Source organism: Pseudomonas sp. TE36184 (genome assembly GCF_054060055.1).
The window spans coordinates 2,116,842-2,232,184 of sequence record NZ_JBSSCU010000001.1 but is presented as its reverse complement, the minus strand read 5'-3'; the positions used below and the strand labels follow the sequence as shown (position 1 = coordinate 2,232,184).

Sequence of the window (115,343 nt, the reverse complement as noted above, 5' to 3'; positions counted from 1 at the left end):
TTCCAGAAGGTCGATGAGATCCCGTTCGACTTCAACCGGCGCCGGATGTCGGTGGTGGTGGCCGAGCAAGGCCAGCCGCACCTGTTGATCTGCAAAGGCGCGGTGGAAGAGATTCTGTCGGTGTGCAACCGGGTGCGCCACGGTGACTCCAACGAAGCGCTGACCGATGAGTTGCTGGCGCGCATCCGCCAAGTGACCGCGGCATTCAACGAAGAAGGCTTGCGGGTGGTCGCGGTCGCCGCGCAGCCGATGTCAGCGGGGCGCGATACCTACAACCTGGCGGATGAAAAAAACCTGACGTTGATCGGTTATGTGGCCTTCCTCGATCCGCCCAAGGAAAGCACCGCGCCTGCCCTCAAAGCCCTCAAAGCCCACGGCGTGGCCGTCAAAGTGCTGACGGGCGATAACGAACTGGTCACCGCCAAGATCTGCCGCGAAGTGGGCCTGGAGCAGCAAGGCCTGCTGATGGGCAACGACATCGAGGACATGACCGACGCCGAACTGGCCAAGGCCGTGGAAACCACCAACGTATTCGCCAGGCTGACGCCGTCGCACAAAGAACGCATCGTGCGCCTGCTCAAGGCCAACGGCCATGTGGTGGGCTTCATGGGCGATGGGATCAACGACGCACCGGCGCTGCGCACGGCCGATATCGGTATTTCGGTGGACAGCGCGGTGGACATCGCCAAGGAAGCGGCTGACATCATCCTGCTGGAAAAGAGCCTGATGATCCTGGAGGAGGGCGTGCTCGAAGGCCGGCGCACCTTCGCCAACATGCTCAAGTACATCAAAATGACCGCCAGCTCCAACTTCGGCAACGTGTTTTCGGTGTTGGTCGCCAGTGCGTTCATTCCGTTCCTGCCGATGCTGCCCATGCATTTGCTGGTGCAGAACCTGCTGTACGACATTTCGCAGATCGCGATTCCATTCGATAACGTCGATGAAGACATGCTCGCCAAGCCGCAACGCTGGCAACCGGGGGATGTGGGCCGTTTCATGCTGTTTTTCGGGCCGATCAGTTCGATCTTTGACATCACCACGTTCGCACTCATGTGGTATGTGTTCGATGCCAACACCCCGGACCACCAGACCCTGTTCCAGTCGGGTTGGTTCGTGGTGGGGTTGCTGACCCAGACGCTGATCGTACATATGATCCGCACCCCGAAAATCCCGTTCCTGCAAAGCCGTGCGGCAATGCCGCTGATGGTGATGACGGGGGTGATCATGGCCGTGGGGATTTTCCTGCCGATGGGGCCGCTGGCGCACTACTTCAAACTGCAGGCGTTGCCGTCGCTGTACTTTGTGTTCCTGCCCGTGATTCTGTTGGGGTACATGGCGTTGACCCAAGCGGTGAAGGGCTACTACATCCGTAAGTTTGGCTGGCAATAACAGTTGTATCGAACGCCCCTGGGCCCGGCGGGAGCCGGGCCTGCCCGCGATGGCAGTGGGGCTGCCGCCGCATTCATGGAGTTTTTATGCAGGCAATCAACAACATCAACCTCGATTCCCTGATCGATACCGTGGTCAGCCTGACCGCCGCGTTTATCCTCGGCGGCTTGATCGGCTTCGAGCGCCAGTACCGCCAGCGCACGGCGGGCTTGCGCACCAACGTGCTGGTCGCAGTGGGCGCGGCGATTTTCGTCGACATGGCCAACCGCCTGGGCGGTGCAGACGGTGCTGTGCGGGTGGTCGCCTATGTGGTGTCGGGCATCGGCTTTCTGGGGGCCGGCGTGATCATGCGCGAAGAAGGCAACGTGCGCGGGCTCAACACCGCCGCCACCCTCTGGGCCTCGGCCGCGGTGGGCGCCTGTGCCGGTGCCGACCTGATCCTCGAAGCGCTGCTGGGCACGCTGTTCGTACTGGCGGCCAATACGCTGCTGCGGCCGATCGTCAATAACATCAACCGCCAGCCGCTGGATGTGGTGTCGGCGGAGGTGACCAACATCCTCTATGTGATTGCACGGCGTAGCCAGCAACAGGCGGTCATGGTGTTGCTGGAAGCCGAGCTGGCACGTTGCAACTACCCCGCCAGCGATGTCGATGTGCGCCCGTTTGGCAGCGAAGAAGTGGAGATCGAGGCGACCCTGGCGGCCACTTCCGTAGACGGTGATGAACTGGACGCCCTGGTGACGCGCATTTCCATGTCGAGCCTGGTGGTGCAGGCTTTCTGGAGCCCAAGTACCACCGACTGATCCACCCTGGTCAAGCCTAGGCATACCCAGGATTGGCTATGCTTTTGTAAGGAAAAGTCCTACACGCAGTCAGGATTATCCCTTCGTAAGAAACATCACCCCATTGCTAAGGTTGATCGCTGCGGCTGGCCGGCAGCAATGATATGGCTTCATATGTTCGTGGTGATTTTCAAGGGAAGGGACCAGGCACCCGTCTGTTGGCGCTCTGAGGGACTGTACCGTTCGTCGGGACTGTCAATTCTCACAGGTGGCTGGGTCCCGTGTGATGTGTCAGCGTACTTTGTCCTCTCAGGGGTGTTTTATGAGCAAAGCGTTAGTAGTGGATGACCACCCGTTTATTCGTGCCACTGTCAAATTTCTGTTGAAGCAGGAAGGTTTTACTGAAATTGATGAAGCGGGTAATGGCGCGGATGCCGTGCAGAAGGCCAGAGAAGGGCGCCCGGACCTGGTGATTCTCGACCTGGCGATGCCCAAGTTGGGTGGCCTGGAGGTCATCAGTCGGATCAAGGCCTTGGGCCTGCCGTGCAAGATCCTGGTGCTCACGTCCTACTTGGCGGTGTTTTTTTCGACCCGGTGCATGCGGGCCGGTGCCATGGGGTTTGTCGCCAAGACCGGCGAGTTGGACGAGCTGCAAAAAGCAATCAAGGCTGTGATGTGCAACTACAGCTGCTTTCCCAGCCTGCCCACCAGTTCGGTGCGCCGCGATGATTTGCAGACCTCCGAGCACGAGTTGGTGGAAGCTCTTTCGGACCGCGAGTTGACGGTGCTGCAGAAGCTGGCCCTGGGCCTGGGCAACAAGGAAATCGCCGAGGACATGCTGCTGAGCCACAAGACCATCAGCACGTACAAAACCCGCCTGAAGGAGAAGTTGCGCATGTCCTCCGTCGTGCATTTATCCAAGTTCGCCCAGCGCAATCACTTGATCTGAAATGACTGCCACTGCGTTCAGGCGGCTCGCCGCTATCTTGTTGCTGGGTCTGTTGCCCATGCTCGCAGTGGCCGTCGATCAGCCACACGCGCTGCGCCTGTTGGGGCACTCTCAGCTCGAAAACCCCCGCCTGATACTGGATGAAACCGACTGGCGCTGGCTACGTGAGCGGCGCACGTTGGTGATGGGGGTGTCGGCGCCGGATTACGCGCCATTCGACCTGAGCAACAACAACGACGAGCTTGAGGGCATTACCGCCGATTATGCGGCGCTGGTGGCGCAGGCGTTGAATATCATCATCGAGGTGCGACGCTACGACACCCGCGATGAAGTGATTGAAGCGCTCAAGCAGGGCGCGGTGGATTTCGTTGGCTCGGCCAACGGCTATGAAGCCGCAGACCCTGAGTTGGAGCTGTCACGCTCTTACGCCAACGATCAACCCACCCTGGTCACCCGCATCGGAGACACCCAGGCCCTGAGCGCGGACTTGGCCGGCAAACGCGTGGCCATGCTGTATCACTACATGCAGCCCGATGCCGTGCAGCGGTTCTACCCCCACGCGCAGTTGCAACTGTTTGCCTCGACCTTCGAAGCCATCGGTGCGGTGGCGTTCGGCCGGGCCGATGCGTACCTGGGCGATGCCATCAGCACCCGGTACCTGATCAACAAGAACCACCTCAATAACGTGCGCGTGGCGGATTTTTCCGGCCTGGAGGTCAACCCTTTCGGGTTTGCGTTCACCAAGGACAATATTCGCCTGCGCAATATCATCAACGCCGCGTTGGCCATCGTGCCGGTCAACCAGCAGATGGATATTCTGCGCCGCTGGAGTGCTGGCGGCAGCGGTTTCATGGAAGCCGAACGGCTGCGCCTGAGTGACAGCGAGCAGCGCTGGCTGGAGAAACACCCGCGGGTGAAAGTGGCGGTGCTCGACAAGTTCGTGCCATTGTCGTTTTTCAATGAGCAAGGGCAATTCGAAGGGCTGAGCGCGGAAGTGCTGGCGCGGATCAGCTTGCGCACGGGCCTGAAGTTCGATGTGGTGAAGGGCAGTTCGTTGCCTAGACAAATCGATGAGGTCAATGCTGGCCAGGCAGACATGCTGGCGGTGATTACCCCCAGCGTCGAGCGGACCGAGAAGTTGCGCTTCACCCGGCCTTACCTGTCCAACCCGTATGTGCTGGTGGTGCGCGCCGAAGACGAGTGGCTGGTTACCCTGGAAGACTTGCCCGGAAAGCGCCTGGCGTTCATTCGCAGCAACAGCCTGGGTGAGCAAATCGCGCGGGATTACCCCGGTATTGAGTTTATCGACAGCGCAAACCCCGAAGCCGCCATGGAGTTGGTGGCCAATGGCGGGGCCGATGCGACTGTTATTTCGCTCATCAGTGCGCGCTACATGATCGCGCGTCATTACCGCGACCGCTTGCGTATGACCAGCACCGTCGGCACGGAGCCGGCGCGGATCACGTTTGGCGTCAACCGCAGCCAACTGGAGTTGTATTCGATCCTCGACAAGGCATTGTTGAGCATCACACCTGAGGAGCTGGATGAGCTGACCAATCACTGGCGCAGCGAGATCATCATTGAAGACAGCTACTGGCTGCGCCATCGCAACGCAATCATCCAGGGTTTCAGTCTCGCCGCGGTGCTGTTGTTGATCACCCTGTGCTGGGCCTTTTACCTGCGCAGCCTGATTCGCAAGCGCGCCCAGGCCGAGCGGGCGTTGAGCGATCAGATGCGCTTTATGAGCGTGTTGATCGACGGCACGCCTCACCCGATTTACGTGCGCGATCGCCAGGGGCGGTTGATGGCCTGCAACAATGCCTACCTCGACGTGTTCGGTTTCAAGCTCGAAGACGTGATCGGCAAGACCGTGGTGGAAACCGACACCGGTAACCCGCCGCAAGCCCAGTCGTACCATGACGACTACCTGAAGTTGATGGCGCGGGGCGAGCCGCAGATTCATGACCGGATCCTCAGGGTGCCGGGCGGCGAAGTCCTCACGATTTACCATTGGATGCTGCCGTACCGCGACGGCGACGAGAAGGTCGTGGGTATGATTGCCGGCTGGGTGGATGTGAGTGAGCGCCACCGCTTGCTGGGCCAGTTGCAGGAAGCCAAGGACGATGCCGACGCCGCCAACCGCGCCAAGACGACGTTCCTGGCCACCATGAGCCACGAGATCCGGACGCCGATGAACGCGGTGATCGGCATGATCGAGCTGGCGCTCAAAAGCGCCGAGCAAGGTCGGGCGGATCGCGATGCGCTGGAAGTGGCGTCGGTGGCCTCGCGCGGCATGCTGGAATTGATCGGCGACATCCTGGACATCGCCCGGATCGAATCCGGCCACCTGTCCCTGGCCCAGGAGCCCGCCAACCTGCGTGAGCTGCTGGCCTCGGTGGTGCGGGTTTTCGAAGGCCTCGCGCGGGCCAAAGGGCTGGCGCTGCGCGTGACGCTCGATCCGGCGCTCGATCGCCCGGTGCTGATCGACCCGCTGCGCTTCAAGCAGGTGGTTTCGAACCTGCTCAGCAATGCCATCAAGTTCACCAGCAAAGGCCAGGTGCAACTGGGCGCCCAGGGCGATGTCGCCGAGGATCAACTGCGGCTCAGGTTGTGGGTGCAAGACACCGGTATGGGCATCAGTGCTCAGGACCAGCAGCGGCTGTTCAACCCGTTCAGCCAGGGCAGCAACGCTGAACAATCGGCGCGCAGCGGTTCCGGCCTGGGGCTGGTGATCAGTCGCAGTCTGTGCGAAATGATGGGCGGTCAGTTGCACCTGAGCAGCGTGCTGGGGCAGGGCACCCGGGTGGACGTGAGTGTGGCGCTGAGCCTGGCGGCCGCGCTGCCGGTGCCGGCTTCGGCGCCTGCTCCGCACAGCCCACCGACACGCGCGTTGAGTATCCTGGTGGTGGATGACTACCCGGCCAACCGTTTGCTGCTGGCCCGGCAGTTGAGCTTCCTGGGGCATCGCATTACCACGGCCGAGGACGGTGTGCAGGGGCTCGCGCTGTGGCAGGCCGGGCACTTCGATGGCGTGATCACCGATTGCAATATGCCTCTGAAGGACGGTTACACATTGGCGCGGGATATTCGTACTCAAGAGCACGAGCGAGGCCTGGTGCCGTGCCTGCTGTTGGGGTTTACCGCCAATGCCCAACCCGAAGAAGCCGAGCGCTGCCGCCAGGCGGGCATGGACGGGTGCCTGTTCAAGCCCACCGGGCTCGAAGACTTGCGATCGGCCCTGGCGCCGCGCATGGCGAGCCTATGCGAGCCGCAAGCCGAACCGGCGTTCGATCTGGGAGCGCTGATCATGCTGACGGGGGACGATCATGCCGCGCTCAACGAATTGTTGATGCCGCTGCTCGACAGTCTGGAAGCCGATCAACGGCTATTGCCGTCATTGCGACGCCAGGCCGACTTTGCCCAGTTGCATGACCTGGCACACCGCGCCAAAGGCGGCGCGCGGATGGTCAAGGCGCACGCGCTGATCGCTTGTTGCGAAACCTTGGAGGCCGTGTGCGAACGGCAGGACCTCCAGGCGTTGGGGGCAGCGGTTGAGGACGTCGAGCAGGCGATCGATGATTTGCATCACAGCTTGAGCGTTTATTGCAATCAACCTTGACGCGGTTGGGTGGTTATTCGGTGGATTTGGGACAACTCCTACATGAAGGGGGAACATGCCTGATTTTGTCTGCGGGATATGTCTGGAAAATGGGCTGCTCTCACTCAACGAGCACAGCCTGCCAGGGGTTTGCCATGCCGAACAAAGCACTGACCATCCTGATTGCCGATGAACAGCACCTGCAACGGTTGTATATCGAAAAAATGCTCAACCGATTGGGGTATCACCGGATTGTGCCGGTGCAAACCTTTGAAGAGGTCCAGATCCTCACGGCGATCCCGGCCAAACCCTTTGATGTGCTGATCGTCAATGCAGGCTTGGCGGCCCACGCCGGTGGGCCGCAGGCCCAGGTACGCCACGTGCTGGTCTACGATCACCTGGACCTGGGCGTACCCGTCGGCTCGACACCGCAGGTACTGGTCCGCTTGCCCGGCGTACCGGATAACATCAACCTCGAGCACTTCATGGACATCATCGACCCACCCGAGGCCGCCGCGGGCCTGCGGGTATTGCCCTGGCTGCGGGAATTATCGCGCACGCCGGTGGCCGGGGTTTAGTTCCGCGTCGGCGCGATGCCATTGGGGTTATCAGGCGCTGGCCCCGTCACGGCCCGCAACCTGCAACATGTCGGCAGCGCTCAAGGTCAGTTACAGGGCCTTGAGGTTGCTCTCCAGGTTGGCGGCCGTCCGGCTTGCCCGCGCTTTGCAGGCAAGCCGGTGTCCATTGCTCAGCCGATGGCGTGTTCGCGCAAGCGTTGAGCTGCGCTGCGCAACAGCTGCTCGGTGCTGTCCCAACCCAGGCAACCGTCGGTCACCGACACGCCGTATTTCATCGCCGGGCCCAATGGTTGGCAGCCTTCGAACACGTGGCTTTCGAGCATCATGCCGATCAGCGAAGTGTCGCCCTGCAGGCGTTGCTCCAGCACTTCATTGAACACTGCCGGCTGACGCAGCGGGTCTTTGCCACTGTTGGCATGGCTGCAATCGACCATGATCCGCGCGGTCACCTTGGACTTGGCCAGGTCCTGTTTCACCTGGGCCACGCTCTGCGCATCGTAGTTCGGCCCACGGTGACCGCCGCGCAACACCAGGTGGGTGTCGGGGTTGCCCGGGGTCTGGATGATCGCCGGGTGGCCCTGGCTGTCGACGCCGAAGTGCCGGTGCGGGTGGGACGCCGAGCGCATCGCATCGCAGGCAATGGCGACGCCGCCGTCGGTGCCGTTCTTGAAGCCGACGGGCATGCCCAGGCCGCTGGCCATTTCGCGGTGGATCTGCGACTCGGTGGTGCGTGCGCCGATGGCGACCCAGCTGAGCAGGTCGTCGAAGTAGCCGGCGGCCATCGGTTGCAGCAACTCGGTGGCGACCGGCAGGCCCAGGCGCAGCATCTCACGCATCAGTTCGCGGGACAGGCTGAGGCCGGCGGCCATGTCATCGCTGCCATCCAGGTGCGGGTCGTAGGCCAGGCCTTTCCAGCCAATGGTGGTGCGCGGTTTTTCGACGTAGGCGCGGATTACCAGCAGCATCTGGTCGCTGACGTCCAACGCCAGTTTCTTCAGGTTGCGTGCGTATTCCATGGCCGATTCCGGGTCGTGGATCGAACACGGACCGACGATCACCAGCAAACGTGAATCTTCGCCATTGAGAATGGCGCGCACGGCTTGGCGATGGGCGTGGATTTGCTCATTGAGGAATGGGCTGAGAGGTAACTGGTGCTTGAGTTCAAGGGAACTGGGCAAGCGCAGGGTCAGCGCTTCATTGGTGCTGGTCAGGGTAGAGACGGGCAGAACGGCGACGGAGGAGTTCATCTTCAAGGCTTCCTGGGCAAGCGGCGGGCGATTCCCGCACGCTCTGCCCTACTGGGGTGTTCGACAATTGGCCGTAGTGGCTACGTGTGTTGGCTTGCCACCGATAGGTGACCGATCGGAGGCGGCAGGCTGTCCCGAGCGGAGCTTGCTAAATCGCCATGCAGTGCTGGTGTCGTAGCGGTAATAGGTGGCGTAGTTCATGTCGTGATTCCTTTAAATGGTCTTGATCAAACAAAGTGTTCAGGGCTGAAAAAACAAAACCCCCGATCGGGGAGCCGACCGGGGGTTAGATTTCTCTGGTAGGCGACCCCTTGAGCAGTGGGCGCCGATTTCAGGTATCAGGCGCGCCAGTGGCTAAACCAATACCCAAAATAAAAGCTGACCAGTGCGCTCAAACCGTTCACACGGGTAGCCGATACCGAGCGCGAGGCGCTGGCAGCAGGGCAAACCTGGGTGTGGGTGAGTTGCAACATGGTGGCTCTCCAAATGATGGTGGCAGCTTACTAGAGGCGCACGGGTGGATTCAATCGGTAATTTCTATTGTGTGGAGGTACTTACGACTATGGGGTGAGTGCCGATATGCTGGTGGCCACTCAATAATGATTGCCGGGACGCGACCATGACTGCCTTGACCCTTGCCGCCGCTCAATCCGTTTCCATCGCCGGCGACGTACCGGCCAATATCCTGCGGCACCTGGCGTTCATGCGCGCCGCGGCTGAGCAGGGTGTGCAAGTGCTGGTGTTTCCGGAGCTGTCGTTGAGCGGGTATGAGCCGTCCTTGGCGGCTGAGCTGGCAATCGCCCCCGAGGACGCGCTGTTGACGCCGCTGCGCGAGATGGCGCGGGAGCTGCGCTTGACGGCGGTGGTGGGCATGCCGATCCGCTTGGCGCCAGGGGCGGGCGTGTCGATCGCCGCGTTGGTGCTGGGAGCAGACGGTTCGCTTGCGGTTTACACCAAGCAGCATCTGCATCCCGGCGAAGAGGTGGCGTTTGTCGCGGGGCAGGGCGGTGACGTGCTTGAGTGGCGGGATGATCGGATCGCGCTGGCGGTCTGCGCCGACTTTTCCCACGCCAGCCATGCACGTCAGGCTGCGCAAGCGGGCGCCACTGTATACGCCGCCGGCGTGCTGATCAGTGAAGGCGGCTACGCAACGGACAGTGCGTTGCTCCAGGGCTACGCCGCCGAGCATGGCCTGGTGGTATTGATGGCCAATCACGGTGGCCCCTCGGGCGGCTGGGCGTGCGCGGGGCGCAGTGCTATCTGGGGCGCCGATGGGCAGGTGCTTGCCGCCGCGCCAGGGGTGGGCGACGCGCTGGTCATTGCCCGTCGCGATGGCGGGCGCTGGACCGGTCAAGCGGTAGCACTGTGGGCTGAAGGGGCGCGATGACATGACGTTTCACTTGCGCGCGGCGACTGACCAGGACCGCTCATTTGCCCGGACGCTGACCTACGAAGCCATGCGCGGCTACTACGCGCAATACCGTTTGCTGTGGTCCAACGATGGTTTCGACGTGGCCTGGGCGGGGCGCGAGAATTGGCTGATCTGCAGCGACGATACCGTGGTGGGCTTTATCAGCCTGAGTCGCGACAGCCAGGCGCTGTACATTCGCGAGTTGCATATTCTCGAACCGTTCCGTGGCCGTGGAGCAGGCAGCTGGGTACTGGAGCAAATGGCACTCAAAGCGTGCGGTCAAGGTCGCGGTCTTTTACGGTTGACCGTGTTTAAAACCAATCCGGCAAAAAGGCTTTATCAGCGCAAGGGCTTGCAAGTTGCGGGTGAGGAAGCGTGCTTCTGGTGCATGGAACGCGATTGTCGGCCCATGTCCGCAGACTAATAAGTGACTCATTTGCGCAAAACAGGCACAACGGCTTAATAAGCGCATACTGAACCTAGGGCAATATTTCTTGTTCCTGCCTCAGAGGCTCATTCTCGGCAAGGATGATGCCTTCTTTCATGCCCAGAAGGACCGCTACCTTATGGGCCTCTCCCCGCCGTCCTTTCTTGCGCCCAGCGAGCACCTGATACGTGGTTGCCGGGTCGACACCGTGTTCCCGGGCGAACGCTTGAACCGACTTACCTTGGTGTTCAAGCCAAGCCTTGGCTTGTGCAGCAGTACGAATTCCGGGCATAGTTCAAAACCGTTCAAGTTTGTGTAACCAAGGGATCAGCGTATCACCTCTTGGGGTGTGCCAATTTAGGATCATACATCCAAATGAGTGGAATCGGTTTGCGTCTAAGGCAGGAAAGAGAGCGGCTTGGGTTGTCGCAAAAAGTGTTTGGTGAAATTGGAGGCGTTGAAGCGAACGCACAAGGCAAATACGAAAACGGCGGGCGGGCGCCGAAGGCCGATTATTTATCGCGTGTGGCCGAAAGAGGCGTGGATCTTCTGTACGTATTAACAGGCGCTCCCACGCCGGCGCAAATGGATAACTTGAGTCAGATCGAAGAAAAGGTGCTGGGCAACTATCGGGCGATGTTCAAAGAGGACCAGGACGCGATCCACCGATTGACCTCAACCTTGGCTGAACATTCGTCAATGTTGATAATGAATGGTAAATCCAAGCTGTAGCCCGGGATTCCTGACCTTTCCCCCAGGAAATAGCGTTGCGCGTCGTTCGACGGGCGCGCTTCCCGGCGTCAAGCGCTATATATATGACACTTGCAACTAGGTCTGCGCCTTGGTTTTTTGCTAAGGTGTTCAGCAACCTATAAGACCATATCGCGAGGTGTCTGCTTGATTAGGGTGCTAGTAGTCGATGACCATGATCTCGTTCGTACAGGCATTACACGAATGCTGGCTGACATCGATGGCCTGCAAGTAGTCGGCCAGGCTGAATCGGGTGAAGAGTCCCTGATCAAGGCCCGGGAGTTGAAACCCGATGTGGTGTTGATGGACGTCAAGATGCCTGGGATCGGCGGCCTTGGCGCCACTACCAAATTGTTGCGCAGCCACCCGGACATCAAAGTCGTGGTGGTCACCGTGTGCGAAGAAGACCCGTTTCCTACACGTCTGCTGCAGGCGGGGGCGGCGGGATACCTGACCAAGGGCGCAGGCCTGGCGGAGATGGTACAAGCCATTCGCCTGGTATTTGCCGGCCAGCGCTACATCAGCCCGCAGATCGCGCAGCAGTTGGCGATCAAGTCCTTCCAGCCCACCAGCGATTCGCCGTTTGACGTGCTGTCGGAGCGTGAAATCCAGATCGCCTTGATGATTGTCGGCTGCCAGAAGGTGCAGGCCATCTCCGACAAGCTGTGCCTGTCCCCCAAGACCGTCAACACCTACCGCTATCGCATTTTCGAGAAGCTCGCCATCAGCAGTGATGTTGAATTGACCCTGCTCGCGGTGCGCCACGGCATGGTGGACGCCAGCGCCTGACATGACCACACCGTTTGATCCGAGTGCCTTTCTCTCGACCTGCAGCGGCCGCCCCGGCGTGTACCGCATGTTCGACAGCGAGGCGCGCCTGCTGTATGTGGGCAAAGCCAAGAACCTGAAAAACCGCCTGGCGAGCTACTTCCGCAAGACCGGCCTCGCGCCGAAAACCGCGGCCCTGGTGGCGCGTATCGCCCAGGTCGAAACCACCATCACCGCCAACGAAACCGAGGCGCTGCTGCTTGAGCAGACGCTGATCAAGGAATGGCGGCCGCCTTACAACATCCTGCTGCGTGACGATAAATCCTACCCCTACGTGTTTTTATCTGACGGCGACTTCCCACGCCTGAGTATTCATCGGGGCGCGAAGAAGCAGAAGGGTAAATACTTCGGACCTTACCCCAGCGCCGGTGCGATCCGCGAAAGCCTGAGCCTGCTGCAAAAGACCTTTTTCGTGCGGCAGTGCGAAGACAGCTTCTACAAGAACCGCACCCGGCCGTGCCTGCAATATCAGATCAAGCGTTGCAAGGCACCCTGTGTCGGCCTGGTTGAACCGGCGGAGTACGCCGAGGATGTGCGCCATTCGGTGATGTTCCTCGAAGGGCGCAGCAACGCCCTCACCGACGAACTCTCCGGCGCCATGGAACAAGCCGCGAGCACCCTGGATTTCGAGCGAGCCGCCGAGTTGCGCGACCAGATCTCCCTGCTGCGGCGTGTGCAGGACCAGCAAAGCATGGAGGGCGGAACCGGCGACGTCGATGTGATCGCTGCGTTCGTCAACCCGGGTGGCGCCTGTGTCCACCTGATCAGTGTGCGTGGCGGTCGGGTGTTGGGCAGCAAGAACTTCTTCCCGCAGACCGGGATCGACGAGGAGGTCGCTGAAGTCATGGCCGCGTTCCTGGGCCAGTATTACGTCAGCAGCCCCGAGCGCGACTTGCCGTCGGAACTGATCGTCAACGTGGTGCATGAAGACTTCCCGACGTTGATCGAGGCCATCCACGCGTTGCGTGGCCGTGAACTGGACATCAGCCACCGCGTGCGCGGCACGCGGGCGCGCTGGCAGCAACTGGCCGTGACCAACGCCGAGCAGGCCCTGAGCGCGCGCCTGGCGAATCGACAGCACGTGGCCGCGCGCTTCGAGGCCCTGGCCGAAGTCCTCAACCTTGACGAACCGCCCCAGCGCCTGGAGTGTTACGACATCAGCCACTCCAGCGGCGAAGCCACGGTGGCGTCCTGCGTGGTGTTCGGGCCGGAGGGGCCGATCAAGTCCGATTACCGGCGCTACAACATCGAAGGCGTCACCGCCGGCGACGACTACGCCGCCATGCACCAGGCCTTGACGCGCCGCTTCAGCAAATTGAAGGAGGGGGAGGGCAAGCTCCCCGATATCCTGCTGGTGGACGGCGGCAAGGGCCAGTTGTCCATGGCTCGCGACGTGCTCAACGAACTGGCGGTGCCCGACCTGATCCTGCTCGGCGTGGCCAAGGGCGCCACGCGCAAGGCCGGCTTCGAGACGTTGTACTTGAATGATGCCGCCCATGAGTTCACGTTGAAGGGCGACTCGCCTGCGCTGCACCTGATCCAACAGATCCGCGACGAAGCCCACCGTTTCGCCATTACCGGCCATCGCGCCCGTCGCGGCAAAACCCGGCGAACCTCAACCCTGGAAGGCGTGGCCGGAGTAGGCCCGACACGCCGACGCGACCTGCTTAAACATTTTGGTGGCTTGCAAGAGCTCTCCCGTGCCAGCATTGACGAAATAGCTAAAGCACCCGGTATCAGTAAAAAGCTCGCTGAGTTGATTTATGCAAATCTGCACAGCGAGTAGAATGCCTTCTCACCTCGTAGCCAGTTGTGCCGATGAATATCCCTAATCTGATCACCGTTCTACGCGTCCTGCTTATTCCGATTTTCATTTTGTTGTTCTATTTGCCTTACGAATGGAGCTACATGGCCTCCAGTTCGGTGTTCGCCGTTGCGGCCGCCACCGATTGGCTCGACGGCTACCTGGCCCGACGCCTGGAACAGAGCACGCCGTTCGGCGCGTTCCTCGACCCGGTGGCCGACAAACTGATGGTGGCCGTGGCCCTGGTGCTGCTGGTGCAGGAACACGGCAACCTGTGGCTGACCTTGCCGGCTGCGGTGATCATCGGCCGCGAGATCGTCGTTTCGGCCCTGCGCGAATGGATGGCCGAAATCGGCGCCCGCGCCCACGTCGCCGTGTCGAACATGGGCAAATGGAAAACCGCCGCGCAAATGCTCGCGTTGGTGATCCTGCTGGCCAACCCGTCGGACTTTTCCTTCTGGGTCTTGCTGGGCTACGCCTTGCTGCTCATCGCTGCCGGCCTGACGCTGTGGTCCATGCTCCAGTATTTACGCGCTGCCTGGCCTCATCTGCGCACCACTGTTGAAAAAAAATAAAACTTTTTTGAATCAAGGGGTTGACGGGTGCTGAGGATTCTATAGAATGCGCCTCACCAAGACGCGGGAATAGCTCAGTTGGTAGAGCACGACCTTGCCAAGGTCGGGGTCGCGAGTTCGAGTCTCGTTTCCCGCTCCAAACATAGCGCTACAGAGTTCCACTGAATTCTGTCAGCGATCGAAACAAGGACCTTCGGGTCCTTTTTTCGTTCCGGCGGGAACCACTGACATCCAGCACCGTCCAGTGCTTTTAAGTCCCGATTTAACTCCCGAATGAGGGACTTGGATTTGGATATGCACTGAATCGGTTTTTTGCTGGAGCAGCTTGGATAGCGAGACGAGCATCCGCTCCTGACTCTGTTCAGGAGCTCGCTATGGCACTCTCGGATACGACCGTTCGGCAAGCCCGAATCACCGGCAATGACTACACGCTAGGCGACACGGATGGGCTTGCGCTCAACGTGACGGCCCGCGGTGGGAAAATCTGGCAGTTTCAATACTGCTGGGCGGGCGTGCAGAAGCGCATGTCTCTCGGTAGTTATCCGCAAATCAGCCTCAAAGAAGCCCGTGCGCGACGTGATGAGGCGCGCGCCTTGGTCGCCCAAGGCATCAATCCCTATGAGCACCGTAAACAGCAGCGTCGTGCTGTTCGTTTTACGGCAGAGCAGGCCTTCGAGGCCGTGTTCAATCAATGGGTGGAGTTCCGCAGGCTAAGCCTGAAGGAAGGGCGCCAGAGCACGCTCTCGCAAATCTTGAGAATCTTCAACAAAGACGTGCTGCCCACACTGGGCGGGCGGTCTATCTACGATATCAATCGTCACGATCTGCTGGATTTGCTGAGCAGGATCGAACAGCGCAAGGCCTTAACGACAGCTGAAAAGTGTCGGGCCTGGTTAAATCAATTGTTCCCCTATGCGTTGGTAAAAATCGAGCATAGGCTGGAGATGTCTACGATGCTGGGGGCAGTCCAATGAGCTTGCAAAGTGTCTAGAGAGTCCGTGGCGATTCACATCGGTCAAACTTTGAAGTGACTGACAAGTTGCTGTAACTGTACCCCCAGGCGCGCGAGTTCGATACTGGAGGCCGCTGTCTCCTCACTAGCTGAGGCGGTCTGCTCAGACACGTCGCGTACACTCAAAATGCTGCGGCTTATTTCCTCCGCCACCGAACTTTGTTGTACTGCGGCGGCAGCAATCTGTTGGTTCATGGCTTGAATCCCAGAAACCGTCTGAGTGATGCTAGCTAAAGATGCGCCTGCTTTACCTGCCAACGCCACAGTGCTATCGGTTAGTTCGCGGCTGCTCTGCATAATACTGGACACCTGACGTGTTCCACCTTGCAAGCCTGCCACCAAGCTTTCTATTTCCTCAGTGGACTGCTGAGTACGCTGAGCCAGTCCTCGTACTTCGTCAGCGACCACTGCAAAACCGCGCCCTGCCTCACCTGCGCGAGCAGCCTCAATGGCCGCGTTAAGGGCCAATAAATTAGTTTGCTCAGCCACCGCCTTGATCACGTCCATGATCTTGACGATGCGCCCACTTTCTTGTTCAAGCTTATTCATAGCTTCCGCTGAACGCCCGACTTCGCTGGACAAACGCTCAATCTGGGCGATGGCTTCCGCGACTACTTTGTCACCAGCGCGCGCCTGAGCATCGGCCTCTGATGCGGCAACGGAAGCTTGTTCCGCATTCCGCGCAACTTCATGCACAGTGGCCGACATTTCGTGCATCGCGGTAGCCACTTGGTCGGTCTCGGTTTTCTGGCTATTGACCCCAGCGCTGGTCTGCTCAGTGACAGCTGAAAGCTCTTCCGCTGCACTGGCGATCTGGGTGACTCCATCGCGGATACCACCGATCAGATCGCGCAAGGTACTACCCATGCGCTGAATACCTTGTTGCAGCACACCCAGTTCGTCTCTACGGGTCACGACCATGTTTTGCGTGAGATCGCCCGCTGCAATGCAATCGACCACAGCCAGAGTCTCCTGCAATGGGCGGGTAATCTGGCGGGTGATTATCAGAGCTGCAAGAAGCCCCAATAACATTGCCAAAGCAGTGCAACTCAACTGCAGCGTGCGGGCCTGAGCACTATCTGTTTCAAGGGCGGCCAGCTGTCTGGCATACATTTCATCAGTCAGGCGGGTGATGGCCTCTCCGAAATTGACAGTGTCCTGCACGGAGTGGTCGATAGCCCCATTACTGGCTGTAAAGTCCTGCACTGAGCGGCGGTAAGCCATCAGAGCGGTTTCCAGTTGCCTGATAGGATCGGCATAGGCGGCACCAAAGGTGTTGTTGAGGGTTTCAATGCCCTTGAGCGCACTATCAAGCTGGCGGGCGGCGGCTTGTTCCGTAGTGCTGTTGGGATTGCCGGTGTAGCCACGAACTTCATAACGCACCAGCGCGACATCCTCTTTGGCCTTGAGGATGACTTTGTATAACTCATAACGGCGCTGATCAGAGACTGGCATTGCTTCTACGTCATTGATGAGCTTGGCAATCAGCGCGGCGCCTTTGACCGCATTGGTGGCCATTTCCTTACGGGTGGCCGCACTATTGCGATAGGCCTCGCGCATCGTATTAATTGCCATTTGATACTGAGTGGTGGCTTGGTTGATCAGCGCAAGACTTTGCAAGTTTTCAGGTAGCTGCAGTTCTTTTGCGAGGCTTTTTTGCTTGGCGACAAACAGTTCCAGCGCATCCTGGATCAATGCACCTTGTTGCTCGTCACCCTTGTCCACCTGATACTGAAAACGGGCCCTCCGTAGATGATCAAGACGGTTGCCGAGTTCGGTGATGCCGGCCATTCGATTACTACGGTCAATCATTTTTCCCAAGCTGAACCAGCTGGTCGCGGCAAGGATGGCGGTTAGAAGGAGTACAACAGCAAAGCCCAAGGCCAGCTTGAGCATGACGCTGATATTCGCGAGCCAAGAGTTCATAGCGTTCCTTTGGTAATCAGCCGTGACCGATGAAAACTGGCGCGGTCATCTGAGAAGGGGGGGTAGGTATAATCAATATTGATATGGATGATTGGATGAATATAGCACATTGATGGCTTGGTGCCATCACAAGCTTTTAATGATTTCGACGATACGTGTCAGAATGGCGACAGCTAGAAAAATGAATCGCCCAGGATTCTCTAGACACCTTGCAAAAAGTTATACAAGGTGCTCGATTTCGTAAAAGGGTGGTGGCCGGCCTATGCAAGTCGGCATGCAATCCTACCGATCAATCACTACGCTCCACCCTGAAGCCTCTCTAGGTGGTTTTGACATCTGCCGCACTCAGGAGAAAGTCCGGTTAGCGCATTGCTTTCAAGACAGGACGGTTGCAGAGGTCGCATACGCCGTCATGAACAGTGAGAGGCAACTATTGTGGGTGGGTTTTTCCAACATTGAGGTCTGAATGACGAACCTTGCAAGCCGTGAAGAGCTAATCACATGGCGAACCTTAAGGTCTTCTCATGCACAGTTATGCGCGCTTAGATATCCAGACAAATTTTGCCGAAATGCTTGTTGGTTTCCTGATACTTGAACGCTTCGACAATCTCGTTCAAAGGGAAATGACGATCAATAATCGGACGCATACCATTAGCATTGATGGCTCGGATCATGTCTTGCTGCTGGCTGCGGCTGCCCACCAATACACCCTGCAGACGTACTTGCTTGATCAGTGCGGGTACAAAATTCATTGCACCGCTTACGCCACTCAGTATCCCGATGATGGAGATGTGACCAGCAACCCGAGTTGCAACCATCGATTGCTCGAGAGTCGCGGGGCCGCCGACTTCTATGATGTGATCAACACCACGGCCACCCGTTAGAGCGCGTGCAGTTTCACCCCAGTTAAGGTCTTTGCGGTAATTGATCACATGATCAGCGCCTAGTCCTTTCAGACGTTCAAGTTTTTCGTCGCTTGAAGAGGTAGCAATGACGGTAGCGCCGGCCAATTTAGCGAACTGCAGAGCGAAAATTGAAACGCCGCCAGTGCCTTGGACGAGCACGGTGTCGCCCGGCTTGAGTGAGTCATCGGCCATCAGGGCGCGCCATGCAGTAAGGCCGGCAGTGGTGAGCGTGGACGCTTCAGCATGGCTGTATCCGATAGGCGCGAGAGTGAACGATGTGGCTTTGGCCGTCACTTGCTCACGAGCGTAGCCGTCAATGCCATCACCTGGCACGCTAACAAAACCCTCAACCAGTGGCGCACCATTGATCCACTCAGGGAAGAATGTACTAACGACCGAGTCACCCACCTTGAATTCAGTGACATCTTCGCCGACAGCAATGACTTCACCTGCGCCGTCGGCCATGGGGATGCGTTTTTCACTAGGCCCCCACATACCGCTGACCACCGCGAAGTCGTGGTAGTTGAGCGAGTTGGCGTGAAGGCGCACTGTGATTTCGCCGCGCGCTGCGGCCCGTACTTCGCTACTGCCAACCACAACCTTTTCATAACCGCCACCGGGTTGGACGAAGATAGTTTTACTGCTCATAGGGGATTCCTTGTGTTTTCTAATTACGCGAAATTACGACCGTTCGGCAAGCCTGAATCACCGGCAATGACTACACGATAGGCGACACGGATGGGCTTGCGCTCAACGTGACGGCCCGCGGCGGGAAAATCTGGCGTTTCAATACTGCTGGGCGGGCGTGCAGAAGCGTATGTCTCTCGGTAGTTATCCGCAAATCAGCCTCAAAGAAGCCCGTGCGCGACGTGATGAGGCGCGCGCCTTGGTCGCCCACGGCATCAATCCCTATGAGCACCGTAAACAGCAGCGTCGTGCTGTTCGTTTTGCGGCAGAGCAGGCCTTCGAGGCCGTGTTCAATCAATGGGTGGAGTTCCGCAGGCTGAGCCTGAAGGAGGGGCGCCAGAGCACGCTCTCGCAAATCTTGAGAATCTTCAATAAAAACGTCCTGCCCATACTGGGTGGATGGTCTATCTACGACATCAATCGTCGCGATCTGCTGGATTTGCTGAGCAGGATCGAACAGCGCAAGGCCTTATCGACAGCTGAAAAGTGTCGGACCTGGTTTAATCAATTGTTCCGCTATGCGTTGGTAAAAATCGAGGGGCTAGAACACAATCCGGCTTCAGGCCTGGATGTGGTTACACTTCGCAAACCTCCTGTTACTCACAATCCATTTCTCCGTATGGAGGAGTTCCCGGCCTTGATGGCTGCTCTTCGAAACTACGGTGGCGCCAACCAAACTCGGCTTGGCCTTCGGTTGTTGCTGCTGACCGGTGTCCGCACGGGCGAGTTGCGGCTGGCGACACCCGACCAGTTCGATTTGGAGAAGCGTTTGTGGATCATACCGGCGGAAGTGGTGAAACAACTCCAGCTAGCGATGTGCAAGCCAGGTAAGCAGATCCAAAACGTACCGTGTCGATGCGAATGTGCTGGAGACGTCGGGTACTCGGATCGGCATGCCGATCGCTGTTGGACTGGTCAGCGACGCGGGTTGAGATCCGGTCGAGACGGGCAATTTGGCCTCGGTCATGCCTTTTCAGCAGGGTGGGCCGTGTTGGCGAGCGCACCTTACTGCTCCCCAATTGCGTCGTCGTCTGAGTCTGTCTGACGCATAACCCATCACCATTTTGCCGAGTGTCCCGACGTGTGGTGATAGGCGATCAGGTGACCGGGACTGCCACATGACCTAGCGAAAAAGCTCGCAGGTTCCCCTGCGCGCTTCATTTCCTGATTAGTAAGCCTAGGTAAGTGTCCTTCGACGGCCGACACAGGGTTCTGGATATCCTCGGTAGGCGTTCTAACTTACTCCGTCTACGACAAACCCTCGATAGACTGCACCCTTGAGCCTGTGTCCAACGATGGACTGATACGCGTCGCCGTGATACCAGGCCTTGGCTTCGTCGAATGTCGGGAAGGAGAAAAGTACAACGCCTTCTGGTAATTCCCCTTCAAACGCCTCAATCCGTTGATAGGCTGAAAGCATCGTGGACTGCAGGCCGGCAAGAGCAATGGTGGCTTTTTGTGCATAGATATCAAGCTCATGCTGATCGAGCGTTTTCTCTCGGATGAAGATTACATAAGCAGTCATGATCTGTCCCGTTAGCTATCGTTGACTGGGTCATCACATCAGTGGCTGATAACGACCTTGCCAAAGACGTCACGTGTCATGAGTTTTTCATACGCCCGCTTGGCGTCCCCAAACTCAAAACGACTGTCGATTACAGGGCTGATTCCATGTGCGGCGATGCCTGCGATCAAATCTTCCAGATCTTGTCGATTGCCCAGGGCGATAGGCTGGTATCGCGCCTGGCTCATGAACATGGACATGAAGTCGACGCTGCCTTCCAAGCCCGCGAGTACCCCAACCATCGAAACCTGGCCACCCACCGCAATGGCTTTGACCGACTCCTGGAAAGTGCCTGAGCCACCCACCTCAACGATGCGATTGACGCCATTGCCGTTGGTAAGCGCCCGGACCTGCTGCGACCATGCGGGATGGGTTTTGTAGTTGATGATGTCGGCTACGCCCAACAGCTTGAGCTGTTCGGACTTCTCATCGCTGGATGTCGTGGCAATGACGCGCGCGCCCAGCGCTTTTGCAAACTGGATGGCGAACAACGAGACGCCTCCCGTTCCCTGTGTCAGTACCGTGTCGCCTGCGCTTACTCCTTTGACCGCAGACCACGCAGTGACCGCAGCACAAGGTAGGGTAGCGGCCTCTTCAAAGCTCAGACTGCCAGGAATGTGGGCCAGAGCGTTTTCTGATGTGACGCGGTAATCTGCCAGCCAGCCGTCGACATCATATGAATACTGGGAATACTTTCCGGTGAACGGCCCGTCAATCCATTCAGGGAAGAATGAGTTCACGACTCGATCCCCAGTGACGAAGCGAGTCACTCCCTCGCCAACGGCGATCACCTCACCTGCACCATCGGAAAGAGGGATGGTGCCCGATGGTACGGGCGCTGTGTAGTGTCCTTGCAGAATGAGGATGTCTCGGAAATTCAACGAGGAGGCGCGTACGCGGACGACGACTTCGCCTGAGGCCGGAGTCGGAATCGCTATGGCACCGTTGACAAGGCCATCGAGCCCGCCAAATTTTTCGAGGTGATAGGCGCGGTTTTGTTTGGTTTCAGCATTCATGAAGCAGTCCTTTCTAGGGGGTTGATACATTATTTTCCCCTTGAATGCCGTGGTTGATAATCCACTGCCACCTACTCATACTGTTTAGATGAACTACACAATCGGACGCGGTGAGTTAGATGGGGTTCTCGTGTTCTTGGCGGTCGCCGAGGCGCGCGGCTTCCGGGCGGCTGCGCGCCGCCTTGGCATTACGCCATCAGCTGTTAGTCAGGCGATACGCACATTCGAACAGCGAGTGGGAGTGCCACTGCTGGCACGAACTACCAGAAGCGTCGGACTGACTGAGGCTGGAGCAAGACTGCTGCTTCAAGTGCGGCCTGCTGCTCAGCAGGTACTTCTGGGAATTGAGTCCGCGCGTAACTTCGGTGAGTCTGTAACCGGGCTGCTTCGAATCAGTGTTCCCAGGCCAAGTGTTCCTATGCTGACAGAACGCTTCGTGCCTGGGTTCCTTAGCGCGAACCCGGGAATACAGCTTGAATTTGTCGGTGATGATCACCTGGTGGACATCATTGATGAAGGTTGCGATGCCGGAGTACGACCGCGTTCATATGTACACGCTGATATGGTTGCGGTACCTCTGACCGCTGAGGAACCCAGCATTGTGGTCGGCTCACCGTCCCTGATCGCGCGCTATGCGCGGCCTCTGCTACCTGATGATATCTTGGGCCTGCCGTGCATCACCTATCGGCAGGCGGGTATTGTGCTGGACAGCTGGACATTCAGCGTCTCGGGCGAAAGACACGTAGTGCGCGTCCGTGGTCCGTTGATACTGGATGATGTGGCCGCTTGTATTCACGCCGCGGAGCGAGGGGTCGGATTGTTCATGCTTCCGCGATCTCTCGTTGCGCGCCATATCCACGCTGGAACACTTGAAGTCTTACTCGAAAGCTTCTCGGTGACCTTTCCCGGATTGGCGCTTTATTATCCCAGTCGGCGAAATGTGCTGCCCAAACTTCGTGCATTCATCGACTATGTTTTAGTCAGCAGACCTTGATAAGGGCATTGCAGTTTGAATCGCTCCGGGTTTTCTAGACACTCCCCAAGCTCGCCGTGCAGCGCTTTTCAAACTCTACCGGGACAGTTAATTGTTGAAATCATGACGCATTTTTCATGCTCGCAGCGGGAGCGATTTGGCTCGGCATAACGCCGAGCCTATAGAAAAGGCCTAAGCGATTTTCACATTCATCGTGATTCTGGCAGTGAAAACTTTCACGCCACCCTCGTCGAAGATATCAACCGGAACGAACTTGTCGCCGCCGGTTTTCCAGTCAATACCGCTGCCATCAGCTACAGCTCGAATGCTCGATTTTGCTTTCGCGAGATATTCAACGGTCATGCCTTTCGGAATCCATTTGGCGCCTGAAGGAATCGAAGCGTCAGTCATCATTCCGCCCGCGAGCTCGGCTGCGTTGCACAGGGCTATCGCGTGCACAGATGCCAGATGGTTGGTGATTTCCTTGCGAAACGGCACGTTAACGACTGCATGGCCTGGGCTGAGCTCTGAAATCTCAGGGGCGATCGTGCTGAAGTAAGGTGCCATTTGGCAGGCCATATTGCTGAACGCGGCGGGGCCTACGCTATTGAACATACTTAGAGCTTGACTCATGAGATACCCTCGCGGTTGGTTGCAGAATAATATTCTGTAACGGAATAATGTTCTGTGTTTATGGAGACTGTCAAGCCAAGCTTTCTTTACGGTGCGTTCACCCTATAGACTCCGCTTCATTTGGCGTTTCCCCTCATGCATTCAACTGATCTGATCGAGCGTATCTATCCGGGAAGGCGTAGCGAGCTCAAGCGCACAATCCTGCGCCGAGCACTTGCCTGCTTTAACGAGGTAGGCATCGAAGCCACAAACATCGAAACCATTCGGGCTCAATGCGAAACGAGCGTAGGCGCTATCTATCATCACTTCGGCAGTAAAGAGGGACTGGTGGCCGCTCTTTTTTTCGCTGCGCTAGAAGATCAGGCAGCGCTCCGAGATAGCTATTTGCAAAAAGCACAGACGGCTCAAGCGGGTGTAGCGGCTCTGATCTATAGCTACGCTGAATGGGTCGATGAGCAACCGGACTGGGCTCGCTTTGTTTTCCAAAGTCGCTACGCCGTCTCAAGTGGGCCTTTCAACGGTGAATTGCTTGAACGCAATAAACAACGCAACAGGCAGTTGCTGGACTGGATGAGTGTCGAGGGCCGCAAGGAACAGTTCAGTCATCTTCCTGTAGAACTCTTACCGTCACTCATCATCGGCGCGACGGAAAGCTATTCGCGTGCCTGGCTTTCCGGGAGGGTCGAAAAAAGCCCGAAGCAGTATCAGGACTTTCTCGCGAAGGCTGCTTGGAATTCGATTACGCAAATTGACTAGATAGCTAACTGACTTTTGAGTAAGCGTTGGAGGTTCTGAATCAGCTGGCTTTCAAGGTGCAGGAGGCACGTCGCACATCACTTCGGCTGCAGTGAATCGCTCAGGTTTAAACCGCCCCATCACCTTTGCGGGTGCTGTTAGCTTTTCGGCCACGTGGATTTGGATTTACGGGGACGCTTTTCCCGTACTCGCTCCACCAGGTGGCGAGTGCCGCCATCGTCGGCCCGAGCGCACTCGCCTTGGCTGTCATCTCATATTCGACGCGCGGTGGTACTTCCGCGAAGACTGTTCGCGAGATCCGGCCATCGTTTTCAAGCTCTCGGAGTTGCGCCGTCAGCATGTGTTGTGTGATACCGCTAATCGCAAACGCACAAGCGGAGTTGGGCTATTCAGCCTCCCACCTTGTGCCTTTGATGATCGTGGTCAAAGTACTGGGTCCTGCCACGATTCTCTGGCGCTTTAACGTGGCGCTCAGTGATCTGGCTTATGTCGGCATGTTTTATCATCTGCTGCTCTCCGCCCTAGCACACCTGGGTGTTCGCAAACCCAAAGGTTTTCTCCCGGCAGTCGTAGCACTCATCCTCTTGGCCGCCTCCTTCATGACACAAAACGCTGTTCGCGATAAAAGATGCCTTGGCGTGTCTTGTGTTTTTTATGCGATGTTCACCGATGCAACCGGCTCCCGCGTGGCAGAGCGTGCAGCCAGGAAGGCAAGCACAGCCGCCACGCCCAGCAATGCTGCGCTCAACTCGAAGGTTGCGCGATAGCCGCTCAAGTCAAACACCAGCCCGCCAACGGTTGCACCCGAGGCAATGGCCAGTTGAATGATCGCCACCATTAAGCCGCCTCCCGCTTCAGCAGCCTCTGGCAATGTTCTGGCCAGCCATGTCCACCATCCCACTGGAGCCGCCGTTGCAACCAGTCCCCAGAGACCCAGCAAGACAGTGGTGGTGGTCGCCGAACTGCCGAATGAAACGAGCGCCAGTGCGATCACCGCCATCAATATCGGAATGACGATGAGGGTGCGATGCAGGCCATTTTTCAAGAAGGCTTCAATCAGGAAGGTTCCCGCGAGCCCAGCCAGACCCAAGACGAGCAACATCAGCGATAGCGTGGAAACACTGACGTGCGTGACCGTTTCAAGGAACGGGCGCAGGTAGGTAAACAGCATAAACTGCCCCATGAAAAAGACACTGACCGCCACCATGCCTAACGCGACCGGTAGGCTTTTCATCAACTTGAAGACATTCCCAGTGCCCGAACCACTTTGTGACTTCATCGCCGGAAGGCTAAATAGAAGCCAGGCAGAGGCGATCACCGCGACCGGAATAACGCACAAAAATGCACCGCGCCAGCCGATCAACGCGCCAAGGAAACTGCCCAGCGGCGCTGCAATCACTGTTGCCAGAGCGTTGCCGCCGTTGACGATTGCCATGGCGCGAGTGATCTGGTCTTCAGGCACCAGGCGCATGGCGGTTGCGGCCGACAGCGACCAGAAGCCACCTATCGCTACCCCGATCAACGCGCGACCGATCATGAACACCCAGTAATTCGGCGCGAAAGCGACCACTGTTCCCGAAATGATCATCAGCACAGTCAGTGACAGCAGCAGAGGTTTGCGGTCGACCCGCGCCGCCACCGAAGCGATCAGAAGGCTGGTGAACAGCGCAAACAGCCCAGAGACAGAAATGCCCTGGCCCGCTTGCCCCTCGGTGATATGCAAGTCGGCGGCAATCGGCGTCAGCAGGCTGACGGGCATGAATTCCGATGCCACCAGCACGAAGGCTGCAAGCGACATGGCTAATACCGCGCCCCACGATTGTTCAGCTTTCCGGGGGGCGTGGAGGGAGTGGTTGCTCATTGATTGAATCCTGTCATGCGCGAAGCGTTGCGGCCCCGTAAATGAGGCCGCGCGAGAGAACCGGTGCCCGGCCAGGGGCACCGGCCATTTACTTCAGGTTGCTTTTGAAGAACGAAGTCAACTTAGCGAATGGAATGAGGTTGACCCGGTCGTAAAGATCCACATGTCCGGCATCTGGAATGATCAGCAGTTCTTTGGGTTCGGCAGCGCGTTTGTAGGCGTCTTCACTGAACTCGAGCGAGTGTGCCTTGGCACCAGCAATGAACAGCAGTGGGCGAGGGGAGATCGAATCTATGTCGTTAAACGGATAGAAGTTCATGAACTTCACGTTGCTGGTCAGTGTAGGCATGGTGGTGGTCTGCGCCGATGCGCCGGCAGGCGTAACCTCGCCACGCGGGGTGCGGTAGAAATCGTAGAACTCGTCACCCACGGCGTTACCGGTCAGCTTCAGCGGCGTGCCGCTGGTATAACGGATTTGACCACCCTGAAACTCTATATCACGCTGCTGCGCCGCTTCGCGAATGATCTGCTGACGTTGTTCCGACGTTACGCCATGCTTGAGGCCGTTACGATTGGCTGCGCCCATGTCGTACATGCTGACGGTGGCGATCGCCTTGAGGCGCGGATCAATCTTGGCCGCGCTGATGGCGAAGCTGCCACTGCCACAGATGCCAATGACGCCAATAAGCTCGCGATCAACAATGGGTTGAGTGCCGAGAAAGTCCACGGCGGCACTGAAGTCTTCGGCATAGATATCAGGCGAGACCGCTTGGCGAGGTGTGCCCGCACTTTCGCCCCAGAAGGACAAGTCCAGCGACAGCGTGACAAATCCCTGCTCGGCCATTTTGGTGGCGTAGAGGTTTGCGCTTTGCTCCTTTACCGCGCCCATGGGGTGGCCAACGATGATGGCGGCGTTTTTCGTTTTCGGGTCGAGGTCTTTCGGGGTGAACAAGTTGCCCGCGACTTTCATTCCGTATTGATTGTTGAAGGTGACCTTTTCCACCGTCACTTTGTCGCTTTTGTAGAAGTTGTCTGCACCGTTTGACATATCGGCTCCCATCGAAGAAAAAGAGGTAACAAGTAGCCCGAGGGCGAGAAAAATACCTTTCACTGGATCATCCTTTCGGTTGAGTCGTTACCGGCTGGAGTCTTTCGACTAGCCAACCAATGTGGCGTTGTCGATCACAAAGCGATACTTGACGTCACCCTTGAGCATCCGTTCGTAGGCGTTGTTGATCTGATCGGCTCGAACCAGTTCGATGTCGGCGACGATGTTGTGCTCGGCACAGAAATCCAGCATCTCCTGTGTTTCAGGGATGCCGCCGATCATCGAGCCGGCAATGGTTCGGCGCTTCATGATCAGGTTGAACACGTTGGGTGATGGATGCGGGGAGGCGGGGGCACCGACCAGCGTCAGCGCTCCGTCGCGCTTGAGCAACACCAGAAACGCATCCAGATCGTGGGGCGCTGCGACGGTATTGAGGATGAAGTCGAAGCTCTTGGTATGCGCGGCCATCTCCTCAGCGTTGCGCGATACCACCACTTCGTCCGCGCCCAATTCCTTTGCCGCTTCGCGCTTGGATTCCGATGTGGTGAATGCCACGACATGGGCGCCCATCGCATGGGCCAGTTTGATGCCCATGTGGCCTAGCCCACCAATACCGACCACGCCGACTTTCTTACCCGGCCCGACGTTCCAGTGGCGCAGCGGCGAATACGTGGTGATGCCCGCGCACAGCAGCGGTGCGACGGCGGCCAGTTGTTGCTCGGGATGGCGGATGCGCAGGACGTAACGCTCATGCACCACAACGTTTTGTGAGTAGCCGCCGAGCGTCCAGCCAGGAGCGTCTGGGGTAGGAAAGTTGTAGGTTCCGATCATGCCGTCGCAATAGTTTTCCAGGCCGGATTCACAGTCGTCACAGTGTTTACAGCTGTCGACGATGCAACCGACACCGACCAGATCGCCGACTTTGAATTCCGCTACATGGGCGCCGACCGCCGATACGCGGCCGACAATTTCGTGTCCCGGTACGCAGGGGAACTGCGTGCCTGCCCATTCGGCACGCACCTGATGCAAGTCCGAATGGCAGATACCGCAGAAGGCGATGTCGATCTGAACGTCATGGGTGGCGGGGGAACGGCGACTGATCTGCAAAGGCTCAAGGGGTTTGTCGCCCGCATGAGCACCATAGGCTTGTACAAGCATGGGAGAGTCCTCGATGGTGTGTCGGATGAACATTTTCCCGCTCTGCCCTGACTGCAAACAGTGCATTGCGCTGGATTACTTGCCTGATTCTATGAGTCTGCGTTCTTTTGCAGGACGGTTGCGCGCGGGCGAGTTAGAGTTCAGCGAAGAGGTACGAGACGAACATGATGCCCCCACACGAAACCCCCACATCGCCCCAAGAGGCGCTCGTCCAGGTCATTGGCTCGCGGGTCTTGAAACCCGGTGACTACGCAACATCGATTGCGGGTCTCGGCTTCTTTAGGCGCGAACACCCGTCGCCGCCTGTTGTTTGCATGGTCGAACCGAGCATCATTCTTGTCGCCCAAGGCGAGAAACAGCTGTGGGTAGGCGGTGAGGGTTATCCGTATGACACCTCGCGTTTTCTGGTCACCTCACTGGATTTGCCGGCCAACTCGGAGGTGCTCAAGGCGAGCCCGGAGCAACCGTGCCTGGGCCTGACGTTCAAGCTCGATTTGCGCATGCTGGCAGAGCTGATAGCGCAGAGTGATCTGCCGCCCACCCGTGAACGCTCGGCCGCGAAAGGGGTAGGCATCGGTTCAGTGACCGCAGCCATGCTGGCGCCGTTCGAGCGCTTGTTGGCGCTGCTCGATGAGCCGGAAGCTATTCCTGTTCTCGCCCCCTTGATCCAGCGTGAAATTCACTACCGTCTCTTGAAAAGTGATCAGGCTGGCCGGCTTCGACAGATAACTTCTGTCGATGGCCAAGGTTATCGGATCGCGAAAGCCATCGATTGGTTGAAGTTGAATTACACTTCGGCGCTTAGAGTCGATGAGCTAGCGGCCCGTGTACAGATGAGCACGCCAACCTTCCACCACCACTTCCGCCAACTCACCGCAATGAGCCCCTTGCAGTATCAAAAATGGCTGAGGCTGAACGAGGCAAGGCGATTGATGCTCAATGAACACCAAGACGTATCCAGTGCGGCTTTCAAGGTTGGATATGAAAGCCCCTCCCAGTTCAGCCGCGAATACAGTCGATTCTTTGGTGTTGCGCCTAAACGAGATATCGCAGTGTTACGAAAGGGCAGGCTAGCGACATTGTGAGGTCTTCTTGGCGAATCAGATCCGAGCAAGGGTCCGATTCACCAGCCGCTGCTCGGGTGGCGATAGGGTACGTCCCGCCAGTTGCACGATGGCGCACTCGATACACATGTCCGATGGCAAAAGTTCGGGATGTAACAGGCGCGCAAGTTTACTAGGCCGCCATTACGGGCGTCATGCTCCAGCCAAGAGTTTCAGGTGAACAGGAGGTTGTCGCCACACAACGTCAGGTCGCGTAGCAACGACGGGTTGTCAAAGGTCAGTTCCCACCAGTATTGCCTGATTCTGTTTCATGATGAACATCGCGCGCAGGCGCGGGGCGAGAGACTTGTCGAGCATCACGAAGGACCAGGCATAGCCCGGCACCTGCGTCGGTGAACGGGGGGAGTCTGCTGGAGTAGTGGATGTTCCGGCCGGCGGTAGAGGGCGGCGGGCCGGGCCAGCAGAACCAATTGGGTGTATACCCGTTACTGGCTGCCTCCTTGCAGCCAGTAACAAAGGGTTGTTACTACGTATTGTTCAAGAGGGTTCCCGAGCAAAGTCGCAGTAAGTTAGGTGGGATATCTCGATCCTATCCGCAACGAGTTTTTCATCGAGCTCAAACCCGCTGCCTCAAAGCCCTGGGTAGCGATTACTTGAGCGTGACGTCGAGCATCGGCGGGATGTAACCGTAGTCGTACTCGGCAACCACGAACGTCTGCTGCCCTTTGATCTTGATCCCCACCGTCGGTGCTTCGGTGCCGCCGATACGAATCTGCGTGCCGGTTTCGTCGGTCGGTACGCTGTCGATAAATGAGGTCACCAGGCCGTTGGGCATCACGCAGTGCGAGTAGGTCTGGAACGGCTGGGAAGACGGATTTCCCAGTACCAGGCCGGAACCGTTCAAGGGTACGTAAGGACCGAACAGCGAATCTGCGACAAAGCCGTACACACCGTCTGGCCCGGTCACCCCATCGGCATAGGTAAAGGTGTGGCTGATGGTGAACAGGTAGTACTTGCCGTCCTGGAACACGAAGTGCGGGCGTTCGGTCTGATCGTTGACGCCTACCGCGGTCAGCAGCGGCGGCAGCATTTCCCAGTCGTCGCCGTCTTCGTCACGGGCCACTGCGATGCCGACACAGGCGGTCTGGAAGCGCGAGTTGCCGACGTCTTCATAACCCGGCGGCACATCACCGACTTCTGCTTCACCGACCTTGTGCGAGCCGCGCTCGCCGGCCACGTTGCCCTCGAACAGCATGTACAGCTTGCCATCCTTCGGGTCGCGGAACGGCCATGGATCACGGAAACCCCAGAAGGCGTTTTGCGCTTCGGTCTGGTACATCTTGCCGTCGGCCTCGAACAGCGGCTTGACCTTCTCGAAGCCGACCAGGCTGACGCCATGCTCGGTGGTCACCACACGGCCACGCACCTTGACGATGGTCGCGCCCGGCGTGACCGCGGTGTAGTACAGGTCCACTTCGCCTTGCTCGTTCAACAGAATCGGCGTGCCGGCCCATTCGCGAACGGTCGGCGAAACCCCTTCAGCCATCACTCGGCCGCCGAGTTCCCAGTTCTTGCCGGTGCGGGAGAACCAGTAGTACATCTTTGCCCGGCCATGGCGATCGTTCCAGTCGCGGGTGATGTCGTAGTTACCGTTCTGGTCGAGGTATTGCGGGTCGTTCGGGTGACGATCCGCAGTCAGGGTGAAGATCACTGACCAGCCATCGACAGAGGTGATGTTGCCGTCGATATCACGCAGCGGCATGGTGTCCCAGATAAACACCTCGTCGCTCAGTACCGGGAAGTTCGCACTGACCAGTGGCTGGGTGGTAGTGGGGTCGTCCGCGCGGACTTTCAGCGCATCGGCTCGGGTCCACAGGCTGGGTTGATGGGGTGTTTTGCCAAATTTCTCAGTGTTGCTTTTCATAGGGAAAAACCTCGTCCATGAATGGATTCAAATAAATACTGATCAAAAAATACTGTATTTATATACAGTCATTTAACTGTAAAAGACTCCGCCCTTCGGGTCAAGGGAAAAAATGCATTTATGCATAATTGAGTTTTTTGTTGAGGCTGATACGTTTCAGCTTGTGATGTTTCTAGAGGTTTGTTCTCGGACCGATCAGCGACGTTACCTGCATGATGCTGGGTAGACGCAGGTGGTCAAATCGATCAACGCTGTCGAACCTTGCAAAGAGTTTTGGTGCGATGGCATGGACGTAGCCCTGCGTCTTCAACGCCTGCATCACTATCAGTAGGAGTCAGGCAATGAACGGTGCAATCGATGCGTGGGCACGTCACCGAGAGGCTCAACCGGCATTAATACTTGCAAGTTAGGGGCTGCGGATTGTGGGTTAAGTCAGTCGAATTAATTTCGCAGCTGTTTCGAAAGCCGACAGCAACGATGCTACCGAGCCAATCAAGCTGATCAGGTTGCCTGGGATCGGGTACATCACCCCAAGGGGTTAGTACCGATACAAAGTCGACTCACCGGAGGTACGGACGAAAACTTGGATGAACTGATGGCGATCTCATCCCAGGCCTAGGTCCGTGAAAGCTACCAAAGCGGAGCTGGTCGGCCAGTCCGTGGCGCCGACGTTTCCCGCTCCAAACATAGCGCTACAGAGTTCCACTGAATTCTGTCAGCGATCGAAACAAGGACCTCCGGGTCCTTTTTTCGTTCCGGCGGGAACCACTGACATCCAGCACCGTCCAGTGCTTTTAAGTCCTGAATTGTTGGCGCCGAGCGTTCTCCACCGCTCAAGCCCGGTGACTCGGCGAAGCCCTGAACGCTTCCACCGTCAGCGGGCGGCGCCGTGTCGTACCACTTCTATGCAAAAGGCCTGTTCGTAGGGCGGTACGTTGCATTCGACAATATCAGTGGCGGCGACTTGCAGGTGTATACCGACAATGTCGGCCCGGATCGGCTGCTGACGGACATGCCGGTCGACCAGTACCGCCGTATGGACTCGACGAGCCCCCAGTTGTGCCAGATATGCGCAAGTGCGCAGGAGGGAATGGCCTTCGAAGAGCACATCATCGACCACCAGAAACGTGGTATTGGCCAGATCCAACCTGCCCAGGGCCGGGTTTTCGGTCAATTGCGTGTAGGTATGCAGCACTTGCAGGTCGTCGGCGTAGCGCTTGACCTGCAGCGGGTAAACAGGGAGTTCCGGCCGGCCGGTCTGACGCGCAATGTACTCGCGCAACCTTTGAGCCAGGGGCTGACCCCTGCGTTCGATGCCTATCAGTGCCGTATGCGTCGGTGGCGCCAGAGGTGTGGGCACAAGCTGCCGCGAGTGAATGTATTGCGTGCCCGGGCACTTGATATAAATCAACTCCAAGGCCGCATCGACGGAGGATTCTGAGTTCATAAAGAAGGTGCTCGGTTCGGCGGTGAACACGACAGTTGTCCGCCATTGCGGGCAATGACAAACGTGCAAGCCCATGGAGTCCGATCATGAGCCAGTATCAACGGTTATTGCTGATCATCAACCCGGCGCTGCGCCGGTCTCAAGCCATGAACCATGCTGCCGCTCTGGCCAAGGTCAGCGGTGCCAGCCTGCACATTGCTGCCTTGATCCCGACCTGGAACCTGTTGTCGCTGCTCGAAGAGGGTGACCGGGAAAAAGCTCGCGAAAATTATCTGCAAGATCATCGCGATTGGCTCAAATACCAGGCAGCTCATCTGCGTGATAGTAATAAAGGTATCGAAGTGACGGCTGAAGCGAAGTGGGCCGACGACCTGCAGCAGGAGATTCTCGATTACGTCGCAGAAATGCAGCCAGACCTGCTGATCAAGCAGGTGCAGCGCGAACCGGCACTCAAGCGTGCATTCATCACCCCGCTGGATTGGCGTTTACTGCGTCACTGTCCGATACCGGTCTATCTGCTCAGCGAAGACGACCTGCCCTTGCCGCGCAAGATCGTGGCGGCGGTCGATGCTTCCAATACCCTTGCCCAGGACAACGAGCTCAATGAACGGATCATCCAGCAGGCTTCCAGTCTCGCCATCCAGTGTCAGGCCGAGTTGCACTTGCTGTATGCCTGCGACATTTCCATGGTGTACCTGGGCGATATGGGCGGCGGGGGCCTGACAATTTCGGACCTTGGCAGGCAGTTGCGCAAAGGTCATGAAAAGTCATTCCTCGAACTGGCCGACCGTTATGGCGTGCCTGCCGACCGGCGGCATTTCATTGAAGGACAGCCTGTCGCGGTGCTCCATGCGTTCACCGATGAGCAGCATATGGATGTGATTGTGATGGGCAAGGTCCAGTCCCACGGACTGGACAAGCTGCTGGGCAGCACCACCGAACATCTCCTGTATCAGGTGTCCTGCAGCATTCTGGCTATCTAGCGCGGCGAGGGCCGCCTATTCCGAAATCACAGGCGTGATCGTCGGAGGAGGTCCTCGTGATCCTTAGTCCCTCATTGCAAACCCTCTTGCCAAACCGCGTCGAGGCCGGTCGACGACTGGTGGAACCCTTGCTCAAATACGCCAACGGGTCTGACGTCATCATTCTCGCGTTGCCCCGGGGCGTTGAACGGAACGCCGATTTGCGTTTGCCGACCAACACCCGCGCCTTGCTCGTTTTCGTACACGGCAGCGGTAGTGGCCGTTTGAGCCCGCGTAATCAATACATGGCCGATGTACTGACCCATCAGGGCTTGGGTTCGCTGTTGTTTGACCTGCTCACGGAAACGGAGCAGCGCCTGGATAACTTGAGGCGTATCAGGATTCTGACGCACGCTCGTTTTATCAATCTCTTCAGGCGTGTATGCCGATGAAGAAATTTTATTCCCGGCGATCATTTCCTCGCGATTTTCCAAGCAAGCGCCGCTTTTGTTTTTCCAGGAAGAACATCACCTCGAGCTTCAGATTATCGGGGTCGAGGAAATAAACCGCATAGTAGCCCTCGCCATAATCCGGATAGTCAGCGGGTGCGTCGACAATCGTAACCGCCTGATCCAGCAGGAACGCGTAGAGCGCATCGACGTCCTCGCGCGCGGCAACCTCGAACGCATAGTGGTGATAGCCCACATCGCCGGTCCGGTGCTTGTGTTTGCGCCCCTGGGCATCGGCTTCGGTGATCCAGAACAGGGTTTCGCCATTGGTCCAACCAATAACCCGGTCGAACTCCCACTCTATGGTGAATCCCAAGAAACCGAGTACCTGATCGTAGAACGCCCTGGAGCGGTCCAGATCACTGACACGAATAGCCAAGTGGTCTATCCCGATGACGTTCATCCTGTCAGGTCTCCTCGATTTCGGTTTCTTGGGACAAAGAGCGCTGTTGAACTCAGAACGGGGCGTCGATATCGACCACGACAATGAGCTTGTGGTTGACGAACTCCTTGAGCCCGAGACCGATCAGCTCGCGGCCGTACCCCGAGCGGCGCACGCCACCGAAAGGCAGGTCGGCTTCGACCTTGGTCGGATGGTTGACGAACACCATGCCGGTGGAGATTTTCTTCGCGACTTCTGCGCCATGCGCCGTGTCCGAGGTGAATACCGAACCGCCGAGGCCGAACGGCGAGTCGTTGGCGATACGCACTGCATCGTCTTCATCCTTGGCGCGGAACACCATGGACACCGGGCCAAAGAACTCCCAGTAGCGAGCGGGGTTGTCTTCGGCGACATCGGTCAGGATCGTCGGCTGCACGAATGCCCCATCGACAGGCACGGGCGGTCCGACTTCTTCGGCCTTGGCGCCAAGCTTCACGGCTTCGAGGATCTTTTGCTTGACCTCATTGGCCGCGCTTTGCGAGGAGAGCGGTGCCAGGGTCGTCTTCGCATCGAAGGGATCGCCGGCCACCAACTCCGCGACGCCCTTGCGATAGAGCGCGAGGAAGTCGTCATAGACCGCATCGACCACGATCATGCGCTTGGAGGACACGCAGACCTGCCCGGCATTCCAATGCCGGCCGAACACCGCCCATTTGCTCGTTTTCGCCAGGTCCGCGTCGGCCAGCACGACGAAGGCGTCGGCGCCGCCGAGTTCCAGGGTGGATTTTTTCAGCGCTTTGCCCGCTTGCGACGCAACCACTGCACCGGCGCCTTCCGAGCCGGTCAAGGCAACGCCCTGCACGCGGGCATCGTTGATGATCAGCTCGATCTGCGAACGCGTGGCGTACAGATTACGGAAGGCGCCGTCAGGCAGGCCGGCCTCCTTCATCAGCTTTTGAAAGCCAGCGGCGCTTTGCGGCACATTCGCTGCGTGTTTGAGAAGCACGGTATTACCGGCAGAAAGCTGCGGCGCCAGAATGCGGGCGATCTGGTAATAAGGGAAGTTCCACGGCTCGATCGCCAGCAGCACGCCGAGCGGTTCGCAGACGAGAACCGCCTCGCCCTCGGCAGGGTCGAGGACCGGGAGTTTCTCCGGCTTGAGCAAGGTTTCGGCATTGCGCACATAGTATTCGAAGATTTTTGCCGACAGCTCGACCTCGGCTTTCGCCTCGGCAAACAGCTTACCCATCTCCAGCGTCAGTACCCTGGCAAAGGCGTCGCTGTCCTTGCGCAGGATATCGGCCGCATTCTGCAGGATGCGCGCACGTTCGGCGAAAGATGTGTCCTTCCACGCCAGGAAAGCCTCATGGGCCTTGCCGATGGCCGCGGTGACTTCTGCATCGGTCGCATCGGGAAAGGTTTGCAGTGTCTCGCCCGTATAGGGATTGATTGTTGCGTATGCCATGTAAAAGCTACTCCAGAACCGTTTCGACTAAATGGCCAACCCGCCGCTGAGTGCATATGCCGGGCCTGCCGAAGGTACACGAGGAACAGGTTTCAAACATGGAGCCAAAGGTCGCAGGCCCACCCAGACCCGAGAGATCGGGGAGCTCACTTGACGTTCAGGGCGGCGGCGACGGTCACTGAAAGCGGCCACGATGATCTGCCGATCAGCGTCTCCTGTTGATCTTTGTCATAGAAAGGCAAAGAAGAGGCGTCCTTGCGCGGGTTGCCTGACTAATAGGCATCCCCCTTTTGCGCGACTTGTGCCATAAGACCGGTAGCGTTGGCGACCCGATGGCGCAGCAATAGCATCCATTGACTCCCCGACCCTGGGGCCGGGTGGCGGGCATTGCGCCAGACTTCGGAGCGCTGGAAGGGTGGTGCTGTACTGCTTTGGCATTTGTTGGGCCCGCTGTAACGCAAGCTCACTCACGGATACAAGGAGATAAGCATGAAAGCTGCTGTTGTTGCCCAAGGGCAACGCGTGAATGTGATCGAAAAAACATTACGGCCTCTGAAACATGGTGAGGCTCTCCTTAAAATGCAGTGCTGCGGGGTCTGCCATACCGACCTGCACGTCAAGAACGGCGATTTCGGTGATAAAACCGGGGTGATCCTAGGCCATGAAGGCATCGGTATCGTGCAGCAGGTAGGACCAGGCGTCACCTCTCTGAAGCCCGGTGACCGGGCCAGCGTAGCCTGGTTCTTCCAGGGCTGTGGGCACTGTGAATACTGCAACAGCGGCAACGAGACACTCTGCCGCAACGTAAAAAACTCCGGTTACACCGTGGATGGCGCAATGGCCGAAGAGTGCATTGTCGTCGCCGACTACTCGGTGAAAGTGCCTGATGGGCTTGATTCTGCGGCGGCGAGCAGCGTGACCTGTGCTGGCGTAACGACCTATAAAGCCGTGAAGGTTTCCAATATCCGCCCTGGGCAATGGATTGCGATCTACGGGCTGGGCGGCCTGGGGAATCTGGCGTTGCAGTACGCAAAAAATGTATTCAACGCCCGAGTGATCGCCGTGGACATCAACGATGATCAACTGCAGTTCGCCAGGGAAATGGGCGCTGACCTGGTCATCAACTCCCGCAACGAGGATGCCGCAAAAGTTATCCAGGAGAAGGTCGGCGGAGCTCACGCGGCTGTCGTGACGGCCGTCGCCAAGGTCGCGTTCAACTCTGCGGTGGATGCCCTGCGTGCCGGTGGACGCCTGGTCGCAGTTGGGCTTCCGCCTGAAGCCATGAGCCTCGATATTCCTCGGTTGGTGCTTGACGGGATCGAGGTGGTCGGCTCACTGGTCGGTACTCGACAAGACCTCGTAGAAGCCTTCGAGTTTGCCGCGCAAGGCAAGGTGGTGCCGAAGGTGACATTGCGTCCGATCGAAGATATCAATGAGATCTTCGATGAAATGCAGCAAGGGAAAATCAAAGGCCGCATGGTGATTGATTTGAGTCATTGACGGGCCATTGGCAGTCGCTCGGGCGGCTGCCAATACCGTTGGCTCCTCGCGACGAGAAGCGCAGCCGATCGCTTTTGCCGATAGTTTCTGGATGGTTTTCTCACCTGCATCGCTAGATATTGAGGCGAGGTTGATGATAGGTTTTGCGTCCAAAACCATCCTGCGCGGGAGATAACCGATGTTTGGCGTGACCGACTATGGCGCTTTCATAATCGCCTTTATCATCGTCCTGGCCATTCCTGGCCCCGGCAATTTTGCCCTCATCACGGCGACCGGCAAAGGCGGGATAAAAGCGGGTTTGGCCGCGACGTGCGGAGTGATACTCGGTGACCAGGTGCTCTTATGGCTGGCGGTTGCTGGCGTCGCAACCCTGCTGGCCGCGTATCCGGCAGCGTTCCATCTCATTCAATGGTTGGGTGCGTCGTACTTGGCGTGGCTGGGCCTGCGAATGTTGTTTAGTCAGGCTGGGGCCGCGCCGCGCAAGAGCCGGATGGATAACGGCCATTTCCTGCGTCAGACCATGATGATCACGTTGCTCAACCCCAAGGCGATCATCTTCTACATGGCCTTTTTCCCGTTGTTTGTCGATCCGGTGAAGCATCAGGGCATAGTGACATTCGCGTTCATGGCCGCGACCGTAGCGGTGGTGACGTTCCTCTATGGTTTGATAGCCGTCCTATTGACCCACAAGCTCGCTCAGCGCATGCGGGCCAACCCGCGCATCGCCAATCTGCTGGAGCGCTTGGCCGGCGTTTGCCTGCTGGGGTTCGGCGTCAAGCTGGTCGCCATGCGCTGAATACGAGCCGTTGGTTTACCCTGGCAGTGATGCCGACGTTGCCCGCTGGGTGCTACGGTGATGGCTTTCTAGCAACCCATTCGAGATGTCCCTATGAAACCCAATCCGACAATCGATAACGTATTACGCGTCGCGTTGGTTACAGGGTCCACTTCCGGTATCGGCGCAGCCATTGCACGTGCACTAAGCCGGGCAGGCTATGCAGTGGTGCTCCATTCGCGAAACTCTGCGGATACGGGACGCGCTATGGTTGCCGAAATGAAGCAGGCTATTTACGTGCAAGCTGATCTTGCTTTTGAAGCTGACAGGGTCAGGCTTGTTAATGAGGCGATCGCCGCGTGGGGGCAGCTCGACGTATTGGTCAATAACGCTGGTATTAGCAGAGTCATTCCGCACGGCGACCTTGCCTCGGCCAACTCGACGGTGTGGCACGAACTTAACGAGGTTAATGTCGTGGCGCCGTTCCACCTAGTCGCATTGGCCGAGTCGGCATTGCGCGATGCCGCCCGTTACCGTCGAGCAGGTTGCGTCGTAAACATCAGTTCGCATGCCGGTATCCGTCCTAAGGGCGCATCTATTCCCTATGCGGTAAGCAAAGCTGCGCTTAATCACATGACCCGCTTGCTTGCGGTATCGCTGGGGCCAGAAATTCGCGTAAACGCTGTGGCGCCTGGCTTGGTCGACACGCCGCTGACCGCAGAGTGGACAGAGGCCCAAGAGTTGTGGCGAACTCGCGCCCCTATGCGCAGGGCCGCTAGCCCAGATGACATCGCAAACGCTGTTGTAATGCTGGTCGAGTCGGACTACTTGACCGGCGAGATACTCCTCTCAGACGGCGGGTTGAATCTGACCTAGGTTTAGCGTGCTCCGGTATCTGGAGATGGTTGCAGGCGTTCCGCTTGCGCCTCGTTGACGGTGCCGATGTGTGTTATTCCGAGGTATCAGGCCTCGGAAAGCTGAAACCGATAACCGACCCCATACAACGATTCGATGGGCGTTTCCCCTGGGCACGCCTGTTCCAGCTTGCGTCGCAGGTTGCGGATATGGCTGTCCACCGTGCGGTCGGTGACCACGCGGTGGTCGGAGTAGATCTTGTCGAGCAGTTGGTCACGGGAAAATACCCGCCCGGCGGAACGTGCAAAGGTGCTGAGCAGTCGCAGTTCCAGGGGGGTGAGGTCCAGGGCGATGCCGTCTATCGAGGCGCGATACTGCGCTTCGTCGATCAGCAGGCGCGGCGCCGAGCTGGTCAGCAGTTGGGGCCCGCGGCGCAGGATGGCCTTGACCCGGGCCACCACCTCCCGGGGGCTGAAAGGCTTGCAGATGTAGTCGTCGGCCCCCAGGTCCAGGCCCAGCAGGCGGTCCACCTCTTCGACGCGGGCGGTGATCATGATGATCGGCACGGCGCTGAAACCGCGCAGGTCCTGGCAGATTTGCATGCCGTCACGCCCAGGCAGCATCAGGTCGAGCAGAATCAGGCGCGGTGTTTGCGCACGCACGGTCGGCACCACCTGCAAGCCGTTGTCCAGGCACACGGTCGAGTAGCCTGCCGCGACCAGATAATCCTGCATCAAGGCGGCCAGCTTCGGTTCATCTTCGACAATCAGGATCGGGCTTTTGTCGGTCATGGTTCAGATATCCCGTGGCAAGCGCAGGGTCAGCCAAAGGCCGCCGAGGGGCGAGTGAGCGGCGCTGAGGCTGCCGCCGTGGGCGAGGGCGATGTTGTGACAAATCGCCAAGCCCAGACCGGCACCGCCACTGGCACGGTTGCGCGATGATTCGCCGCGATAGAAGCGCTCGAACAGGCGCGGCAGTTGCTCGGCCGAGACCCCTGGGCCGGAGTCGATGAAGTCGATGCACACATTCGCGCGATCGACGACGGCGCGGATGCGGATGAGCCCGTTCGGGTCGGTGTAGCGCACGGCATTTTCCAGCAGGTTGGAAAACAATTGCTGCAGGCGGCTGGCGTCGGCCAACAATTCCAGGGGCTGCGACGGCAGCTCCAGTTCGACGCGCAGATGCCGGTCGTTCAAGCGTTCCTGAAACATCGACACGCTGGCTTGCAGCAGTTGATCGAGTCTGCACGCGCTCTTGCGGTAGGTCAGTGCGCCCACATCCGCCAGGGACAGTTCATACAGGTCATCCACCAGTTTGCTGAGCATGCTGACCTCACCTTGCAAGGACTTCATCGACCCTTGGTTCAGGGTGCGAACGCCATCCTCGATGGCCTCCAGCTCACCGCGCAACACCGACAGCGGGGTGCGCAACTCATGGGAGACATCGGCCATGAACTCGCGCCGCATCTGTTCATTGCGCTCCAGGGTGTAGGCGAGTTGGTTGAAGTCCCGCGCCAATTGGCCCACTTCGTCATTGGAGGCCACGGCCACCCGGCTGCCGTAGTCGCCGCTTGCCAGGCGGTGGGTCGCCGCCGCCACCTTTTTCACTGGCTCCAACAGCGTGCGGGCGATCCACCAGGCAATCAGCATCGCCAGCAACAGCGAAAAGGCGCCCATCACCAGGCTGGTGCGTAACTGGTATTGCTGGAACCGTTCGCCGCCGGCTTCGGTCACGCTCTGGAACGGGGTCACGGCCAGCCAGCCGACGGTTTTATCGGCCACCACAATCGCGCGCAACAACGCATCGTTGCCGATATCCGGGTAGCCGTTCACGCGTTTTTTGTGTTCATCCAGCAAGGCGATGCGAAACAGCGCGCCTGTCAGGTCCGATGCCATGGGCGTGCGCAAATCGTTCTTCGCCGGATCTTCGCCGACCTCGGGCCGCATGATGTCGAACCAGCGATCCGACCGGTTGCGCAGGAACTCCCAATTGCCTTCGCGCGCATAGGCGCTGGCCAGGCGCGGCAGCACGGGGGCCATGCGCTCCAGCGCCTGCTCATTGAGATAGCCGAGAAAGCCCCGCCCGAAACTCCAGCTCGTCGCCACCCCCATGCTCAGGATGACCAGCAGCACGCCGGCCAGTACCGCAATAAACAGTTTGGTGGAGATACTCAACTTCATGGAGGTGGGCCGTTAAGAATGGATTGGGCCATTTAGGCCCTGGCGAAGAAAAGATTCAACCCGGCCGGGCAATCTTCAATTTTCCTGCACATTTGCCTTGCACGATGGCGCTGACTCAAGCCATCCCGTCTTGTAGAGGCCGCTATGTCGACGAAAATCTTCGCCAAATACCTGGTAACCGCCGCGGTTTGCCTGTCCTTGTTCATTCTGGTCCTGCTGGGCGGTTGCTCCGGCGGCGAGCCGGCACCTCAAGCGATCACTCCCAAAGTCTCGGTGATCAGCATAAAACCCCAGAGCCAAGTGCTGACCACTGAGTTGGCGGGGCGTACCCAAGCCTTCATGGTGGCGCAGATTCGCCCGCAAGTCGGCGGTATCGTCCAGCGGCGGCTGTTTGTCGAGGGGGCGGATGTCAAGGCCGGACAAGCGCTCTACCAATTGGATGCGGCGTCCTATACCGCCGCCCTGGCGCAGTCCGAGGCGAGCCTGGCCAAGTACCGCGCCACCCTTAAATCGGCGCAGGCCACCGCCAGGCGCGACGCCGAACTGGTGAAGATCAATGCCATCAGTCAGCAAACTAACGAAGACGCTCAGGCCACCTTGCTGACGGCCGCCGCCGACGTGCAAGTCGCCGAGGCTGAAGTCCAAACCGCCCGCATCAACCTGGCTTACACGCGCATCACCTCGCCGGTCAGCGGGCGCATTGAAACATCCACGGTGACCCCGGGCGCGCTGGTGGTGGCCAATCAGGACAGCGCATTGACCACCGTGCAGCAACTCGATCCGATCTACGTGGACGTTACCCAATCGACCACCGAACTGCTGCGCCTCAAGCGTGACCTGGCCAGCGGCGTGTTGCAGTCCAATGGCAACGGCGAGGCGCGCATCAGCCTGAAGCTGGACGACGGCACCACCTACAACCAGCAAGGGCGGCTCAAGGTCAGCGGGGTGAGTGTCAACGAGGGCACGGGCACCGTCACCCTGCGTGCCGAATTCGCCAACCCGGACCACCTGCTGCTGCCGGGCATGTATGTCCGCGCGGTGCTGGAACAGGCGCGCGATGACCAGGCCATTCTGATCCCGCAAAAAGCGGTGAACCGCAGCGCCAGCGGGGTGACCACTGCGTTGCTGGTGGTCGACGGCAAGGTTGAACAGCGTGAGCTGACCATCGATCGCGCGGTGGGCAATCAGTGGTGGATCACCGCGGGCCTGAAGGCGGGTGATCAGTTGGTCGTCGAAGGCGGACAAAAAGTCCGTGCCGGCGCCGCCGTCCAGGTGCAGGACGCCAATGCTCAGGCGGCCACGCCGTCCACCCCTGTGAAGGAGGGTTAAGCGTGGCGCAGTTTTTTATTGATCGACCGATTTTCGCCTGGGTCATCGCCATCGTGATCATGCTCGGCGGCAGCCTGTCCATCAGCCAGTTGCCGTTGGAGCAATACCCCGACATCGCGCCGCCCACGGTGAAGATTTCCGCGACCTACACTGGGGCCTCGGCCAAGACCGTGGAAGACTCGGTGACCCAGGTCATCGAACAGCAGATGAAAGGCCTGGATAACCTGACCTACATGTCGGCCAACAGCAGTTCGGCGGGCAGCGCCAGCATCAGCTTGACCTTTACCGCCGGCACCGACCCGGATGTGGCCCAGATGCAGGTGCAGAACAAGCTGCAACAAGCCGAGTCGAGACTGCCGCAATCGGTACAAAGCGAAGGCCTGACCGTGACCAAGGGTGGCTCGGACTTCCTGATGATTGTCGCCCTGGCATCGGATGACCCCAGCGTTACCGGGACTCAGATCGGCGACTACATTTCCACCACCTTGCTCGACTCCATCAGCCGCATAGACGGCGTCGGCGATGTGCAGACTCTGGGATCAGGCTATGCCATGCGTATCTGGCTGGACCCGGCCCTGTTGGAAAAATACGCGCTGATGCCTTCGGACGTCAGCAGTGCCCTGGAGGCGCAGAACACCGAAGTCTCCGCCGGGCAGCTGGGTGCTTTGCCGGCGATCAAGGGGCAGCAGTTGAACGCCACGATCAGCGCCCGCAGCAAACTGCAGACCGTCGAAGAGTTTCGCAACGTGGTGGTCAAGTCCAGCAGCGACGGTGCCGTGGTGTTGCTGGGCGATATCGCGACCTTGGAGCTGGGCAGCGAAAGCTACGACATCAGCAGCGCCCTCAACGGCAAGCCCGCCGCGGCCATGGGCGTGCAACTGGCGGCAGGTGCGAATGCGCTGAGCGTCGGCAAGGCGGTCAAGGCCAAGCTCAAAGAGATGGAGCCGTTCTACCCGACTGAAATGCAGCTTAAAAACGTGATTGCCTACGACACCACGCCGTTTGTCAGCCTGTCCATCGAGGAAGTGGTCAAGGCCTTGGGCGAGGCCATCGTGCTGGTGGTGTTGATCATGTTCCTGTTCCTGCAAAACCTGCGGGCGACGCTGATCCCGGCGATTACCGTACCGGTGGTGCTGCTGGGCACGTTCGGCGTGTTGGCGATGTTTGGCTATTCGATCAACACCTTGACGATGTTTGCCATGGTCCTGGCGATCGGCTTGCTGGTGGACGACGCCATCGTGGTGGTGGAAAACGTTGAGCGGCTGATGGGCGAGGGGCTATCGCCCGTGGCGGCCACGCGTCAATCGATGCGTGAAATCAGCAGCGCACTGGTCGGCATCACGCTGGTGCTGAGCGCGGTGTTTATCCCCATGGCGTTTTTCGGCGGTTCCACCGGGATTATCTATCGGCAGTTCTCGGTGACCATTGTTTCGGCGATGGTCCTGTCGGTGCTGGTGGCGATGACCCTGACCCCGGCGCTCTGCGCTTCGTTGCTCAAAACGCGTGATGGCCGCGGGCATGGTGCTCAGCACGGGTTCTTCGGCTGGTTCAACCGCACCTTTGAACGTGCCAGCGCCGGTTACGAGCGCTGGGTGGGTGTGGTGCTGCGGCGTTGGGGGCGCAGCCTGTTGCTCTATGGCGCGGTGCTGGTGGTCATGGCGGTGGGGTACATGAGCCTGCCCACGTCGTTTCTGCCGGACGAAGATCAAGGGATCCTCATGGCACAGATCCAGTTGCCAGTCGGGGCGACGGACAGCCGCACGCAAGCTGTGATCAAGCAGTTCGAGGACTACATCCTGAAACAGCCCGAAGTCGAAGCGATGATCAGCATCAGCGGGCTGGGCATGGGGGGTAACAGCCAGAACACCGCGCGCGCGTTTATCCGTCTCAAGGACTGGGACGAACGCGGTGGGCCCGGTCAGGGTGCGGCGGCCATTGCCCAACGGGCGACCATGGCACTCTCCAGCATCGGCGATGCCGACGCTTTCGTCATGCAACCACCGACGGTGCGCGGCCTGGGCCAGAGCTCGGGGTTCGACCTGCAACTCAAGGACCTCGCCGGCCTGGGCCATGATGCGCTGGTGGCGGCCCGCGAACAGTTCCTTGAGCTGGCCAGAAAAGACCCGCGCTTGCTGGGCGTTCGCAGCAACGGTCTGGACGATGCGCCGCAGCTCAAGGTCAGCATCGACGACCGCAAGGCCGGAGCGCTGAGCCTGAGTACCAGCGACATCAACACCACCTTGTCGACGGCGTTGGGCGGTACGTATGTGAATGACTTTCTCAACCAGGGCCGGGTGAAAAAAGTCTACGTGCAGGGCCAGGCATCCGCGCGCATGCAGGCCGCGGACCTTGATCATTGGTTCGTGCGCAACAGCAGCAATGAAATGGTGCCGTTCTCATCGTTTGCCAGCAGCACCTGGAGTTACGGCTCGCCCTTGCTGGAACGCTATAACGGGAACGCCTCCCTGGAAATCGTCGGTGACCCCGCGCCAGGCGTGAGCTCCGGCGACGCGATGGACGCGGTGGAAGCCATCGTCCGGCAATTGCCCCAGGGCATCGGCTACGAATGGACCGGGCAGTCCTATCAGTTGCGGCTATCCGGCTCCCAGGCTCCGCTGCTCTATGCACTCTCCGTATTGTTTGTGTTCCTGTGCCTGGCCGCGCTCTACGAGAGTTGGTCGGTGCCGTTTTCGGTGATTCTGGTGGTCCCCCTGGGGGTGATCGGTGCAGTGCTGGCGACCCGTGTCGCCGGGTTGAGCAACGACGTGTATTTCCAGGTGGGGCTGTTGACCACCGTGGGCCTGGCCGCGAAAAACGCGATCCTGATCGTGGAGTTCGCCAAGCACCTGCAAGAGCAGGGCAACAGCCTGATCGATGCGACGCTGATCGCGGTGCGCCAACGCTTGCGGCCGATTCTGATGACGTCCCTGGCCTTCATGTTCGGCGTGTTGCCGCTGGCCTTGAGTAGCGGCGCAGGCTCCGCCGGGCGTCAGGCCATCGGTACGGGCGTGCTGGGCGGTATGTTCAGCGCCACGGTGCTGGGGATCTTCTTTGTACCGCTGTTTTTTGTGCTGATCCGCCGCCGTTTCGGCAGCGAGCGCAGTACTCGTCAATCTGCCCCGACAGGTGATGCATGATCAAGTCACATTGGCCTTTGCTGGCCGCCATGGTCCTGGGTGGCTGCGTCAACCTGGCGCCCCAGTATGAGCGGCCGGAAGCGCCTGTTTCCGCGCAATGGCTGCCGACCGCCAGCCTGCCGAAAGGGCAGGCGGGGGCCGATGTCAAATGGCAGCAGTTCTTTACCGACAGCCGCCTGGCACAGTTGCAGGCGTTGGCGCTGGCCAATAACCGCGACTTGCGCCTGGCCAGCCTGAATGTCGAAAAGGCCCAGGCGCAGTACCGCATCAAGCGCGCGGACCTGTTTCCCACCATCGATGCCAGCGTCAGCGGCACCCACAGCCGCACGCCAGGGTCGTTGTCCAGCACCGGCACGGCGGCCACCACTCACGATTACAGTGCGCAATTGGGCTTGAGCAGTTATGAACTGGACGTGTTTGGCCGGCTACGCAACCTGCGGGATGAGGCGCTGGAAGACTACCTGGCGCTGACGGAAACCCGACGCAGTACGCAAATCAGCCTGGTGGCCGAAGTGGCCACCGCCTGGCTGACCCTGGCCGCCGACAACGAACGGCTGCTGCTGGCCCAGCAAACCCTGACCAGCCAGTTGGCCACCTACGACCTGACCCAAAACAGCTATGCCCTGGGCGGCTCCTCCGCGCTGTCCGTGGCGCAAGCCCAGACCACGGTCGAGTCGGCGCGCGGTGACGTGGCGTCCTACGAGAGCCAGATTCTGCAGGACCGCAATGCCTTGCGCCTGTTGGTCGGCAGCGACCTTCCCGAGGCACTCTTGCCGGGCACGCACCTGGCGTCGGCGGCGGTGCTGGTGGACATACCGGCGGGCCTGCCGTCGAGCCTCTTGCAACAACGCCCGGATGTACTGTCGGCGGAACACACGCTCAAGTCGGCGAACATCGACATCGGCGCGGCCCGTGCGGCGTTTTACCCCAGCATCAGCCTGACCGCCAACGCCGGCTCGTCCAGCTCGGCATTGGCCAGCCTGTTCAAATCCGGCAGCGGTGCCTGGACCTTTGCCCCGAGCATCAGCGTGCCGATTTTCGACGCCGGGAGTAACCGCGCGACCCTGGATTCGGCCAAGGTCGAGCGCGACATCCAGATACAGACTTATCAGCAGACCCTGCAGACCGCGTTCCGCGAAGTGGCCGACGCGCTGGCCGTGCGCAGCACCCTGGATCGCCGGATCGCCGCGCAACAGGCGCTGACCGACGCCAGCCGCAAGAGCTTCGAACTCTCGGACGCCTTGTACCGGGGCGGGTCGCAAAGCTACCTGGAAGCCCTGGATGCACAACGCTCGCTCTACAGCGCCCAGCAGGACCTGATCACCCTGCGTCTGACCGAGCAGAGTAACCGCATCACGTTGTACAAAGTGTTGGGAGGCGGTTGGAATTAATGGCCCTGTCTCTTGCACACACAATCGCCGCGATGGAACGGCTGGCGCGCGTCAAATCGGCTGACTTCATTCAATGGGAAATCAACATGCGTGCATCTCGTTCCACTTTAAGCCGTTGCGCTCAGGTACTGACCTGCGCCTGTTTCATAACGCTTTCAGCCCTTTGCCAGGCGGATTCCGACAAGGCCCCGTGGGAGCGTATCAACCGACCCATTTTCTCATTCAATGACACGCTGGATACCTACGCACTGAAACCCCTTGCCCAGGGTTATCAATTTGTCACCCCGCGCATTGCGCAAGACGGCGTGCATAATTTTTTCAACAATCTGGGGGAGGTCAAGAACCTGGCGAACAACTTACTTCAAGCCAAGTTCTATAGCGCCGGGGTTGATACGAGCCGCTTCTTACTCAACAGCACCATTGGCCTGGCAGGATTGGTCGATGTCGCGACGCCCATGGGGCTGCAGCGCAATGACGAAGATTTCGGCCAAACCCTCGGTTACTGGGGGGTAGGTAGTGGTCCTTATCTTGTGCTGCCACTCTTGGGGCCCAGCACACTTCGCGATGCGCCGGCCATCTTTCCCGATATCTACGCCAACCCGGTTCGTTACATCGGCGACGTTCCGACGCGTAATAGCCTGTACGGGCTGGGCATGATCGACGGACGCGCTCAATATATAAAATCTGAAAAGCTCATCACCGGGGATAAATACAACTTCATTCGAAGCGTTTATCTGCAACACCGGGAGTTCAAGATCAACGATGGCAACGTAAAGGACGACTTTTGATCCGCGCGGTTCGACCTCGGGATCAAGTTACCCGTTGACACTATCCGGATGCGCCGCCCATCGAAGCCCAGGCACTGATGGCCGGCGCGGCCGTGGAATAGCAGGCTGGAGTGCTCGCGGCCCTCAAACAATATCGTCGATCAGGATATGAGGCTGCCCGCGACTGCACTGTTCAATGCGCGCCTGGACCTTGTACACAGTGCGCAGCATCTGTTCTGTAATGACCTCACGGCTCGCGCCACTGCCTTGTGCGGTACCGTCGGCAATGACCAGCACCTGATCGGCAAAACGTAACGCCTGGTTCAGGTCATGGATGGCGATGAACACAATGACCCGACGCCGGCGGGCCAATGCCTGCATGAAGTCCAACACCTGGACCTGGCGGTGCATGTCGAGGGCGCTGGTGGGTTCGTCCATCAACAGGATCTCCGGCTCGCGCACCAAGGTCTGCGCGATGGACACGAGCTGTTGCTGCCCGCCGCTGAGTTCGCCGAGGTTGCGAAAGGACAGGCCGGTGATCCCCAGCGCCTGCAATATCTCGTCGACCAGCGTCAGCTCATCATCGTGGACGACCCAGCCGGGCGACAGTTGTTTACGTGCCAGAAGCACCGATTCGTACACCGTCAATCGAGCGCTGCCGTTCAAGCCCTGCGGCATGTAGCTGATGCCCCGCACGCCCTTTTTCGAGCCCTGCAGAATCACCCGGCCGGGGCCGTCGATCAAGCCTGCCATGCGCTTGAACAGGGTGGACTTGCCGGCGGCATTGGGGCCGACCACCGCGACCACTTGGCCACCCATAAATGCGCCGGTGGTGACACCGCTGATGATCGTGCGCTGACCGTAGCGGGCACCAAGGTTCTCCAGCTGGATCGTCACCATGAGTTTTTCTTCCCGCTGAGAATCAGAGATATGAAGAACGGCACGCCGATCAACGATGTGACCACGCCGATCGGAAAGATCGCGCCCGGAATCAGGGTCTTACTGACCACCGAACTGACGGACAGAATCAGTGCGCCGGTCAGCAGCGACGCCGGCAGGAAGAACCGCTGGTCTTCACCAATCAACATCCGCGCAATGTGCGGGCCGACCAGCCCGATAAAGCCGATGGTGCCGACGAAGGCCACGGGAAACGCGGCGAGCAGGCTGACCATGATCAACGTCTGAAAGCGCAGGCTGCGCACGTTGATACCAAAACTGGCGGCCTTGTCATCGCCCAGCCTCAGGGCTGTGAGGGCCCAGGCGCGCCTGGCGAAAATCGGCAGGGTGACCACGATCACCAGGCAGATCACTCCGAGTTTGGGCCAGGTGGTTTTGGTCAGGCTGCCCATGGTCCAGAACACCACGGCCGCCACGGCTTGCTCGGTGGCAAAAAACTGCACCAGGGCCAACAACGCGTTGAACGTGAACACCAGGGCAATGCCCAGCAGCACGATGGTTTCAGCGGTGACGCCGCGGCGCATGCTCAGGAAGTGGATCAGCAAGGCAGAGAGCATGGCCATGACGAACGCGTTCACCGGCACCATGTACTGTGCCGCCAATGGGAACAGGGCCACGCCAAACGCCAGGCCCATGGCCGCGCCGAAGCTGGCGGCGGCAGAAATGCCCAGGGTGAAGGGGCTGGCCAGCGGGTTGTTGAGGATGGTCTGCATCTGCGCGCCCGCCAGTGATAATGCCGCGCCCACGGCGACCGCCATCAGGGCGACAGGCAGGCGGATATCCCACATCACCACGCGCACCTGCGCCGAAGCGTCGTCCGGTGAAAACAGTGCGCCGAGTACTTCGCGCAGGCTGTAACTCGCCGGGCCCAGGGCCAGGTCAAGCAGGACACTGCAGAGCAGCAGCGTCATCAGCCCGGCGAGGATCAGCCGCTTGCGCAGCACCAGGCGACGGTAGGTCTCGCGCTGCACCACCAGGGTGTCGCTCGGTGCGCTCATGGCTTGACCTCGAGGGTGCGCAAGCTGACGAAATAGCCCGGCTCGTAAGGTACCGGCAGAAACCGCTCGTGCAGCTCGCGAAAGGAGGCCTCGGGGTCCAGGTCGGCAAACAGCGTGGGATGAAACCATTTGGCCAGTTGCTGGATGGCCACGAACTGGTAAGGGCTGTTGTAGAACTGATGCCAGATCGCATGAAAGGCCTGGTTGTCCTGCGCCTTGATCCCTGCGTAGGCTGGCCGTTGGGTGTACCAGGCCAGTTTGTGCCGGGCTTGCGTCATGTCGGCGCCCGGGCCGACGCCGACCCAATGGCCGCCAGGGGCGAACGCCTCCCAGTTGGCGCTGGTGACTACCACGTGCGCCGGGTTGGCGACGATGACCTGTTCGGGATTCAACTGGCCGAAGGTGCTGGGGATAATGCCTCTGGCGATATTGTCGCCACCGGCCATGTCGACAAAAAGCCCGAAGTTTTCGTTGCCGAAGCTCAGGCAGCAATCGTCCGTGTAACCGCCGATGCGTTCGATAAACACCGCGGGGCGCACAGGCTGCTGCGCTGCGATCACGTCGGTCACCCGGCGGATCTGCCGGTTGCGAAAATCAATGAAAGCCTCGGCACGCGCTTCTTTGCCCAACAGTCGGCCGAACAGGCGCATGGTCGGCTCGGTGTTCTGCATCGGTTGATTGCGAAAGTCGACGTACACCACCGGTATGCCCAGGGCATCGAGCTTCTCGATATAGCGCGCATCCTCGGTGGCATGCTGCGCCTCGATGTTGAGGATGATCACGTCGGGGTGTTGGGCGATCGCTTGTTCGATGTCGAAGGTCCCGTCTTCAAAACCGCCAAAGGTGGGAATCCTGGCAATGGCGGGAAATTTGCGCAGGTAGGCTCCGTAGGTGTCCGGGTCCGACTGGATCAGATCCTTGCGCCAGCCGACGATGCGTTCGATGGGGTTTTGCGTATCCAGGGCGGCGACCAGGTACAACTGGCGACCCTCCCCGAGAATCATCCGCCTGACCGGCAGATGGACCTTGACCTCGCGGCCGAGCAGGTCGGTGACGGTACTGCGCGCGGTATCCGCCTCGGCGGCGGGGGCGGGCAGTGAAGCCCCGAGCAAGCCAGCCACTAACAGCGCCGCGAAGGCGTGGCTGCGTCGAACGATGGTAACCATGGTTAAAGCCTTTGCAGGTGTCAGAAGTCGACCGTGGCCGAGAGTAAAAGCGTGCGTGGCGAGCCCTGGGAAAACGCTCCATAAGAGGCGACACCCGACCAGTACTCGCGATCGAACAGGTTTTGCACCGTGGCGCGGAACGTTGTCGGCCGCTGTGCGATACGCGTGGTGTAACGTGCGCCGAGGTCGATGCGGGTCCAGGGATCCAGTTGTTGGCTGTTGGCCTGGTTGACGTACTGGCGGGCGGTATAGATCGCGCCACTGGTGAACGTCAGCCCCTCGACCCAGGGGATGTCCCATTCGGCCCAGAGGTTGGCTTGTACATCCGGCACGCCGACCGGAGTGTTGCCCCGGTTGGCGGCAATGCCGGTTTTGGTCAACTGTGCATCCAGCAGCGTCACTCCCCCGAGCAGGCGCGCGCCTGGGGCGACCTCGCCAAACAGGTTCAGCTCGATGCCCCGATTGCGCTGTTCGCCTTGCACCGAAAACGTCCCGCCCGACAACTCGCCGCTGGGCTTCTTGATCTGGAACAGCGCCAGGGTCGCCATGAACGTGCCGTAGTCGAGCTTGACCCCGATCTCCTGCTGCCGGGAAACGTAAGGGGCGAAGATCTGGCCTGCATTGGCGGCGTTGGCCGGGGCGACGTCGCCCTTGCTCAGGCCCTCAAGGTAGTTGTAGTAGAGCGACACATGGTCCCAGGGTTTGACCACCACCCCGAACAGCGGCGTGGTCTTGCCTCCGTCATACGCCGTGCTCAGCGTACCGGAGGCGTTGTAGTTGCTCGACTCAATATGCTGTCTGCGCAGGCCGAAGGTGACCTGCAGGCGTTGCTCGAGCACCGACAGGGTGTCGGCGATGGCGATGCCGGATAATTGCGTCGCGGAGACCTTTGGCGTATCCGGCTCGGCAATCGAAGGCTTGGGCTGATCGATCGGGTGGTAGATGTTCGACAGGATGACCGCGCCGGATGTGATGCCACGGGACAACTGGTCGCGATAACGCGAGACTTGCAGGGCCGTGACGTGGCCGACCGGCCCGGTGTCGAAGCGTAGGCGCGTGCCCGCATCGACGGTGTAGCGCTGCACGTTGAACTTGTAATAGCCGGGTGTCGAGGCGGTGTCGCCGGCGGCGTTGAGGAGGGTTGGGGTCTGGTCGGACATGCGCGCGACAGCCGACCTGCCGCCACCGGCATGGGCGAAGACGGTCAAGGCGTCGGTGAGGTCGTATTCACCGCTGAGCAACGCGGATTTATCACGGGTTTCGGACCAGCCCCAGTCTTGGCTCACATTGGTCCGCCCATTGGCGGCGGAAGGTATCTCCACGCCCGTGTCGATCAGGAACGGTCGAGATGCCGCGTCGAACTTTTCTTGCTGGGAGATCAGGTCCAGGCTGCCTCGCAGGCGATCGGACCGGTAGTCCAGGGACACGGCGCCGAGCCCGACGGCGCGCGATTGGTCGTCGATCACGGTGTTGCCTTGCTGGACACTGGCGTTGACCCGCACCCCCCATCGGCGTTCCTCGCCAAAGCGCCGGCTGATGTCGATATGATTCCCCAGTTGCGCATCCTGGGCGTAACTGGCGGTGAACCGCGTCAAGTCTTCATCCAGGGAGCGCTTGGGCACCACATTGATCACCCCGCCGACGGCACTGTTGGGCGACATGCCGTAGAGCAGTGCGCTCGGGCCTTTGACGACCTCGATGCGTTCGGCGTATTCGGTGAACACCCGATAGTTGGAGGCCACGCCATAGACACCGTCGAAGGCCAGCTCACCGAGGTTGCCTTCGCCGACCGGAAACCCACGGATAAAAAAAGAATCGACAATCCCGCCGGTCTGCCCGGTGGCGCGGACCGACGAATCGCGCTCCAGCACGTCGCCCACGGTCGTTGCCTGTTGGTCCTTGATCAGCGATGAGGTGTAAGTGCTGACGCTGAAGGGCGCGTCCATTACATCGGTATTACCCAGCATGCCCAGGCGTCCTCCCGCGGCCACCTGGCCCCCCGGATACACCGGGGGCAAGGTCTCGGCCGGCTGGTCGTGGCCACTGATCGTGGTCTGCGCCAGGGTGACCCTGCGGAGTGCCAAGGTGTAGCTGCCGTCGTTGCGCAGCAGCATGTCCAGGCCACTGCCGGCCAGCAAATGCGCGACTGCTGCCTGGGTCGAGTAATTTCCAGAAAGCCTTGGGCTGATCAACCCTTCAGTGATCGACGGCTCGAAGGACAAGGCAATGCCGGCCTCCACGGCAAAGCTCGACAAGGTTGCGCCGAGCGGTCCGGGGGCAAGGTTGTACGCGCGCACGGTCACTGAATCCAGCTGCACCGGCGCGTCCGCCCGGGCCAAAGGGCAGGCCGCACCGATCAGGGTCAGGCTGAGCAACGCGCTGCGAATGACCGGCATCAATGGGGGGCCCTGTGGCGAGAGGAAGTGGCTGTTCCTTCATTGCCAGTTGAGATCAAAAAAAGTATCAGCCAGGCAACGCTTTATTTTTTTGCGAGGTTTGCCTTCGCGGCGTCAGGCGGGCGACAGCGTGACCCAATACCCGTTCAAATGGCCGGTGGCGAGCACCGGGTAGGTTTGCACCAGCATGTTCAAGGTGCGTTGGGTATCGCTGATCGGGAAGGCACCGGAGACGCGCAGGTCGGCAATGGCCGGATCACAGCGCACAAAACCACGACGATAACGCGCCAGCTCGGCAACGAAATCCGCCAGGCGCATCTTGTCCGCCATCAGCATGCCCTGGGCCCAGGCACCGACGTAGCGACCGGCGGCAGTCAGCGCTCCAAAGGTCTGTGAGGAAAAGTCGGTGCGCTGCCCGGCGTTGACGATCAGCGGCGCGGTTTGGCGGTTTTCGGCGAGTTCCACTTTCACTGCGCCTTCCAGTACGGCGAGCTGGGTACGCGGGCCCAGTTCACGCACGGTAAAGCGCGTGCCCAGGGCCTGCATGCGGCCCTGTCGGGTGATGACGAGGAAGGGGCGGGGGATGGAAGCGGTATCTGGTGCGGTCTGCACCAGTATTTCGCCTTCGCGCAGATGGATCAGCCGCTGTTGGCCATCAAACAGCACATCCATGGCGGTGTCGGTATTCAACGTGATGCGTGAGCCATCGGCCAGGGTCAATTCGCGCCGTTGGCCCACGGCCGTGCGGTAGTCGGACGACCATCGGCCTGACTCCACCAGCTTCCAACTGCCCCAACCCGCCGGTATCACCGCCAGCAGCAGGGCCAATTTACCCAGGGCCGCACGCCGCTCCGGATTGCTTGGCCGATCCAGCGCCGACATCGCCAGGGAAGACGGCAAGCCGCCCAGCTTGCTTTGCAGCAATTGCGCCCGCGACCACGCGCGATCGCGCTCGGGGCTGCTGACCTTCCAGCGCTCCCACTCGGCACGCTCGCTGTCGCTCAACCCGTTGTCGCTCAAACGCATCAGCCATTCGGCGGCTTCTTCAAGCACGTCGGGATTCAGCGGTGGCTCTCTGCGCAGCGAGCGCATCTATTCGACCATCATCATGCAGTGCAGGAACGCTTGCTTCATGTAGCGTTTGACGGTGATCAGCGAGACGTCCAGTTGCTTGGCGATGTCGTCGTATTTCAGCCCGTTGATCTGCGACAGCAGGAACGCCCGCTTCACCAGCGGCGGCAGGGCATCGAGCATGGCGTCGATTTCGTGCAGGGTTTCCAGCACCATGAAGTGCGATTCAGGCGACGGCACATCCTGTGCGGGCGCGTTGGCGAGTGCCTCCAGGTAGGCACGCTCCAGCGCCTTGCGTTGGTACCAGTTGATCAGGATGCCCTTGGCCACGCAGCTCAAGTAGGCGCGAGGCTGCTCGATTACCGTGACCTGTGAAGCCAGGATGCGAGTGAAGGTGTCCTGCGCCAGATCCGCCGCATCCATGGCGTTGCCCAGTTTTCTTTTCAGCGTCGCGTACAGCCAGCTGTGATGCCCGCTGTACAGGGCCTCAATCGCGCGCAGGTGACTCGGGTGGTTCGCGGAGTGGGTTTGGCTCATGGCGCGGGCGTGCATCTAATTGAGAAGTATTCCCAATGCTAGTTGACAAGATGCTTGAAAAGCAAGGGGGGATCAGTGCCCCGCGATCGGTGCGATCCCCTGTGCTGGCGTGTCCTTCATCGCCAGGCACCTGGTTCAATCCCGACCCGCGACTTGGTGGGGTTGCTTGCCCGCGGGCCAATAACGCAGAGCGACGATCAGCACCAGCGCCAGCGCATACGCCAGGCAAACGAACAGATACGTGTAGGGCAGTCCATACGCTTGGCTGAGCAAGCCGCCGATGCAGATACCGGCAATCGAGGCAAACTGCGCGGTGCTTTGCGCGATACCCAGTACATAGCCCTGTCGGGCACTGTCGGCGGTGGTCGAGATCAGGGCCATCAGCACTGGCGTCGTGGCACCCAGCAGTACTCCCCAGACGAAGTAGGCCAGGATAAACACCACGGGGTTGCGGGTAATGCCCGCCACGGCGGTCAGCGCGATGCAACCGATCACCACGTAAGTGATGCGCTGCAGCGTCTGGCGTAGAGAGCGCTGCTCGAAGTAGCGCGACCATGCCGTCGCCGAAAGAATGAAGCCCAGGGCCAATAGCCCGTAGCACAGGCCGACCACTGAGTGGCTGACATCGAATGTGGAGCTGACGTAAAGCGAGAACGAAGTCTGGGGCAGCATTCGCGCCAACAGCAGAATCCCCATGATGCCCAACAGCGACAGCAGGGGCGAGCCACGCCAGCCGGCAGCGCTGGCCTGGGCGGGGGCGCAGGTGTTTACCGGCGTGGTTTTTTCCACAGGGGGGACGTCCGGCAGTGTCATGGCGGCGATCACCGTGCAGGCGGCGCATAACACCGAGGCCACGATATTGATCCAGAAAAACGTCGCGTAATCGAGAATCAGGCCGCCGAGCACGGCGCCCAGCAACGAGCCGACGTTGGTCGAGATCTGCAGAATCGCGAACAGCCGGGCCCGGCGCGACGGGCTTTCGATACTCACGCCGTAGGCCTGCGCCGGGGCAATGTAGCCCGCGAAGGCACCCTGCAGGAAACGCAGGGCCAGGATCGCCCAGATGTCGCTGAAGAACGCCAGGCCGAGCTGGGTCAAGGACAACCCGGCGAGCGCGCGGATCATCATCAACTTGTGCCCGTATCGATCGCCGATACGGCCCCAGAACGCACTGGTCAGCATGATGCCCAGCATCGGTCCCACGTACACAGCGATGCTGGCGAAACTGAAAAGCGCCTCCGAAGAGGCCAGCCCGCGCAGGTGTACGGGCCAGAACGGCCCGCTCATTTCCATCGCGCCCATGGAGACCAGTTGGATCGCGAACAAAAGATAAACAAGGGTCCTGACACTTGAACCCTGAATGACACCTGCATGGGACATGAGACGGCCTCGGCGGATGAACCCGGTAAAAAAACAGGGAGGGATGATACTTTTTCGCAAGTCGGCTGGCATTAGGAGTGATTCCCATTTTCCTACGTTGAAAGGATCCTCTCGTCATGCCCGTTATCTGTCGTCCCTATGGTGAACGTGTGTTAACCCTCGCGATTCGGAGCGCCATGCTGAATGTCGTCTTGGTCGCATGCAGCGCCAATGCCTCGGCGGCTACGCCACAGCCCGCAGCGGGCGACGCGTCAACGCCTGACAGCGCGCAGAGCCTGATCCTCGACACCACCACCATCGACGCCCGCGAGGCTGGCCCCACGGCATTGCCGCCGGTACTGGCCGGCGGGCAGGTCGCCCGTGGCGCGCGCCTGGGGATGGTGGGCAACAAGGATGTGATGGACGCCCCGTTCAGTGTGACCAGCTACACCGCCAAAACCCTGGCCGACCTGCAGACAGTGACGGCGGCCGACGCCCTGGAGCGCGATCCTTCGGTGCGGTCCACGGGGCAGACGGGCGGTATCGTCGATTCGTTTTTCATCCGTGGGTTTGCCATCGGCGAAGGCAACCTTGGCGAGTTGGCCTATGACGGCGTGTACGGTGTGGCGCCGAACTACCGGACGTTCACCGACTATGCCGAACGCATCGAGGTGCTCAAGGGGCCCGGTGCGCTGATGTACGGTGTCTCGCCGAACAGTGGCGTTGGCGGCGTCATCAACATCGTGCCGAAGCGGGCGCTGGATGAAGACCTGACGCGCTTTACCGGCAGTTACGCATCGGACTCCCAAGTGGGCGGCCACTTGGACATCAGCCGGCGCTTTGGTGAAGAAAACCAGTTTGGCCTGCGCTTCAACGGCAGCCTCCAGGGCGGCGACACCGCCGTCGATAATCAGAAGCGCGAGGTGGATATCGGGGCCATTGCCTTGGATTATCGCGGCGAGCGGTTGCGCCTGAACCTTGACTACATCAGCCAGAAAGAAAACTTTGACGGCGCCTCGCGCCCCTTCACCGTCGCAACGGGCGTCGACGTGCCATCTGCCGCCAATGGCCGCACCAGCCTGCCGCAAAAATGGGGTTGGTCGGACACCAAGGAACAGTCGGCACTGCTCGGCGGCGAGTATGACTTGAGCGATGCGCTGACCGTGTTCGCCCATGCCGGCGGGGGCAAGTCGGATGTGAAGCGCCTGTCCGACCAGGTGCCCAGGATCCTCAACGACGCCGGCGATACCAGCAATATCCCGGGTTATTACAAGTTCAACGTCGACCGTTCGACCGCCGATGTGGGCCTTCGCGGGCTGTTCGCCACCGGGCCGGTGACGCACATGACCACGCTGATGGCGACCCGTTACCGGGACGAACTGTCCCGAGGCATCACCAATGGTAAGGAGATCCGCTCCAACATCTATCACCCGGTGGATACGCCCAAGCAATACCTCGACGCCCCCAAAGTGCTGCGCATTTCGGAAACGGAACTGTCCGGCGTCGCACTGACGGACACCCTGGGCATGCTGGACGACCGCCTCCAACTGACCCTCGGCCTGCGCCGGCAAGCGATCGAGTCGCGTAACTACAATGCCGCCGGGGCTGTCAGCTCCCGCAACAAAGACACTGTCACGACGCCGTTGCTGGGCGTCGTGGTCAAGCCCTGGGATGACGTGTCTTTGTATTACAACTATGTCGAGGGCTTGAGCAAGGGCGATACCGCCCCAGGCACCGCGAACAACGGCGGCCAGACATTCGCCCCTTATGTGTCCAAACAGCACGAGCTCGGCGTGAAGTATGAACACCACACGTTCATCACGACCGTGGCGTTGTTCCAGATCGAAAAACCCAGCGGCGAGCTGGGTGCCAACAATGTGTATTCCGTGCAATCGGAGCAACGCAACCGTGGCGTGGAGGTGAGCCTGTACGGGGAAGTCGCGCCGGGCACGCGCTTGATGGGGGGCGTGACGTTCCTCGACGGCGAGTTGACGAAGTCCGCCACCGCAGCCAACCGGGGCAACAAACCGGTCGGCGTACCCGACATCCAGGCCAACCTCTGGGCCGAATGGGATACCCCATGGCTGGAAGGCTTTACCTTGACCGGCGGCGCGATCTACACCGACAGCCAATACGTCAACCAGGCCAACACCCAGGAACTGGACGCCTGGACTCGCATCGATGCGGGCGCGCGTTATGCCACGAAAATAGAAGGGCGACCTACGACGTTCCGCGCCACCGTGCAGAACGTATTCGACCGTGAGTACTGGTCGGGCGTCGCCTCCTACGGCGCCTTTTCCCCGGGATCTCCGCGCACCTTGCAGTTGTCGGCCACGGTTGATTTTTGAGGTCGGTGTGGAGTGTGCTTTTCATGACGGCGAATGTGCCGCGCACCGCCGGCGACCGGCTCGATGCAGCGATAGCGGAGTGAGTGTTATCGAGTAAAAAGTTTTATTGACTAAAGATAAATATCGGGTAATGATTTCTGCGCATCTGCTCTCATGCAGAGTCATCTCCAGGGTCATCTCCCGATGAGTCATAAAAACCCGTCTTTTCTTGCGACGCTTTACGTCGAGGCCACTGAATCGTCGTCGGCCACTTGCGCGGCCCCTTTGCTGATGCATGGCTTTCCCGCCGAGCCGGAACACCGAGTCACGTGGCACAACTGGATGCGTCCGCCCTTCAGCCAGTGGGGGTTCCGCAACCTGGCGCGCTTGCGCCCCACCATCGACGTACCGGCGGGCCCAGGGCCGGTCGGTACGCTCAAGCAGGCTCCCAATGCGCTGGACCAGCTGTGTTTCGACAGTGAGTGTGGGCTGAGCATCAGCGTTATCGACCACCTCGAGGCCAGCCAGACCGACGCCTTTTTGGTGATGCAGGGCGACACGGTATTGTTCGAGCGCTACTTCAACGGTCAGCAGGCCTGCGACCGGCACATCATGTTTTCGGTGACCAAATCGCTGATCGGCACCCTTGGCGAACAGCTGGTTTCCAGTGGCGTGCTCGAGCCTGGGTTACCCGTCGCGTACTACGTGCCCGAACTGGTGGGCAGCGCGTTTGGCGATGCGACGGTGCGCCAGTTGTTCGATATGGCGGTGGGCATCGACTACAGCGAGGTGTACGACGATCCCAACTCGGAGAGTTCGCAGTACGGTTACGCCTGCGGGTTTCAACCGGCACCGGCGCAATACGCTCAATTCGAGTCGTTGTACCAGTACCTGCCATCCCTCAAAAAGCGCGCCAGCCACGGTGGCTTTTTCCATTATGTGACCGCGACCACCGAAGCCTTGGCTTGGGTCATGGAGCGCGCCTCGGGCAAGGCCTGCAGCCAGTTGTTGGCAGAAATCTGGAGCCGGCTGGGCTGTGATCGCGACGGCTATTTCATGGCTGATCCCTGGGGACGTAACGTCGCCGGGGCGGGTTTCAGTGCGACGTTAAGAGACATGGCGCGCTTCGGCCGTCTGCTGGCCAACGATGGCTGTCACGAGGGGGTTGAGCTGCTGTCGCCCGAGACCGTGGCACGTATCGCCGCCGGTGGGGATCCGGCGATCTACGCGCAAAATGCCGAGTTTTCCGGCTGGACACCGGGTGCGTCCTATCGAAGCCAGTGGTACGTGTTCAACGATCACAGCCAGGCCCTGATGGCCGGTGGCATCCACGGCCAGTACCTGTTCATCGACAAGCCCTCCGGCGTCGTGATCGTCAAGCAATCGTCGCTGACCGATGCGGTCGGCCCGTTCGATGCCGATAGCGTGCGAATGCTGCGCGCTATCAGCGCTCACCTGAGTCACTGACACACCCCGAAAAATAAGAGTCTTGCGTTCTATTCACCTGGCTTTGCCATGTGTTGGCGGCGCTTTGCGTCGCCATTGACTGCCCTGTAACAACAATAATCACACAGGAGCTTCTTATGGTTTTCATCAAGCGTTTCTCTCGAGCGCTCATAGCGGTCGGCTTACCCTTGACCACCCACGTCGCGTTGGCGGGCTACACCTTTGAGGACGGCGATCTCAAGGGCGAAGTCAACCTCACCGCGGGGGGCGCGACGCTATCAACCCGCGGCGTCAACTTCGGCAGCGGCCGGGTCGATGCGCGCAACGGTAAAAATGGCGGCACCAAGATCGACTGGCAAGAGTTCTACGTAAAACCCGGGGTCAAACTCGAGTATGCGTTGCAACCCGATTTCAGCTTGCTGGCCGGCGGTTCCCTGGTCGCGGCAAGCACGTTCGGCGACGGCGACGCGGGCGGTTTTACCCGCAGTTCCGACGGCAAGGTTGCCGCTGAAGAACTGTACGGCGGGTTCCGCGCCGGTGAGTGGAAGTTCACGGCTGGCCGCCAGAACTACATGGTCGGTACGGGGTTCATCGTCATGGACGGCAACCTGGACCAGCTCAAGGACGGCGCCTACTGGCTGGGCCCTCGAACCGCCTTCAAGGATTCGGCGATCCTGGCCTGGGAACATGGCGCCTTGAAGTCTCAGGCATTCACCCTGCGCACCGACGATGACCTGGGTGATTTCCGCATGACCGGCGTCAACCTCGATTACAACCTCGACGACCAAGTGACCCTGGGTGCCATGGCCATGCGGGTCAACGCCCTGGGGCCCAAAGGCAGCACGCTGCCTCGTCGTCGCGACGGCATGCAGGTGTACAACCTGCGGGCGCTCAATGCCAAGGTGCCCGGCGTACCGGCGCTGACTCTGAATGCGGAGTACGCGTTGGAGCGCGGTAGCGGCGAGGGGGTCGATTACGATGCCAACGCCTGGTACGGCCAGGCCGACTATGCCTTCAGCACGTTGCCGTTGACGCCTGTCATCGGTTATCGCTACGCGAGCTTTTCCGGTGATGACAACCTCAGCGATAACCGCCAGAAAGCCTGGGACCCGTTGAGCAAGGGCTTCGTCGACTGGAGTACGTGGCTCGTCGGCGACGTGGTCGGCAACTACCTGCTGTTCAACAGCAACGAAAATGTCCAACAGTTCTCGCTCAAGACCCACCTCAACGAGACCCTGACCCTCGGCGCCATTCACTACCAGTTCTGGCTCGATGAGAAAAACTACATGGGCGCGGCGGTCCGCGATCGGCGCTTTGCCGATGAGAGCGTGATATTCCTCGACTGGACGCCCACGCCGTCGTTCTATACGTCGCTGTCCTATAACTGGGTCAAACCACTGGCCGCCGCCAAGCAGGTGTTCGGTGACGACCAGACCTTCAGTGCGTTGGAACTGTATTTCACCTATCGCTATTAAGTGCCGCGAGCCTTTGCGGCCGCGCTGGAGTGTTTTTATCATGAACAGTTTTTTGCGTAATACCGTGTTGGGCACTGTCGCTTCGTTGTTGATCAGCGGTTTTTGCCTGGCCGAAGAACGAACCGTAAGGATCTACAACTGGATCGAATACCTGCCGCCGGAAGTGCTCAAGAGCTTCCAGGAAGAGACCGGAATCCGCCCGATCTACGATGTATTCGACAGCGCCGAAACCATGGAGTCCAAGCTGCTGACGGGAAACTCCGGGTATGACGTGGTATTCCCGGGCACCGCCAACCTGGGGCACCTGATCACCGCCGGTGCCGTCCAACCGTTGGACCGCGCGCAGTTGCCGAACTGGCAGCACCTGGACCCCGAGTTCATGAAATCCCTGGAAGCGGTGGGGGACACCGGCAACCGCTACGCCGTGCCGTACCTATGGGGCACCACATTGATCGGCTACAACGTCGACAAGGTGCGTAAAGCCTTGGGCGCCGACGTGCAGATGAACAGCTGGGACATCATCTTCAAGGAAGAAAACCTCGCCAAGCTCGCCAGTTGTGGCGTGGGTTTCCTCGACGCCGGCAACGAGATCCTGCCGATTGCCTTGCACTACAAGGGCCTCGACCCCAATAGCCAGAAGCGTGAGGACTATGCGCAAGCCCAGGCCGTGATGATGAAGATTCGCCCTTACGTCACTTACTTCAACTCGTCGCGCTACGGCATGGACCTGGCCAACGGTGATATCTGTGTGGGTGTGGGCTGGTCCGGCGGTGTCGCATTGGCCACGCGACTGGCAGATGCCGCCGGCAAGGGCGTCAAGGTCGAGATGGCACTGCCCAAGGAAGGCGCGCCGATGTGGGCGGACGTGATGATGATCCCGGCCAATGCGCCCGATACTGCAGAGGCCCATGCGTTCATCAATTACATCCTGCGCCCGGACGTTATTGCGCGCATCAGCAACAAGATCGGCTACCCCAACCCGAACAAGGACGCCACTGCGCTGGTGGACGCCAGCATCCGCAACGACCCCAACATGTATGTGCCGGAGGAAGCGCGCAAGACCCTGTTCGCCCTGGAGCCGATCCCGGCCGCCGTGGAGCGTATCCGTACCCGCACCTGGACCGCCATCAAGAGCAACCGCTGATCAGTATGGCCTGACCCCGCAATGGGTCAGGCCTGCATGCCGTAAAACAGCAACTCGGTGATACGCCTGACCTGGGTAGAGTGCGCGTCGATATCCGGGTGTTCCTGGTTAACCAGCCTGAACAGTTGCAGGTGCGAATAGTCGTTCAACAGGAACGCGGCCAATTCCACATCGAGCTGCGGGCGCAGCTTGCCGGCCCGTTGCAATTCCCGCAGCAATTCGCTGATTTCGGCCCTGAGCGCATCGTTCATGGCCCGATAGCCTGCCGGCAGTTCATTGTTGCCACCGAAGAGAATCAGCGGCAGCAGTTCACGCCACAGGCTGGGGTGCATGACTTCCAACGCATAGCCGGTAAGCAGGCGTTCCAGGTGGCAGAGCGCCTCGACCGGGTCGTCTATTTCGTGGATCCGGCTGCGGGTGTCGATGATCGCGCGTTGATCGGCGTGGTGCAGGATTTCCAGGATGATTTCCTGCTTGTTGCCGAAGTACTTGAACACCGTCGGCGGCGATACCCCGGCCTGGCTGGCGATCTGTTCGATGGTGGTGTTCTGGAAACCCTGGCGCTCAAACAGTTCGATCGCGGCCTTGCTGATAGCTTGCCGGCGTTCGGCTTTCTGACGTTCACGCAGTCCGCTCACAGGAGATCCTTGTCACGAGTAAAAAGAGGGGCGTTTGTCGCCCCGGTATCCCTGCAAAATACTTAATTGGGTAAAGCTTTTAAAGCACTAATTGCCATTCAAGGGGTTTGCCGCTGATGCTTCTTCAATCGGTAGGCAAATTGAGCGCGGCTGAGCCCCACGAGCCTGGCGGCGGCGGCCAGGTTGCCGGCGTTTTGTTGCAGCGCTTCATTGATCAGGCGCGATTCAAGGCCGTCGATGGAAAACCCCTGGTCCAGCTGGCCAAGGGTGTCCAGCAGTGCAGGGCGGGGCGCTGTGGTGGTTAGCTGCGGCCCGCTGTTTGACAGGCTGCCGTGGTCGTCCAGGCCATAGGGATCGGCGGGCATCGGCTCGTTGCGAAACAGGTGCACCAGGTCAATCGCTTGGCCTTCGTCACTGGCGATCAGGCCGCGTTCGATCAGGTTTTGCAGCTCGCGTACATTGCCCGCGAAGTCATAGCGCAGCAAAACCTTCAGGGCGCGCATGGTCAGGCCCGCCGGCGTTCGCGCGTATTCCTGGCAGAAGCGCGTGAGGAATGCGTTGATCAGCAGCGGGATGTCGTCCCTGCGTTCGCGTAGCGGTGGCAGGGCGATGGGGTAGACATTCAGCCGGTAGAACAGGTCTTCACGAAACGTACCGTCAGCCACGGCTTTACGCAGGTCGATATTGGTGGCGGCGACCACGCGCACATCCACCTTGATACCGCGCACGCCGCCGACCCGTTCGACTTCCCGCTCCTGCAGGGCCCGCAGCAACTTGCTCTGCCCGCCCAGGCTGAGGCTGGTGATTTCATCCAGGAACAGCGTGCCGCCCTGGGCCCGTTCGAAACGTCCAGGGCGCGAGTGCGTCGCGCCGGTATAGGCACCGCGTTCGACGCCGAAGAGTTCGGCCTCGATCAGGTTATCCGGAATGGCGGCGCAATTGAGCGCCACGAACGGGCCGTCATGGCGGTGACTGAGCTGGTGCAACTGGCGCGCAAACATCTCCTTGCCCACCCCGGACTCACCGCTGATCAACACCGTTGCCGGGGTCAGCGCGACGCGTTGCAGGGCTTGTGTCGCGGCGTTGAACGCCGCGCTGGCGCCCACCAGCGTTTGCGGCGGGTTGGCCCTGGCGCTGTGGCTCACCGGGTGCTCGGGCGTGGGCGCGAGCGTGGTGCTGGTGACGGCTTGGGACACATTCAGGTAGCGCAGGTCTTGCTCGACGTCACCCCATTGCTCGGCCGTCTTGCCGATCACCCGACAGCTGCGGTGGCCCATGCCACGGCATTCCACTTCGCGGAAAATCACCATTTGCCCGAACAGGCCACTGACGAAACCGATGGCATAGCCGGTTTCAGTCCAGCACACCGGGTCCTGGCCGATGCCGTAGGCGCCCACATGCTCATCGGCCTCGCAGGAGTGGTGCCAGAGGAACTCACCTTCATAGAACCCCGAATCGGCATCGAACTTGAAGTGCAGCGGCTCGACCTTGGTCATGCCCTCCAGGGTGTGCAGGTGTGTCCCGGCGCGAAACACCGCGGCGGCATCGGCCTGTGGCCAGCGCTCGCGTATCAACCGCGCATCCCGCGCGCCGGAGGCATAACCGGTGCGGGTGAACAGGCCGCGCGCCTGCTCCAGGCCCAGGCGTTCGATGACCTCCCCGCGCAGGGCGCCGAACGACGAACTGTGCAGCAACAACATGCGTTGATCGTTGAGCCAGATACGCCCGTCTTCGGGAGAAAAAAACAGGCAGTCGGTCAGTTCCGCCGGCGTGGGCGAGCTGCCGGCACTGAGTTGGCGGCTGTCGCCGCGCGGATGGAAGGCCGCATTGGCCACCCGGTCGTCGGGCAGCGCACTGGGGGGATTAGTCATTGTTATGCCCCTGCAAAGCGAGTGAACGATATGAGTAACTGCTCAGATAGTTATTAAACATAACCTTATCAATTGAACAAGTGGCAGGGCCCCGGTTCTTGCAGGCAACCGCTCGGTGGGGGGTGAGCGCAGCGCGGCGGGCTGCGACCCAGAGCCCTCGACGCGTTACGTCAGCAGCTTTGCGCGCAAGCGGCACAGCCTTTGCTCAAGGCTTGATGCGGCGTTTGCACCCTGTGCAGGCGATGACAATTACAAGAACTCGGAGTTGCCATGTCAGTGTCTGAAACCACTCACTTTCTACAGCGGGCCATTGCGTCCGAATGCCTGTTCAACGGCGATTGGATACCCGCCTCGGGGTCCGTGATCCCAGTGATCGAACCCGCCACCGGCGAACCCCTGATGCGCTGCGCCATGGCCACCCCGGCCGACATCGCCATCGCCTGCCGCAACGCGGCCCTGGCGCAGCCGGCATGGGCTGCATTCGGTCCACGGGAGCGCGCCGAGGTGTTTCGCAAGGCGGCGGACCTGGCTCAGCAGTCCTTCGCGGAACTGGCGCTGTATGTCGCGCGGGAAACCGGCGGCGCGTTGTTCAAGGGTGAACACGAAGTGCGCGAAGCGATAGTGCTGCTGCATCAGGCGGCGGGGCTGTTGTCCCAACCGCACGGGGTGGTGCTGCCCAGTGAAGCCGGGCGCCTGTCCTATGCGCGGCGTCAGCCCCATGGCGTGGTCGGGGTGATTTCGCCGTTCAATTTTCCGCTGATCCTGTCGCTGCGCTCGGTGGCGCCGGCGCTGGCGGCGGGCAATGCGGTGGTGCTCAAGCCCGACCCGCAGACGCCGGTCAGCGGTGGTTTTCTCATCGCCCGGCTGTTCGAGGAGGCGGGCTTGCCCAAGGGCCTGCTGCAGGTGTTGCCCGGCGCTGCGCCGGAGGGGGAGGCGCTGTGCCGCGATCCGAATGTGCGGATGATTGCGTTCACCGGATCCACGGCGGCGGGGCGCAAAGTCGCCGAAGTGGCGGGGCGACACCTGAAAAAAGTCGCGCTGGAACTGGGCGGCAAAAACCCGCTGATCATTCTCGAAGACGCCGACCTCGACCTGGCCGCGAGCAATGCCGCCTGGGGCGCCTGGATGCACCAGGGGCAGATCTGCATGGCGACCGGCTTGATTCTCGCCCATGAATCCATCGCCGAACGCCTCACGCGCAAGTTGGTGGACAAGGCCCGGGCGTTGACGGTGGGCAATGCCGCCCGCGGTGAGGCCGCGCTCGGCCCATTGATCAACCAACGGCAATTGCAGCGCGTACACGCAATCGTCAGCGACAGCCTGCAAGCGGGCGCGCGGTTGGAGGCGGGCGGCGAATATGACCGGTTGTTCTACCAGCCCACCGTGCTCAGTGGCGTGCGTCCGGGTATGCGCGCGTTTGAGGATGAAATCTTCGGCCCGGTGGCCACGGTGGTCAGCTTCGCCACGGACGAGGAGGCCATCGAACTGGCCAACCGCACCGAGTACGGCCTGTCGGCCGCCATCATTTCGCCGTCGGTCGGGCGCGCCATGGCCATCGGCGAGCGGCTTGACTGCGGCCTGTTGCACATCAACGACCAGACCGTGGCCGACGAATGCGTCAACCCGTTCGGCGGGCGCGGAGCCTCCGGTAATGGCGGCAGCGTGGGCGGGCCGGCCGACTGGGATGAGTACAGCCAGTGGCAGTGGGTCACGCTGAAAAATACACCGCCTGCCTATCCGTTCTGAGCCCTGGCTCATCGGTTTGATCCACCCATGCCTATACAAAAACAAGAGGGCTTGAACATGAACCTGCAGAACAAAACCTTGATCGTCACTGGCGTCGCTTCCGGCATTGGCGCCGAGCTGGCGCGGCTTGCGCGCTTCCAGGGGGCCACGGTGATCGGCGTTGATCGCCATGCACCGCAACTGACCCTGGATAGCTTTTTCCAGGCTGACCTGGGCGACCCTGCCAGCATCGATGCGCTGGTGGCACGCCTGCCGGCGCGCATCGATGGGCTGTGCAACATTGCCGGCGTGCCCGGTACGGCGCCCTTGCAAGCGGTGGCCACGGTCAATTACCTGGGGCTGCGGCACCTGACCCAATCGCTGCTGCCACGCATGCCGGCGGGCGGCAGCATCGTCAATGTCGCCTCGGTCCTCGGCGCGCAATGGCCGCAACGGCTGGAGCGGCACAAGGCCCTGGCCGCGACGCCAAGCTTCGAGACCGGGCAGCAGTGGCTGGCGGCCAACCCGGTGGAGCAGGACAACTGTTATCAGTACTTCAAGGAAGCGCTGATCGTGTGGAGCTTCCAGCAATCCCAGGGCTGGTTTCGCGATCACTCGGTACGCATCAACTGCGTCGCGCCGGGGCCGGTGTTTACCCCGATTCTCGGCGATTTCGTCAGCATGCTCGGGCCGGAACGGGTGGCCGCAGACAGCCAGCGCATGACCCGGCCAGCCCTGGCCGATGAGGTGGCGGCGGTGATTGCCTTCCTCTGCTCGGACGCCGCGCGCTGGGTCAACGGGGTCAATCTGCCGGTGGACGGTGGCTTGGCCGCGACCTACGTGTAGCGCTTGCAACGGCGCTAAACCCCGGCGCGGCGCTTCCGCGCCGGGGGTCTTGAACAACAACAAAAATACAGGACATCCAAGATGCTCAAGCCTATCTTGCGGACGGTTGCGGCCATGCCTTTTGTCGCACTGTCATCGATTGCACACGCTTACGACCTGCCCGGGCTCAACCTCGGTAGCACCAGTTTCTACGACGGCTCACCGGCCCCGGCCGGCCCCGGCTGGTACCTGGAGGAATACCTGACGTACTCCCGGGCCAGCCGCTTCAATGACGCCAACGGTCACAAGCTAGCGTTGCCCAGGCAGGACCTGGACGTGGTGGCGCCCACCACGCAGATCATCTACCTCGGGCAACCCCTGGCCAATGGTGCAATGCCGGGACTCACCCTGATCAACACCTCCCTGGTCCACGCAGATGTCGACGACGGTTTGAACAATGCGGCGCTGAGTTCTCGCGCCGGGTTTGGTGATGTGACTGTGGGGCCCTTCCTGCAACTGCCGACCCTGAGCCGCGCCGATGGCAGCCCGTTGTTGACCCAACGTGTCGAAGCCGATATCTCGGTGCCGGTGGGGGCCTATGACCGCAAGCGCTCGATCAACCCCGGCAGCAACTTCTGGTCATTCAACCCGTATTACGCGGCAACGTACTGGTTCAGCCCGAAGTGGTCGGCGAGCGGGCGTTTCATGTACCTGTGGAATGGCAAGAATGATGAGCCGCAGGCCGGCTTTGGGGATGTTTCCGATACCCAGGCCGGCCAGGCGTTGCATGCCAACCTGACCGTGCAATATGCCTTGAGCCAGCAACTGAGCGTGGGGGTGAACGGCTACTGGTTGAAGCAGATCACCGACACCCAGGTGGACGGGCACGCCGTGAGCGGGCGCCGGGAGAAGGTCTGGGCCATGGGCCCAGGCCTGTTATACGCCTTCAACAAGGAGAACGTGCTATCGGTGAACGCCTACTTTGAACAGCAGGCTGAGAACCGCACCGAGGGCAACAAACTGGTGCTCAATTGGCTGCACAAGTTCTAGGCTTTGGTGTGCCCGGCCGCTTCCGGGGTGGACAGGTTCAGTGGCGCCTTACGCACCATGACGGTGATGATAGCCAGCGCCGCGATCGCCAACCCGGGGGAGGTCGCCAGCAGGACGCCTGTGGTGCCCGCACCTGCGGCGAGCAGTTGTCCCGCCGCCAGCGGTCCGGCCACCGAGCCCAGCCGGCCGATGGCCACGGCCGCACCGACACCGGTGGCGCGTACCGCCGTTGGATAGGAGGGCGGTGCCGACGCATAGAGCACCAACTGCGCGGCCATGACGAACAAGCCCGCGGCGAAACCGGCGATGGCCATGGGCACGATGCCCACCGACAGCCCGACCCCGGCCAGGGCCGCGAGCAGCCCGGCATACACGAACAGCACCACTCTGAGGGCATTGCAGCGGTCCAGCAGGACACCGCCGAGCAGCGAGCCAAGGGCGCCGCCGATGTTGAACAGCATCTGCACCATGCCCGCCTGGGGTTTGCTGAAGCCTTGTTCGAGCAACAACGACGGCAGCCAGTTGAGCAGCATGTACATCACAGTCAGGGTGAAGAAGTAGCTGAGCCACAAGGCCAGCGTGGTGCCTGCGCGCCCTTCGCCGAACAGCGCCTGGCGAGTGGAGGGGCGGGCACTGAGGGTATTGTCGAGCTGTTGGCGAAAGGCATTGGACTCGGGCAGCAGCAGGATCATCAACGGCACGGCCAGCAAGGGCGCCAGGCCGCCGATGATAAAGGTGGTCTGCCAGTGTTCACTGGAAAACATCGCCACCACCGCCGCCAATGCGCCGCCCAACGGCACGCCGCAGTACATCACACTGATGGCGGTGCCCCGGCTGCGTTCGCTGACCGCTTCGGCGCACAGCGCGATCAGGTTGGGCAGCGCGGCACCCAGCCCGAGGCCGGTCAGAAAGCGCACCAACAGCAGGTTCGAGTAGCTTTCGACAAACGCGGTGCAAAGCGAGAACAGCCCGAACAGCAGCACGGCGATCACCAGGATTTTCTTGCGCCCGATTCGGTCGGCGACCCAGCCACCGAAGAACGCCCCCGGCAGCAGGCCAATGATCCCGACGCTGAACACCCAACCGAGCATCTTCGGGTCCAGGGCAAAACTCTGGCGCAACCCCGCGGCGGCGGTTCCGGCGGCTTGCAGATCGAACCCTTCGATCAGCGCAACGATAAAGCACAACGCGATAGTCAGCGTCGAACGACGCGATGGACTGTCCATGGGCAAACCTCATTGTTGTTGTTTTTGTTGTGGTGGCGAGCGCAAGTGGCTGCTGCTGATTAAGATAACAAAGATAACTAAAAAATGAATGGCGTATTAAAAATGCTAAAAACAGTAAATAAGTGCTTTGAATTCATGATGTTGTGATGCGTGTCAGTGTTCATCATAAAAATAGATAGCTTTATTAATGTTCGATTATCGGTCAGTTGCTGTTGACGAGTGCCGTCGGCTGTTTCCATTCTCTATTGGCGAAGCCGAACGGGCCGAGCGTGTGCCACCCCCAAAAACAACAACAAAAAATGGACAACGAACATGCCAAAACTCCCGATGGAGGACGCCGTTGCAGTGGCGTCCGTCTCCTGTGTGTCGAACCGCAAGCCAGGCCTGGTCATGGCGTTGCTGGCCTTGAGCGTGTTGCCCTCCCAGCTGTGGGCGGCCGGCTTTATCGACGACAGCCACGGCACCTTGACCCTGCGCAATTACTATCTGGATCGCGACTACAAGGACGACGGTGCAAAGACCGCTGCGCGAGAATGGGCCCAGGCGTTCATCCTCAACCTGGAATCGGGGTACACCCCGGGCCCGCTGGGCTTTGGCCTGGATGTGCGCGGGTTGATGGGGGTCAAGCTCGATTCTTCGCCGGACCGCAGCGGCACCGAGTTGTTGCCGGTGTCGGCCAGCGACAAGCGTGCCGCCGATGAGTACTCGCGCCTGGCGCCGACCGCCAAGATGCGGTTTGCCCAAACCACCGTGAAGACCGGTGACGTGTCGATCTTCCTGCCGTTCGCCTTTGCCAGCCCGTCGCGCCTGCTGCCGCAAACCTTTCGCGGCACCACCTTGAGCTCCAAGGATATCGACGGCCTGACCTTCAATACCGGCTATATCGACCGCATCAACAAACGCGACTCCACCAGCTACCAGGCCATGACCATCGCCTCGCCCAACCGGCGTTTCAACGCCACCGCCACCACCTCGCACCTGGCTTACGTCGGCGGTGACTACCAGGTCAACAAAGACCTCAGCCTGCGCGCCTATCACTCGCAGATAGCCGACCTCTACCAGCAGGACACCCTGGCGTTGCTGCACAATCTGCCCGTGGGCGATGGCGTGCTCACCAGCGACTTGCGCAGTTTCTTCAGTCGCGAGGACGGCAGTGCCAAGGCGGGGAACGTGGATAACCGCAACCTCTCAGCGTTGTTTGGCTACCGCCTGGGCGGTCACAAATTCAGCCTGGGCTACATGCATTCCAGTGGGGAGACGGCCACGCCCTATATCTCCGGGACGGAGCTGATGGGCATGAGCGAACTGACCATGAGTTCGGACTTTCTCAACGCCAAGGAGCGCACCTGGCAGGCGATCTACGACTATGACTTCGCGGCTTCCGGTTTACCGGGCCTGAAGGGCCGGCTGCGTTACGTGCGCGGCGATAACATCGAGCTGGCGGCATTCAACGCCGAGGATCGCAAGGAGCGCGAGTTCCAGATGGAGCTGGGCTACGTGATCCAGAGCGGCCCGCTGAAGAACGTCGGGCTGCTGGCGCGCAAGTCGATCTATCGCAATGACTTCCCGGCTGGCGCGGCATTTCGCGATGAAAACCAGACCCGTTTCCTGGTGCTCTACACCGTGGCGCTCTGGTAAGCCGTCAGTCCTGATACACCTTCTTCAGCAAGCGCAGCAGCTCTGCACGTTCCTCAGCGTCCAGGGCTGCGGTGGAGTCCAGGTCACTCTGGACGGCGATCTCTTTGAGCGCCTTGAGCAGAGTTTCGCCGGTCTTGCTGAGGAAGATCCCATAGGAGCGCTTGTCTGGTTTGCAGCGCACACGCACGGCGAGGGCGCGGCTTTCCAGCTTGTTCAGCAACGGCACCACCTGGGGCGGCTCAATCGCCAGCGCGCGAGCCAGGTCGGTCTGCATCAGGCCGGGATTCTGCTCGATGATCGCCAGGGCCGAGAACTGAGCGGGGCGCAGGTCGTGCTCGGCAAGCCGACCGATCAGGTTCTGGAACAGCTTGAGCTGCGCACGCCGTATGGCGTAACCGATCAGGTCGTCCAGGGCCGAATCCAGCGGCGCACGCCCCTCGGTGGTGTCGGGCAGGGCCAGGTTGGCGTCGGCGATGTTGGAAGGCTTGGCCATTGACAGTGCAATCCTCAGAAGGTGGAGGTTAAGAAAGCTATCTAGTTTGCCGAGGTTCGCGAGCCATGGCTATGCCGGCTTTTCATAACGCCCGAGCGGCTTAGGTTTTACAAGGGGAAAATATTGGTTATCAAGGTTAATAGTTAATTGACATAACTATATTTGCGGTTTAATTTCGAATCATCTTCCAACCAAGAACAAGAGCGTACCGTCATGAGCAATTACGAAGGCCGTTGGACCACCGTCAAGGTTGAAATCGAGGAAGGCATTGCCTGGGTCATTCTCAATCGCCCGGAAAAACGCAACGCCATGAGCCCGACCCTGAACCGCGAAATGATCGACGTCCTGGAAACCCTGGAGCAGGACCCCGACGCCGGCGTACTGGTACTGACCGGTGCCGGTGAAGCCTGGACCGCCGGCATGGACCTCAAGGAATACTTTCGCGAAGTGGATGCCGGCCCGGAAATCCTCCAGGAGAAAATCCGCCGCGAAGCCTCGCAATGGCAATGGAAACTGCTGCGCATGTACGCCAAGCCCACCATCGCCATGGTCAATGGCTGGTGCTTCGGCGGCGGCTTCAGCCCATTGGTGGCGTGCGACCTGGCGATCTGCGCCGACGAAGCCACCTTCGGCCTCTCGGAAATCAACTGGGGCATCCCACCGGGCAACCTGGTGAGCAAGGCCATGGCCGACACCGTGGGCCATCGTCAATCGCTGTACTACATCATGACCGGCAAGACCTTCGGCGGGCAGAAGGCCGCCGAGATGGGCCTGGTCAACGAAAGCGTACCGCTGGCGCAACTGCGCGAAGTGACCATCGAACTGGCGCGCAACCTGCTGGAGAAAAACCCGGTGGTGCTGCGGGCGGCCAAGCATGGCTTCAAGCGTTGCCGCGAACTGACCTGGGAGCAGAACGAGGATTACCTCTACGCCAAGCTCGATCAGTCGCGCTTGCTCGACACCGAAGGCGGCCGCGAGCAGGGCATGAAGCAGTTCCTCGACGACAAGAGCATCAAGCCCGGCCTGCAGACGTACAAACGCTGAGGCTGGCTGGCGAATGGCGGGCGCATCCCGCTGTTCGCCGCCTCACCCTGGCGCTACTGTGACATCGCTTGAATGCATTCCCCATAAAGACAATAAAGAGGAATCACCATGCTGGACGTGCCCCTGTTGATCGGCGGCCGGTCGTGCCCCGCCCGTGACGGTCGAACCTTCGAGCGTCGCAACCCGGTGACCGGTGAAGTGGTTTCGCGGGTTGCCGCCGCGACCCTGGACGATGCCGACGCCGCCGTGGCCGCAGCCCAGGCGGCGTTCCCCGGCTGGGCCGCGCTGGCGCCGAACGAACGCCGCACCCGGTTGCTCAAGGCGGCCGAGCACTTGCAGGCGCGCAGCGCCGAATTCATTGCCGCCGCCGGCGAAACCGGCGCCATGGCCAACTGGTATGGCTTCAACGTGCGCCTGGCGGCCAACATGCTGCGTGAAGCAGCGTCGATGACCACCCAGATCACCGGTGAAGTGATCCCCTCCGATGTCCCCGGCAGTTTCGCCATGGCCCTGCGTCAGCCGTGCGGCGTGGTGCTGGGGATTGCGCCGTGGAATGCCCCGGTCATCCTCGCCACGCGCGCTATCGCCATGCCGCTGGCCTGCGGCAATACCGTGGTGCTCAAGGCTTCGGAGTTAAGCCCGGCAGTGCATCGCCTGATTGGCCAGGTCTTGCAGGATGCCGGGCTGGGCGATGGCGTGGTCAACGTCATCAGCAACGCACCGGCCGATGCCGCCGCGATTGTCGAACGGCTGATCGCCAACCCGGCGGTGCGCCGGGTCAACTTCACCGGCTCGACCCATGTCGGGCGGATTGTCGGCGAACTCTCGGCGCGTCACCTCAAGCCGGCCTTGCTGGAGTTGGGCGGCAAGGCGCCGCTCCTGGTGCTCGACGACGCCGACCTGGATGCGGCGGTTGCCGCGGCAGCGTTTGGTGCCTACTTCAACCAGGGGCAGATTTGCATGTCCACCGAGCGCCTGATTGTCGATGCCAAGGTCGCCGATGCGTTTATCGCCAAGCTGACCGCCAAGGTCGCCAGCCTGCGCGCCGGTGACCCCGCGGCGGCAGATTCGGTCTTGGGTTCCCTGGTGGATGCCAGCGCCGGTACGCGCATCAAGGCCCTGATCGACGATGCGCTGGGCAAGGGCGCACGGCTGGTCGCGGGCGGCCAGTTGGAGGGCAGCATCCTGCAGCCGACCCTGATCGATGGCGTCACCGAGAACATGCGCTTGTACCGCGAAGAATCCTTCGGCCCGGTGGCGGTGTTGCTGCGCGGTGACGGTGATGAAGCACTGCTGCGCCTGGCCAACGACTCCGAGTTCGGCCTGTCGGCGGCGATCTTCAGCCGCGACACCGGGCGTGCGCTGGCGCTGGCGCAGCGGGTGGAGTCGGGCATTTGCCACATCAACGGGCCGACCGTGCATGACGAGGCGCAGATGCCCTTTGGCGGGGTCAAGTCCAGCGGTTACGGCAGCTTTGGCGGCAAGGCGTCGATTGAACACTTCACGCAATTGCGCTGGGTGACCTTGCAGAACGGGCCGCGGCATTACCCGATCTGAGCAGGCGTCGCGACATAACAATAACAAGGCGGCTGTGATCCGCCTTGCTGGAGGACACCCTTGTGAGTTCCGAATTCAGACCGCAACCCCAGCCCGCACCGCGCTACCGCGAGGTCTCCATCGGCCACGCCCCGGTGGCGGTCACTGAAGAGCAGGGCGTGCTGCATATGCGTTCCCTGGAGCCATTGGCCGAGTTGCCGGCGCGCTTGCTCGATCGTCTGGTGCATTGGGCCCGGGTGCGTCCCGAGCAGACCTTCATTGCCGCACGCCAGGCCGATGGTGACTGGCGTCGCGTCAGCTACGCGCAGATGCTTGAGAGCGTGCGGGCGATTGCCCAGGCCTTGCTGAGTTACGGCCTGTCGGCAGACAAGCCGCTGGCGTTGCTGTCGGGCAACGACATCGAGCATCTGCAACTGGCCCTCGGCGCGATGTATGCCGGTATCCCTTACTGCCCGGTGTCGCCGGCGTATTCGTTGTTGTCCCAGGACTTCGCCAAGCTGCGGCATGTATGCGACCTGCTGCAGCCGGGGCTGGTGTTCGTCAGCGATGCGGCGGCCTACCAGCGCGCGATCGACGCGGTATTGCCGGCCGAGACGCCGCTGATCTGCGTGCGCGGCCATGTGCCGGGACGCACCCAGGTCAGCTTCGCGAGCCTGCTGCAAACCCCGGGCGGCAGTGCGGCCGATCAGGCGTTCAATGCCACCGGCCCGGACAGCATCGCCAAGTTTCTTTTCACCTCGGGCTCGACCAAATTGCCCAAGGCGGTGATTACCACGCAACGCATGCTCTGCGCCAACCAGCAGATGCTGTTGCAGACGTTTCCGGTGTTCGGCGAAGAGCCGCCGGTGCTGGTGGACTGGTTGCCGTGGAATCACACCTTCGGCGGCAGCCACAACGTCGGCATCGTGCTCTACAACGGCGGCACCTTTTACCTCGACGCTGGCAAGCCCACGGCCCAGGGGTTTGCCGAGACCCTGCGCAACCTCAAGGAGGTGTCGCCCACGGCCTATCTGACGGTGCCCAAGGGTTGGGAAGAGTTGGTCAGCGCCCTGGAGCAGGATGCCGAGTTGCGTGAGTGCTTTTTTGCGCGAATGAAATTGTTTTTCTTCGCCGCCGCGGGCCTGTCGCAAAGTGTCTGGGACCGCCTCGACCGGGTGGCCGAACAGCACTGCGGAGAACGCATCCGCATGATGGCCGGGCTGGGCATGACCGAAGCCGCGCCATCCTGCACCTTCACCACCGGGCCGTTGTCCATGGCCGGCTATATCGGTTTGCCCGCGCCGGGCTGCGAGGTGCGCCTGGTGCCGGTGGACGGCAAGTTCGAAGGGCGCTTTCGCGGGCCGCACATCATGCCGGGGTACTGGCGGGCGCCGGAACAAACCGCCGAGGTGTTCGACCCGCACGGCTTCTATTGTTCGGGGGACGCGATCAAGCTCGCCGACCCGAATCGGCCGCAACTGGGGCTGATGTTCGACGGGCGCATCGCCGAGGATTTCAAACTGTCCTCCGGGGTGTTTGTCAGCGTCGGGCCGTTGCGCAATCGCGCGGTGCTGGAAGGCTCGCCGTATGTGCAGGACCTGGTGATTGCCGCGCCGGACCGCGAATGCCTGGGCGCCCTGGTCTTCCCCAGGCTCTACGAATGCCGCCGGCTGGCGGGCTTGAACGCCGACGCGAGCGACGCCGACGTACTCGCCAGCGCGCCGGTGCGCCAGTGGTTCGGCGACTGGTTGCAGCGCCTCAATCGCGACGCCACCGGCAATGCCAGCCGTTTGGAATGGATTGCCTTGCTCGACGAGCCGGCGTCTATCGACCGTGGGGAAATTACCGACAAGGGGTCGATCAACCAGCGTGCGGTGCTGCAATGGCGCGCGGCCAAGGTCGAGGCGCTGTATCGCGGTGAAGATGCTGCGATCCTGCGTGCCGAGCCCAAGCCTTGAGCGGCGTGGGGCAATATTCGGCGTTTGCCGACGTGGCGATTTACGAGGCGCTACGCACGCCGTGGGTCGACCTCGGTGGCGCCTTGTCCCTGGTCTCGCCCATCGACCTGGGGATCAAGGTCGGCCGTGAAGTCCTGGCCCGTGCCGGTATCGACCCGCTGGCGGTGGACAGCGTGCTGGCCGGCTCCATGGCCCAGGCCAGCTTCGATGCCTATTTGCTGCCGCGGCATGTCGGGTTGTACAGCGGCGTGGCGCAATCGGTTCCGGCGCTGGGGGTGCAGCGCATCTGCGCCACGGGTTTCGAGCTGTTGCGCCAGGCCGCTGAGCAACTGCGCGACGAGGTGCAACTGGCCTTGTGCGTGGCCAGTGAGTCGATGTCCCGCAACCCGATTGCGGCCTACACCCACCGGGATGGGTTTCGTCTCGGTGGCGAAGTGCAATTCAAGGATTTTCTCTGGGAAGCCCTATACGACCCGGCTCCGGGGCTGGACATGATCGCCACCGCCGACCACCTGGCGCGCCGCCATGGCCTGAGCCGCGAGGCTGTGGACCGTTACGCCTGCGCGAGCCATCAGCGTGCGTTGCAGGCGCAGCGTGACGGTGCGTGGGCTGAAGAGATCGTGACGGTCGATAACCAAGTGTTCGAGTTGGAGGGGTATCAGCCGCGTGGCATCAGCCTGGCGCGCCGCGCCGCTGCCGTCACCCAGGACAGCCACCCACGGCCCACCGACCTTGCGGCCCTGGCACGCTTGCGCGCCGTGCATGCCAATGGCGTGCAAACCGCTGGCAACAGCTGCGCGGTGGTCGATGGTGCGGCGGCAGCCCTGGTCGGGCGCGCCTCGGCCTGCCCGCGTGCGCCCCTGGCCCGGCTGCTGGCCAGCGCGGTGGTCGGTGTGGCCCCGGAGTTCATGGGCATCGGTCCGGCGCCGGCGATCCGCTTGCTGCTGCATCGCAGCGGGTTGAGCCTGGATGACATCGGCCGTTTTGAGATCAACGAAGCGCAGGCGGCCCAGGTATTGGCGGTGGCCCAGGAACTGGAGCTGGACAGCACCCGGCTCAACGTCCAGGGCGGTTCGCTGGCGGTGGGGCATCCATTGGCCGCCACCGGCCTGCGCTTGGTCATGACGCTGGCTGGGCAATTACGCCGGCACAACCTGCGCTACGGGATTGCCGCTGCGTGTGTCGGCGGTGGGCAGGGCATGGCGTTGTTGATCGAGAACCCGGCCTATCGCGGTTGAGCGTTCAACGGTGTAACTCCTTTTTATTCGATGAGGTTTGCCATGTGGAGCTATCAGGCGCCGCTGCGCGATATGCAATTTGTGCTTGAACATTGGCTGCAAGCCCCCCAGGCGTGGAGCCATGTTCCGGCGTTCGAAGCGCTGGACATGTCTCTCGCCGTTCAAGTGTTGGAGGAAGCGGCGCGCTTCAGCCAGGGGGTGCTGGCGCCCCTGAACAGTAGCGGCGATCGTCAAGGCTGTCGCTGGAACGCCGGCCAGGTCAGCACGCCGGACGGTTTCGCCGAGGCCTATCGCGCCTATGTCGACGGTGGCTGGCCGGCCTTGGCGTGCGCTGAAGGGCAGGGCGGCCAGGGGTTGCCGCAACTGCTCGACGCGGCGCTGCAAGAGATGCTCTACGCCAGCAACCACGCGTGGGCCATGTACACCGGGATCGCCCACGGTGCCTACCTCTGCCTCAAGACCCACGCCGCGCCCTGGTTGCAGGCGCGTTACTTGCCCGAGATCATCAGTGGGCATGCCTTGCCCACCATGTGCCTGACCGAGCCCCAGGCCGGCAGCGATGTCGGGTTGCTGCGCTGTCGCGCGACCCCCGAGGGCGATGGCCGTTATCGCCTGCAGGGCAACAAGTTGTTTATCTCCGGCGGCGAGCACGACCTCACGCCCAATATCCTGCACCTGGTACTGGCGCGCCTGCCCGATGCGCCGCCGGGCAGTCGCGGCCTTTCACTGTTCCTGGTGCCCAAGCGACTGGACGACGGCCAGGCCAACGCTGTGCATTGCGACGGCATTGAACACAAGATGGGCATCAAGGGCAGCGCCACGTGCTCGCTGGTGTTCGACGGCGCCATAGGCTGGCTGATCGGCGACGCCAACCGCGGCCTGGCGGCGATGTTCGTGATGATGAACTCGGCGCGCCTGCATGTCGGCCTGCAAGGCCTGGGGCATGTCGAGGCGGCTTGGCAGAACGCTGCGCAATACGCCGCCGAGCGCGTGCAAATGCGTGCGCCGTCGAGGCCGCAAGGGGTATCGACCCAAGCGGCTGACCCTATCCGTTATCACCCGGCGATGCGCCGCGTGTTGCTGGAGTTGCGCACGGCCAGCGAGGGGATGCGGGCCATCGGTTATTGGGCCGCGCATTTGCTCGATCAGGCCGAGCATGACCCGGACCCGCAAGCGCGAGCGTGCGCCGGTCAACTGGCGCAGTTGCTGACGCCGATCATCAAGGCGTTTTTCACCGAGCAGGGTTTCCGTCAGGCGAGCAATGCCTTGCAGGTCTTCGGCGGTTACGGCTACGTCGCCGAGTTCGCCATCGAGCAAACGCTGCGCGACAGTCGCATCGCGATGATCTATGAGGGCAGCAACGAGATCCAGGCCAATGACCTGCTGCTGCGCAAGGTGCTGGGCGATGAGGGGCGAGCCTTCGACTTGCTGCTGGCAGTGCTGCGCACCGAGGCCGGGCAGGGCGGCCAATGCGCCGCGTGTGCAGGTTTCGCCGACGCGCTGGGCAGCCTGTGTGACGCGCTGGCCCGTGTGGTCGAGGCCATACGTGAACGGGCGCTGGAAGACAGCGAGTACCCCTATCGGGCCGCGCCGGACTTTCTCCAGTTATGCGGCGTGGCCCTGCTGGCCCTGGCATGGGCGCGGGCCGCTCGGGTTTCCCGGGCATTGCCCGAGGACGATCCGTTGCGCGCCGCCAAGCTGCAAAGCGCCGGGTTCTTTTTCGATTACCTGCCGTCCCGGTTGGCGCAGCACCTGGGCGCGATAGACGCGGCACGCGCGGCGTTGGCGTTCGTCTGACGCGGTCGGATGCTTGCGGTACTATGGCGACCCACGTTTTCTGGAAGTTGCCTGGATGAGTAAACCCGGTCAATTGGTGCTGGTTGCACTGCGCAAGATGATCGCCAGCGGCGAGTTGGCGGCGGGCGAGCGGCTGATGGAGATTCCCACGGCGCAACTGTTCGGTGTGTCACGCATGCCCGTGCGTATGGCGTTCCGTACCCTCGAGCAGGAAGGGCTGCTGGTGCCGTTTGGCGGGCGTGGGTATCAGGTGCGTTCGGTCAGCCCGGACGACATTGCCGGCGCCGTCGAAGTGCGTGGCGTGCTCGAGGGCCTGGCTGCGCGTCAAACCGCCGAGCGCGGGTTGTCCGACGCGGCGCGTGCCACGCTCGAGCGCTGCCTGGTGGAAGGCGATCAACTGTTCGACAAAGGGTACGTGACCGAGGACGACCTTGAGGTCTATCACGACCTGAACATGCGCTTTCACCGCGTCATTGTGGAAGGCAGCCACAACCCGGCGATCGCCGACGCACTGGCACGCAATGATCACCTGCCGTTCGCATCGGTCACCGCGCTGGCGGTGGATCGCGACGACATGGTCCGCGAATACCGGCGTTTCAACTATGCCCACATGCAACATCACTCGGTCTTCGATGCCCTGGTCAATCGCCAGGGCGCGCGGGCCGAAGCGATCATGCGCGAGCACGCCAACGCGACCTTGCGCTATGCCGAGATCTTCGGTTCCGCGACCGCCAACGCGCGGATGAAGGTCATTTTGCCCACGGCGTGACGCCTTTCAGAGATCGAGCACCAGCAGCGGGGTTTTCGCGCGCGAGCAGCAGGGGGTGAACTGGTCGTTCAGCGCTTGTTCCTGCTCGGTGAGGAACAGGTCGCGGTGCTCCGGTATGCCTTCGAGCACGCGGGTCAGGCAGGTTCCGCAAATCCCTTGTTCGCACGACACGGCAATCTCGATACCGTGGCTTTCCAGGACCTGGACCACGCTCCGGTCGGCGGGTACGTCGAAGACCTGGCCGCTGCTGGCGAGCTTCACCGAAAACCCTGCGTCGAGGCTGCTGTCCAGCGGCGCCGCAGCGAAGTATTCGCGGTGCAGGCATTCCTCCTGCCAGCCCTGGGCCCGAGCGCTGTCGAGCACATGCTGCATGAAACCGCCGGGGCCGCACACATACAGGTGGACGTTGGCGTCGGGCGCCGCCAGCACCTGGGCGGTGTTCATTGCCGTATGGGGCTGCTCGTCGAAATGCAGGAACACGCGTTCGGCGAACGATGAGTCCTTGAGGCGTTGCACAAAGGCGGCGCGTTCACTGGCGCGGGCGCAATAATGCAGTTCGAAGTCAGCTCCGACATGGGCCAGGCGCTCGGCCATGCACAGGATCGGGGTGATGCCGATGCCGCCGGCGAACAGCAGACTGCGTCGGGCTTCGTGCGCCAGCGGGAACAGGTTGCGCGGTTCGCTGATCTGCAGGCGGGCGCCCTTCTGTATGTGTTCGTGCAGGCAACGGGAGCCGCCACGGGAGGCCGGGTCGTTGAGCACGCCGATCAGGTAGCGATGCCGTTCTTCCGGGTGATTGCACAGGGAATATTGACGGACCACGCCGTCGGGCAGGTACACGTCGATATGCGCGCCAGCGCTGAAGGCCGGCAGCGCCTGGCCATCGACGCGGGCCAATTCAAAGCTGCAAATGTCCTGGGCTTCGTTGTTGCGGGATACCACCACCACATCGATCATGTTCAGTCCTCGTAGCGTTAGCGCACGGTTCAGGCGCGGGTCGTGGTGATCAGTTGCGGCGCGAGGGCGCGCTCCTTGGCGATCAGCCGTTCGAGGACCTTGCGTGACTGCACGCCACCGGCATCGATATTGAGCTTGAGCAGATTGCGCGTCGGGTGGGCCAGCAGGTTCTGTTGCTGGCGTTCAAGCATCTCCAGGTCTTCGCTGAAAATCTTGCCCTGGCCTTCGCGAATGCTGGCGGTCAGTGCCTGGTCCTGAGGGTTGAAGTTGCGCGCCATGCCCCAGAAGTACCAGATCGACGTCTCGGTTTGCGGGGTGATGAAGTCCACCACGATGCTCGCGGCCTTGTGCTCGGGCGCGGCGTGGTAGCCGCCCTTGCCGGCGTGGGCCACGCCGACTTCGATCAGCACATGGCTGGGCGGGGTGAAGCGGCAGATCTGCCAGCGGTCCACCGGCACGTCATCGGCGAGGTTATTGCCACGCAGGGCCATGCGCCAGAACGGCGGGGCCATGATGTTTTCCATGTGGCGGGCGGTGACGACTTCATCGCCTTCGACCGTGGTCACGGGCGGCGCTTCGTCGATTTCCTTCTGGCCGATGCTGGAGGCGTGGACGTAGGTTTCGTGGGTCAGGTCCATCAGGTTGTCGATCATCAGGCGGTAGTCGCACTGGATGTCAAACAGACCGCCGCCATAGGCCCACTGGTCGCTCACGGCCCATTCCAAGTGGTGGATCAACGCCGGGTCGGCCTGGGCCTGATCGCCGGGCCACACCCAGATGAAACCGTAGCGTTCCACCGCGGCGAAGGTCTTGTTGCAGGGAAACCCGCGCACCCGCTGCCCGGGCATTTCGACGGTCTTGCCGTCGTCCCCCATGACCAGGCCATGGTAGCCGCAGACCAGCTTGCCGTTCTCCACATAGCCCAACGAGAGCGGCGCGCCGCGGTGCGGACAGAAGTCCTCGACAGCCACGACGGCGCCTTCCAGCCCGCGATAAAACACCATTTTTTCCCCGCAGATCTGCCGACCCAGCGGCTTTTGCGCGATTTCATCGGGGGTGCAGGCGACATACCACGTGTTCTTGGGGTACATGGTGACTCTCCAGGCGAGTGATTGTTCTTATTTAATGGATCCATTAAATGAAGTGCGTCACTTGGAGTCAATCTGTGGTTCGGCAATGTCGAGATTTATTTGGGCGATTATCGATCACTTTTTATTTACTGGATCCATAATGCGCGCTTGCCTGGCTGCCACGCCGTGCGGCCCGAGCACCTCGTCGCTCTCGCTGGACAACGCCGGCGTGACGGCGCGGAGCGTTTGCAGGGCCCTGGGCGCAGGCTCACTCGGTGTTTGTCGCCATCAGAAAGTTGCGCACTTCACCGGTGATATGGCTTTTGCTGCCTTGTTCGAGGATGCCGACGGTTCGCTGCTCCACCGCACCCGGCAACGCCAGGACGCGCAGCTGTGGGTCGTGTTGCCAGTCGAAGTTTCTGAGCAGCGGAATAATCGCGATGCCGACGCGTTGTCGGACTAGTTCCGCGATGCCGATGATTGAGTTCAGTTCAAGGATCTGCTTGGGCTCGATCGCTTCCCGTCGGAAAAAGCGCTCCACTTTTCGGCCCACGGCGGTGGTTCTGTCATAGCGAATGAACGGCTGTGTCCTGAGCAGTTCAATGGCATCGTCGGTGCCCTGCGAGTGGGTTGCGCTGACCAACAACACCAACGGTTCTTCGTACAACCTTGTCCAGCTCAAGCCTTTGAAGTCCTGGCGTGTGGCCTCGATCAAGAGCGCGGCATCCAGTTCTCCGGTGAGAACCCGGTGCGCCAGTTCGTCCGAGCGCGCGGTCACCAGGGTGACGGACACCTTGGGATAAACCTCCTTGAGCCTGACCAGGCAGTTGGCGAGCAAGCCCATTGCCGAGGTGATCCCGCCGATCGTCACATCGCCTTCCATCGTGAGGTCAGTATCGTCGCCGGCGACCATGGCCGCGTAATCGTCGACCAGCTTCTTGGCTTTGGGCAGCAACAGCAGGCCTTCACGGTTGAGCTTGACCTGACGTTGGCTGCGATCGAACAGAGGGCGCCGGATCTCATCCTCGAGCGCACGCATTTGTTGCCCGACGGCGGCATTGGTCAGGGACACTCGATCTGCTGCGGCAGCAAAACTGCCGTATTGCGCGACGGCAATGAAGGTTTTCAGAAAACGGATGGTACTCATTGGGTGTTTCCGACGGGTTCAGTGTCAGGGATGGTAAAGGGTTTGTTTATGTTGGATAAAGGTAATTTAGATTTTCTTTCGTCTGGCGCGGCAGAATACTGGACGCTGTTCTGGAAGCAGCGATGACCCTATGAAAAGCCAGTCGAATGAAGCAATCAATCCCGCCGCCGATGCAGTGGCGAGCCAAGCCGCCAAGAGTGTTTATCACCTCGGTGCCACGACGGTGTACTCGCACACTGCCGATAGCCGTTTTGCCTACACGCTGTATGTACCCGCCTCGATTGAGGACCCTGAGCGCCCGGTCGACCTCGTGGTGTCGTTGCACGGCTCAACCCGGGCCATGGAAATCTACCGCAATGGCTTCGCCGAATTTGGTCGTTGGAACGATTGTGTGATTCTGTCGCCACTGTTTCCGGTGGGGGTGCTGGGAGATGGCAACGGCGACGGTTACAAGCAATTGGTGGAAGGCGATATCCGTTACGACCAAGTCCTGCTGGACATGGTCGCCAGCGTCGGCCAGAAGTACAACCGCCGCTTCGATACGTTCGCCCTGTTTGGCTACTCCGGTGGCGGACAGTTCAGCCACCGGTTTTGTTACCTGCACCCCGAGAAGCTGTGGGCCGCCTCGATCGGTGCGCCAGGCTCGGTGACCTTGCTGGACCCCAAGCAGAATTGGTGGGTCGGTGTGCGCGACTTCGAGACCCGGTTTGCCAAGCCACTGGACCTCGACGCCCTGCGTCAGGTGCCGATTCATATGGTGGTGGGCGAGGCCGACCTCGAAACCTGGGAAATCACTCACCGCGAAGGCGGCAAACATTACATGCCCGGCGCCAATAGCGCCGGTTGCACGCGGCCTGAACGGCTGGCGGCACTCAAGGCGAGTTTCGAGGCTCAGGGGGTCAAGGTGCGTTTCGATGTGCTGCCCAATGTGGCTCATCAGGGGATCAAGGCGATGCCGGCCGCCCAGGACTTTTTCGCCGAGGTGTTGCGAGTTCGTCGCGGCCGGCGTTGATCGATACCGCTGTAAAGAGGTGCAAGGGGCGCAATTGACGTCCCTGATGATTGCGTTGGTATCTGACAAAAGTACGCGCGATCGGTTGCTATAAAAATAATCACGACCTACTCATTCCGCTCCCGGCCCTGCCCATGGCTTAGTCCATCGACCGGAAAATTTTGTTCAAGGAGTCTTTCTCCCATGCATCACTACGTCAAAAAAGCCCTGTATTTCGGCGTGCCGACCCTCAGCCTGTGCCTTGCCGCCCTTACTCTGCAAGCCGGCGAACCGAGCCTGATCAAGGTTGGCTTCAACGGTGATATCCGCAGCACTGAACCTGGGGTCAATCGCGATGAAAACTCCGATGCGTTCATCATGCACATCGTCGAAGGTTTGGTGGCCTACCGCGAAGATGCGTCAGTCGGGCCGATGCTGGCTAAAGACGTCACGATCTCGGACGACGGGCTCACCTATACCTTCACCCTGCGTGAAGGGGTCAAGTTCCAGAACGGCAAGCCCCTGACCGCCGAGGACGTGAAGTGGACCTGGCAGCACTACCTCGACCCGAAAACCCAATGGCGCTGCCTGCCGGAGTTTGATGGGCGCGGGGTCTCGAAAATCCTCGACATCTCGGTTCCGGAACCGCTCAAGGTGGTGTTCCGCATCGATAAGCCCAACGGCGTGCTGCTGGCGACCATGTCCCGGCCCGACTGTGGCGGCAGCGGCATTGTGCATCCCGATTCGGTCGCGGCCGATGGCACCTGGATCGCGCCGATTGGCACCGGTCCGTTCACCCTCGGTCAGTGGAAGCAAGGCCAGTACGTCGAGTTGAACCGCTTCAAGGACTACACCCCGCGCGCCGAAGCGAAGCCAGACGGCTTTACCGGGAACAAGCAAGCGTTCGTTGACCGCGTGCGGTTTGTGGTCATCCCGGACGCCGCCTCGGCCAAGGCCGCACTGCTTTCCGGCGGTGTCGACGTACTGCCGGACGTGACCGCAATGGATGAGGCGGAGTTGAAAAATGTCCCCGGCATGCAGGTACGCACCAGCCCGGTGATGACGCTCGGCGGGCTGCTGTTCCAGACCCGTGACCCGTTGCTCGGCGACGTGCGTATTCGCCGCGCCGTGGCGCTGTCGCTGGACTATTCGCAGATGGTCGCAACGCTTTCCAATGGCCTGTCCACCGTCAACAACTCGATCATTCCGACCACCAGCGCGTATTACGACGCGACGGCGCATACGGGTTACCCCTACGACCTCGACGAGGCCCGGCGCCTGCTCAAAGCGGCGGGTTACCACGGCCAGCCGATCAAGCTGATCGTCAACAAGCGCTACCCGCAGATGTTCGACATGGGCGTCTTGAGCCAGGCAATGCTCCAGGCTGTCGGGGTGAATATTGTGCTCGAAACCCTGGAGTGGGGCGCCCAACTGGAGCGTTATCAGAGCGGCAACTTCCAGATGATGGCGTTCTCGTATTCGCCACGCTTTGACGCGGCGCTGAGCTATGAGTCGGTGACGGGGAACAAAGACAAGGAACCGCGCAAAGTCTGGGACAACCCCAAGGCACTGGTGTTGTTGCGTGAAGCCCAGAGCGAGTCCGTCGCGCCAAAACGTCAAGCGCTGTTCGATCAATTGCACACGCTGATGCTGGCCGATGTGCCAATGGTGATGATTTACAACGGCACCAGTATCGGTGTCGTAAAAGCCGGCATCGAGGGCTATCGCTCCTGGCCGATCTCTAAACCGCGCCTGTGGGGCGTGTCGCTGGCGGCAACATCAAAGTAGGGCGTTCCCATGTTTCGATTCATATTGCATCGGCTGGGGATGGCTGTGCCCACCCTGTTGCTGATATCGGTGATGGTGTTTGCACTGATCCGCTTCATCCCCGGTGACCCTGCGTTGTTGATGCTGGGCGACATGGCGGATGCCCAGAGCCTGGCACAAATGCGCAGTTCGCTGGGGCTGGATCACTCGGTGGTGACCCAATACCTGATCTGGATAAAGTCAGTGCTCAGCGGTGACTTGGGGTTCTCCATCAGCACGCGACAAGCCGTATTGCCGCTGTTGCTCGAGCGCTTCAGTGTCAGCGCGACGATTGTACTGGTAGCGGTTGCGCTGGCCACGCTGATTGCCGTGCCGGTGGGCCTGTTTGCCGCCTGGAAGCAGAACAGCGCCATGGACCTGGGGCTGGTGGCCGGCGCGACGTTGTTGTTGTCGATTCCCAGTTTCTGGCTCGGCCTGCTGCTGCTGTACGCCTTCGGGATCAAGCTGGGCTGGCTGCCGGTGGTGGGTTACGTGACGTTTGCGGATGATCCGCTCAAGGCGATCACCTATCTGGTGCTGCCGATTGTCACCCTGACCCTGGTGGAGTTTGGCGCCATCGCCCGCATGGCCAGGGCCAGCACGATTGAAGTGCTGCGCCTGGACTATATCGCCCATGCCCGCGCCAAAGGCTTGTCCGAAGGTGCGGTGCTGTGGCGCCATGCCTTGCGCAACGCCTTTGCGCCGACCTGGACGTTGGTGGGCTTGATCCTGGGCAACCTGCTCGGCGGCATTGCGGTGCTGGAAACGGTGTTCACATTGCCGGGTGTCGGGCGCCTGATGGTGGACTCGATCTTCGCCCGGGACTATCCGGTGTTGCAGGGCTGCTTGCTGCTGATTACCTGTATCTACGTGCTCGTCAACCTGTGTGTCGACCTGCTGTATCCGCTCTTCGACCCGAGGGTGAAGTTATGAGTGCCAAGCGAACGCTGCCAGCTGAGCCGGCGCGGAGTGTCGCGGCGCCGGCCCGACGCGCCTGGCGTTACCCGCCACTCAACGCCCTGATCGGCGGGGGCTTGTTACTGGTCCTGATCGGCATGGCCTTGCTCGGCCTGGTCTGGACGCCCTACGAGCCGTTGCGCCTGGACTTGCTCGCGCGGTTCCAGGCGCCGAGTGCGGCGCACTGGCTGGGCACCGATGAGTTCGGTCGCGATGCCTTGAGCCGGATGATGATGGGGGCGCGCACCAGCCTGTGGATCAGCCTGCTGTCGGTGAGTTTCGCAGTGGTGGCCGGAACGCTGATCGGCATGCTGGCCGGTTACCTGCGCGGCTGGACCGACCGGGTGCTGATGATGCTCAACGACGCCTTGCTGGCATTCCCCGGGATCCTCATGGCCCTGGGGATCATGGCGATCATCGGCGCCAGCCAGTACGGCATCGTTCTGGCCTTGGGGATCGCCTATACGCCGTCGGTGGTGCGGGTGGTGCGCGGCAGTGTGTTGTCGCTGCGCGAACTGGAGTTTGTCGAAGCCTCGCGAGTGATCGGCAACTCCGAGTTCTACACCATGCTGCGGCACATTGCGCCCAATTGCCTGGCACCGTTGTGTGTGTTGGCCACCAGTATGTTCGGTTGGGCCTTGCTCTCGGAAAGCGCCTTGAGCTTCCTCGGGCTGGGTGTACCGCCACCGGCGGCCACTTGGGGCAGCATGTTGGCGGCCAGCCGGCCTTATATCGCATCGGCTGCCTGGCTCGGGATCTTCCCCGGCCTCTTCATCAGCCTGGCACTGCTTGCCATCAACCTGTTCGGCGATGCCCTGCGCGATCGTCTCGACCCGCGCATGAGGAAATGATCATGACTGTTCCTACTGCCTTGCTGTCTGTGCAGCACCTGAAAATCCGTGCGGGCGTGCAAGGCCAACTGGCCGTCGACGACCTGAGCTTCACAATGGCCCCGGGCGAAATCGTCGCCCTGGTGGGCGAGTCGGGCAGCGGCAAAACCATGGCCGCACGCGCAGCGATTGGCTTGCTGCCGGCGCCGATGCAGGTGTGTGGCGGACGTATCGAGTTCAAAGGCGTAGCGCTCGACAGCCGCGACGCTCCCGCGATGCGGCGGGTGCGTGGCGCGCAGATCGGCATGGTCTTCCAGGAGCCGATGGTCTCGCTCAACCCATCGTTGACCATCGGCCGGCAAATGAGTGAGGCCCTCAAGCTGCACACCGACCTGGACGCGGCCGAAATCCGTCGGCGTTGCCTGCAGATGCTGCAACGCATCGGCATCAAGGACGCCGAGCGTTGCCTGGCGTCATACCCGCACCAGTTTTCCGGCGGTATGCGCCAGCGCATCATGCTGGCCTCGGTGATGCTGCTGCGTCCTGCGTTGTTGATCGCCGATGAGCCAACCACGGCCCTGGACTGTCTGGCGCAGTTGGACGTCATCGAGCTGATGCTGGAGCTGACCCGCGAGCAGGGCACGGCGATTCTGTTCATCAGCCATGACTTGTCGCTGGTTGCGCGTTATGCCCACAAGGTAGTGGTCATGCGCAACGGCAAAGCGGTCGAGCAGGGCGGCATCCAGGAGATTCTGCTGGCACCGCGCGCCGACTACACCCGTCAGTTGCTGGAGGCCTTGCCCAGCCGCGGCGTGCTGGCGCCATTGCCGCCCGCCAACGGGCCGTTGCTCGAAGTCCGAGGCGTGTGCATCGAGCACCCGGGGCCGCGTTCGTTCTGGGGCAAAAGCCTTCCAAAACGCGTGGTGCATGGGGTGGACCTGAGCATCGCGCCTGGCGAAACCCTGGCCCTGGTTGGCGGCAGCGGGTCAGGCAAGACTACCTTGGGGCGGGCGGTGGTGGGGTTGGTCAACCCCTGCGCCGGGGCTATCCGCTTCAAGGGCGTGGACATCCTCAAGGCCGCGAACCGCGTACACCGGTTGCAGTGCCAGATGATTTTCCAGGACCCGTATTCCTCCCTCGATCCGCGCATGAAAATTGGCCAGATTCTGGCTGAACCCCTGCGCCACGAGCCGGGCATGAGCCCCGCGCAACGTCGGCAGCGTGTCGCCGAAACGCTGGTGGATGTCGGGCTTGCCGAACATTTCGTCGAACGCTTTGCCCACCAATTATCCGGTGGGCAGCGTCAGCGCGTGGCAATCGGGCGGGCACTGGTGCGACGTCCGCAGTTGGTGATTGCCGACGAGCCGATTTCGGCGCTGGACATGACCATTCAGAAACAGATTCTGGAGCTGTTCGAACGCTTGCAGAAACAGTACGGCTTTGCCTGCCTGTTCATTTCCCATGACCTGGCGGCGGTAGAGCGTATCGCCCATCGCGTTGCCGTGATGAACCAGGGCGAAGTGGTCGAGATCGGCGACCGCGACGCGATTTTCGACACGCCGCAACACCCTTACACCCAGCAGTTGTTGGCTGCCGCCAGCCCGCTGGAACGACTGGCTGGCGGAGGCTATCGCATCCGCACGCGCTAGGCATTGCTTCACCCAGGACCTGAACGCTGTCCCGCCTCGCGTCAATCGCCGATTGACGTGACGGGCAACGCCATGCCCGAAGAAAACAAAAACATCACCCAACCCCCGTACTGCCAGGAGCCAGCACCATGAAAAACACCATCACCCATGTCGTCACCGGAGCAGGTCTGATCGGCGCCGGTTTACTGCCTGCGTTCGCTCAGGCGGATTTCATCAAGGACAGTCGTGCGTCACTGGAACTGAAAAACTACTACTTCAACCGCGACTACCGCGAAGGCACTGGCCAGTCCCAGCGCGCGGAATGGGCGCAGGGCTTTTTGCTTAACCTGCAGTCGGGTTTCACCGAAGGCACCGTCGGCTTTGGCCTCGACGCCGTCGGCATGCTCGGCTTGAAACTCGACTCGAGCCCCGACCGTTCAGGTTCAGGCCTGCTGTCGCGCAACAGTGAGCCAGAACCGGGCAAACCCAGCTACGCCCGGCGCGCGCACGACGAGTACTCCAAGTTTGGCGTGACCGGCAAGGCGCGCTTTGCCCAGAGCGAGTTGCGGGTCGGCTATATGGTCCCGGACCTGCCGACATTGCAACCCAACCTCAGTCGCTTGTTCCCGCAAAGCTTCAGCGGTACCGCGTTGACCTCCAAAGACCTCAGCGGGCTGACGATCAGTCTCGGCCAGTTGGACAAGGTCAAGCAGCGTGACTCGACCGACTACGAGGACATGGGCCTGACCAGCCAGTCCGGGGCCTACAAAAGTTCGGCCAAAAGTGACCGGTTTCGTTACGCCGGCGCGGATTACAAGCTCGGCGCGAGCACCTTGGCCAGCTACCAGTGGGCGCAACTTGATGGCCTGTACAAACAGCAATACCTGGGTCTGAAAAACAGCTTCGGCCTCGGGCCCGGGACGGTGAAAACCGACATCCGTTACTTTGATGCCAGCCAGGATGGCGCGGGGTTGGCGGGCAAGGTGGATAACCAGGCGCTGAGCACGCGCATCGGCTACAGCCTGGAGGGCCACAGCCTCAGTGGCGGCTATCAGGCGCAATACGGCACGACGCCGTTCACTTACGTCGACGGCACTAACACCTACCTGTTCACCGAATACCAATTGAGTAACTTCTCCCAGACCGGGGAGCGCACCTGGCATGCCCGCTATGACTACGACTTCGCCGCGCTGGGGGTGCCCGGGCTTCTGTTTTCGACGCGCTATGCCAATGGTGACAACGCCAAAGTCAAAGGCTTCCAGGGCGAGGGCCGCGAGTGGGAACGCGACTTTAGCCTCGGCTATGTGGTGCAGAGCGGGCGCCTGAAAAACGTCTCGCTGCGTTGGCAGAACGCGAGTGCGAAAAGCAACTACACCCGTGACACCAACGAAAACCGCCTGATCCTGGGCTACACCCTGGCGCTCTGGTAGGCGTCGATGCCATGCACTGCCGTAGGCGCCGGCTTGCCGGTGCCTACAACCGATCTGCGTTGTGCTGTGCGGATTGAGGTTTTTTCATCACCGATCATCAAGGAGCGCCCATGAGCGATCTTTCCGGCAACACCCCTACGTCCCAGGCCGCCTCGGCGTTTTGGGCGCCGTTCACACCGATGCGCCAGTTTCAAAAGCAGCCGATGATGTTCGCCAGCGCCGAGGGCATGCATTACACCACCACCGATGGCCGCCGCATTCTGGATGCCATGGCCGGTCTGTGGTGTGTGAATGCGGGTCACGGCCAGGCCCGAATTGTCGAGGCGATTCGCGAATCGGCCGGGCGCCTGGACTTCGTGTCCTCATTCAAAATGAGCCATCCCCACGCGCTGGAAATGGCTGAGCGCTTGATCGCCATTGCCCCGGCCGGCATCGAGCAGGTGTTCTTCACCAACTCCGGTTCCGAAGCGGTCGACACCGCGCTGAAGATTGCCCGGGCCTACCATCAGGCGCGTGGCGATTGCCGTAGGACCAAGTTCATCGGGCGTGCCAAGGGCTATCACGGCATGGGGTTCGGCGGCCTTTCGGTGTCTGGGCTGGGGCGTCAGAAGCGCGATTTCGGGCCATTGCTGGGGGAGGTCTCGCACCTGCCCTTGCCGTATGACGCGAGCATGCGCTTTACCGCGGGCCAACCGGCCACTGGCGTCGAATACGCCGATGCGCTGACGCAGCTGTTGGAAGTGCAAGACCCGAGCACGGTGGCGGCGGTGATCGTCGAGCCGGTCACCGGTTCCGGCGGTGTCTATCCGCCGCCACAGGGGTATTTGCAGCGGCTGCGCGACATCTGTACTCGGCACGGCGTGCTGCTGATCTTCGACGAAGTGATCACCGGTTTCGGTCGTGTCGGCGCAAGCTTCGCCGCGCAGGCGTTCGGCGTCACTCCGGACCTGATCACCACCGCCAAGGGCCTCACCAACGGCGCGGTGCCGATGGGCGGCGTGCTCGTCAGCGGCCGGGTCTATGAAGCCTTTATGGCCGGCCCGGAGAACGCTATCGAATTGATGCACGGCTACACCTATTCCGCCCATCCGCTGGCCTGCGCGGCCGGCCTGGCGACGCTGCGGGTGCATGAGGAATTGGGGATCAACCAGCACGTGCTGGCGGTCAGCGATCTCTGGCAAGCGGCCGCGTTGTCGCTCAAAGGCGTCGGGCCGGTGGTGGATGTCCGCGCGATTGGCTTGCTGTGTGCTGTCGAGCTGCAAGCGTTGCCAGCCGCGCCGGGTGTCAGGGGCGCGCAAGTGGCGCAGTGGTGTTTCGATCACGGCGTGCTGGTACGGGGCTCGGGTGACACCATCGTGATCTCGCCGCCGCTGATTATTTCCCCGGAGCACATCGCGCAGGTATTCGAAACCTTGCGCGAGGCGTTATGCCAGGTTGCGTGATTGAGTCGAGGAGCGGTTATGACGGATCTATTGGATTTTTACATCGACGGGGCCTGGGTCAGGCCCGATAGCCAGGTGATCGAAGCCGTGATCGATCCGTCCAGCGAGCAGGTGGTTGCGCGGATCATCCTGGGCAACGAACGCGACGTGAACCGTGCGGTGGCGGCGGCCAAAGCGGCATTCGCGAGTTTCTCCGCGACCACGCCCGAGCAGCGTATCGAACTGCTCGAGAGGATCATCGACGGCTATCAGCGGCGCAGTGAGGCGTTGGCTCTTGCGGTGCATCAGGAAATGGGCGCGCCGCTGTCACTCGCCAGAACGGCCCATGTGCCGGCGGGGCTGGGCCATCTGGTGCGGGCCCTGGAGGTGTTGAAGCGCTACCCGTTCGAAACAATGCTGGGAAGCTCGCGGGTGATGCGTGAGCCGATTGGCGTGTGTGGCCTGATCACCCCCTGGAATTGGCCGCTCAACCAGCTCACCTGCAAAGTCGCCCCGGCGCTGGCCGTCGGCTGCACGGTGGTGCTCAAGCCCAGTGAGCGCGCGCCGCTGTCGGCGCTGATTTTTGCCGAGATTCTGCACGAGGCCGGCGTGCCCCAGGGGGTGTTCAACGTGGTCAATGGCGACGGTCCGGGTGTCGGCACGGCGCTGTCGCAGCATGCCGATATCGACATGATCTCGTTCACCGGCTCGACGCGGGCGGGTATCGCAGTGGCCAAGGCGGCGGCGGATACGGTCAAGCGAGTCGCCCAGGAACTGGGCGGCAAGTCGGCCAATATCCTGCTCGACGATGCCGATCTGCCCAGCGCGGTGCGCCATGGGGTGTTGGGTTGCATGCGCAACAGCGGCCAGTCGTGCAATGCACCGACCCGCATGTTGGTGCCGCGGGCGTTGCATGCCCAGGCGGTCGCAATCGCCTGCGAGGTGGCGGCCCAGGTGTGTTTCGATGATAGCCGGCCTGCCACGGCCATCGGGCCGGTGGCCAACGTCATGCAGTTCAATCGGGTCCAGCAGTTGATCGAGCAGGCGCTGTGCGAAGGCGCGTTGCTGGTGGCCGGTGGAACAGGGCGCCCAGACGGCGTGACGACAGGGTTCTACGTCAAACCGACGATTTTTGCCGATGTCGAGCCGCACATGAGCATCGCTCGCGAAGAAGTGTTCGGCCCGGTCCTGGCGATCATTCCGTATGACAGCGAGGAGCAGGCGGTGCGGATCGCCAACGACAGCGTGTACGGGCTGTCGGGGTACGTCACCTCGTCGGACCGCGAACGCGCCAGGGCTATCGCTCGACAGTTGCGTACCGGCATGGTCCATCTCAATGGTTGCAAGGCCGACCAGGACGCGCCTTTTGGCGGCTACAAACAGTCCGGAAACGGGCGGGAATGGGGGGTGTTCGGGTTTGAGGAGTACCTGGAAACAAAGTCAGTGTTTGGCTATTAGAAAGGAACAGGTTGGGGCGCCCCGATGAGCACCTGGCCGCGACGCGGGGCAACCCGGCCCGAGGCCGGGTTTGTGTTGCTCCAGAAGGCCTATGCGACGGCCACATTTGAACGACCCGCCCAGCCCAGGTGAATCACTGGGCGGTCATTCACCATAGCTTCCAGGTGTAATCGACATTCACCCGTAGCTCATTGTCATCCCGATGGCTGGCCTGGGCGGCGAAATCATTGCGGTACCATGCGTTGCGCACGCGCAGATTCAGGCCTTTAAGGGGTGTGCTCTGAAGCACATAGTTCAGTTCGATATCTTTTTCGCTTTCCTTCAGGTTGCTGCCGCCCAGTTTGGGTAACTCAATATTGTCGCCGCTGACGTAACGCAGCATGCCATTGAGCCCGGGCAAGCCCAGCGCGGCAAAGTTGTAGTCATAGCGCACCTGCCAACTGCGCTCCTTGGGGTTGAGGAACTCCGAGCTCAGCGTGCCTTCGGTGATGACCAACGGCTCGGTGCCGAACAGGTAAGGCATGGCGGTCTTGCCGGTCAGTTGCATGTAGCCGGCGCCGAATTTGTGCGCGCCCAGGCTGTACGTCAGCATCAGGGCGGCGTTGCGATTGTCCACGGGGCCGGCCTTGGCGGCACCGTTTTCACCGGTGACGAACAGGCGCACGTCGCTTTTCAGGCGGCCGGGGCCCATCGGGCGATTGTCGACGAAACCGTAGAAATCCTTGCGATAAAGGTCAGCCAGTTCGGCGTGGTAGTACTTGAGCGTCAGTTGCGGCGACCAGGCATAGTCGCCGCCGAGGAAGGTAAAACGGTCGGATTCGGCGGCGCCATTGAAGCGGCCGTTGGGCGAGGCTACCGACATTTTCTGGTAGTGGGTGGCGTCGCGCAGGTTGATGCGGTCGAGCCAGCCGACGTGCAGGGTCAGGTTGTCGATCTCCTGGGACTTGAGGTACGTGCCGCGGAAGGTCTGCGGCAGCAGGCGGGTAGGGCTGGCGAAGGCGATTGGCAGAAACGTGCTGATGGTCCCCAGTTGCAACTCGCTCTTCGAGGCCCGGGCCTTGGCGGTCAGGCCCAGCTCCGAATATTCGCTGGCCGGTTCACGGGTCTGGTGGTTGTACGGTAGCAGGCCGGTGCCCGTGCGTGCGGGCGAGGAGTCCAGACGTGCGCCCAGCAAACCCTGGGCGTCCAGGCCGAAGCCGACAGGCCCTTCGGTATAGCCCGAACGCATGTTGAGAATGAAGCCCTGCGCCCACTCGCGGGCAGCCGCCTGCGGCGTGGCGTTCACGTAATTGCGATCGAAGTAATAGTTGCGTATCACCAGATCAGCCTGGCTGTCGTCGACAAAACCGGCGGCGCAGGCCTGGTCTACGAAAAAAACGCAGGTGCAGGCGCTGACGCCCCGAAAGAAGTTCCTGAGCATGGCAGTGTTCACTTTTATTGTTGTAGGGGTAAGCCCCGCGCCATCGTGGCGCGGAAGGCGAGTACGGATTGGCGCTCAGTCAGCCGGGCAGCGGTTGCGGCGTACCGACAGGTAAAACATCGCCAGCGCGGCGATGACAATGCCGGGTGCCGAGGCCATCATCACGCCCGTGGTGCCCGTGCCCAGTGCGAGCATCTTGCCGGCCACCAACGGGCCGCTCATCGCACCCAACCGGCCAATGGCGACGGCGCTGCCGACGCCCGTGGCGCGAATTGACGGACGATAGAAATGCGGGGCCAAGGCATACAGCACACATTGCCCGCCCGTGGCGAAGAACCCAGCGACGAAGCCGGCCGCCAGCATGCTGTGCCATTGGGTGGCCATGCCCAGCGCAGTCAGTGACGCGAGGATGCCGAGGTAAATCAGCGCCGACAACGCCCAGGCCGGCAGGCGATCCATGACCCAGCCCAGCAACAACGTGCCGGCCGCCGCGCCAAATTGCAGCGCGAGCATCACCCAGCTGGCCTGAGAACCGCTGAAGCCTTGGCCGACCAACAGGCTCGGCAGCCAGTTGATCAGGATGTAAACCACCATGAGCGTAAAGAAGTAGCTGACCCAGATCATCACGGTCGGCCATGCCGCGCCCCCGCGGAACAGCCCGCTGGCCACACTGATCGGCGCGGCGTCGCGCACGCTGCGAAACGCCGCGGATTCCGGCAGATAAACCCCCAGCAGCGGCACGATCAGCAACGGCACGATACCGCCGACGTAGAACACCACTTGCCAGCCGCCGGCCAGTTGCGCGATGCCAATGCTGGCCGCCAGCGCCGCGCCCAGGGGCACGCCGCAATACATCAGGCTCACGGCGCTGCCACGCAGGCGCGGGCCAGCCACTTCACTGGTCAGTGCGATCAGGTTAGGCAGTGCCGCGCCCAGGCCGACGCCTGTGAGGCAGCGCGCAACCAGCAGGCTGTTGAAGTCCCAGGCCATGGTCGTGATCAGCGAGAACAATCCGAATAGGGCCACCGAGGCCATCAACACCCGTTTGCGGCCAATGCGATCAGCCAGCAAACCGCCGAGAAACGCTCCGGGCAGCAGGCCGAAAATGCCGGCGCTGAAGACCCAGCCCATGTGTAGTTTGTCCAGTTGGAACGCTGCCGCCATGCCTTGGGCGGCGATGCCCGAGGCTTGCAGGTCGAGGCCTTCCATCAGGGCGACGAGGAAGCACAGACCGATGGTCCGCGCCATGTACAACGGTGTCAGCACGTTTAGCGATGTCATGGGAAATACCCGTTTTATTGTTGTAATGGGCACAGCAAAACCGTCCGGCCGCTGCGTGGGCGACCGGACGGGGGGATGCACGGTTCAGCGTTTGAGCAGGTCCAGCGCGACGTCGACGATCATGTCTTCCTGGCCGCCGACCATGCGGCGTTTGCCCAGCTCGACGAGGATGTCCACGGTCTTCAAACCGTACTTGGCCGCAGCGATTTCGGCATGGCGCAGGAAGCTCGAATAGACCCCGGCATACCCCAGCGCCAGGGACTCGCGGTCGACCCGCACCGGCCGGTCCTGCAACGGCCGCACGATGTCGTCCGCTGCGTCCATCAAGGTGTAGAGGTCGGTGCCGTGGTTCCAGCCCAGGCGTTCGGCGGCGGCGATGAACACTTCCAGCGGCGCGTTGCCGGCCCCGGCGCCCATGCCGGCGAGGCTGGCGTCGATGCGGTCGCAGCCTTCCTCGACCGCGGTGATCGAGTTGGCCACGCCGAGCGAGAGGTTGTGGTGGGCGTGCATGCCGGTTTCGGTTTCCGGCTTGAGCACGGCCTTGAACGCACGGAAGCGATCGCGGATGTCCTGCATGTTCATCGCGCCGCCGGAGTCGGCCATGTACACGCAGGTCGCGCCGTAGCTTTCCATCAGCTTGGCCTGGGCGGCGAGCTGCTCGGCCGGGATCATGTGGCTCATCATCAGGAAACCGACGGTGTCCATGCCCAGTTCGCGGGCGTATTCGATGTGCTGTCTGGAGACGTCGGCCTCGGTGCAATGGGTGGCGATCCGCACCACGCGGGCACCGGCGTTGTAGGCCGCCTTGAGGTCATGCACAGTGCCGATGCCGGGCAGCAACAGCGTGGTGATCTTGGCGTGGCTGATCACGTCGGCGGCGGCTTCGATCCATTCCAGGTCGGTGTGCGCGGCAAAGCCGTAGTTGAAGCTCGAACCTTGCAGGCCGTCGCCGTGGGCGACTTCGATCGAGTCGACCTTGGCCTTGTCCAGGGCACGGGCGATGTCCTGCACGTTTTGCAGCGAATACTGATGACGCACCGCATGGCTGCCGTCGCGCAGGGTCACGTCGGAGATGTAGATTTTCTTACCGTTCATGTCGCTCTCCTCAGGCCTGTTGCATCGACTGCGCCATGCGCTCGGCGGTAGCCAAGGCTGCGGAGGTCATGATGTCGAGGTTGCCGGCGTAGGCTGGCAGGTAATGGGCGGCGCCTTCGACTTCGAGGAACACCGAGGTTTTCAGGCCGGAGAATTTGCCCAGGCCAGGAATGTTCAGCGGCGCATCTGCCGGGATCACGTCGAACTGCACGTTTTGCTTGAGGCGATAGCCCGGCACATAAGCCTGCACGGCGGCCGCCATTTCGACGATGGAGGCTTCGACCAGCGCCTGATCCGCCGCTTCGGACAGCACAAACACCGTGTCGCGCATGATCAACGGCGGCTCGGCCGGGTTCATCACGATGATCGCCTTGCCCTTGGCCGCGCCGCCGATCACTTCGATGGCCTTGGAGGTGGTTTCGGTGAATTCGTCGATGTTGGCGCGGGTGCCGGGCCCGGCGGATTTACTCGCGATCGAGGCGACGATTTCGGCGTAATGCACCTTGGCCACGCGCGACACTGCGGCGACCATCGGGATAGTCGCCTGGCCGCCGCAGGTGACCATGTTGACGTTGAGCTGATCGAGGTTCTGCTCCAGGTTCACCACCGGCACGCAGTACGGGCCGATGGCTGCCGGTGTCAGGTCGATCAGGCGGATGCCGGGCTTGATCGCGCGCAGGAACGCATCGTTCTGCACATGCGCGCCGGCCGAGGTGGCATCGAAGACGAAATCGATGTGCTGGAACACGTCCATGCGGGTCAGGCCTTCGACGCCTTCGTGGGTGGTAGCCACGCCCATGCGCTGGGCGCGAGCGAGGCCGTCGGAGGCCGGGTCGATGCCGACCATGACCGCCATTTCCAGATGTTTGGCGTTGCGCAGGATCTTGATCATCAGGTCGGTGCCGATGTTGCCGGAACCGATGATGGCGACTTTGAGTTTATTCATTGTTATTGCCTCATATGCACGCAAGTCGCCGATTACTCGGCGCGACTGTCTACCGAGAAGTTCACGCCGACCCGGCCGATGCCGTCGATCTCGGCCTCGAACCGATCACCGGCAGCGACCGCCACCATCGGCCCCAGCGCGCCGGTGAGAATGATGTCGCCGGCGCGCAGCGGATCGCCCAGGCGCGCCATGGCGCAGGCCAGCCAGACCGCCGCATTGAGCGGGTGACCAAGGCATTCGGCGCCACTGCCGCTGGACACTTCTTCAGCGTTGCGGGTCATCCGCATGCTGGCCTGGCGCAGGTCGAGCCCATCGAGACGTCGAGCCGGGCCACCGAGTACGAAGCAGCCGCTGGACGCGTTGTCAGCCACGGTATCGACGAAGCGGATGTTCCAGCCCTGGATGCGACTGCCGACGATTTCCAGGGCCGGCACGACCCAGCCGGTGGCCGCCATCACGTCGGCGAATGTGGTGTCGGCGCGGGGCAGGTCGCGTTCGAGGATCAGCGCGATTTCAGCCTCGATCTTCGGTTGCAGTACGCGGCCGCTCGGCACGGTGGCGTTGTCGCCGTAGCACATGTCGGCAAACAGGGTGCCGAAGTCCGGCTGGTCCACGCCCAGCTGGGCCTGGACCTTGGGGTTGGTCAGGCCGATCTTGCGCCCGACTACGCGGCGCCCGTTGGCCACGCCGTGGTCGACGTTGAGGCGCTGGATGGCATACGCGGCGGCGGCGTTGTCTGCACCGATCCGCTCGCGCAGCGGCCCGATGGCTTCGCCGTGGTCTTCGGCCTGGCGCAGGTCGGCGGCGAGTTGTTGCAGGGTGTCTTGAGTCAGCGTCATGTCAGCCTCGATGATCAGTGGGTCAGGAAGTCCAGGACCATGCGGTTGAACTTCTCGGCGTGTTCCCACTGCGCCCAGTGGCCGCAACGGTTGAACACATGCAACTGCGCCCGGGGCAGGCCGGCCAGCAGGCGCAAGCCGGTGTCCATCGGCACGAAGCGGTCCTCGCGGCCCCAGACGAGCAGGGTGTCGGCGCTGATTTCGTGCAGGCGGTGGCTGAAATCCGGAAATTGCTTGGGGTTGAGCGTGCTGCTCTTGACGAAGTTGTCCAGGTGATCGCGGCGCGACAGGATGTTGTCCAGGCGGGTCTGGAACAGCTCGTCGGTGAGGCCGCTGGCGTCGAAAACGAAGACATTCATCATCTTCTTCAGGTTCTCGATGGTCGGGTCGCGGTACAGCGCGCCGATCAGCTTGATGCCTTCGGTGGGCTGCGGCACGAAGGCACTCGGGCCGCCGGTGCCGCCGCCCATCAGGATCAGCTTGCCGATCCGCTCAGGGTATTCCAGGGCGAAGGCGACGGTGCTGTGGGCCCCCATCGAATTGCCGATGATGTGCACGCGCTCCAGCCCCAGCACATCGAGCAGGCCCTTGAGCGCTTGGGCATTGAGGTTCGAGCGCGAGCCTTCGCTGACGATCGTGTCGCTTTTGCTCCAGCCGGGGCAATCCATCAGGATCACGCGAAAACCGGCATTCACCAGCGGCTCGATATTGCGATTGAAGTTGGCCCAGCCGCTCGCGCCCGGCCCGGAGCCGTGCAGCATGACCACGGTGTCGGCGCCTTCGCCAAGGTCGTTGTAGTGCAGTTGCAGGTCCAGGTCGCCTTCCTTGATACGGGCAAAGCGGCTGGTGGAGGCTTCACTGAAAGCAGTGGCAGTCATGGCAGTGTTCCTTGAATTCATGGGTGAGGGGGCAGCGGCTGTGCGCCAAGCGCACCGAAACCTGCGATCCACTCGGGAATCGGGCGGTAGTAGCGGCCTTCGGTCTGATACGGGCCGAAGGCACTCAGGGCAGCGAAGGCGGCGACCCAGGTTTTGACTTCGTGGGTCGACTTGCCGGCCAGCGCCGACAACGCGTCATTGCCCAAGCTGTCGAGGTCGCGCATGCGGCCCTGTTCGAGGCTGTCGAGAAACTGCTGATCCCAGGCCGGGTTCAGCGGGTGCAGGCTGTTCGGGTCTTCGACGAAAGCGCGGGCGGCTTGAATCACCCGGTTCTGGCGGGCCTGTCGTTCATCGGCGGGGAGCTGACGCCCGCTGCCCATCAGACGGTCAGCCATGCGCGCGTCGACCTTGGCCAGTTCCGGTACCGGTGGCTGATGGGACAAGCCACCGGAGGCCAGGAACAACACACGTTTATCCAGCGCTTTGGCCCATTGGCCAATCGCTTCACCCAACAGTCGGGCGCGTTTGAAACTCGGCAGCGGCACCGCCACCGAGTTGATAAACACCGGAATCACCGGGCAGCGCTGCAAGCCGCCGAGCAACAGTTCCAACGGTTGCGCGAACCCATGGTCGACCTGCATTCGATACGACACCGCGGCATCGACACCGGCATCCAGCACCGCCTGGGCGCAGGATTCGGCCAGCGCTTTGGGCACGTCGAGCGGGCCGGCGGCGGTGTCGAAATCGCCAATCGCGTGGGCCGCCATGCCGATGCAAAAGGCCGGCATCACGTCGTAGAAAAAGCCGTTGTAATGGTCGGGAGCGAACAGCACCACCAGCTGCGGGTCGAAGCGGGCGATGCGCTCGCGCGCGGCGTCGATCACGCCGTCGACTTCAGCCAATACCTGCGGCGCCGGATCGACGTAGCCCACCAACGGCGTATGAGACAAACAATGCACAAAGGCGCTCATGTCACGCGACCTTGCTGACAACAGCGTTCGCCGAGGTCGGTGGCACGGCTTTGAGCGCCCGGGCCAGGTCATCGCAGGCCTGGCCGACGGTTTGCGGGATGGCCAGGCCGGCGAGGAAGCGGTCCGGACGCACCAGGGCGATGGACGAGGTGCCGAGCGCGAACCATTCTTTCAAGCGCCCGCTGCTGTCACCCACGCGGATCACGTCTTGGCCGGCATCGCTCGGGACTCGGAGCTGGACGTCCGGCAACACTTGGATGAAGCGCGTGCCCAGGGCTTTCCAATGGGCGATTTGCGTGGCCGACAGGCCCCAGGTCGGATCGCAGCCCCAGGCGATGATCGCAAAGTTGTCGCCAATCACTTCGTCCAGCAGCACGGTGGTGCCGGCGTCGGTCAAGACCTTTGGCTGAATGAACATCTTGCCCACCGGCGAGCCTTTTGCAGTCGGCACGATCAACGCGCCCCGGGTGTATTGCGGCATCGGTTTGAAGCGCATTTCGACGAAGTAGCGCTTGACCGGCGGCAGGTAGTTGAGCAACCACGACACCCCATCGCGCAGGGTGCCTTGCCAGCGTTTCGGCGGCGCCAATACGTGGCCGGCGAGTACGGAGAGGTTGATCATCGCCTTGGCGTGGTCGCGGCGTTCCTGTTCGTAGCTGTCGAGCAGGCTGTCGGCGGCCAGGCCCTTGATCACCAGCGCGAGTTTCCACGCCAGGTTCAAGGCATCGCGCATGCCGCTGTTGTAACCCTGGCCTTGCCATACCGGCATGATGTGCGCGGCATCGCCGGCCAGCAGCACCCGGCCCTGGCGGAACCGCCCGGCCAGACGCGCGTTATGGGTATAGACGCGGCTGCGGATCAGCTCGATGCGGTCGGGGTTGGGCAAGACTTTGCTCAGCAGCTTGCGCAGGTTCTCGGGCTTGCTCAGCTCGGTCTCGGTTTCGCCGGGCATCACCATGAACTCGAAACGACGCACGCCGTGGGGCAGGGCGGCGGACACGTAAGGACGCACCGGGTCGCAGCACAGATAGACATGGGGCGTGGCCAGCGGGTCGTTGGCGATGTCGACCACGATCCACTGATTGGGCGCGGTCTTGCCTTCGAAACTGATGTCCAGGCTGCGCCGCACCAGGCTGTTGCCACCGTCGCAACCGATCAGGTAACGGGCATTCAGGCGTTCGCTGCGGCCATGCTGATCCTTGAGGTTGAGCACCACCGCGCTGTCGCTTTGTTCAAAGCTGTCTAGCTCGCGACTGAACAGTACCTTGACGTTGCTGAAGCGCTGCAGGCCGTCGAACAGCACGCGGTCGGCCAAAGGTTGAATGAACGCGTTGCGGCGGGACCAGCCGAACTCGTCGGTTTTCGGTTGGATATCGGCAAAGCAGCGACCCTTGGGCGTCAGGAAACGCATGGCGTGCCAAGGCGTGGTATGCGGCAGCACCTTGTCCGCCAGACCGACGGCCTGGAATGTGCGCAGGCTTTCATCGTCCAGGCCGATGGCGCGGGGGTAGTCGATCAGGGTGTCGAGCTTTTCCACCAAGGTGACGTTCACGCCACGTTGTCCCAGGTAATTGGCGATCATCAAGCCGACAGGGCCGGCGCCGACGATGGCAACGTCGGCGGTCAGCTCCAATGTGGAAGGAGCGGGTGCAAGACTCATGGGTATCTCCGTACAGCGTTTTTGGATTTCTTGTGGGGCGCAGTATGGAAATCACGAGGCTGGTGGACAACGAAAACCCCTGCTAGTGTGCACCAGGTGCACAGCGTTGATTTGAAACGATAATGGAGCGTCCATGAGCGAAACAGAATACAAAGCCGTTCGTGGGCTGATGCGGGGTTTGGCCCTGATCAATGGCTTGAATCGTTTCGATGGCGGGGCCAGTACGGCGCAGTTGGCCGAGCAAAGCGGGCTGCACCGGACCACGGTTCGCCGGCTGCTGGAGACCTTGCAGGCCGAGGGTTATGTGCGCCGCAGCGAGTCGGATGACAGCTATCGCCTGACGCTGAAAGTCCGTGAACTGAGCGAGGGGTTTCGCGACGAGCAATGGATTTCGTCGATTGCCGCACCGCTGCTGGGCGAGCTGCTGCAACAAGTGGTCTGGCCCACCGACCTGTGTACGCTGGACGGCGACGCCATGGTGATACGCGAGACCACGCATCGCTTCAGTCGCCTGTCGTTTCACCGCTCCATGGTCGGCCGGCGTTTACCCTTGCTCATGACCGCCATCGGGCGCGCGTACTTCGCGTTCTGCCCACCGGCCGAGCGCGAAGAGCTGATCGAGTTGTTGATCAGCCGCGACGATGAACAGTCGGCGCTGGCGGCGGATCGCGGCTTTGTCGATCGGTTGGTCGAGCACACCCTCGGCAAGGGCTACGGCGAAAACAATTCCCACTGGGGCCTTGAGCGTAAAATCGCTGCGATTGCGATTCCGATCAGGCACGAGGAGCGGGTGATGGGCTGCCTGAATCTGGTCTACATCGCCAAGGCGATGTCAGTTGAGGAAGCCGCCCGCCGCTATCTGCCGGCCATGCAGGGCGTGGTGGAAAAAATCAGGGCGCAATTGGCGGAGTGCTGATGCTTGGTTGTGTGGCGCTCTAATCGGCCGGCGAGGCTTTTTCCGCCGCCTCATTGATCAGCACCATACTCTGCGGCGATGACAGCGCCACGCCGAGTTCGCGCAGGCGCCCGAGGACGGTGAACAGCAGGTCGCTGCGGGCTGTTCCCACCGAGCGCGGGCTGTTGACGTAACCGCTGACGCCGATGACCAATCCGTTGGCGGTCAGGTCCTTGAACGTCACCGACGGCGCCGGCGTGTCCAGCACGTCTTCGTGTTCGGTGAATGCCGTCAACAGCAGTTCGCGGATCTGCAGCACATCGGTTTCCAGCGGCAGGGTCAGGGTGATGCCGACCACGCCCAGCGCATTGCCCATGGTCACGTTGCGCACGTTCTGGGTGATGAACTGCGAGTTGGGCACGATCACCGTTGAACGATCGGACATCTGGATTTCCGTGGCGCGCACGTTGATGCGGCGGATATCGCCTTCGACGCCCGCGAGGCTGACCCAATCGCCGACTTTGACCGGGCGTTCGGTGAGCAGGATCAGGCCGGAGATGAAGTTCTGCACGATCGCCTGCAGGCCGAAACCGATGCCCACCGACAGCGCACTGACCACCCAGGTCAAGTTGGTCAGGCTGATATTCAGCGTGGACATCACCACCACCGCGACCAGCACGAAGCCGATGTAACCCACCAGGGTCACCAGCGAGGCGCGCATGCCGGCGTCCATGTTGGTTTCCGGCAGCAGCCGTTCGCCGAGCCAGTTCTTGAGCACGCGCACGCCGAACAGGCCGATCGCGAGCAGGACAAGGGCCAGCAGAATATCGCCGGGCGCGATGTTCAGGTTGCCCAGCGGCTTGCTGCCCAGGTCGAGTTGCGTCAGGCCCGCCAGCAGCTCGCCCGGGCTGGAGCCGGAGGGCAGGAACGCCAACAGAACCGCGGTGAACATCAGCAGGGTGCGGCCCACGCCCGCGAGTATCGTGCTGGCCTGTGCCTGGTGGCGTTCGGACAGGCCCAAGGCCGAGCCGAGCGCCAGGCCGCCAGGCTGTTTCGGCGAGAGCAGGGTCTCGCAGAGGTCGCCGAAGCAGGCGATCAGCAGATAAGCCGTCGCCGCGACCACGCTCATCCACAGCAGTTTGACGGTGAGGAAGTAAGCCAGGGTCAGGTAGCCGCTCAACAGCGCCAGCAGGGCGATCCCGATCCAGGTCCCGGCGACAAACGGAATCAGCCCGGCGATGCCGCTCATGCGTTCAAGCGCGTATCGGCGGCGGGTGCGGCGGTAACGCAGCAGGCCGAAGAAGAACACCAGCGCGATGGCCAGCGCGGTCAGGCCGTTCACCGCCGCGGTCAGTGCCAGGCTGCTGGCGATGACGCTGTTGATGCGTTCCTGGGTGCCGATCAGCATCAAGGCCAGGCCCATCAGCACGGGGAAGGGACCCAGGGCGACGGCGATCTGGTCGGGGATCTGGGGCAGGCGCCAGGACGGATGCGCGCGCATCAACAGGGCGCGACCGAGGCCGACAATGAAGGCGCAGAACACCACCAGGGTCTGCAATTGATCGAGCAGCGTGAGCATGTCGGCGCTGGGCACGGTGTCGCGTAGCACGCCCCAGCGCAGCAGCGTGGCGGCCAGGCTGATGGTCAGCACGGTGGCCAGCCCCACCGCCAGCGCCAGGGCACTGCGACGCAGGCGGCCTTCGGGGATCCAGCGCACCGTCAGCCGGACCAGCGTGTGCTCCAACACCCGTCGTCCCGTCACCCAGACCAGCAGCGCACTGAACAGCATGCTCACGAAAAACCAGCGGTTTCCCGGCGCCACGGCGGTGTCCGTCACGCTGCGTACATCGGCGTACAGGCCGCGTAAACGGCTGAGATCGTCGTCGGTCGGGCGGATGATGTTGGACCAGAACACTACGCTGATCGGGCTCGCCGAGCGGGTGCTGATCTGTGAGTCGAAGAGGCTGCGGCGCAGGCTGAAGATCTGCGCGGCCATGTCGCTGGCGGATTGGCTCAGGCTGCTGGCCTGGCGCTGCTCGTTGAGCAGGGTGTTCTTCTGCCGGGTCAATGCGCTGCGTTGTTGGGTCAGGCTGGGAGGCTCATTGACCTGTACCGGGCCAAGCACGTTGAGCTGGTCATCCAGGTGTTCAAGATCGAGGATTTGTTTGGCGGCCAGGGTGTCGGCCTGTTTTTGCACCTGCAAGGCGGCCTGGCGCAAGGTCGAGAGCAGGTCGTCGTTGGCGCTGCCCGTGACTTTCTGGCGGATCAGGTCGAGTTGGTCGTTGAGGTCTTGCACACTGGCGTCCTCAGCCAGCAGCGGCACACTGCGCGGGTCGCTGATCGGCGAAGGCGCAGCCTGCGCGAGGCTGGGCAACGTAGCGCACAGCATCAGCAGGGCGAACAGCCCGGTGAAAAAACGGCTCGTGGTGACTCGATGCATGCGCCTTGCCCTTTGACGGTTACCCAAATACCTAAGCGTCACCACTCTATGAGGCGAAGGCAAGCCATTCGTGCGAATTTTTTGGGGAGGCACGGCGGCAACGATGCGCGTCGTCAGGCGGCGGCACAAGATTGTTTAAACCTTCTGCCTCAGCGCTATGTCGATAGCTGGACATACTTCGCCAACTGAGGCAACGCCAATGATAGGAGTCGTGATACCCGCCCATAATGAAGAGCGGCAGATCAGCGAGTGCCTCGCTTCTGTGCGGCTCGCCAGTGAACATCCCGCGCTTGACGGCCGCCCGGTTGAGATACTCGTGGTTCTGGATGACTGCTCCGACCGCACCGACGCGTTGGCGGCGGCCCACGGTGCGGCGACACTCGACGTGCGTTTTCAGAATGTGGGCAAGGCCAGAGCCGTCGGCGCCGAGACGTTGCTCAAGCGCGGCGTGCAGTGGCTTGCCTTCACGGATGCAGACACGCGGGTTCCCCAGGATTGGCTGGTGCGCCAGCTCGGGTTTGGCGCTGACGCGGTGTGCGGCACCGTCGAGGTCGACAGCTGGAACGAGCACGGCGAACGGGTGCGTGCGCAATACCTGGAGCGCTACCGATTCATCGAAAACCATCGCCACATCCATGGGGCAAACCTTGGGTTGAGTGCCGAGGCCTATCGCACCGCCGGTGGGTTTCAGCACCTGGCCGCCGATGAAGACGTCCGCCTGGTGGCCGACCTTGAACGGACCGGCGCGCGGATCGCCTGGACGGCCACCATTCCGGTGATTACCAGCGCGCGTCGGGACTACAAGTGCCAGGGCGGGTTTGGCGAATACCTGGCTTCGCTGATCCCGCCATCCGCTCACGCCGAAGCCGATTCCCCCTGCACCTGAGCCCCGTGCGTGGATTGCCTGGAAGCGATTGACGGAAAATACGCTAAAGTCCATTATGGATTTATAAGTACAAAAAACCTGCCTGACTTTTTCTTCAATCTTGCCAAATCGACAATAACTTGCGAGACCACGACCATGAAGAAACGCTCCCTCATCACCGCCCTGGCCCTGAGCCTGTTCGCTTGCGGCCACGCCCTGGCCGCCGAGAAAACCCTGCGCATCGGCATCGAGGCGGCTTACCCGCCGTTCGCATCGAAGACCCAGGAAGGCACAATCGTCGGGTTCGACTATGACATCGGCAACGCCTTGTGCGCGCAGATGAAAGTCAAGTGTGTGTGGGTCGAAGGCGAGTTCGATGGGCTGATTCCTTCGCTGAAAGTGAAGAAAATCGACATGGCCTTGTCGTCCATGACCATCAACGAAGACCGCAAGAAGTCGGTGGATTTCACCCACAAGTATTACTTCACCTCATCGCGTCTGGTGATGAAGGACGGCGCGGTGGTGGACGACCAGTACGCCAGCCTCAAAGGCAAGACCGTCGGCGTGCAGCGGGCCACGACTACCGACCGGTATGCCACCGAGGTGTTCGAACCCAAGGGCATCAACGTCAAGCGCTACAGCAATAACGAAGAAATCTACATGGACCTGGCGGCGGGGCGCCTGGATGCGATCTTTGCCGACACCATCCCCCTGAGTGACTTCCTGTCGCTGCCGCGAGGCCAGGGTTATGCGTTTGTCGGGCCGGAACTCAAAGACCCGAAATACGTGGGCGAGGGCGCCGGCATTGCGGTGCGCAAGGGCAATAGCGCGTTGGTCAGTGAGTTGAATGCGGCCATCGACGGCATCCGCGCCAATGGCGAGTACCAGAAGATTTCCGCGCAGTACTTCAAGTCCGATATCTACGGCGACTGATGCTGAATACGCACTTGAAAACGCTGTAGGTCAGTGTGAGAGCTGTCGAGCCCTGGCAAGCCCGCTCTCACATTCGATCGCGGCTGCCGGCTTCAGCCCTTCAGTTCCTTCAAGTGCTTGTAGACCGTTGCCCGCCCCATGCCCAACACATTGGCCACGTAGTTCGAGGCGCTCTTGCCCTTGAACGCGCCTTCGGCGTGCAGCGCCAGCACCAGCTCGCGCTTGTGGTCGCGGGTCAGCAGGTTCAGGCTCAACTGGCGTTCGCGCAGCCAGGCGTGCAAGAAAGTGTTGATCCGTTCCTGCCAGTCATCGCGAAACAGTGAGTCCGGTTGCGGGATCAGTTTGCTGGGTGACAGAAACAGGTCCAGCGCCGCCTTGGCGTTTTCGAACAGCGAGATATTCAGGTTGATGCACAGCACGGCCAGCGGGCGACCCTTGTGGTCGCGCAGCACGGTGCTCAGGCTGCGGATTTTCTGACCGTCCCAGTTGAGCTTTTCGTAGGGGCCGATATTCACTTCGCGGATGTCGTCGCTCAGCATGTCTTCCAGCGCCGAATCGTCACCGATGGCCCGTTTCGACAGGTTGTTGGCGATGTAGTCGACCTTTTGCGTGCGCAGGTCGTGCAGCACCACTTCGGCGTGGGGGAAGAACAACGTGGCGATCGCATCGGCGATCGCACGGAAGTTCTGCAGGACCTTGTCTTGTTCAGCGGTGTTCATCAATGCGGCTCCAGGCGTTCGGGGGAGAGCATACCAGCGTCCAGGCCGAACCGCGTCAGTGGCTCCGGTAGCGCCGCGCCGCGCACCAAGGCCGCGCTGGCCTGGCCCATCGCGGGCGAGGTCTGGATGCCATACCCGCCCTGTGCCGCCACCCAGAACAGCCCGGCCACCCGCGGATCGAAGCCGGACAGCAAATCACCGTCGTGGACAAAACTGCGCAGGCCGGCCCAGGTGCGGGTCGGGCGGCGGATGGTCAGGGTGGTGGCTTCTTCGATCTGGTGGATCCCCATGGCGATGTCCAGTTCTTCGGGCTGGATGTCCTGGGGTTCCACCGGGTCGGCGTTGGCCGGTGAACCGAGGAACATGCCGGCATCGGGTTTCATGTAGAACGCTTCGTCGAGGGCCACCAGCATCGGCCAGGCGTGGCTGTCCACGCCTTCGGGGCCGGCGAAGATGAACGCCGAACGACGCTTGGGTTGCAGGCCGACGGACGCGGCGCCGGCCAGCCCGCCGATATGGTCGGCCCACGCGCCGGCAGCGTTGATGATGATCGGCGCGGTGCAGGTTTCATGCTGGGTTTGTACGTGCCACAGGCCGTCGGCAGTGCGGTTCAGGCCCAGCACGTGGCTGTCGGTCCGCACTTCGCCGTGGTTGCGGCGGATGCCGCGCAGGTAGCCTTGGTGCAGGGCGTCGGTGTCGATGTCGCTGGCGGTCGGGTCGTAGATCGCCCCGTGGACTTTGTCACGCCGCAGGATCGGCAAGCGTGCACAGGCTTCGTCAGCACTCAGTCGTTCGACCTGCGACACGGTGGCCTTGGCGCTGAGGTATTGCTTGTCCAGTTCGGCCGGGTCGCCGCTGAAGTCCACAGTCATCTCGCCCCGGGGCGTGAGCAGCGGGTGTTCGCAGAAACCGGCGGGCGGGTTGTCGAAAAACGCCCGGCTGGCCAGGGTCAGTGCGCGCACTTGCGGGGTGCCGTAGGCGGCGCTGTAGAGCGCGGCCGAACGCCCGGTCGAGTGATAGCCGGGGTGGGCCTCACGCTCCAGTACCAGTACCTTGCCGTGGGGCGACAGCCAGAAACCCGTGGACGCGCCGGCAATCCCGCCGCCAATGATGATGAAGTCTGCGTGGCTCATGAACATCTCCTGAAGGTGGGGTTAGCGCTGCAGCTGGTACAGCGCGTTAGCCAGCGCAATGTCTTCCAGCCCCAGCCCGATGGACCGGAAAAACACCGGGCGCTGGTAGTCCGGGCGCTGTGCCATGTCACTGAGTAGCTCGGGCAGGTCGCCCATCACCGCGCGTTTGTCCCAGCCGTGCTGTTCGCTGGCGATCAGCATTTCGCCGGCCGCGTCCGGAGTGGTCTGGCGATAGTCGCAGAATACCTGCATCGCGTTAAGGCTGTGGGGCGGCACTTCATGGGCGCGGGGCGCATTGGTGCTGATCGAAGTGATCAGCGCCGGTTTGCTCAGGTGCGCCGGGTCGAGCACCGGGCCGGCCGACGAGGTACACAGCATGATCACGTCGGCATCCGCCACGGCCGCCGCGCAGCTGTCGGCGATGCTCAGGCGCGGGTCGAGGCCGGTGAGCTGCGCGAGGGTGGCGGGGCTGGCGCTGGCCAGGCTCGGTGAAAACAGGCTGATGTGCTGCCAGTCCCGCAGGTTTTGCACGTAGCGCAAGTGCGCCTGGGCGACCTTGCCGCTGCCGATGATCGCCAGGCGCCGGGCGGCCAATGGCGCCAGGGCGTCCACCGCGAGGGCCGTGGTGGCGGCGGTGCGTGCGGTGGTCAGTTCATGGGCATCGCACAGCAGCAACGGTTGGCCGCTGTGCATCGACATCAACAGCGTCCAGGCCGTCACCAATGGCCCTTGCTCCCCTACGATGTACGGCGAAGTCTTGACCCCGTACACGCCGTCCTCGGCCAGCACGCCCAGGTAGTTGATGAAGTCGCCGGCGCCCTTCGGAAACGCCACTAACTGTTGCGGCGGTTGCACCGCCAGCCCGGCGGCGAGGTCGCGGAACAGCTTGTGCAGGATCTGGGGTACGTCGATCTGAGCGAGTAACTCGCGCGCTTGGGCCTGCTGGATGACATGGGGCGTGCTGGACATGGGGAACTCCGCTGTAAACTAATTTGTCCATTATGGACTTTTAGTCGTTGCGGGCAATATCCCGGCGAAAAAAATACGTTCAAACCGGCAGCCCCCACATCTATGTAGGTCACCTGTTCGCCACGCCTCAAGTACGTTTCGGCACCACCCCTGTTGCCACCCGGACGTTCGACCATGCTGACCCGCTGCATCTTCCCCCTCGTGTTACTGCTGTTGCCTTGCCTTACCGGCCTCACCCACGCCAGAGACCTGGCCGAGGGACTGAACGATGGCAGCGCCTCCCTGGCGCTGCAGAACCACGACCAGCGTTACGCGCTGTGGTCCGGTATCGGGTTGTTGAAAAATGCGATCGGCCAAACCTGCAACGCGGTGCTGCTGGACACCCGCAACCGCCAGAGCAAGGCCGTCGGCCCGGCGTATGTCTTGACCAGTGGGCATTGCGTGTACTTCAGCTTCGGCACGGCCCATGTCAACCAAGCCATCGAGGCGAGCATCACGTTCAATTATTTCCACGACACGCCGGCGCAACAGCGCACGTTTCGCATTAAAACGGCGCATTGGACCAGCATGGTCGGCACTGATCTGGCGGTGCTCGAACTGGATACCTCACTCGCCGGGCTGATCACCGACGGCATCATGCCGCTCAAGCTCGCCACCCATCAAAGTACTGGGGAACGTGAGGTCGTGAATGTCGGTTCGCCGAGCGGGTTTCGCCAGAAGGGCTTGCGTATGAGTGCCTGCAAGGAAACCGCGACCAACAGCTTTGTCGAGCATCCCGGGGTGTTTCCCGGTGCCCTGAAAAACCGCTGCAATGACCTGCAGTACGGCAGTTCCGGCAGCCCGATGCTGGACCGGCATACCAATGAAGTCACCGGCATTGTCAGCAAAGTCGCGGCGGTCATTAAAAAAGACATCCTCAACAACTGCCAGAACGTCTCGGCGTGTGAAGCGGCCAAGTTCAACTACAGCTATCCCGCCAACGACCTGCACCGTTGTTTTGTCGAGGGCCAATTCTCGAACGAGACGCCTGCTTGCCAGCTCAAAGCCGTCGATATCCACCTTGAGGAACCCTGGAAGCTCAACCCCTATGTGCATATGCAACTGGGCGAGTTCGGGCAGAGTGTGCAGCCCACCTGGAACATCAGGTTCTCGATCCAGGACCCGTTCTATCGCTTCAAGGCTGTGCGCAACGTCAATGAATGCAGGCTGCCCAATGGCTATCAACGTGCCATTGCGTCAACCCAGGGCTACATCAATCAGGCCATCGGCCCGGCGCTGGGGGCGTATGTGCTGTGCATCATCGGCGTTCAAACCCCCGGCGAGCCGTTGACGCCGGCCTTGCTGCACAATGCGTTCACCCACTCGGTGTTCTTGACCGACCCGGCGCCGGTCCCGCGCATCGGCCTGAACTACAGCGTCAACTGGGACGACCCGCAAACCGCCTTCAGCCACCATTACTTCTATGTGGACACCTCGGCGGAAGCTGCCTGCCGTGACAATGACGACGTCCGCTACATCCTCGCCACGGGCGGAACGAGTTACCCGCTCTCGCAACTGCCCGTCACCCTGTGCAGCTTTGCGCGTAACCCGGCGGGGCAACCTTCGGCGGTACGCACGGATGTGATCGAGCGATCCGCCTACCTGCCGCCCACCCAAACGCGCCAGCCGGCAGCGTCTCAGCGGTGAGGCGGTCAACCCGTGACACGAAAGCCTCCGGAGAGTTTTTCTTTCAGATAACCCACCAATGCACTTACGGACTTGGGTACATGGGGCGAGTAGGGCCGTATCAAGTAAATCTCATCGGCAAACGCGCCCTTGAGCGTCCAGCCCTTGAGCACCTGCACCAGCGTGCCGCCGGCCAGCGCCGCATGGGCGCTGAAATCCGGGAGCAGGGCGATGCCCAGGTGATTGAGCGCCGAGTCGCGCAAGGCTTCGCTGTTGTTGGTCGAGAAGCTCCCGGCGATCGGCACGGTGACCCGTTCGAGGGTTTTGCCGCCGCGCTCGAAGGTCCAGGCGGGCTGCTCGGTGCCGCGCGGGTAGTAGAGGCAGTTATGCGCGCTGAGCTCGCCGGGGCTGCGCGGTTCGCCGTGGCGTTGCAGGTAGTCGCGGGTGGCGACCAGCACCGAGGTGGTGTCGCACAGCTTCCATGCGACGTGGGTTTCCGGCACCTGAAAACCGTGGCGCACCGCCAGGTCGTAGCCTTCGGCGGCCAGTGAACTCAAGGCATCCGACACCTCCAGCTGGACCCGCACCTGCGGGTACAGTTGCAGAAAGGCCGACAGGTGCGGCACCAGTTGCTGCCGGGCGAACGCGACCGGCGCGGTCAAGCGCACCAGGCCGCGGATTTCCCCGGCGGCATCGCGCACCGAAGAAAAACTGCGGGCGATCTGTTCGTAGGCGCTGCGCACGTCCCGCGTCAGTGACTGCCCGGAGTCGGTCAGGCGCACGCTGCGGGTGGTGCGGGTGACCAGGCGCGTGCCGGTGGCTTTTTCCAGGTCGCTGATGCGCTGGCTGACCGCCGACTTGCTCACCCCCAGGCGCGCCGCGGCGGCGGTGTAGGTGCCGTGTTCTTCCAGCACCGAGAGCCAGTGAATGTGGGTCCACAGCCCTTCGATCTCAGACTTTTCCATGGGATTATTGTTCGCCTGTAAGGACAATCAGTTCTGGATTCTGCTCTGGTTCGGAACAAATCGAAAGCCTATCGTGTGTCCCAACGCTACCCACCTGGGACCTACTGCCATGACCAGCACCATCGAGCACTACATCAACGACCAGCGCGTGAGCCGCGATGATCGCTATCAGGACGTCTACAACCCGGCCACCGGCGCCGTGACCGGGCGCGTCGCCCTGGCCAGCCGCCAGACCGTCGGCGAAGCCGTCGCCGCCGCCCAGGCCGCCTTCGCCAGTTGGGCCGATACCCCGCCGATCCGCCGCGCCCGCGTATTGTTCGAATACCTGCACCTGCTGCGCGCACGCAAGGACGACCTGGCGCGCATCATCGTCGCCGAACACGGCAAGGTGTTCACCGATGCCCAGGGCGAAGTCGACCGTGGCATCGACATCCTCGAATTCGCCTGCGGCATTCCCAACCTGCTCAAGGGCGAACACTCCGACCAGGTCTCGCGAGGCATGGACAACTGGACAATGCGCCAGCCCCTGGGCGTGGTCGCTGGCGTCACGCCGTTCAACTTCCCGGTGATGGTGCCGATGTGGATGTACCCGATCGCCATCGCGGCGGGCAACACCTTCATCCTCAAGCCCAGCCCGACCGACCCGAGCGCCGCGCTGTTCATGGCTGAGCTTTTGCGTGAAGCCGGTTTGCCCTGCGGCGTGTTCAACGTGGTGCAGGGCGACAAGGAAGCGGTGGACGCGCTGATCGAACACCCGGACGTCAAGGCCGTGAGCTTTGTCGGCTCCACGCCGATCGCCCAATACATCTACGAAACCGGTGCGCGCCACGGCAAGCGCGTGCAAGGCCTGGGCGGCGCGAAAAACCACATGGTGGTGATGCCCGACGCCGACATCGAACGCACCGTCGACGCGCTGATGGGCGCCGCTTATGGCAGTGCCGGCGAACGCTGCATGGCGATCTCGGTGGCGGTGCTGGTGGGCGATGTGGGTGACAAAGTCATCGCCGCCCTGACCGAGCGGGCCAAGCAACTGCGCATCACCGACGGCCGCGACCTCAAGGCCGAAATGGGCCCGATCGTCTCGCGCACCGCACTGGAGCGCATCAGCGGCTATATCGAACAAGGCGTCCAGGCCGGCGCGCAACTGCTGCTCGACGGCCGCGATTACGTGCCGACCGAACCCGGCCTGGAAAACGGCTTCTGGCTCGGCGCGACCTTGTTCGACCATGTGACTCAAGAGATGAGCATCTACCGCGAAGAAATCTTCGGCCCGGTGCTGGCCTGCGTGCGCGTGAATGATTTTGCCGAAGCGGTGAAACTGGTCAACGACCACGAATTCGGCAACGGCGTCAGCTGCTTCACCCGCGACGGCAACATCGCCCGCGAATTCGCACGGCGTATCGAAGTGGGCATGGTCGGCATCAACGTACCGATCCCGGTGCCGATGGCCTGGCACGGCTTTGGCGGCTGGAAGAAGAGCCTGTTCGGCGATATGCATGCCTATGGCACCGAGGGGGTGCGCTTCTACACCAAGCAGAAGTCGATCATGCAGCGTTGGTCGGAGAGCATTGAGCAAGGTGCGGAGTTTGCGATGCCCGTCTCCAAATGACAGCCTAAGGAACGCAGAGAAACCCATGTGGGAGGGGGCTTGCCCCCGATGGCGCAGTGGCAGTCACTGCATGAGTGCCTGAACCACCGCCATCGGGAGCAAGCTCCCTCCCACATC

92 protein-coding genes, 1 tRNA gene and 4 pseudogenes (1 of these 97 only partly in view) are annotated in these 115,343 nt (G+C 61.3%); 53 read left to right on the top strand and 44 right to left on the bottom strand.

What is annotated here, in order from left to right; genetic code table 11:
* The 5 genes from mgtA to ACVWZP_RS09660 all read left to right on the top strand — a co-directional run.
* On the top strand, positions 1-1,389 hold the 3' portion of the coding sequence (gene mgtA, locus ACVWZP_RS09680) for a magnesium-translocating P-type ATPase (protein ID WP_079443313.1). 1,317 nt of this gene lie to the left of the window's left edge; 1,389 of the gene's 2,706 nt are visible here — the last part of the coding sequence; its start codon lies off the left edge, out of view; it ends in the stop codon at positions 1,387-1,389.
* Positions 1,390-1,475: 86 nt separating this feature from the next.
* Positions 1,476-2,192 carry an MgtC/SapB family protein gene (locus ACVWZP_RS09675; protein WP_017847070.1) on the top strand — a complete coding sequence of 239 codons (717 nt, stop codon included), beginning with the start codon at positions 1,476-1,478 and terminating at the stop codon, positions 2,190-2,192.
* 301 nt (positions 2,193-2,493) lie between these two features.
* Positions 2,494-3,120 carry a response regulator transcription factor gene (locus ACVWZP_RS09670; protein WP_017847071.1) on the top strand — a complete coding sequence of 209 codons (627 nt, stop codon included), beginning with the start codon at positions 2,494-2,496 and terminating at the stop codon, positions 3,118-3,120.
* Between the two features lies 1 nt (position 3,121).
* On the top strand, positions 3,122-6,739 hold the full coding sequence (locus ACVWZP_RS09665; RefSeq protein WP_457369706.1) for a transporter substrate-binding domain-containing protein: 3,618 nt from the start codon (positions 3,122-3,124) through the stop codon (positions 6,737-6,739).
* A 134-nt stretch (positions 6,740-6,873) separates the two neighbouring features.
* The gene (locus ACVWZP_RS09660; protein ID WP_177029747.1) at positions 6,874-7,296 is read left to right on the top strand and encodes an ANTAR domain-containing protein; all 423 of its coding nucleotides are present in this window, start codon (positions 6,874-6,876) and stop codon (positions 7,294-7,296) included.
* A 170-nt stretch (positions 7,297-7,466) separates the two neighbouring features.
* Here the strand turns inward: ACVWZP_RS09660 and ACVWZP_RS09655 are convergent, their stop codons facing one another.
* Positions 7,467-8,543 carry a 3-deoxy-7-phosphoheptulonate synthase gene (locus ACVWZP_RS09655; RefSeq protein WP_457369705.1) on the bottom strand — a complete coding sequence of 359 codons (1,077 nt, stop codon included), beginning with the start codon at positions 8,541-8,543 and terminating at the stop codon, positions 7,467-7,469.
* A gap of 619 nt (positions 8,544-9,162) precedes the next feature.
* Between ACVWZP_RS09655 and ACVWZP_RS09650 the strand changes: the two genes are divergently transcribed.
* Together ACVWZP_RS09650 and ACVWZP_RS09645 are read left to right on the top strand one after the other, a co-directional pair.
* The gene (locus tag ACVWZP_RS09650; protein WP_108525634.1) at positions 9,163-9,930 is read left to right on the top strand and encodes a carbon-nitrogen hydrolase family protein; all 768 of its coding nucleotides are present in this window, start codon (positions 9,163-9,165) and stop codon (positions 9,928-9,930) included.
* Between the two features lies 1 nt (position 9,931).
* Positions 9,932-10,378, top strand: coding sequence for a GNAT family N-acetyltransferase (locus ACVWZP_RS09645; RefSeq protein ID WP_046384004.1), 447 nt, complete (start codon positions 9,932-9,934; stop codon positions 10,376-10,378).
* Positions 10,379-10,433: 55 nt separating this feature from the next.
* On the opposite strand, the gene ACVWZP_RS09640 is transcribed toward ACVWZP_RS09645, so the two are convergent.
* The gene (locus ACVWZP_RS09640; RefSeq protein ID WP_046384003.1) at positions 10,434-10,673 is read right to left on the bottom strand and encodes a DNA-binding protein; all 240 of its coding nucleotides are present in this window, start codon (positions 10,671-10,673) and stop codon (positions 10,434-10,436) included.
* 83 nt (positions 10,674-10,756) lie between these two features.
* On the opposite strand from ACVWZP_RS09640, the gene ACVWZP_RS09635 reads away from it, so the two are divergent.
* From ACVWZP_RS09635 to ACVWZP_RS09610, 6 genes and pseudogenes are all read left to right on the top strand, one after another.
* Complete coding sequence (locus ACVWZP_RS09635; RefSeq protein ID WP_017847078.1) at positions 10,757-11,113, top strand: helix-turn-helix domain-containing protein; 357 nt, start codon at positions 10,757-10,759, stop codon at positions 11,111-11,113.
* Positions 11,114-11,278: 165 nt separating this feature from the next.
* Positions 11,279-11,920 carry a response regulator transcription factor GacA gene (gene gacA / locus ACVWZP_RS09630; protein WP_026140040.1) on the top strand — a complete coding sequence of 214 codons (642 nt, stop codon included), beginning with the start codon at positions 11,279-11,281 and terminating at the stop codon, positions 11,918-11,920.
* 1 nt (position 11,921) lies between these two features.
* Positions 11,922-13,745, top strand: a complete 1,824-nt coding sequence (gene uvrC, locus ACVWZP_RS09625) for an excinuclease ABC subunit UvrC (protein ID WP_017847080.1) — start codon at positions 11,922-11,924, stop codon at positions 13,743-13,745.
* 32 nt (positions 13,746-13,777) lie between these two features.
* Entirely contained in the window at positions 13,778-14,338 is a 561-nt protein-coding gene (gene pgsA / locus ACVWZP_RS09620; RefSeq protein ID WP_017847081.1) for a CDP-diacylglycerol--glycerol-3-phosphate 3-phosphatidyltransferase, read from the top strand.
* Between the two features lie 63 nt (positions 14,339-14,401).
* A tRNA-Gly gene (locus ACVWZP_RS09615) sits at positions 14,402-14,477 on the top strand.
* A 235-nt stretch (positions 14,478-14,712) separates the two neighbouring features.
* Positions 14,713-15,270 (top strand): annotated as a pseudogene (locus tag ACVWZP_RS09610) (tyrosine-type recombinase/integrase); the annotation flags it as partial.
* An 83-nt stretch (positions 15,271-15,353) separates the two neighbouring features.
* Here ACVWZP_RS09610 and ACVWZP_RS09605 read toward each other — a convergent pair.
* Both ACVWZP_RS09605 and ACVWZP_RS09600 read right to left on the bottom strand, forming a co-directional pair.
* On the bottom strand, positions 15,354-17,276 hold the full coding sequence (locus ACVWZP_RS09605; RefSeq protein ID WP_046384001.1) for a methyl-accepting chemotaxis protein: 1,923 nt from the start codon (positions 17,274-17,276) through the stop codon (positions 15,354-15,356).
* A gap of 542 nt (positions 17,277-17,818) precedes the next feature.
* Entirely contained in the window at positions 17,819-18,829 is a 1,011-nt protein-coding gene (locus ACVWZP_RS09600; RefSeq protein WP_046383999.1) for a zinc-dependent alcohol dehydrogenase family protein, read from the bottom strand.
* Between the two features lie 56 nt (positions 18,830-18,885).
* Here ACVWZP_RS09600 and ACVWZP_RS09595 point away from each other — a divergent pair.
* Positions 18,886-19,718 (top strand): annotated as a pseudogene (locus ACVWZP_RS09595) (tyrosine-type recombinase/integrase); the annotation flags it as partial.
* Between the two features lie 384 nt (positions 19,719-20,102).
* Here the strand turns inward: ACVWZP_RS09595 and ACVWZP_RS09590 are convergent.
* On the bottom strand, positions 20,103-20,393 hold the full coding sequence (locus tag ACVWZP_RS09590) for a DUF1330 domain-containing protein (RefSeq protein WP_046383998.1): 291 nt from the start codon (positions 20,391-20,393) through the stop codon (positions 20,103-20,105).
* 38 nt (positions 20,394-20,431) lie between these two features.
* A complete protein-coding gene (locus ACVWZP_RS09585; protein ID WP_046383997.1) occupies positions 20,432-21,448 on the bottom strand; it encodes a zinc-dependent alcohol dehydrogenase family protein in 1,017 nt (338 codons plus the stop codon).
* A gap of 88 nt (positions 21,449-21,536) precedes the next feature.
* On the opposite strand from ACVWZP_RS09585, the gene ACVWZP_RS09580 reads away from it, so the two are divergent.
* Positions 21,537-22,442, top strand: a complete 906-nt coding sequence (locus tag ACVWZP_RS09580) for a LysR family transcriptional regulator (protein ID WP_079443481.1) — start codon at positions 21,537-21,539, stop codon at positions 22,440-22,442.
* A 171-nt stretch (positions 22,443-22,613) separates the two neighbouring features.
* On the opposite strand, the gene ACVWZP_RS09575 is transcribed toward ACVWZP_RS09580, so the two are convergent.
* On the bottom strand, positions 22,614-23,054 hold the full coding sequence (locus ACVWZP_RS09575; protein WP_057005557.1) for a hotdog fold domain-containing protein: 441 nt from the start codon (positions 23,052-23,054) through the stop codon (positions 22,614-22,616).
* Between the two features lie 135 nt (positions 23,055-23,189).
* On the opposite strand from ACVWZP_RS09575, the gene ACVWZP_RS09570 reads away from it, so the two are divergent.
* Complete coding sequence (locus ACVWZP_RS09570) at positions 23,190-23,810, top strand: TetR/AcrR family transcriptional regulator (protein ID WP_046383995.1); 621 nt, start codon at positions 23,190-23,192, stop codon at positions 23,808-23,810.
* A gap of 106 nt (positions 23,811-23,916) precedes the next feature.
* Here ACVWZP_RS09570 and ACVWZP_RS09565 read toward each other — a convergent pair.
* The 4 genes and pseudogenes from ACVWZP_RS09565 to ACVWZP_RS09550 form a co-directional block, all read right to left on the bottom strand.
* Positions 23,917-24,174, bottom strand: a pseudogene (locus ACVWZP_RS09565) (winged helix-turn-helix transcriptional regulator); the annotation flags it as partial.
* 288 nt (positions 24,175-24,462) lie between these two features.
* The gene (locus ACVWZP_RS09560) at positions 24,463-25,671 is read right to left on the bottom strand and encodes an MFS transporter (protein WP_046383994.1); all 1,209 of its coding nucleotides are present in this window, start codon (positions 25,669-25,671) and stop codon (positions 24,463-24,465) included.
* A gap of 88 nt (positions 25,672-25,759) precedes the next feature.
* Positions 25,760-26,782, bottom strand: a complete 1,023-nt coding sequence (locus tag ACVWZP_RS09555) for an alpha/beta hydrolase (RefSeq protein ID WP_046383993.1) — start codon at positions 26,780-26,782, stop codon at positions 25,760-25,762.
* Positions 26,783-26,827: 45 nt separating this feature from the next.
* Positions 26,828-27,877: an NAD(P)-dependent alcohol dehydrogenase gene (locus ACVWZP_RS09550; RefSeq protein WP_079443483.1), complete on the bottom strand. Its 1,050-nt coding sequence runs from the start codon at positions 27,875-27,877 to the stop codon at positions 26,828-26,830.
* Positions 27,878-28,041: 164 nt separating this feature from the next.
* Here ACVWZP_RS09550 and ACVWZP_RS09545 point away from each other — a divergent pair, with 164 nt between their 5' ends.
* Positions 28,042-28,962, top strand: coding sequence for an AraC family transcriptional regulator (locus tag ACVWZP_RS09545; protein ID WP_046383991.1), 921 nt, complete (start codon positions 28,042-28,044; stop codon positions 28,960-28,962).
* Positions 28,963-29,590: 628 nt separating this feature from the next.
* Here the strand turns inward: ACVWZP_RS09545 and ACVWZP_RS09540 are convergent.
* Positions 29,591-30,865, bottom strand: a complete 1,275-nt coding sequence (locus ACVWZP_RS09540) for a glycoside hydrolase family 68 protein (protein ID WP_046383990.1) — start codon at positions 30,863-30,865, stop codon at positions 29,591-29,593.
* A gap of 874 nt (positions 30,866-31,739) precedes the next feature.
* Positions 31,740-32,342 (bottom strand): phosphoribosyltransferase family protein, encoded by a 603-nt coding sequence (locus ACVWZP_RS09535; protein ID WP_457369704.1) that lies wholly within the window; start codon positions 32,340-32,342, stop codon positions 31,740-31,742.
* Between the two features lie 56 nt (positions 32,343-32,398).
* On the opposite strand from ACVWZP_RS09535, the gene ACVWZP_RS09530 reads away from it, so the two are divergent.
* Complete coding sequence (locus tag ACVWZP_RS09530; RefSeq protein WP_046383989.1) at positions 32,399-33,295, top strand: universal stress protein; 897 nt, start codon at positions 32,399-32,401, stop codon at positions 33,293-33,295.
* 56 nt (positions 33,296-33,351) lie between these two features.
* A pseudogene (locus tag ACVWZP_RS09525) lies at positions 33,352-33,663 on the top strand (hypothetical protein); the annotation flags it as partial.
* Positions 33,664-33,733: 70 nt separating this feature from the next.
* On the opposite strand, the gene ACVWZP_RS09520 reads toward ACVWZP_RS09525, so the two are convergent.
* Both ACVWZP_RS09520 and ACVWZP_RS09515 read right to left on the bottom strand, forming a co-directional pair.
* Entirely contained in the window at positions 33,734-34,186 is a 453-nt protein-coding gene (locus ACVWZP_RS09520) for a VOC family protein (RefSeq protein WP_288076558.1), read from the bottom strand.
* Between the two features lie 52 nt (positions 34,187-34,238).
* Complete coding sequence (locus ACVWZP_RS09515; RefSeq protein ID WP_457369703.1) at positions 34,239-35,630, bottom strand: NAD-dependent succinate-semialdehyde dehydrogenase; 1,392 nt, start codon at positions 35,628-35,630, stop codon at positions 34,239-34,241.
* Positions 35,631-36,119: 489 nt separating this feature from the next.
* Here ACVWZP_RS09515 and adhP point away from each other — a divergent pair, with 489 nt between their 5' ends.
* From adhP to ACVWZP_RS09500, 3 genes are all read left to right on the top strand, one after another.
* Positions 36,120-37,130, top strand: a complete 1,011-nt coding sequence (gene adhP, locus ACVWZP_RS09510) for an alcohol dehydrogenase AdhP (RefSeq protein WP_017847956.1) — start codon at positions 36,120-36,122, stop codon at positions 37,128-37,130.
* 178 nt (positions 37,131-37,308) lie between these two features.
* A complete protein-coding gene (locus ACVWZP_RS09505; RefSeq protein ID WP_046383985.1) occupies positions 37,309-37,926 on the top strand; it encodes a LysE family transporter in 618 nt (205 codons plus the stop codon).
* Positions 37,927-38,019: 93 nt separating this feature from the next.
* Positions 38,020-38,781: an SDR family NAD(P)-dependent oxidoreductase gene (locus tag ACVWZP_RS09500; RefSeq protein ID WP_082107779.1), complete on the top strand. Its 762-nt coding sequence runs from the start codon at positions 38,020-38,022 to the stop codon at positions 38,779-38,781.
* Positions 38,782-38,867: 86 nt separating this feature from the next.
* On the opposite strand, the gene ACVWZP_RS09495 is transcribed toward ACVWZP_RS09500, so the two are convergent.
* Both ACVWZP_RS09495 and baeS read right to left on the bottom strand, forming a co-directional pair.
* Positions 38,868-39,551, bottom strand: a complete 684-nt coding sequence (locus tag ACVWZP_RS09495; protein ID WP_046383983.1) for a response regulator — start codon at positions 39,549-39,551, stop codon at positions 38,868-38,870.
* Between the two features lie 3 nt (positions 39,552-39,554).
* Positions 39,555-40,940 (bottom strand): sensor histidine kinase efflux regulator BaeS, encoded by a 1,386-nt coding sequence (baeS, locus tag ACVWZP_RS09490; protein WP_046383982.1) that lies wholly within the window; start codon positions 40,938-40,940, stop codon positions 39,555-39,557.
* A gap of 144 nt (positions 40,941-41,084) precedes the next feature.
* Here baeS and ACVWZP_RS09485 point away from each other — a divergent pair, with 144 nt between their 5' ends.
* From ACVWZP_RS09485 to ACVWZP_RS09470, 4 genes are all read left to right on the top strand, one after another.
* Positions 41,085-42,269, top strand: a complete 1,185-nt coding sequence (locus ACVWZP_RS09485) for an efflux RND transporter periplasmic adaptor subunit (RefSeq protein WP_046383981.1) — start codon at positions 41,085-41,087, stop codon at positions 42,267-42,269.
* A 2-nt stretch (positions 42,270-42,271) separates the two neighbouring features.
* Positions 42,272-45,406 (top strand): efflux RND transporter permease subunit, encoded by a 3,135-nt coding sequence (locus ACVWZP_RS09480; protein ID WP_057005567.1) that lies wholly within the window; start codon positions 42,272-42,274, stop codon positions 45,404-45,406.
* Complete coding sequence (locus ACVWZP_RS09475; RefSeq protein ID WP_457369702.1) at positions 45,403-46,797, top strand: efflux transporter outer membrane subunit; 1,395 nt, start codon at positions 45,403-45,405, stop codon at positions 46,795-46,797. The genes ACVWZP_RS09480 and ACVWZP_RS09475 overlap by 4 nt, the downstream gene beginning before the upstream one ends.
* Positions 46,798-46,883: 86 nt before the next feature.
* Positions 46,884-47,585 carry an MlaA family lipoprotein gene (locus tag ACVWZP_RS09470; RefSeq protein WP_457370390.1) on the top strand — a complete coding sequence of 234 codons (702 nt, stop codon included), beginning with the start codon at positions 46,884-46,886 and terminating at the stop codon, positions 47,583-47,585.
* 123 nt (positions 47,586-47,708) lie between these two features.
* Here the strand turns inward: ACVWZP_RS09470 and ACVWZP_RS09465 are convergent, their stop codons facing one another.
* The 7 genes from ACVWZP_RS09465 to ACVWZP_RS09435 all read right to left on the bottom strand — a co-directional run bounded on the left by ACVWZP_RS09465 (position 47,709) and on the right by ACVWZP_RS09435 (position 56,069).
* On the bottom strand, positions 47,709-48,464 hold the full coding sequence (locus ACVWZP_RS09465) for an ABC transporter ATP-binding protein (RefSeq protein WP_017847952.1): 756 nt from the start codon (positions 48,462-48,464) through the stop codon (positions 47,709-47,711).
* Positions 48,458-49,519, bottom strand: coding sequence for a FecCD family ABC transporter permease (locus ACVWZP_RS09460; protein WP_457369701.1), 1,062 nt, complete (start codon positions 49,517-49,519; stop codon positions 48,458-48,460). Before ACVWZP_RS09460 ends, ACVWZP_RS09465 begins: the two co-directional genes overlap by 7 nt.
* Complete coding sequence (locus tag ACVWZP_RS09455; RefSeq protein WP_457369700.1) at positions 49,516-50,685, bottom strand: ABC transporter substrate-binding protein; 1,170 nt, start codon at positions 50,683-50,685, stop codon at positions 49,516-49,518. Before ACVWZP_RS09455 ends, ACVWZP_RS09460 begins: the two co-directional genes overlap by 4 nt.
* A gap of 20 nt (positions 50,686-50,705) precedes the next feature.
* A complete protein-coding gene (locus tag ACVWZP_RS09450; RefSeq protein WP_457369699.1) occupies positions 50,706-53,081 on the bottom strand; it encodes a TonB-dependent siderophore receptor in 2,376 nt (791 codons plus the stop codon).
* A gap of 114 nt (positions 53,082-53,195) precedes the next feature.
* Positions 53,196-54,173, bottom strand: coding sequence for a FecR domain-containing protein (locus tag ACVWZP_RS09445; protein WP_457369698.1), 978 nt, complete (start codon positions 54,171-54,173; stop codon positions 53,196-53,198).
* The gene (locus ACVWZP_RS09440; protein WP_026140148.1) at positions 54,174-54,689 is read right to left on the bottom strand and encodes a sigma-70 family RNA polymerase sigma factor; all 516 of its coding nucleotides are present in this window, start codon (positions 54,687-54,689) and stop codon (positions 54,174-54,176) included.
* A 135-nt stretch (positions 54,690-54,824) separates the two neighbouring features.
* On the bottom strand, positions 54,825-56,069 hold the full coding sequence (locus ACVWZP_RS09435; RefSeq protein ID WP_457369697.1) for an MFS transporter: 1,245 nt from the start codon (positions 56,067-56,069) through the stop codon (positions 54,825-54,827).
* Positions 56,070-56,185: 116 nt separating this feature from the next.
* Between ACVWZP_RS09435 and ACVWZP_RS09430 the strand changes: the two genes are divergently transcribed.
* From ACVWZP_RS09430 to ACVWZP_RS09415, 4 genes are all read left to right on the top strand, one after another.
* Positions 56,186-58,396, top strand: a complete 2,211-nt coding sequence (locus tag ACVWZP_RS09430) for a TonB-dependent receptor (RefSeq protein ID WP_457369696.1) — start codon at positions 56,186-56,188, stop codon at positions 58,394-58,396.
* Positions 58,397-58,579: 183 nt separating this feature from the next.
* On the top strand, positions 58,580-59,842 hold the full coding sequence (locus ACVWZP_RS09425; protein WP_026140145.1) for a serine hydrolase domain-containing protein: 1,263 nt from the start codon (positions 58,580-58,582) through the stop codon (positions 59,840-59,842).
* 116 nt (positions 59,843-59,958) lie between these two features.
* Positions 59,959-61,296, top strand: a complete 1,338-nt coding sequence (locus tag ACVWZP_RS09420; RefSeq protein ID WP_046383971.1) for an alginate export family protein — start codon at positions 59,959-59,961, stop codon at positions 61,294-61,296.
* A gap of 40 nt (positions 61,297-61,336) precedes the next feature.
* Entirely contained in the window at positions 61,337-62,440 is a 1,104-nt protein-coding gene (locus ACVWZP_RS09415) for a polyamine ABC transporter substrate-binding protein (protein ID WP_046383970.1), read from the top strand.
* A 26-nt stretch (positions 62,441-62,466) separates the two neighbouring features.
* On the opposite strand, the gene ACVWZP_RS09410 is transcribed toward ACVWZP_RS09415, so the two are convergent.
* Together ACVWZP_RS09410 and ACVWZP_RS09405 are read right to left on the bottom strand one after the other, a co-directional pair.
* A complete protein-coding gene (locus ACVWZP_RS09410) occupies positions 62,467-63,078 on the bottom strand; it encodes a TetR/AcrR family transcriptional regulator (RefSeq protein ID WP_017847941.1) in 612 nt (203 codons plus the stop codon).
* A 98-nt stretch (positions 63,079-63,176) separates the two neighbouring features.
* Positions 63,177-64,949, bottom strand: a complete 1,773-nt coding sequence (locus ACVWZP_RS09405) for a sigma-54-dependent Fis family transcriptional regulator (protein WP_232566485.1) — start codon at positions 64,947-64,949, stop codon at positions 63,177-63,179.
* A 270-nt stretch (positions 64,950-65,219) separates the two neighbouring features.
* Between ACVWZP_RS09405 and ACVWZP_RS09400 the strand changes: the two genes are divergently transcribed.
* From ACVWZP_RS09400 to ACVWZP_RS09390, 3 genes are all read left to right on the top strand, one after another.
* Entirely contained in the window at positions 65,220-66,695 is a 1,476-nt protein-coding gene (locus ACVWZP_RS09400) for a benzaldehyde dehydrogenase (protein ID WP_232566486.1), read from the top strand.
* 57 nt (positions 66,696-66,752) lie between these two features.
* A complete protein-coding gene (locus ACVWZP_RS09395; RefSeq protein WP_457369695.1) occupies positions 66,753-67,520 on the top strand; it encodes a coniferyl-alcohol dehydrogenase in 768 nt (255 codons plus the stop codon).
* A gap of 81 nt (positions 67,521-67,601) precedes the next feature.
* A complete protein-coding gene (locus ACVWZP_RS09390) occupies positions 67,602-68,549 on the top strand; it encodes a SphA family protein (RefSeq protein ID WP_017847937.1) in 948 nt (315 codons plus the stop codon).
* Here the strand turns inward: ACVWZP_RS09390 and mhpT (ACVWZP_RS09385) are convergent.
* Positions 68,546-69,775, bottom strand: a complete 1,230-nt coding sequence (gene mhpT / locus ACVWZP_RS09385; protein WP_457369694.1) for a 3-(3-hydroxy-phenyl)propionate transporter MhpT — start codon at positions 69,773-69,775, stop codon at positions 68,546-68,548. The genes ACVWZP_RS09390 and mhpT (ACVWZP_RS09385) overlap by 4 nt on opposite strands.
* A gap of 312 nt (positions 69,776-70,087) precedes the next feature.
* On the opposite strand from mhpT (ACVWZP_RS09385), the gene ACVWZP_RS09380 reads away from it, so the two are divergent.
* The gene (locus ACVWZP_RS09380) at positions 70,088-71,413 is read left to right on the top strand and encodes an OprD family porin (protein ID WP_057005581.1); all 1,326 of its coding nucleotides are present in this window, start codon (positions 70,088-70,090) and stop codon (positions 71,411-71,413) included.
* Positions 71,414-71,417: 4 nt separating this feature from the next.
* Here ACVWZP_RS09380 and ACVWZP_RS09375 read toward each other — a convergent pair whose 3' ends face one another.
* On the bottom strand, positions 71,418-71,906 hold the full coding sequence (locus tag ACVWZP_RS09375; RefSeq protein WP_046383963.1) for a MarR family winged helix-turn-helix transcriptional regulator: 489 nt from the start codon (positions 71,904-71,906) through the stop codon (positions 71,418-71,420).
* 213 nt (positions 71,907-72,119) lie between these two features.
* Between ACVWZP_RS09375 and ACVWZP_RS09370 the strand changes: the two genes are divergently transcribed.
* From ACVWZP_RS09370 to ACVWZP_RS09345, 6 genes are all read left to right on the top strand, one after another.
* Entirely contained in the window at positions 72,120-72,950 is an 831-nt protein-coding gene (locus tag ACVWZP_RS09370) for a p-hydroxycinnamoyl CoA hydratase/lyase (RefSeq protein ID WP_017847933.1), read from the top strand.
* A gap of 108 nt (positions 72,951-73,058) precedes the next feature.
* On the top strand, positions 73,059-74,507 hold the full coding sequence (locus tag ACVWZP_RS09365; protein ID WP_017847932.1) for an aldehyde dehydrogenase: 1,449 nt from the start codon (positions 73,059-73,061) through the stop codon (positions 74,505-74,507).
* A gap of 62 nt (positions 74,508-74,569) precedes the next feature.
* Entirely contained in the window at positions 74,570-76,444 is a 1,875-nt protein-coding gene (locus ACVWZP_RS09360) for a feruloyl-CoA synthase (protein ID WP_046383961.1), read from the top strand.
* The gene (locus ACVWZP_RS09355) at positions 76,441-77,682 is read left to right on the top strand and encodes a thiolase family protein (protein WP_169884012.1); all 1,242 of its coding nucleotides are present in this window, start codon (positions 76,441-76,443) and stop codon (positions 77,680-77,682) included. Before ACVWZP_RS09360 ends, ACVWZP_RS09355 begins: the two co-directional genes overlap by 4 nt.
* A gap of 42 nt (positions 77,683-77,724) precedes the next feature.
* A complete protein-coding gene (locus ACVWZP_RS09350) occupies positions 77,725-79,479 on the top strand; it encodes an acyl-CoA dehydrogenase family protein (protein ID WP_457369693.1) in 1,755 nt (584 codons plus the stop codon).
* A gap of 55 nt (positions 79,480-79,534) precedes the next feature.
* Positions 79,535-80,248, top strand: coding sequence for a GntR family transcriptional regulator (locus ACVWZP_RS09345; protein ID WP_017847928.1), 714 nt, complete (start codon positions 79,535-79,537; stop codon positions 80,246-80,248).
* A gap of 6 nt (positions 80,249-80,254) precedes the next feature.
* Here the strand turns inward: ACVWZP_RS09345 and ACVWZP_RS09340 are convergent, their stop codons facing one another.
* The 3 genes from ACVWZP_RS09340 to ACVWZP_RS09330 all read right to left on the bottom strand — a co-directional run bounded on the left by ACVWZP_RS09340 (position 80,255) and on the right by ACVWZP_RS09330 (position 83,422).
* Complete coding sequence (locus ACVWZP_RS09340) at positions 80,255-81,205, bottom strand: PDR/VanB family oxidoreductase (protein ID WP_017847927.1); 951 nt, start codon at positions 81,203-81,205, stop codon at positions 80,255-80,257.
* A gap of 29 nt (positions 81,206-81,234) precedes the next feature.
* On the bottom strand, positions 81,235-82,296 hold the full coding sequence (locus ACVWZP_RS09335) for an aromatic ring-hydroxylating oxygenase subunit alpha (protein WP_017847926.1): 1,062 nt from the start codon (positions 82,294-82,296) through the stop codon (positions 81,235-81,237).
* A 247-nt stretch (positions 82,297-82,543) separates the two neighbouring features.
* Entirely contained in the window at positions 82,544-83,422 is an 879-nt protein-coding gene (locus ACVWZP_RS09330) for a LysR family transcriptional regulator (protein ID WP_079443503.1), read from the bottom strand.
* 130 nt (positions 83,423-83,552) lie between these two features.
* Between ACVWZP_RS09330 and ACVWZP_RS09325 the strand changes: the two genes are divergently transcribed.
* The 8 genes from ACVWZP_RS09325 to ACVWZP_RS09290 all read left to right on the top strand — a co-directional run bounded on the left by ACVWZP_RS09325 (position 83,553) and on the right by ACVWZP_RS09290 (position 93,943).
* Positions 83,553-84,434 (top strand): hydrolase, encoded by an 882-nt coding sequence (locus ACVWZP_RS09325; protein WP_046383954.1) that lies wholly within the window; start codon positions 83,553-83,555, stop codon positions 84,432-84,434.
* 183 nt (positions 84,435-84,617) lie between these two features.
* A complete protein-coding gene (locus ACVWZP_RS09320; protein WP_046383953.1) occupies positions 84,618-86,201 on the top strand; it encodes an ABC transporter substrate-binding protein in 1,584 nt (527 codons plus the stop codon).
* Positions 86,202-86,210: 9 nt separating this feature from the next.
* On the top strand, positions 86,211-87,152 hold the full coding sequence (locus ACVWZP_RS09315) for an ABC transporter permease (RefSeq protein WP_046383952.1): 942 nt from the start codon (positions 86,211-86,213) through the stop codon (positions 87,150-87,152).
* Positions 87,149-88,027 (top strand): ABC transporter permease, encoded by an 879-nt coding sequence (locus ACVWZP_RS09310; protein WP_046383951.1) that lies wholly within the window; start codon positions 87,149-87,151, stop codon positions 88,025-88,027. Before ACVWZP_RS09315 ends, ACVWZP_RS09310 begins: the two co-directional genes overlap by 4 nt.
* Positions 88,028-88,029: 2 nt before the next feature.
* Positions 88,030-89,655, top strand: coding sequence for an ABC transporter ATP-binding protein (locus ACVWZP_RS09305; protein WP_079443504.1), 1,626 nt, complete (start codon positions 88,030-88,032; stop codon positions 89,653-89,655).
* A 128-nt stretch (positions 89,656-89,783) separates the two neighbouring features.
* On the top strand, positions 89,784-91,064 hold the full coding sequence (locus ACVWZP_RS09300; RefSeq protein ID WP_046383949.1) for an OprD family porin: 1,281 nt from the start codon (positions 89,784-89,786) through the stop codon (positions 91,062-91,064).
* A 110-nt stretch (positions 91,065-91,174) separates the two neighbouring features.
* A complete protein-coding gene (locus ACVWZP_RS09295; protein ID WP_057005587.1) occupies positions 91,175-92,506 on the top strand; it encodes an aminotransferase class III-fold pyridoxal phosphate-dependent enzyme in 1,332 nt (443 codons plus the stop codon).
* Positions 92,507-92,524: 18 nt separating this feature from the next.
* On the top strand, positions 92,525-93,943 hold the full coding sequence (locus ACVWZP_RS09290) for an aldehyde dehydrogenase family protein (protein WP_057005588.1): 1,419 nt from the start codon (positions 92,525-92,527) through the stop codon (positions 93,941-93,943).
* Positions 93,944-94,091: 148 nt separating this feature from the next.
* On the opposite strand, the gene ACVWZP_RS09285 is transcribed toward ACVWZP_RS09290, so the two are convergent.
* From ACVWZP_RS09285 to ACVWZP_RS09250, 8 genes are all read right to left on the bottom strand, one after another.
* A complete protein-coding gene (locus ACVWZP_RS09285) occupies positions 94,092-95,363 on the bottom strand; it encodes an OprD family porin (RefSeq protein WP_079443506.1) in 1,272 nt (423 codons plus the stop codon).
* A gap of 75 nt (positions 95,364-95,438) precedes the next feature.
* The gene (gene mhpT / locus ACVWZP_RS09280; protein ID WP_457369692.1) at positions 95,439-96,644 is read right to left on the bottom strand and encodes a 3-(3-hydroxy-phenyl)propionate transporter MhpT; all 1,206 of its coding nucleotides are present in this window, start codon (positions 96,642-96,644) and stop codon (positions 95,439-95,441) included.
* 84 nt (positions 96,645-96,728) lie between these two features.
* Entirely contained in the window at positions 96,729-97,739 is a 1,011-nt protein-coding gene (dmpG, locus tag ACVWZP_RS09275) for a 4-hydroxy-2-oxovalerate aldolase (protein WP_017847923.1), read from the bottom strand.
* Positions 97,740-97,749: 10 nt separating this feature from the next.
* Positions 97,750-98,685, bottom strand: a complete 936-nt coding sequence (locus ACVWZP_RS09270) for an acetaldehyde dehydrogenase (acetylating) (protein ID WP_090234805.1) — start codon at positions 98,683-98,685, stop codon at positions 97,750-97,752.
* Positions 98,686-98,717: 32 nt separating this feature from the next.
* On the bottom strand, positions 98,718-99,524 hold the full coding sequence (gene mhpD, locus ACVWZP_RS09265) for a 2-keto-4-pentenoate hydratase (protein WP_079443509.1): 807 nt from the start codon (positions 99,522-99,524) through the stop codon (positions 98,718-98,720).
* Positions 99,525-99,538: 14 nt separating this feature from the next.
* Positions 99,539-100,402 carry an alpha/beta fold hydrolase gene (locus ACVWZP_RS09260; RefSeq protein ID WP_017847920.1) on the bottom strand — a complete coding sequence of 288 codons (864 nt, stop codon included), beginning with the start codon at positions 100,400-100,402 and terminating at the stop codon, positions 99,539-99,541.
* 17 nt (positions 100,403-100,419) lie between these two features.
* A complete protein-coding gene (mhpB, locus tag ACVWZP_RS09255; protein WP_046484029.1) occupies positions 100,420-101,373 on the bottom strand; it encodes a 3-carboxyethylcatechol 2,3-dioxygenase in 954 nt (317 codons plus the stop codon).
* Position 101,374: 1 nt separating this feature from the next.
* Entirely contained in the window at positions 101,375-103,033 is a 1,659-nt protein-coding gene (locus ACVWZP_RS09250) for a bifunctional 3-(3-hydroxy-phenyl)propionate/3-hydroxycinnamic acid hydroxylase (protein WP_057005927.1), read from the bottom strand.
* A gap of 133 nt (positions 103,034-103,166) precedes the next feature.
* Here ACVWZP_RS09250 and ACVWZP_RS09245 point away from each other — a divergent pair, with 133 nt between their 5' ends.
* A complete protein-coding gene (locus ACVWZP_RS09245; RefSeq protein ID WP_457369691.1) occupies positions 103,167-103,949 on the top strand; it encodes a DNA-binding transcriptional regulator in 783 nt (260 codons plus the stop codon).
* A gap of 19 nt (positions 103,950-103,968) precedes the next feature.
* Here the strand turns inward: ACVWZP_RS09245 and ACVWZP_RS09240 are convergent, their stop codons facing one another.
* Complete coding sequence (locus ACVWZP_RS09240) at positions 103,969-106,368, bottom strand: DUF3772 domain-containing protein (RefSeq protein ID WP_177029954.1); 2,400 nt, start codon at positions 106,366-106,368, stop codon at positions 103,969-103,971.
* A gap of 199 nt (positions 106,369-106,567) precedes the next feature.
* Here ACVWZP_RS09240 and ACVWZP_RS09235 point away from each other — a divergent pair, with 199 nt between their 5' ends.
* Positions 106,568-107,254, top strand: a complete 687-nt coding sequence (locus ACVWZP_RS09235; RefSeq protein WP_046383938.1) for a glycosyltransferase — start codon at positions 106,568-106,570, stop codon at positions 107,252-107,254.
* 135 nt (positions 107,255-107,389) lie between these two features.
* Complete coding sequence (locus tag ACVWZP_RS09230; RefSeq protein ID WP_017847914.1) at positions 107,390-108,166, top strand: ABC transporter substrate-binding protein; 777 nt, start codon at positions 107,390-107,392, stop codon at positions 108,164-108,166.
* Between the two features lie 92 nt (positions 108,167-108,258).
* On the opposite strand, the gene ACVWZP_RS09225 is transcribed toward ACVWZP_RS09230, so the two are convergent.
* From ACVWZP_RS09225 to ACVWZP_RS09215, 3 genes are read right to left on the bottom strand one after another with little or no spacing between them, the layout of a single operon-like run.
* Entirely contained in the window at positions 108,259-108,885 is a 627-nt protein-coding gene (locus tag ACVWZP_RS09225) for a helix-turn-helix transcriptional regulator (RefSeq protein ID WP_017847913.1), read from the bottom strand.
* Positions 108,885-110,018, bottom strand: coding sequence for an NAD(P)/FAD-dependent oxidoreductase (locus ACVWZP_RS09220; RefSeq protein WP_108525586.1), 1,134 nt, complete (start codon positions 110,016-110,018; stop codon positions 108,885-108,887). Before ACVWZP_RS09220 ends, ACVWZP_RS09225 begins: the two co-directional genes overlap by 1 nt.
* A 21-nt stretch (positions 110,019-110,039) precedes the next feature.
* Positions 110,040-110,987 carry an ornithine cyclodeaminase family protein gene (locus ACVWZP_RS09215; RefSeq protein ID WP_017847911.1) on the bottom strand — a complete coding sequence of 316 codons (948 nt, stop codon included), beginning with the start codon at positions 110,985-110,987 and terminating at the stop codon, positions 110,040-110,042.
* A gap of 174 nt (positions 110,988-111,161) precedes the next feature.
* On the opposite strand from ACVWZP_RS09215, the gene ACVWZP_RS09210 reads away from it, so the two are divergent.
* Positions 111,162-112,673 (top strand): trypsin-like serine peptidase, encoded by a 1,512-nt coding sequence (locus tag ACVWZP_RS09210; RefSeq protein ID WP_457369690.1) that lies wholly within the window; start codon positions 111,162-111,164, stop codon positions 112,671-112,673.
* Positions 112,674-112,678: 5 nt separating this feature from the next.
* On the opposite strand, the gene ACVWZP_RS09205 is transcribed toward ACVWZP_RS09210, so the two are convergent.
* Positions 112,679-113,617 carry a LysR family transcriptional regulator gene (locus tag ACVWZP_RS09205; protein ID WP_046383934.1) on the bottom strand — a complete coding sequence of 313 codons (939 nt, stop codon included), beginning with the start codon at positions 113,615-113,617 and terminating at the stop codon, positions 112,679-112,681.
* Between the two features lie 109 nt (positions 113,618-113,726).
* Between ACVWZP_RS09205 and ACVWZP_RS09200 the strand changes: the two genes are divergently transcribed.
* Complete coding sequence (locus tag ACVWZP_RS09200) at positions 113,727-115,226, top strand: CoA-acylating methylmalonate-semialdehyde dehydrogenase (RefSeq protein WP_457369689.1); 1,500 nt, start codon at positions 113,727-113,729, stop codon at positions 115,224-115,226.
* Positions 115,227-115,343 lie beyond the last annotated feature (117 nt).

Coding starts and splice junctions, on each gene's coding strand:
- ACVWZP_RS09675 (WP_017847070.1), top strand. CDS start 1,476: ATGCAGGCAATCAACAACATCAACCTCGATTCCCTGATCGATACCGTG.
- ACVWZP_RS09670 (WP_017847071.1), top strand. CDS start 2,494: ATGAGCAAAGCGTTAGTAGTGGATGACCACCCGTTTATTCGTGCCACT.
- ACVWZP_RS09665 (WP_457369706.1), top strand. CDS start 3,122: ATGACTGCCACTGCGTTCAGGCGGCTCGCCGCTATCTTGTTGCTGGGT.
- ACVWZP_RS09660 (WP_177029747.1), top strand. CDS start 6,874: ATGCCGAACAAAGCACTGACCATCCTGATTGCCGATGAACAGCACCTG.
- ACVWZP_RS09655 (WP_457369705.1), bottom strand. CDS start 8,543: ATGAACTCCTCCGTCGCCGTTCTGCCCGTCTCTACCCTGACCAGCACC.
- ACVWZP_RS09650 (WP_108525634.1), top strand. CDS start 9,163: ATGACTGCCTTGACCCTTGCCGCCGCTCAATCCGTTTCCATCGCCGGC.
- ACVWZP_RS09645 (WP_046384004.1), top strand. CDS start 9,932: ATGACGTTTCACTTGCGCGCGGCGACTGACCAGGACCGCTCATTTGCC.
- ACVWZP_RS09640 (WP_046384003.1), bottom strand. CDS start 10,673: ATGCCCGGAATTCGTACTGCTGCACAAGCCAAGGCTTGGCTTGAACAC.
- ACVWZP_RS09635 (WP_017847078.1), top strand. CDS start 10,757: ATGAGTGGAATCGGTTTGCGTCTAAGGCAGGAAAGAGAGCGGCTTGGG.
- uvrC (WP_017847080.1), top strand. CDS start 11,922: ATGACCACACCGTTTGATCCGAGTGCCTTTCTCTCGACCTGCAGCGGC.
- pgsA (WP_017847081.1), top strand. CDS start 13,778: ATGAATATCCCTAATCTGATCACCGTTCTACGCGTCCTGCTTATTCCG.
- ACVWZP_RS09605 (WP_046384001.1), bottom strand. CDS start 17,276: ATGAACTCTTGGCTCGCGAATATCAGCGTCATGCTCAAGCTGGCCTTG.
- ACVWZP_RS09600 (WP_046383999.1), bottom strand. CDS start 18,829: ATGAGCAGTAAAACTATCTTCGTCCAACCCGGTGGCGGTTATGAAAAG.
- ACVWZP_RS09590 (WP_046383998.1), bottom strand. CDS start 20,393: ATGACTGCTTATGTAATCTTCATCCGAGAGAAAACGCTCGATCAGCAT.
- ACVWZP_RS09585 (WP_046383997.1), bottom strand. CDS start 21,448: ATGAATGCTGAAACCAAACAAAACCGCGCCTATCACCTCGAAAAATTT.
- ACVWZP_RS09580 (WP_079443481.1), top strand. CDS start 21,537: ATGAACTACACAATCGGACGCGGTGAGTTAGATGGGGTTCTCGTGTTC.
- ACVWZP_RS09575 (WP_057005557.1), bottom strand. CDS start 23,054: ATGAGTCAAGCTCTAAGTATGTTCAATAGCGTAGGCCCCGCCGCGTTC.
- ACVWZP_RS09570 (WP_046383995.1), top strand. CDS start 23,190: ATGCATTCAACTGATCTGATCGAGCGTATCTATCCGGGAAGGCGTAGC.
- ACVWZP_RS09560 (WP_046383994.1), bottom strand. CDS start 25,671: ATGAGCAACCACTCCCTCCACGCCCCCCGGAAAGCTGAACAATCGTGG.
- ACVWZP_RS09550 (WP_079443483.1), bottom strand. CDS start 27,877: ATGCTTGTACAAGCCTATGGTGCTCATGCGGGCGACAAACCCCTTGAG.
- ACVWZP_RS09545 (WP_046383991.1), top strand. CDS start 28,042: ATGATGCCCCCACACGAAACCCCCACATCGCCCCAAGAGGCGCTCGTC.
- ACVWZP_RS09540 (WP_046383990.1), bottom strand. CDS start 30,865: ATGAAAAGCAACACTGAGAAATTTGGCAAAACACCCCATCAACCCAGC.
- ACVWZP_RS09530 (WP_046383989.1), top strand. CDS start 32,399: ATGAGCCAGTATCAACGGTTATTGCTGATCATCAACCCGGCGCTGCGC.
- ACVWZP_RS09520 (WP_288076558.1), bottom strand. CDS start 34,186: ATGAACGTCATCGGGATAGACCACTTGGCTATTCGTGTCAGTGATCTG.
- ACVWZP_RS09515 (WP_457369703.1), bottom strand. CDS start 35,630: ATGGCATACGCAACAATCAATCCCTATACGGGCGAGACACTGCAAACC.
- adhP (WP_017847956.1), top strand. CDS start 36,120: ATGAAAGCTGCTGTTGTTGCCCAAGGGCAACGCGTGAATGTGATCGAA.
- ACVWZP_RS09505 (WP_046383985.1), top strand. CDS start 37,309: ATGTTTGGCGTGACCGACTATGGCGCTTTCATAATCGCCTTTATCATC.
- ACVWZP_RS09500 (WP_082107779.1), top strand. CDS start 38,020: ATGAAACCCAATCCGACAATCGATAACGTATTACGCGTCGCGTTGGTT.
- ACVWZP_RS09495 (WP_046383983.1), bottom strand. CDS start 39,551: ATGACCGACAAAAGCCCGATCCTGATTGTCGAAGATGAACCGAAGCTG.
- baeS (WP_046383982.1), bottom strand. CDS start 40,940: ATGAAGTTGAGTATCTCCACCAAACTGTTTATTGCGGTACTGGCCGGC.
- ACVWZP_RS09485 (WP_046383981.1), top strand. CDS start 41,085: ATGTCGACGAAAATCTTCGCCAAATACCTGGTAACCGCCGCGGTTTGC.
- ACVWZP_RS09475 (WP_457369702.1), top strand. CDS start 45,403: ATGATCAAGTCACATTGGCCTTTGCTGGCCGCCATGGTCCTGGGTGGC.
- ACVWZP_RS09470 (WP_457370390.1), top strand. CDS start 46,884: ATGCGTGCATCTCGTTCCACTTTAAGCCGTTGCGCTCAGGTACTGACC.
- ACVWZP_RS09465 (WP_017847952.1), bottom strand. CDS start 48,464: ATGGTGACGATCCAGCTGGAGAACCTTGGTGCCCGCTACGGTCAGCGC.
- ACVWZP_RS09460 (WP_457369701.1), bottom strand. CDS start 49,519: ATGAGCGCACCGAGCGACACCCTGGTGGTGCAGCGCGAGACCTACCGT.
- ACVWZP_RS09455 (WP_457369700.1), bottom strand. CDS start 50,685: ATGGTTACCATCGTTCGACGCAGCCACGCCTTCGCGGCGCTGTTAGTG.
- ACVWZP_RS09450 (WP_457369699.1), bottom strand. CDS start 53,081: ATGCCGGTCATTCGCAGCGCGTTGCTCAGCCTGACCCTGATCGGTGCG.
- ACVWZP_RS09445 (WP_457369698.1), bottom strand. CDS start 54,173: ATGCGCTCGCTGCGCAGAGAGCCACCGCTGAATCCCGACGTGCTTGAA.
- ACVWZP_RS09440 (WP_026140148.1), bottom strand. CDS start 54,689: ATGAGCCAAACCCACTCCGCGAACCACCCGAGTCACCTGCGCGCGATT.
- ACVWZP_RS09435 (WP_457369697.1), bottom strand. CDS start 56,069: ATGTCCCATGCAGGTGTCATTCAGGGTTCAAGTGTCAGGACCCTTGTT.
- ACVWZP_RS09430 (WP_457369696.1), top strand. CDS start 56,186: ATGCCCGTTATCTGTCGTCCCTATGGTGAACGTGTGTTAACCCTCGCG.
- ACVWZP_RS09425 (WP_026140145.1), top strand. CDS start 58,580: ATGAGTCATAAAAACCCGTCTTTTCTTGCGACGCTTTACGTCGAGGCC.
- ACVWZP_RS09420 (WP_046383971.1), top strand. CDS start 59,959: ATGGTTTTCATCAAGCGTTTCTCTCGAGCGCTCATAGCGGTCGGCTTA.
- ACVWZP_RS09415 (WP_046383970.1), top strand. CDS start 61,337: ATGAACAGTTTTTTGCGTAATACCGTGTTGGGCACTGTCGCTTCGTTG.
- ACVWZP_RS09405 (WP_232566485.1), bottom strand. CDS start 64,949: ATGACTAATCCCCCCAGTGCGCTGCCCGACGACCGGGTGGCCAATGCG.
- ACVWZP_RS09400 (WP_232566486.1), top strand. CDS start 65,220: ATGTCAGTGTCTGAAACCACTCACTTTCTACAGCGGGCCATTGCGTCC.
- ACVWZP_RS09395 (WP_457369695.1), top strand. CDS start 66,753: ATGAACCTGCAGAACAAAACCTTGATCGTCACTGGCGTCGCTTCCGGC.
- ACVWZP_RS09390 (WP_017847937.1), top strand. CDS start 67,602: ATGCTCAAGCCTATCTTGCGGACGGTTGCGGCCATGCCTTTTGTCGCA.
- mhpT (WP_457369694.1), bottom strand. CDS start 69,775: ATGGACAGTCCATCGCGTCGTTCGACGCTGACTATCGCGTTGTGCTTT.
- ACVWZP_RS09380 (WP_057005581.1), top strand. CDS start 70,088: ATGCCAAAACTCCCGATGGAGGACGCCGTTGCAGTGGCGTCCGTCTCC.
- ACVWZP_RS09375 (WP_046383963.1), bottom strand. CDS start 71,906: ATGGCCAAGCCTTCCAACATCGCCGACGCCAACCTGGCCCTGCCCGAC.
- ACVWZP_RS09370 (WP_017847933.1), top strand. CDS start 72,120: ATGAGCAATTACGAAGGCCGTTGGACCACCGTCAAGGTTGAAATCGAG.
- ACVWZP_RS09365 (WP_017847932.1), top strand. CDS start 73,059: ATGCTGGACGTGCCCCTGTTGATCGGCGGCCGGTCGTGCCCCGCCCGT.
- ACVWZP_RS09350 (WP_457369693.1), top strand. CDS start 77,725: ATGTGGAGCTATCAGGCGCCGCTGCGCGATATGCAATTTGTGCTTGAA.
- ACVWZP_RS09345 (WP_017847928.1), top strand. CDS start 79,535: ATGAGTAAACCCGGTCAATTGGTGCTGGTTGCACTGCGCAAGATGATC.
- ACVWZP_RS09340 (WP_017847927.1), bottom strand. CDS start 81,205: ATGATCGATGTGGTGGTGGTATCCCGCAACAACGAAGCCCAGGACATT.
- ACVWZP_RS09335 (WP_017847926.1), bottom strand. CDS start 82,296: ATGTACCCCAAGAACACGTGGTATGTCGCCTGCACCCCCGATGAAATC.
- ACVWZP_RS09330 (WP_079443503.1), bottom strand. CDS start 83,422: ATGAGTACCATCCGTTTTCTGAAAACCTTCATTGCCGTCGCGCAATAC.
- ACVWZP_RS09325 (WP_046383954.1), top strand. CDS start 83,553: ATGAAAAGCCAGTCGAATGAAGCAATCAATCCCGCCGCCGATGCAGTG.
- ACVWZP_RS09320 (WP_046383953.1), top strand. CDS start 84,618: ATGCATCACTACGTCAAAAAAGCCCTGTATTTCGGCGTGCCGACCCTC.
- ACVWZP_RS09315 (WP_046383952.1), top strand. CDS start 86,211: ATGTTTCGATTCATATTGCATCGGCTGGGGATGGCTGTGCCCACCCTG.
- ACVWZP_RS09310 (WP_046383951.1), top strand. CDS start 87,149: ATGAGTGCCAAGCGAACGCTGCCAGCTGAGCCGGCGCGGAGTGTCGCG.
- ACVWZP_RS09305 (WP_079443504.1), top strand. CDS start 88,030: ATGACTGTTCCTACTGCCTTGCTGTCTGTGCAGCACCTGAAAATCCGT.
- ACVWZP_RS09300 (WP_046383949.1), top strand. CDS start 89,784: ATGAAAAACACCATCACCCATGTCGTCACCGGAGCAGGTCTGATCGGC.
- ACVWZP_RS09295 (WP_057005587.1), top strand. CDS start 91,175: ATGAGCGATCTTTCCGGCAACACCCCTACGTCCCAGGCCGCCTCGGCG.
- ACVWZP_RS09290 (WP_057005588.1), top strand. CDS start 92,525: ATGACGGATCTATTGGATTTTTACATCGACGGGGCCTGGGTCAGGCCC.
- ACVWZP_RS09285 (WP_079443506.1), bottom strand. CDS start 95,363: ATGCTCAGGAACTTCTTTCGGGGCGTCAGCGCCTGCACCTGCGTTTTT.
- mhpT (WP_457369692.1), bottom strand. CDS start 96,644: ATGACATCGCTAAACGTGCTGACACCGTTGTACATGGCGCGGACCATC.
- dmpG (WP_017847923.1), bottom strand. CDS start 97,739: ATGAACGGTAAGAAAATCTACATCTCCGACGTGACCCTGCGCGACGGC.
- ACVWZP_RS09270 (WP_090234805.1), bottom strand. CDS start 98,685: ATGAATAAACTCAAAGTCGCCATCATCGGTTCCGGCAACATCGGCACC.
- mhpD (WP_079443509.1), bottom strand. CDS start 99,524: ATGACGCTGACTCAAGACACCCTGCAACAACTCGCCGCCGACCTGCGC.
- ACVWZP_RS09260 (WP_017847920.1), bottom strand. CDS start 100,402: ATGACTGCCACTGCTTTCAGTGAAGCCTCCACCAGCCGCTTTGCCCGT.
- mhpB (WP_046484029.1), bottom strand. CDS start 101,373: ATGAGCGCCTTTGTGCATTGTTTGTCTCATACGCCGTTGGTGGGCTAC.
- ACVWZP_RS09250 (WP_057005927.1), bottom strand. CDS start 103,033: ATGAGTCTTGCACCCGCTCCTTCCACATTGGAGCTGACCGCCGACGTT.
- ACVWZP_RS09245 (WP_457369691.1), top strand. CDS start 103,167: ATGAGCGAAACAGAATACAAAGCCGTTCGTGGGCTGATGCGGGGTTTG.
- ACVWZP_RS09240 (WP_177029954.1), bottom strand. CDS start 106,368: ATGCATCGAGTCACCACGAGCCGTTTTTTCACCGGGCTGTTCGCCCTG.
- ACVWZP_RS09235 (WP_046383938.1), top strand. CDS start 106,568: ATGATAGGAGTCGTGATACCCGCCCATAATGAAGAGCGGCAGATCAGC.
- ACVWZP_RS09230 (WP_017847914.1), top strand. CDS start 107,390: ATGAAGAAACGCTCCCTCATCACCGCCCTGGCCCTGAGCCTGTTCGCT.
- ACVWZP_RS09225 (WP_017847913.1), bottom strand. CDS start 108,885: ATGAACACCGCTGAACAAGACAAGGTCCTGCAGAACTTCCGTGCGATC.
- ACVWZP_RS09220 (WP_108525586.1), bottom strand. CDS start 110,018: ATGAGCCACGCAGACTTCATCATCATTGGCGGCGGGATTGCCGGCGCG.
- ACVWZP_RS09215 (WP_017847911.1), bottom strand. CDS start 110,987: ATGTCCAGCACGCCCCATGTCATCCAGCAGGCCCAAGCGCGCGAGTTA.
- ACVWZP_RS09210 (WP_457369690.1), top strand. CDS start 111,162: ATGCTGACCCGCTGCATCTTCCCCCTCGTGTTACTGCTGTTGCCTTGC.
- ACVWZP_RS09205 (WP_046383934.1), bottom strand. CDS start 113,617: ATGGAAAAGTCTGAGATCGAAGGGCTGTGGACCCACATTCACTGGCTC.
- ACVWZP_RS09200 (WP_457369689.1), top strand. CDS start 113,727: ATGACCAGCACCATCGAGCACTACATCAACGACCAGCGCGTGAGCCGC.